101 protein-coding genes (1 of these 101 running past the window's edge) are annotated in these 112,388 nt (G+C 67.3%); 34 read left to right on the plus strand and 67 right to left on the minus strand.

Going from position 1 to position 112,388, the window contains the following annotated elements:
- Positions 1-251: 251 nt before the first annotated feature.
- The 20 genes from AC1D2O_RS09690 to AC1D2O_RS09785 form a co-directional block, all read right to left on the minus strand.
- Complete coding sequence (locus tag AC1D2O_RS09690; protein ID WP_478156828.1) at positions 252-524, minus strand: STAS domain-containing protein; 273 nt, start codon at positions 522-524, stop codon at positions 252-254.
- A 7-nt stretch (positions 525-531) separates the two neighbouring features.
- Positions 532-1,188 carry an MlaC/ttg2D family ABC transporter substrate-binding protein gene (locus AC1D2O_RS09695; RefSeq protein ID WP_478156829.1) on the minus strand — a complete coding sequence of 219 codons (657 nt, stop codon included), beginning with the start codon at positions 1,186-1,188 and terminating at the stop codon, positions 532-534.
- A gap of 132 nt (positions 1,189-1,320) precedes the next feature.
- On the minus strand, positions 1,321-2,067 hold the full coding sequence (locus AC1D2O_RS09700) for an MlaA family lipoprotein (RefSeq protein WP_478093864.1): 747 nt from the start codon (positions 2,065-2,067) through the stop codon (positions 1,321-1,323).
- The gene (gene mlaD / locus AC1D2O_RS09705; RefSeq protein WP_478156831.1) at positions 2,064-2,552 is read right to left on the minus strand and encodes an outer membrane lipid asymmetry maintenance protein MlaD; all 489 of its coding nucleotides are present in this window, start codon (positions 2,550-2,552) and stop codon (positions 2,064-2,066) included. Before mlaD ends, AC1D2O_RS09700 begins: the two co-directional genes overlap by 4 nt.
- A 27-nt stretch (positions 2,553-2,579) precedes the next feature.
- Positions 2,580-3,362 (minus strand): lipid asymmetry maintenance ABC transporter permease subunit MlaE, encoded by a 783-nt coding sequence (mlaE, locus tag AC1D2O_RS09710; RefSeq protein WP_478093861.1) that lies wholly within the window; start codon positions 3,360-3,362, stop codon positions 2,580-2,582.
- Entirely contained in the window at positions 3,359-4,183 is an 825-nt protein-coding gene (locus tag AC1D2O_RS09715) for an ABC transporter ATP-binding protein (RefSeq protein WP_478093860.1), read from the minus strand. The genes mlaE and AC1D2O_RS09715 overlap by 4 nt, the downstream gene beginning before the upstream one ends.
- Positions 4,184-4,576: 393 nt before the next feature.
- Complete coding sequence (locus AC1D2O_RS09720; RefSeq protein WP_478156833.1) at positions 4,577-6,055, minus strand: glutamate synthase subunit beta; 1,479 nt, start codon at positions 6,053-6,055, stop codon at positions 4,577-4,579.
- 30 nt (positions 6,056-6,085) lie between these two features.
- Complete coding sequence (locus AC1D2O_RS09725) at positions 6,086-10,828, minus strand: glutamate synthase-related protein (RefSeq protein ID WP_478156835.1); 4,743 nt, start codon at positions 10,826-10,828, stop codon at positions 6,086-6,088.
- 182 nt (positions 10,829-11,010) lie between these two features.
- Positions 11,011-11,706, minus strand: coding sequence for a transposase (locus tag AC1D2O_RS09730; RefSeq protein ID WP_478089201.1), 696 nt, complete (start codon positions 11,704-11,706; stop codon positions 11,011-11,013).
- Between the two features lie 27 nt (positions 11,707-11,733).
- Positions 11,734-12,594 (minus strand): class I SAM-dependent methyltransferase, encoded by an 861-nt coding sequence (locus AC1D2O_RS09735; protein ID WP_478089202.1) that lies wholly within the window; start codon positions 12,592-12,594, stop codon positions 11,734-11,736.
- 58 nt (positions 12,595-12,652) lie between these two features.
- On the minus strand, positions 12,653-13,225 hold the full coding sequence (locus AC1D2O_RS09740; protein ID WP_478089203.1) for a DUF1415 domain-containing protein: 573 nt from the start codon (positions 13,223-13,225) through the stop codon (positions 12,653-12,655).
- Positions 13,222-14,469 (minus strand): MFS transporter, encoded by a 1,248-nt coding sequence (locus tag AC1D2O_RS09745; protein ID WP_478156837.1) that lies wholly within the window; start codon positions 14,467-14,469, stop codon positions 13,222-13,224. The genes AC1D2O_RS09740 and AC1D2O_RS09745 overlap by 4 nt, the downstream gene beginning before the upstream one ends.
- Positions 14,470-14,480: 11 nt before the next feature.
- Positions 14,481-15,611 carry a deoxyguanosinetriphosphate triphosphohydrolase gene (locus AC1D2O_RS09750; protein WP_478089205.1) on the minus strand — a complete coding sequence of 377 codons (1,131 nt, stop codon included), beginning with the start codon at positions 15,609-15,611 and terminating at the stop codon, positions 14,481-14,483.
- Position 15,612: 1 nt separating this feature from the next.
- Positions 15,613-16,722, minus strand: coding sequence for a 3-dehydroquinate synthase (aroB, locus tag AC1D2O_RS09755; protein WP_478089206.1), 1,110 nt, complete (start codon positions 16,720-16,722; stop codon positions 15,613-15,615).
- A gap of 36 nt (positions 16,723-16,758) precedes the next feature.
- Entirely contained in the window at positions 16,759-17,304 is a 546-nt protein-coding gene (locus tag AC1D2O_RS09760; RefSeq protein WP_478089207.1) for a shikimate kinase, read from the minus strand.
- A 23-nt stretch (positions 17,305-17,327) separates the two neighbouring features.
- A complete protein-coding gene (locus AC1D2O_RS09765) occupies positions 17,328-19,451 on the minus strand; it encodes a type IV pilus secretin PilQ (RefSeq protein WP_478156839.1) in 2,124 nt (707 codons plus the stop codon).
- Entirely contained in the window at positions 19,448-19,987 is a 540-nt protein-coding gene (locus AC1D2O_RS09770) for a pilus assembly protein PilP (RefSeq protein ID WP_478089209.1), read from the minus strand. Before AC1D2O_RS09770 ends, AC1D2O_RS09765 begins: the two co-directional genes overlap by 4 nt.
- Positions 19,984-20,652 carry a type IV pilus inner membrane component PilO gene (locus AC1D2O_RS09775; protein WP_478089210.1) on the minus strand — a complete coding sequence of 223 codons (669 nt, stop codon included), beginning with the start codon at positions 20,650-20,652 and terminating at the stop codon, positions 19,984-19,986. Before AC1D2O_RS09775 ends, AC1D2O_RS09770 begins: the two co-directional genes overlap by 4 nt.
- A gap of 6 nt (positions 20,653-20,658) precedes the next feature.
- Positions 20,659-21,270: a PilN domain-containing protein gene (locus AC1D2O_RS09780; protein WP_478089211.1), complete on the minus strand. Its 612-nt coding sequence runs from the start codon at positions 21,268-21,270 to the stop codon at positions 20,659-20,661.
- Positions 21,267-22,346, minus strand: a complete 1,080-nt coding sequence (locus AC1D2O_RS09785) for a pilus assembly protein PilM (protein WP_442284757.1) — start codon at positions 22,344-22,346, stop codon at positions 21,267-21,269. Before AC1D2O_RS09785 ends, AC1D2O_RS09780 begins: the two co-directional genes overlap by 4 nt.
- Positions 22,347-22,587: 241 nt before the next feature.
- Between AC1D2O_RS09785 and AC1D2O_RS09790 the strand changes: the two genes are divergently transcribed.
- Positions 22,588-24,990, plus strand: coding sequence for a penicillin-binding protein 1A (locus AC1D2O_RS09790; RefSeq protein ID WP_478089212.1), 2,403 nt, complete (start codon positions 22,588-22,590; stop codon positions 24,988-24,990).
- Positions 24,991-25,212: 222 nt separating this feature from the next.
- Here AC1D2O_RS09790 and cyaY read toward each other — a convergent pair whose 3' ends face one another.
- Positions 25,213-25,545: an iron donor protein CyaY gene (cyaY, locus tag AC1D2O_RS09795; RefSeq protein WP_478089213.1), complete on the minus strand. Its 333-nt coding sequence runs from the start codon at positions 25,543-25,545 to the stop codon at positions 25,213-25,215.
- A gap of 12 nt (positions 25,546-25,557) precedes the next feature.
- Between cyaY and lptM the strand changes: the two genes are divergently transcribed.
- Together lptM and lysA are read left to right on the plus strand one after the other, a co-directional pair.
- Complete coding sequence (gene lptM / locus AC1D2O_RS09800; protein WP_478156841.1) at positions 25,558-25,794, plus strand: LPS translocon maturation chaperone LptM; 237 nt, start codon at positions 25,558-25,560, stop codon at positions 25,792-25,794.
- Positions 25,791-27,074, plus strand: a complete 1,284-nt coding sequence (lysA, locus tag AC1D2O_RS09805; RefSeq protein ID WP_478156843.1) for a diaminopimelate decarboxylase — start codon at positions 25,791-25,793, stop codon at positions 27,072-27,074. Before lptM ends, lysA begins: the two co-directional genes overlap by 4 nt.
- Before the next feature lie 18 nt (positions 27,075-27,092).
- Here the strand turns inward: lysA and AC1D2O_RS09810 are convergent, their stop codons facing one another.
- From AC1D2O_RS09810 to AC1D2O_RS09830, 5 genes are all read right to left on the minus strand, one after another.
- Positions 27,093-27,740 carry a protein-methionine-sulfoxide reductase heme-binding subunit MsrQ gene (locus tag AC1D2O_RS09810; RefSeq protein WP_478156845.1) on the minus strand — a complete coding sequence of 216 codons (648 nt, stop codon included), beginning with the start codon at positions 27,738-27,740 and terminating at the stop codon, positions 27,093-27,095.
- Between the two features lie 69 nt (positions 27,741-27,809).
- Complete coding sequence (gene msrP, locus AC1D2O_RS09815; RefSeq protein WP_478156847.1) at positions 27,810-28,808, minus strand: protein-methionine-sulfoxide reductase catalytic subunit MsrP; 999 nt, start codon at positions 28,806-28,808, stop codon at positions 27,810-27,812.
- Positions 28,809-28,923: 115 nt separating this feature from the next.
- Positions 28,924-30,240, minus strand: a complete 1,317-nt coding sequence (gene ccsB / locus AC1D2O_RS09820; protein ID WP_478088304.1) for a c-type cytochrome biogenesis protein CcsB — start codon at positions 30,238-30,240, stop codon at positions 28,924-28,926.
- A complete protein-coding gene (locus AC1D2O_RS09825; protein WP_478088306.1) occupies positions 30,237-32,378 on the minus strand; it encodes a cytochrome c biogenesis protein ResB in 2,142 nt (713 codons plus the stop codon). Before AC1D2O_RS09825 ends, ccsB begins: the two co-directional genes overlap by 4 nt.
- A gap of 103 nt (positions 32,379-32,481) precedes the next feature.
- The gene (locus tag AC1D2O_RS09830; protein WP_478088308.1) at positions 32,482-33,156 is read right to left on the minus strand and encodes a c-type cytochrome; all 675 of its coding nucleotides are present in this window, start codon (positions 33,154-33,156) and stop codon (positions 32,482-32,484) included.
- A 70-nt stretch (positions 33,157-33,226) separates the two neighbouring features.
- Between AC1D2O_RS09830 and yihA the strand changes: the two genes are divergently transcribed.
- Both yihA and AC1D2O_RS09840 read left to right on the plus strand, forming a co-directional pair.
- A complete protein-coding gene (gene yihA / locus AC1D2O_RS09835) occupies positions 33,227-33,970 on the plus strand; it encodes a ribosome biogenesis GTP-binding protein YihA/YsxC (protein ID WP_478088310.1) in 744 nt (247 codons plus the stop codon).
- 50 nt (positions 33,971-34,020) lie between these two features.
- On the plus strand, positions 34,021-34,935 hold the full coding sequence (locus AC1D2O_RS09840; protein ID WP_478088312.1) for an alpha/beta fold hydrolase: 915 nt from the start codon (positions 34,021-34,023) through the stop codon (positions 34,933-34,935).
- A 129-nt stretch (positions 34,936-35,064) separates the two neighbouring features.
- Here AC1D2O_RS09840 and AC1D2O_RS09845 read toward each other — a convergent pair whose 3' ends face one another.
- Positions 35,065-35,949: a lysophospholipid acyltransferase family protein gene (locus AC1D2O_RS09845; RefSeq protein ID WP_478088314.1), complete on the minus strand. Its 885-nt coding sequence runs from the start codon at positions 35,947-35,949 to the stop codon at positions 35,065-35,067.
- Positions 35,946-36,824: a lysophospholipid acyltransferase family protein gene (locus AC1D2O_RS09850; protein WP_478088316.1), complete on the minus strand. Its 879-nt coding sequence runs from the start codon at positions 36,822-36,824 to the stop codon at positions 35,946-35,948. The genes AC1D2O_RS09845 and AC1D2O_RS09850 overlap by 4 nt, the downstream gene beginning before the upstream one ends.
- 181 nt (positions 36,825-37,005) lie before the next feature.
- Here AC1D2O_RS09850 and metK point away from each other — a divergent pair, with 181 nt between their 5' ends.
- A complete protein-coding gene (metK, locus tag AC1D2O_RS09855) occupies positions 37,006-38,187 on the plus strand; it encodes a methionine adenosyltransferase (RefSeq protein WP_478088318.1) in 1,182 nt (393 codons plus the stop codon).
- 11 nt (positions 38,188-38,198) lie between these two features.
- On the opposite strand, the gene AC1D2O_RS09860 is transcribed toward metK, so the two are convergent.
- Both AC1D2O_RS09860 and AC1D2O_RS09865 read right to left on the minus strand, forming a co-directional pair.
- On the minus strand, positions 38,199-38,828 hold the full coding sequence (locus AC1D2O_RS09860) for a phosphoribosyltransferase (protein ID WP_478156849.1): 630 nt from the start codon (positions 38,826-38,828) through the stop codon (positions 38,199-38,201).
- Between the two features lie 23 nt (positions 38,829-38,851).
- Positions 38,852-40,972, minus strand: coding sequence for a TonB-dependent receptor domain-containing protein (locus AC1D2O_RS09865; RefSeq protein WP_478088322.1), 2,121 nt, complete (start codon positions 40,970-40,972; stop codon positions 38,852-38,854).
- Between the two features lie 210 nt (positions 40,973-41,182).
- Here AC1D2O_RS09865 and AC1D2O_RS09870 point away from each other — a divergent pair, with 210 nt between their 5' ends.
- Genes AC1D2O_RS09870 through pgm form a run of 3 tightly spaced genes read left to right on the plus strand, consistent with a single transcriptional unit; the run spans position 41,183 to position 45,150 of the window.
- Positions 41,183-42,751, plus strand: coding sequence for a phospholipase D family protein (locus tag AC1D2O_RS09870; protein WP_478088324.1), 1,569 nt, complete (start codon positions 41,183-41,185; stop codon positions 42,749-42,751).
- Positions 42,752-42,760: 9 nt separating this feature from the next.
- The gene (locus AC1D2O_RS09875; protein ID WP_478088325.1) at positions 42,761-43,456 is read left to right on the plus strand and encodes an HAD family hydrolase; all 696 of its coding nucleotides are present in this window, start codon (positions 42,761-42,763) and stop codon (positions 43,454-43,456) included.
- Positions 43,457-43,476: 20 nt separating this feature from the next.
- Complete coding sequence (pgm, locus tag AC1D2O_RS09880; protein ID WP_478088326.1) at positions 43,477-45,150, plus strand: phosphoglucomutase (alpha-D-glucose-1,6-bisphosphate-dependent); 1,674 nt, start codon at positions 43,477-43,479, stop codon at positions 45,148-45,150.
- Here pgm and AC1D2O_RS09885 read toward each other — a convergent pair.
- The 10 genes from AC1D2O_RS09885 to AC1D2O_RS09930 form a co-directional block, all read right to left on the minus strand.
- Positions 45,147-46,487, minus strand: coding sequence for a DUF5666 domain-containing protein (locus AC1D2O_RS09885; protein ID WP_478088328.1), 1,341 nt, complete (start codon positions 46,485-46,487; stop codon positions 45,147-45,149). The genes pgm and AC1D2O_RS09885 overlap by 4 nt on opposite strands.
- Positions 46,484-47,305, minus strand: coding sequence for a DUF6502 family protein (locus AC1D2O_RS09890; RefSeq protein WP_478156851.1), 822 nt, complete (start codon positions 47,303-47,305; stop codon positions 46,484-46,486). The genes AC1D2O_RS09885 and AC1D2O_RS09890 overlap by 4 nt, the downstream gene beginning before the upstream one ends.
- Before the next feature lie 118 nt (positions 47,306-47,423).
- Complete coding sequence (locus tag AC1D2O_RS09895; protein ID WP_478088332.1) at positions 47,424-47,708, minus strand: hypothetical protein; 285 nt, start codon at positions 47,706-47,708, stop codon at positions 47,424-47,426.
- A gap of 98 nt (positions 47,709-47,806) precedes the next feature.
- On the minus strand, positions 47,807-51,010 hold the full coding sequence (locus tag AC1D2O_RS09900) for a pilus assembly protein (RefSeq protein ID WP_478156853.1): 3,204 nt from the start codon (positions 51,008-51,010) through the stop codon (positions 47,807-47,809).
- A gap of 40 nt (positions 51,011-51,050) precedes the next feature.
- Positions 51,051-51,503: a hypothetical protein gene (locus tag AC1D2O_RS09905; RefSeq protein ID WP_477650772.1), complete on the minus strand. Its 453-nt coding sequence runs from the start codon at positions 51,501-51,503 to the stop codon at positions 51,051-51,053.
- 59 nt (positions 51,504-51,562) lie between these two features.
- Positions 51,563-52,705, minus strand: a complete 1,143-nt coding sequence (locus AC1D2O_RS09910) for a PilW family protein (protein WP_478156855.1) — start codon at positions 52,703-52,705, stop codon at positions 51,563-51,565.
- A gap of 17 nt (positions 52,706-52,722) precedes the next feature.
- Entirely contained in the window at positions 52,723-53,331 is a 609-nt protein-coding gene (gene pilV, locus AC1D2O_RS09915; RefSeq protein ID WP_477650731.1) for a type IV pilus modification protein PilV, read from the minus strand.
- The gene (locus AC1D2O_RS09920) at positions 53,331-53,834 is read right to left on the minus strand and encodes a GspH/FimT family pseudopilin (protein WP_477650730.1); all 504 of its coding nucleotides are present in this window, start codon (positions 53,832-53,834) and stop codon (positions 53,331-53,333) included. The genes pilV and AC1D2O_RS09920 overlap by 1 nt, the downstream gene beginning before the upstream one ends.
- Positions 53,835-53,838: 4 nt before the next feature.
- Complete coding sequence (locus tag AC1D2O_RS09925) at positions 53,839-54,312, minus strand: type IV pilin protein (protein WP_478156858.1); 474 nt, start codon at positions 54,310-54,312, stop codon at positions 53,839-53,841.
- Positions 54,313-54,588: 276 nt separating this feature from the next.
- Positions 54,589-55,119 (minus strand): Rieske (2Fe-2S) protein, encoded by a 531-nt coding sequence (locus AC1D2O_RS09930; protein WP_478087965.1) that lies wholly within the window; start codon positions 55,117-55,119, stop codon positions 54,589-54,591.
- 189 nt (positions 55,120-55,308) lie between these two features.
- Between AC1D2O_RS09930 and AC1D2O_RS09935 the strand changes: the two genes are divergently transcribed.
- The gene (locus AC1D2O_RS09935; protein ID WP_478156860.1) at positions 55,309-55,599 is read left to right on the plus strand and encodes a co-chaperone GroES; all 291 of its coding nucleotides are present in this window, start codon (positions 55,309-55,311) and stop codon (positions 55,597-55,599) included.
- Positions 55,600-55,645: 46 nt separating this feature from the next.
- Positions 55,646-57,295: a chaperonin GroEL gene (gene groL / locus AC1D2O_RS09940; RefSeq protein WP_478156862.1), complete on the plus strand. Its 1,650-nt coding sequence runs from the start codon at positions 55,646-55,648 to the stop codon at positions 57,293-57,295.
- 63 nt (positions 57,296-57,358) lie between these two features.
- Here groL and AC1D2O_RS09945 read toward each other — a convergent pair whose 3' ends face one another.
- Together AC1D2O_RS09945 and AC1D2O_RS09950 are read right to left on the minus strand one after the other, a co-directional pair.
- Positions 57,359-58,825, minus strand: a complete 1,467-nt coding sequence (locus AC1D2O_RS09945) for a sensor histidine kinase (protein ID WP_478087970.1) — start codon at positions 58,823-58,825, stop codon at positions 57,359-57,361.
- Positions 58,822-59,538, minus strand: a complete 717-nt coding sequence (locus tag AC1D2O_RS09950; RefSeq protein WP_478156864.1) for a response regulator transcription factor — start codon at positions 59,536-59,538, stop codon at positions 58,822-58,824. Before AC1D2O_RS09950 ends, AC1D2O_RS09945 begins: the two co-directional genes overlap by 4 nt.
- Positions 59,539-59,636: 98 nt before the next feature.
- On the opposite strand from AC1D2O_RS09950, the gene AC1D2O_RS09955 reads away from it, so the two are divergent.
- From AC1D2O_RS09955 to msrA, 4 genes are all read left to right on the plus strand, one after another.
- Positions 59,637-60,263 carry a cytochrome b/b6 domain-containing protein gene (locus AC1D2O_RS09955; RefSeq protein WP_478087974.1) on the plus strand — a complete coding sequence of 209 codons (627 nt, stop codon included), beginning with the start codon at positions 59,637-59,639 and terminating at the stop codon, positions 60,261-60,263.
- Positions 60,260-61,060 carry a molybdopterin-binding protein gene (locus AC1D2O_RS09960; RefSeq protein ID WP_478087976.1) on the plus strand — a complete coding sequence of 267 codons (801 nt, stop codon included), beginning with the start codon at positions 60,260-60,262 and terminating at the stop codon, positions 61,058-61,060. The genes AC1D2O_RS09955 and AC1D2O_RS09960 overlap by 4 nt, the downstream gene beginning before the upstream one ends.
- An 89-nt stretch (positions 61,061-61,149) precedes the next feature.
- Positions 61,150-61,401 (plus strand): pentapeptide MXKDX repeat protein, encoded by a 252-nt coding sequence (locus AC1D2O_RS09965; protein WP_478087978.1) that lies wholly within the window; start codon positions 61,150-61,152, stop codon positions 61,399-61,401.
- 117 nt (positions 61,402-61,518) lie between these two features.
- Positions 61,519-62,274 (plus strand): peptide-methionine (S)-S-oxide reductase MsrA, encoded by a 756-nt coding sequence (gene msrA / locus AC1D2O_RS09970; RefSeq protein ID WP_478087980.1) that lies wholly within the window; start codon positions 61,519-61,521, stop codon positions 62,272-62,274.
- A gap of 4 nt (positions 62,275-62,278) precedes the next feature.
- Here msrA and AC1D2O_RS09975 read toward each other — a convergent pair whose 3' ends face one another.
- The 3 genes from AC1D2O_RS09975 to tal all read right to left on the minus strand — a co-directional run bounded on the left by AC1D2O_RS09975 (position 62,279) and on the right by tal (position 65,210).
- Positions 62,279-62,629 (minus strand): DUF805 domain-containing protein, encoded by a 351-nt coding sequence (locus AC1D2O_RS09975; RefSeq protein WP_478087982.1) that lies wholly within the window; start codon positions 62,627-62,629, stop codon positions 62,279-62,281.
- 77 nt (positions 62,630-62,706) lie between these two features.
- Positions 62,707-64,263, minus strand: coding sequence for a glucose-6-phosphate isomerase (pgi, locus tag AC1D2O_RS09980; protein WP_478156866.1), 1,557 nt, complete (start codon positions 64,261-64,263; stop codon positions 62,707-62,709).
- Complete coding sequence (gene tal, locus AC1D2O_RS09985; RefSeq protein ID WP_478156868.1) at positions 64,263-65,210, minus strand: transaldolase; 948 nt, start codon at positions 65,208-65,210, stop codon at positions 64,263-64,265. The genes pgi and tal overlap by 1 nt, the downstream gene beginning before the upstream one ends.
- A 112-nt stretch (positions 65,211-65,322) precedes the next feature.
- On the opposite strand from tal, the gene AC1D2O_RS09990 reads away from it, so the two are divergent.
- A complete protein-coding gene (locus AC1D2O_RS09990) occupies positions 65,323-65,991 on the plus strand; it encodes a lipocalin family protein (RefSeq protein ID WP_478087987.1) in 669 nt (222 codons plus the stop codon).
- Here AC1D2O_RS09990 and AC1D2O_RS09995 read toward each other — a convergent pair.
- From AC1D2O_RS09995 to AC1D2O_RS10010, 4 genes are read right to left on the minus strand one after another with little or no spacing between them, the layout of a single operon-like run.
- Complete coding sequence (locus AC1D2O_RS09995) at positions 65,937-66,599, minus strand: HAD family hydrolase (protein WP_478156870.1); 663 nt, start codon at positions 66,597-66,599, stop codon at positions 65,937-65,939. The two genes, AC1D2O_RS09990 and AC1D2O_RS09995, sit on opposite strands and share 55 nt — an antisense overlap.
- Entirely contained in the window at positions 66,596-67,642 is a 1,047-nt protein-coding gene (locus AC1D2O_RS10000; RefSeq protein ID WP_478087991.1) for an ABC transporter ATP-binding protein, read from the minus strand. The genes AC1D2O_RS09995 and AC1D2O_RS10000 overlap by 4 nt, the downstream gene beginning before the upstream one ends.
- Before the next feature lie 14 nt (positions 67,643-67,656).
- Complete coding sequence (locus AC1D2O_RS10005) at positions 67,657-69,867, minus strand: ABC transporter permease (protein WP_478156872.1); 2,211 nt, start codon at positions 69,865-69,867, stop codon at positions 67,657-67,659.
- Between the two features lie 4 nt (positions 69,868-69,871).
- Entirely contained in the window at positions 69,872-70,891 is a 1,020-nt protein-coding gene (locus AC1D2O_RS10010; RefSeq protein WP_478087995.1) for an ABC transporter substrate-binding protein, read from the minus strand.
- Between the two features lie 137 nt (positions 70,892-71,028).
- On the opposite strand from AC1D2O_RS10010, the gene zwf reads away from it, so the two are divergent.
- Entirely contained in the window at positions 71,029-72,498 is a 1,470-nt protein-coding gene (gene zwf / locus AC1D2O_RS10015) for a glucose-6-phosphate dehydrogenase (protein ID WP_478087997.1), read from the plus strand.
- 123 nt (positions 72,499-72,621) lie between these two features.
- Here the strand turns inward: zwf and AC1D2O_RS10020 are convergent, their stop codons facing one another.
- The 7 genes from AC1D2O_RS10020 to AC1D2O_RS10050 form a co-directional block, all read right to left on the minus strand.
- Entirely contained in the window at positions 72,622-73,614 is a 993-nt protein-coding gene (locus tag AC1D2O_RS10020) for an ABC transporter ATP-binding protein (RefSeq protein WP_478156874.1), read from the minus strand.
- Between the two features lie 114 nt (positions 73,615-73,728).
- Positions 73,729-74,721: an ABC transporter ATP-binding protein gene (locus AC1D2O_RS10025; RefSeq protein ID WP_478088000.1), complete on the minus strand. Its 993-nt coding sequence runs from the start codon at positions 74,719-74,721 to the stop codon at positions 73,729-73,731.
- A gap of 16 nt (positions 74,722-74,737) precedes the next feature.
- Positions 74,738-75,649: an ABC transporter permease gene (locus AC1D2O_RS10030; protein WP_478156876.1), complete on the minus strand. Its 912-nt coding sequence runs from the start codon at positions 75,647-75,649 to the stop codon at positions 74,738-74,740.
- A gap of 158 nt (positions 75,650-75,807) precedes the next feature.
- Positions 75,808-77,391 carry an ABC transporter substrate-binding protein gene (locus tag AC1D2O_RS10035; protein WP_478090551.1) on the minus strand — a complete coding sequence of 528 codons (1,584 nt, stop codon included), beginning with the start codon at positions 77,389-77,391 and terminating at the stop codon, positions 75,808-75,810.
- Between the two features lie 27 nt (positions 77,392-77,418).
- Complete coding sequence (locus AC1D2O_RS10040; protein WP_478090550.1) at positions 77,419-78,675, minus strand: M20 aminoacylase family protein; 1,257 nt, start codon at positions 78,673-78,675, stop codon at positions 77,419-77,421.
- Positions 78,676-78,694: 19 nt separating this feature from the next.
- Positions 78,695-79,675, minus strand: coding sequence for an ABC transporter permease (locus AC1D2O_RS10045; protein ID WP_478090549.1), 981 nt, complete (start codon positions 79,673-79,675; stop codon positions 78,695-78,697).
- A 162-nt stretch (positions 79,676-79,837) separates the two neighbouring features.
- Positions 79,838-81,157, minus strand: a complete 1,320-nt coding sequence (locus AC1D2O_RS10050) for a porin (protein ID WP_478090548.1) — start codon at positions 81,155-81,157, stop codon at positions 79,838-79,840.
- A gap of 281 nt (positions 81,158-81,438) precedes the next feature.
- Between AC1D2O_RS10050 and coq7 the strand changes: the two genes are divergently transcribed.
- Positions 81,439-82,068 (plus strand): 2-polyprenyl-3-methyl-6-methoxy-1,4-benzoquinone monooxygenase, encoded by a 630-nt coding sequence (gene coq7, locus AC1D2O_RS10055; RefSeq protein WP_478090547.1) that lies wholly within the window; start codon positions 81,439-81,441, stop codon positions 82,066-82,068.
- A 125-nt stretch (positions 82,069-82,193) separates the two neighbouring features.
- Here the strand turns inward: coq7 and AC1D2O_RS10060 are convergent, their stop codons facing one another.
- Positions 82,194-82,646 carry an OsmC family protein gene (locus tag AC1D2O_RS10060; protein ID WP_478090546.1) on the minus strand — a complete coding sequence of 151 codons (453 nt, stop codon included), beginning with the start codon at positions 82,644-82,646 and terminating at the stop codon, positions 82,194-82,196.
- Positions 82,647-82,898: 252 nt separating this feature from the next.
- Here AC1D2O_RS10060 and ilvA point away from each other — a divergent pair, with 252 nt between their 5' ends.
- Positions 82,899-84,458: a threonine ammonia-lyase, biosynthetic gene (gene ilvA, locus AC1D2O_RS10065; RefSeq protein ID WP_478090545.1), complete on the plus strand. Its 1,560-nt coding sequence runs from the start codon at positions 82,899-82,901 to the stop codon at positions 84,456-84,458.
- A 13-nt stretch (positions 84,459-84,471) separates the two neighbouring features.
- Here the strand turns inward: ilvA and AC1D2O_RS10070 are convergent, their stop codons facing one another.
- Positions 84,472-85,077: a type II secretion system protein N gene (locus AC1D2O_RS10070; protein ID WP_478156878.1), complete on the minus strand. Its 606-nt coding sequence runs from the start codon at positions 85,075-85,077 to the stop codon at positions 84,472-84,474.
- 64 nt (positions 85,078-85,141) lie between these two features.
- On the opposite strand from AC1D2O_RS10070, the gene gspG reads away from it, so the two are divergent.
- From gspG to gspE, 10 genes are all read left to right on the plus strand, one after another.
- Positions 85,142-85,582 (plus strand): type II secretion system major pseudopilin GspG, encoded by a 441-nt coding sequence (gene gspG / locus AC1D2O_RS10075; protein WP_478090543.1) that lies wholly within the window; start codon positions 85,142-85,144, stop codon positions 85,580-85,582.
- A complete protein-coding gene (locus tag AC1D2O_RS10080) occupies positions 85,557-86,060 on the plus strand; it encodes a prepilin-type N-terminal cleavage/methylation domain-containing protein (protein WP_478156880.1) in 504 nt (167 codons plus the stop codon). Before gspG ends, AC1D2O_RS10080 begins: the two co-directional genes overlap by 26 nt.
- Positions 86,057-86,416, plus strand: coding sequence for a type II secretion system minor pseudopilin GspI (gene gspI, locus AC1D2O_RS10085; protein ID WP_478089977.1), 360 nt, complete (start codon positions 86,057-86,059; stop codon positions 86,414-86,416). The genes AC1D2O_RS10080 and gspI overlap by 4 nt, the downstream gene beginning before the upstream one ends.
- Positions 86,416-87,060 carry a PulJ/GspJ family protein gene (locus AC1D2O_RS10090; RefSeq protein WP_478156882.1) on the plus strand — a complete coding sequence of 215 codons (645 nt, stop codon included), beginning with the start codon at positions 86,416-86,418 and terminating at the stop codon, positions 87,058-87,060. Before gspI ends, AC1D2O_RS10090 begins: the two co-directional genes overlap by 1 nt.
- Positions 87,057-88,139, plus strand: a complete 1,083-nt coding sequence (gspK, locus tag AC1D2O_RS10095) for a type II secretion system minor pseudopilin GspK (RefSeq protein ID WP_478156884.1) — start codon at positions 87,057-87,059, stop codon at positions 88,137-88,139. The genes AC1D2O_RS10090 and gspK overlap by 4 nt, the downstream gene beginning before the upstream one ends.
- 141 nt (positions 88,140-88,280) lie before the next feature.
- Positions 88,281-89,483 (plus strand): type II secretion system protein GspL, encoded by a 1,203-nt coding sequence (gene gspL, locus AC1D2O_RS10100; RefSeq protein ID WP_478089974.1) that lies wholly within the window; start codon positions 88,281-88,283, stop codon positions 89,481-89,483.
- Entirely contained in the window at positions 89,480-90,031 is a 552-nt protein-coding gene (gene gspM / locus AC1D2O_RS10105) for a type II secretion system protein GspM (protein WP_478089973.1), read from the plus strand. Before gspL ends, gspM begins: the two co-directional genes overlap by 4 nt.
- 10 nt (positions 90,032-90,041) lie before the next feature.
- Complete coding sequence (gene gspN / locus AC1D2O_RS10110; RefSeq protein ID WP_478089972.1) at positions 90,042-90,836, plus strand: type II secretion system protein N; 795 nt, start codon at positions 90,042-90,044, stop codon at positions 90,834-90,836.
- A gap of 2 nt (positions 90,837-90,838) precedes the next feature.
- The gene (gspD, locus tag AC1D2O_RS10115; protein ID WP_478089971.1) at positions 90,839-93,121 is read left to right on the plus strand and encodes a type II secretion system secretin GspD; all 2,283 of its coding nucleotides are present in this window, start codon (positions 90,839-90,841) and stop codon (positions 93,119-93,121) included.
- Positions 93,122-93,134: 13 nt separating this feature from the next.
- Entirely contained in the window at positions 93,135-94,550 is a 1,416-nt protein-coding gene (gene gspE, locus AC1D2O_RS10120; protein ID WP_478089970.1) for a type II secretion system ATPase GspE, read from the plus strand.
- A 21-nt stretch (positions 94,551-94,571) separates the two neighbouring features.
- Here the strand turns inward: gspE and AC1D2O_RS10125 are convergent, their stop codons facing one another.
- The 5 genes from AC1D2O_RS10125 to AC1D2O_RS10145 are packed head-to-tail and all read right to left on the minus strand — an operon-like array spanning position 94,572 to position 101,410.
- The gene (locus AC1D2O_RS10125) at positions 94,572-95,159 is read right to left on the minus strand and encodes a glycerol-3-phosphate responsive antiterminator (RefSeq protein ID WP_478089969.1); all 588 of its coding nucleotides are present in this window, start codon (positions 95,157-95,159) and stop codon (positions 94,572-94,574) included.
- Between the two features lie 10 nt (positions 95,160-95,169).
- Complete coding sequence (locus tag AC1D2O_RS10130; RefSeq protein WP_478089968.1) at positions 95,170-96,720, minus strand: FAD-binding oxidoreductase; 1,551 nt, start codon at positions 96,718-96,720, stop codon at positions 95,170-95,172.
- Positions 96,721-98,397 carry a glycerol-3-phosphate dehydrogenase/oxidase gene (locus AC1D2O_RS10135; RefSeq protein ID WP_478089967.1) on the minus strand — a complete coding sequence of 559 codons (1,677 nt, stop codon included), beginning with the start codon at positions 98,395-98,397 and terminating at the stop codon, positions 96,721-96,723. It lies immediately after the preceding gene.
- Positions 98,394-99,938 (minus strand): FGGY family carbohydrate kinase, encoded by a 1,545-nt coding sequence (locus AC1D2O_RS10140; protein WP_478156886.1) that lies wholly within the window; start codon positions 99,936-99,938, stop codon positions 98,394-98,396. The genes AC1D2O_RS10135 and AC1D2O_RS10140 overlap by 4 nt, the downstream gene beginning before the upstream one ends.
- Positions 99,938-101,410, minus strand: a complete 1,473-nt coding sequence (locus AC1D2O_RS10145) for an MFS transporter (RefSeq protein WP_478156888.1) — start codon at positions 101,408-101,410, stop codon at positions 99,938-99,940. Before AC1D2O_RS10145 ends, AC1D2O_RS10140 begins: the two co-directional genes overlap by 1 nt.
- Before the next feature lie 280 nt (positions 101,411-101,690).
- Here AC1D2O_RS10145 and gspF point away from each other — a divergent pair, with 280 nt between their 5' ends.
- The 4 genes from gspF to AC1D2O_RS10165 all read left to right on the plus strand — a co-directional run bounded on the left by gspF (position 101,691) and on the right by AC1D2O_RS10165 (position 106,498).
- Positions 101,691-102,923: a type II secretion system inner membrane protein GspF gene (gspF, locus tag AC1D2O_RS10150; protein ID WP_478093404.1), complete on the plus strand. Its 1,233-nt coding sequence runs from the start codon at positions 101,691-101,693 to the stop codon at positions 102,921-102,923.
- A 3-nt stretch (positions 102,924-102,926) separates the two neighbouring features.
- Entirely contained in the window at positions 102,927-103,826 is a 900-nt protein-coding gene (locus tag AC1D2O_RS10155; protein WP_478156890.1) for a 5'-nucleotidase, read from the plus strand.
- 231 nt (positions 103,827-104,057) lie between these two features.
- Positions 104,058-104,288, plus strand: a complete 231-nt coding sequence (locus AC1D2O_RS10160) for a hypothetical protein (RefSeq protein WP_478085691.1) — start codon at positions 104,058-104,060, stop codon at positions 104,286-104,288.
- 23 nt (positions 104,289-104,311) lie between these two features.
- Positions 104,312-106,498, plus strand: coding sequence for a phosphocholine-specific phospholipase C (locus AC1D2O_RS10165; RefSeq protein WP_478085692.1), 2,187 nt, complete (start codon positions 104,312-104,314; stop codon positions 106,496-106,498).
- A 62-nt stretch (positions 106,499-106,560) separates the two neighbouring features.
- Here AC1D2O_RS10165 and AC1D2O_RS10170 read toward each other — a convergent pair whose 3' ends face one another.
- From AC1D2O_RS10170 to AC1D2O_RS10180, 3 genes are read right to left on the minus strand one after another with little or no spacing between them, the layout of a single operon-like run.
- Complete coding sequence (locus AC1D2O_RS10170; protein ID WP_478085694.1) at positions 106,561-108,228, minus strand: putative 2-aminoethylphosphonate ABC transporter permease subunit; 1,668 nt, start codon at positions 108,226-108,228, stop codon at positions 106,561-106,563.
- A complete protein-coding gene (locus tag AC1D2O_RS10175) occupies positions 108,225-109,292 on the minus strand; it encodes an ABC transporter ATP-binding protein (protein ID WP_478085695.1) in 1,068 nt (355 codons plus the stop codon). Before AC1D2O_RS10175 ends, AC1D2O_RS10170 begins: the two co-directional genes overlap by 4 nt.
- Before the next feature lie 10 nt (positions 109,293-109,302).
- Entirely contained in the window at positions 109,303-110,340 is a 1,038-nt protein-coding gene (locus AC1D2O_RS10180) for a putative 2-aminoethylphosphonate ABC transporter substrate-binding protein (protein WP_478085697.1), read from the minus strand.
- A 242-nt stretch (positions 110,341-110,582) separates the two neighbouring features.
- On the opposite strand from AC1D2O_RS10180, the gene AC1D2O_RS10185 reads away from it, so the two are divergent.
- On the plus strand, positions 110,583-112,349 hold the full coding sequence (locus AC1D2O_RS10185) for an ABC transporter ATP-binding protein/permease (protein WP_478085698.1): 1,767 nt from the start codon (positions 110,583-110,585) through the stop codon (positions 112,347-112,349).
- On the opposite strand, the gene queC is transcribed toward AC1D2O_RS10185, so the two are convergent.
- On the minus strand, positions 112,328-112,388 hold the end of the coding sequence (gene queC, locus AC1D2O_RS10190; RefSeq protein WP_478085699.1) for a 7-cyano-7-deazaguanine synthase QueC. The gene runs 641 nt beyond the window's last position; only the last 61 of its 702 coding nucleotides appear in the window; its start codon lies beyond the right edge, outside the window — the gene reads right to left on this strand; the stop codon is at positions 112,328-112,330. The genes AC1D2O_RS10185 and queC overlap by 22 nt on opposite strands.

Consider the following 112,388-nt stretch of genomic DNA (forward strand, 5'->3'; position numbering starts at 1 on the left):
ACTTCGTGTAGCCGCCCACCCCCTACCGGGGGCGCAGTCAGCGGCCCGGCGAAGCCGGTTCCGCGACTGCCCACCAACGGGCCTGGCTGCGCCGGCCGAAAAAGAGGAGCAGCGCCGGTTTTCACGGCCGGCGCAGCCAGGCCCGTTCGTGAAACACCGCGGAACCGGCTTCGCCGGGCCGCTGGTGTTGCCCCCGGTAGGGGGTGGGCGCCCGGACACGAAGTGCCGGGCAACCTGGGGGCGAGCAAGAACTACGGTGCGGCGGGCAAAAGGCCTGCGATTCCGTACAGGGCGGCCAATTCGCGCAGGCGCGTCGGCAGGCCTTTCACCGCGAAGCCGCGGCCGAGTGCGCTCGACTCGCGCCGACACTCGAGCAGCACCGCGAGCGCCGAGGAATCGAAGTGGACCAGCGCACTGGCGTCGACCACCGTGGCCGTGTCCGTCTGCCCGGCCAGCCCCTGCTGGAGCATGTAGGCGCAGGCAGGCGCTTCGTCGTGCGTCAACTTGGGCGGCAGCACCAGCATGGCGGACTCAGCCCTTGCCGTTGCTCTTGTTGCGCGCCGCCAGGGCGGCGATCAGCCCGTCGATGCCCTTGCTGTTGATCTGCTGCGCAAACTGGGTGCGGTAGGTATCCACCAGCCACACGCCCAGCACGTTGATGTTGTAGATCTTCCAGCCGCCGGCTTCGCCCGGCGTCTTCTCGAGCCGGTAGTCGAGCTGCACCGGGTCGCCGCCACCGCCCTTGACTTCGGTGCGCACCAGCACCTCCTTGTCATCGGGCGAGCCGCGGAAAGGACGCACGCTCACGGTCTGGTCGCTGACCTGGTCGAGGGCACCCGCGTAGGTGCGCACCAAGAGCGTCTTGAACTCCTCTTCGAGCCGCTTCTGCTGCTCCGGCGTGGCCTGGCGCCAGGCCGGGCCGACGGCGGAAGACGTCATGCGCAGGAAGTTCACGTTCGGCATGATCTTGGTGTCGACCAGCACCATGATCTTGCCGATGTCGCCGGCCTTGATCGACTTGTCGGCCTTGATGGTCTCGAGCACATCCGAGGACAGACGCTTCACCAGCGCATCGGGCGCCTCGTCGGCAGCCTGGGCCGGCCGCACGAATCCGACGCCGGCCCCCACCAGCAGCAGGCCGGCCAGCGCAAGGCGTCCCAGGGTACGGCGTTGAAGAATCTGGTTCATCGAATCAATCCCTTGTCATCAAATATCGAGCAGACGCTCTGAGGGTTTGGAGCCCTGTCCGGCCGACAGGGTTCAACGACGGGCGTCCGGCGCTGCAACTGAATGCAATCGGCGGCCGCCCGCGCGCCGGCCCTAGTTGCCGTCGTCGGGCAAGTCGCCGTCGTGGACTTCGTTGTGGCGGCGCTGCAGGAAGGCGTCACGCGTGAAGGTGTACTTGTCGAGCGCGGCATCGTCGAGCAACTGGCCCACCCGCAGCAGGCTGGCACGGATGTCGGTGTAGCGGAGAGCGTACATTGAATTGCGCACCGAGATATCCGCCACGTGGTTCACCGGATCGCCCTGGATGTCCACCGGCAGCGCGACGGTGTCGCGCAGCGTCGAGGGCCCAAGCAGCGGCAGCACCAGGTACGGCCCCGCTGGTACTCCCCAGCGGCCCAGCGTCTGGCCGAAATCCTCGCTGCGGCGATCGATCCCGAGTTCGGTGGCGACATCGAGAATCCCGCCGAGGCCGAAGACGCTGTTGACGTTCACGCGCATGAAGGTCTGCGCACTGTCCTGGAGCTTGAGCTGCGCCACGCTGTTGGCGAAGCTCCAGACGTCCGAGAGATTGCCGAAGAAATTGCTGACGCCCGTGCGCACCGGCGACGGCAGGACCGCCTGATAGGCCATTGCGACCGGTTTCAGCACGGCATCGTCGACGGCGGTGTTGAAGCGGTAGACCTGCCGGTTGAGCGGCTCCAAGGGGTCCGCCGGGTTGGCGCCGGGGCCCGTGGCGCAGCCGGTGGCGAGGACGAGGAAGCCGGCGGCCAATGCGGCGCGCGCACCGATGGCGAGACGGCCGCGCACGGGCCGGCCGGCGGATGGAAATCGTGGTTTCATTTCTTGTTGGCGTTGCCGGGGGGCGTGCTCCCCTCCGCCGCTTTGCTGTACAGGAACTGGCTGATCAGGTTTTCAAGCACGACGGCGGATTGCGTGTCGGTCACGACGTCGCCAGCCTGCAGGTTCTTTTCGTCGGCGCCAGCTTCGATCCCGATGAACTGCTCGCCGAGCAGGCCGCTGGTCAGGATCTTGAACGAGCTGTCCTTGGGGAAACTGTAGCGATTTTGAAGCGCCAGCGTCACCGCGGCCTGGAAATTCTTGTCGTCAAACGTGATGGATTCGACACGCCCGACCACCACGCCGGCGCTCTTGACCGCCGTCTGGGGCTTGAGGCCGCCGATGTTGTCGAAGCGCGCGGTCACGGCGTAGGTCTTGTTGAAGTTCAGGCCCAGCAGATTGGCCGACTGAAGCGCCAGGAACAGCAGCGCCGCGCCGCCGATCAGCACGAACAGGCCGACCCAGATGTCATTGTTGGAACGTTGCATGTGTTGCACTCTCTCGAAACGTGTTTGCTAGATGCTGAACATCATGGCGGTCAGCATGAAGTCGAGCCCGAGCACGCTGAGCGAGGCGACCACGACCGTCCGCGTGGTGGCGCGCGACACGCCCTCGGGCGTCGGCTGCGACTGGTAGCCCTGCAGCAGCGCGATGAAGGTCACGGCAAAACCGAAGACGATGCTCTTGACGACGCCGTTGCCGACGTCGCGCCAGACATCGACACCGCCCTGCATCTGGCCCCAGAAGGCGCCCGGATCGACGCCCAGCATCAGCACGCCGACCACGTAGCCGCCGATCACGCCGACCGCGCTGAACACCGCCGCCAGCAGGGGCATGGTGATCACGCCGGCCCAGAAGCGCGGCGCCAGGATGCGCTGCACCGGGTCGACCGCCATCATCTCCATGGCGCTCAATTGCTCGCCGGCCTTCATGAGGCCGATCTCGGCCGTGAGCGAGGTGCCCGCGCGACCCGCGAACAGCAGCGCCGCGACCACCGGGCCGAGTTCGCGCACCAGGCCCAGCGCCACCAGCAGGCCCAATGCTTCGGACGAGCCGTAGCGCTGCAGCGTGTAGTAGCCCTGCAGCCCCAGCACGAAGCCCACGAACAGGCCCGAGACCGCAATGATCGCGAGCGAGTAATTGCCCAGGAAGTGGATCTGGTCGCGCACCAGTCCGAAGCGCTGCAGGCTTCGAGCCCCCTGGAAGGCCAGTCGCACGAACAGGCGTGCGCCGAGCCCGAAGTCGGCCAGCTTGCTGCGCACGGCAAAGCCGACATCCGATGGCTTGTACCAGCTCATTCGCGCCCCCCCTGCGCATTGCCGAAGTCATCCTCGACGCCGACCGCGGGATAGTGGAAATGCACCGGCCCCTCGGGCAGCGCATTGACGAACTGATGGACCAGCGGTTCGGTGCTGACGCGCACCTCTTGCGGCGTCCCCTGGGCGGCGATGCCGCCGTTGGCCAGGATGATCACGTGGTCGGCGATGCGGAAGGTCTCTTCGAGGTCATGCGACACGACCACGCTGGTCAGGCCCAGCGTGTCGTTCAACTGCCGGATCAGCCGCGCCGCGGTGCCGAGCGAGATCGGATCCAGGCCGGCGAAGGGTTCGTCGTACATCACGAGGTCGGGGTCGAGCGCGATCGCCCGCGCCAGCGCCACGCGCCGGGCCATGCCGCCTGAGACCTCGCTGGGCATCAGCTCGCGGGCGCCGCGCAGGCCGACCGCGTCGAGCTTCATGAGCACGATGTCGCGCACCAGCCCCTCGGGCAGGCGCGTGTGCTCGCGCAGCGGGAAAGCGACGTTGTCGAACACGCTCATGTCGGTGAACAGCGCGCCGAACTGGAACAGCATGCCCATGCGGCGCCGGGCCGCATAGAGCGCAGCGGACCCCATCTTGCCGACATCGTCGCCATTGACCCGCACTTCGCCACGGCGCGCCCGCACCTGCCCGCCGATCAGGCGCAGCACGGTAGTCTTGCCGCCGCCCGAGGCACCCATCAGCGCCGTCACCTTGCCGCGGGGCACGGAGAACGAGACGCCGTCGAGGATCGTGCGATCGCCGTAGCCGAAAGCGACGTCGCGAAACTCAACGAGGGAAGTGGGAGGTGATGGGTCCATAGCAATGAAAAAGCCGGGGCGCCCATGAGGACATCCCGGCTCGCGGTAACGGCTGATGATAAGGGAAAGCACGGAGGCGGCCCGCAGCCCCTTCGGGGGGCAGCAACCCCCACCATTGGGAAGAGTGGAGGCTCAGGCCGGCGCTTCGCGCAGACGGGCGGCCTGCGACTTCCCCCTCGGGGGGCAGCGACCCACCCGCAGTGGGGGAGCGTGGGGGCCATCCAGGCCGGCGCCGGGCCGCCCCAAGGCGGCCTGCAGCCCTCTCGGGGGGCAGCGACCCACACGCAGTGGGGGAGCGTGGGGGCTCAGGCCGGCGCCGGGCCGCCCCAAGGCGGCCTGCGGCCCCCTCGGGGGGCAGCGACCCACACGCAGTGGGGGAGCGTGGGGGCCATTTCAGCGCGGCAGGTCGCTGAAACCCATCAGGAATTCGTCGACCGAGCGCGCCGCCTGGCGCCCCTCGCGGATCGCCCAGACCACCAGCGACTGGCCGCGGCGGATGTCGCCGGCGGCGAACACCTTCGGCACATTGGTCGCGTAGCCGCCGATGAAGTCGATGCTGGCCCTGGCATTGCCGCGGGCGTCCATCTCGACGCCGAAGGCATCCAGCACGTTGGCCACCGGGCTCACGAAGCCCATCGCCAGCAGCACCAGGTCGGCCTTGAGCACCTGCTCGCTGCCGGGCACTTCGACCATCTTGCCGTCCTTCCATTCGACGCGCACGGTCTTGAGTCCCGTGACCTTGCCCTTCTCGCCGATGAATTCCTTGGTGGAGATGGCGAACTCGCGCTCGCAGCCCTCCTCGTGGCTGGAGCTGGTGCGCAGCTTGTAGGGCCAGTAGGGCCAGGTCATCGGTCGGTTCTCTTCCTCCGGCGGCTGCGGCATCAGTTCGAACTGGGTCACGCTGGCGGCGCCGTGGCGGTTGCTGGTGCCGACGCAATCGGAGCCGGTGTCTCCGCCGCCGATCACGATCACGTGCTTGCCGTCGGCCCGCAGCTGGCCCTTGACCTTGTCGCCGGCGTTGATCTTGTTCTGCTGCGGCAGGAATTCCATCGCGAAGTGGATGCCGTCGAGATCGCGGCCGGGCACCGGCAGGTCGCGCGACTGCTCGGCGCCGCCGGTCAGCAGCACCGCATCGAACTCGCGGTCGAGCTGTTCGGGCGTGACGGTTTCCTTGGCCCAGTTGGTGACCTTGGAGCCCTTGCCCAGCGGATCCTTGGCGGCGCCGACCATCACGCCGGTGCGGAAGCTCACGCCTTCGGCCTTCATCTGCTCGACGCGGCGGTCGATGTGCACCTTCTCCATCTTGAAGTCGGGGATGCCGTAGCGCAGCAGGCCGCCGATGCGGTCGTTCTTCTCGAACAGCGTGACGTCGTGGCCGACGCGCGCGAGTTGCTGCGCCGCCGCCATGCCGGCCGGGCCGGAGCCAACCACCGCGACCTTCTTGCCGGTCTTGTGCTTGGCCGGCCGGGCCGCGACCCAGCCTTCGTCCCAGGCGCGGTCGATGATCGCGTGCTCGATCGACTTGATGCCGACGGGATCGTCGTTCACGTTGAGCACGCAGGCGGCCTCGCAGGGCGCCGGACAGATGCGGCCGGTGAACTCCGGGAAGTTGTTGGTCGAGTCGAGCACCACGAAGGCGCTCTGCCAGTCGCTGCGATAGACCAGGTCGTTGAAGTCCGGAATGATGTTGTTGACCGGGCAGCCGCTGTTGCAGAACGGCGTGCCGCAGTCCATGCAGCGCGCGCCCTGCACCTTGGCTTGCGCCTCGTCGAGTCCGACGATGAATTCCTTGTGATGCTTGACCCGTTCCTGGACGGGCTTGTAGCCCTCCTCGATACGCTCATGCTCCATGAAGCCGGTGATTTTTCCCATCGTGCTTTCCTCTTTGTTCGTTATCGCTCGTCAGACCGCCGCCACCGACTTCGCGGCCGCGTGCGGTTCCATGCCCGCATGCGCGTTGTTGCCGCTGCTGGTGAGCTCGACCTCGCGGTCGTGGATCTCGGCCAGCGCGCGCTTGTATTCGTTCGGGAAGACCTTGATGAACTTGGTCCGCGAGACCGCCCAGCTGTCGAGCAGTTCGCGCGCGCGCTTGCTGCCGGTCCAGCGGTGATGGTCCTCGAGCAGCTTGCGCAGCTGCGCCTCGTCGGTCTCGCCGTCGTGCCAGACCTTGCGATGCACGCTGGCGGTCTGCTYGGCCGAGGTCAGCACCTTCTCGAGCGAGACCATCGTGAGGTTGCAGCGCGAGGCGAACTGGCCGTCCTCGTCATAGACGAAGGCCACGCCGCCGCTCATGCCGGCGGCGAAGTTGCGCCCGGTCTTGCCGAGCACCGCGACCGTGCCGCCGGTCATGTACTCGCAGCCATGGTCGCCGGTGCCTTCGACCACCGCGGTGGCGCCCGACAGCCGCACCGCGAAGCGCTCGCCGGCCACGCCGCAGAGGTAGGCCTCGCCGGTGGTCGCGCCATACAGCGCGGTGTTGCCGACGATGGTGTTGCGCACCGCCTCGCCGCGGAAGTCGAGGCTGGGACGCACCACCACGCGGCCGCCCGAGAGCCCCTTGCCGGTGTAGTCGTTGGCATCGCCGATCAGGTAGAGCGTGATGCCGCGCGCCAGGAAGGCGCCAAAGGACTGGCCGCCCGTGCCTTCGAGCTGGATGCGGATCGAGTCGTCGGGCAGGCCCTGCGGGTGCACCTTGGTGAGCGCGCCCGACAGCATGGCGCCGACCGAACGATTGACGTTGCGCGCGATCTCGATGAACTGCACCTTCTCGCCCTTCTCGATCGCCGGGCGCGACTTCTCGATCAGCTTCACGTCCAGGCTCTTCTCGAGCCCGTGGTCCTGGCTGTCGACATGGAAGCGCGGCACGTCGGCCGGCACGTTCGGCTGCGCGAACAGGCGGCCGAAGTCGAGCCCGCGGGCCTTCCAGTGCTCGATGCCCTGCTTGGTGTCGAGCAGGTCGGCACGGCCGATCAGGTCGTCGAACTTGCGCACGCCGAGCTGGGCCATGATCTGGCGCACTTCCTCGGCGACGAAGAAGAAGTAGTTGACCACGTGCTCGGGCTTGCCCGAGAACTTGCGGCGCAGCACCGGGTCCTGCGTGGCCACGCCCACCGGGCAGGTGTTCAGGTGGCACTTGCGCATCATGATGCAGCCTTCGACCACCAGCGGCGCGGTCGCGAAACCGAATTCGTCGGCACCCAGCAAGGCGCCGATGGCGACGTCGCGGCCGGTCTTCATCTGGCCGTCGGCCTGCACGCGGATGCGCCCGCGCAGGCGGTTCAGCACCAGGGTCTGCTGGGTCTCGGCCAGGCCGATTTCCCACGGGCTGCCGGCGTGCTTGATCGACGACCAGGGCGAAGCGCCGGTGCCGCCGTCATGGCCCGCGATCACCACGTGGTCGCTCTTGCACTTGGCAACGCCGGCGGCGATGGTCCCGACACCGACTTCGCTCACGAGCTTGACGCTGACGCTGGCGTGCGGCGCGACGTTCTTCAGGTCGTGGATCAGCTGCGCCAGGTCCTCGATCGAATAGATGTCGTGGTGCGGCGGCGGCGAGATCAGGCCCACGCCCGGCACCGAGTAGCGCATCTGGCCGATGTACTTCGTGACCTTGCCGCCGGGCAGCTGGCCGCCCTCGCCAGGCTTGGCGCCCTGCGCCATCTTGATCTGCACCTGGTCGGCCGAGGACAGGTACTCGGCCGTGACGCCGAAGCGCCCCGATGCCACCTGCTTGATCTTCGAGCGCAGCGAGTCGCCGGCCTCGAGCGGCAGGTCGACCTCGACATTGGCCTCGCCGATCACGCTCTTGAGCGTGTCGCCCATCTTGATCGGGATGCCCTTGAGCTCGTTGCGGTAGCGCGCCGGGTCTTCCCCGCCCTCGCCGGTGTTGCTCTTGCCGCCGATGCGGTTCATCGCCACGGCCAGGGTCGCGTGGGCCTCGGTGCTGATCGAGCCGAGCGACATCGCGCCGGTGGCGAAGCGCTTGACGATCTCGGTCGCGGGCTCGACCTCGTCGACCGAAATGGCCTTCGCCGGATCGATCCTGAACTCGAACAGGCCGCGCAGCGTGAGATGGCGGCGGTTCTGGTCGTTGACGATCTGCGCGTATTCCTTGTAGGTGTTGAAGTTGTTGGCGCGCGTGCTGTGCTGCAGCTTGGCGATCGCGTCGGGCGTCCACATGTGCTCTTCGCCGCGGGTGCGCCAGGCGTACTCGCCGCCGGCGTCGAGCATGTGGGCGAGCACCGGGTCGTCGCTGAAGGCGGCCTTGTGCATGCGAATCGCTTCCTGCGCGATCTCGAACACGCCGATGCCCTCGACCCGGCTGGCGGTGCCGGTGAAGTACTTGCCGATCGTCTCGCTGTTGAGACCGATGGCCTCGAACAGCTGGGCGCCGCAATAGCTCATGTAGGTGCTGACACCCATCTTCGACATGATCTTCGACAGACCCTTGCCGACCGCCTTGACGTAGTTGTAGATCGCCTTGTCGGCGCTCAGGTCGCCGGACAGGTCTTCATGCATCGCGGCCAGCGTTTCCATCGCCAGGTAGGGATGCACGGCTTCGGCGCCGTAGCCCGCGAGCACGCCGAAGTGATGCACTTCGCGCGCCGAACCGGTCTCGACCACCAGGCCGGCCGTGGTGCGCAGGCCTTCGCGCACCAGGTACTGGTGGATCGCCGACAGCGCCAGCAGGGCGGGGATCGCGACTTGCGTCGGGCCGACGTTGCGGTCGCTCACGATCAGGATGTTGTGGCCGCCCTTGATCGCGTCCACGGCTTCGGCGCACAGCGAGGCCAGCTTGGCCTCGACGCCCTCGTCGCCCCAGCCCAGCGGGTAGGTGATGTCGAGCGTGTAGCTCTTGAACTTGCCCTGCGTGTAGGTGCCGATGTCGCGCAGCTTCGCCATGTCGGCGAAGTCGAGGATCGGCTGGCTCACCTCGAGCCGCATCGGCGGGTTGACCTGGTTGATGTCCAGCAGGTTCGGCTTCGGGCCGATGAAGGACACCAGCGACATCACGATCGCCTCGCGGATCGGGTCGATCGGCGGGTTCGTCACCTGCGCGAACAGCTGCTTGAAATAGTTGTAGAGCGGCTTGTTCTTGTTCGAGAGCACGGCCAGCGGGCTGTCGTTGCCCATCGAGCCGATGCCTTCCTCGCCGGCCGCGGCCATCGGGCTCATCAGGAACTTGATGTCTTCCTGGGTGTAGCCGAAAGCCTGCTGACGATCGAGCAGGCTGACCGGGCTGACCGGTGCATGCACCGTCTCGGCCTCGACGCTGTCGAGCTTGATGCGCAGGTTCTCGATCCACTGCTTGTAGGGCTTGCTGTTGGCCAGCGTCGACTTGACTTCCTCGTCGTCGATCATGCGGCCCTGCTCGAGGTCGATCAGGAACATCTTGCCGGGCTGCAGGCGCCATTTGCGCACGATCTTCTGCTCGGGCACCGGCAGCACGCCGGATTCCGAACCCATGATCACCAGGTCGTCGTCGGTGACGCAGTAGCGCGACGGACGCAGGCCGTTGCGGTCGAGCGTGGCGCCGATCTGGCGGCCGTCGGTGAAGACGATCGAGGCCGGGCCGTCCCAGGGCTCGAGCATCGCGGCGTGGTATTCATAGAACGCGCGGCGGCGCGGATCCATCGTGGCGTGCTGCTCCCAGGGCTCGGGAATCATCATCATCACGGCCTGGCTGATCGGGTAGCCGGCCATCGTCAGCAGCTCGAGGCAGTTGTCGAAGGTGGCGGTGTCGGACTGGCCCGGGAAGCTGATCGGATAGAGCTTTTGCAGGTCGGCACCCAGCACCGGCGACGACATCACGCCCTCGCGCGCCTTCATCCAGTTGTAGTTGCCCTTGACCGTGTTGATCTCGCCGTTGTGGGCGACATAGCGGTACGGGTGGGCCAGCGGCCATTCGGGGAAGGTGTTGGTCGAGAAGCGCTGGTGCACCAGGCCCAGCGCCGAGACGCAGCGCTTGTCCTGCAGGTCGAGGTAGTAGGTGCCGACCTGGTCGGCCAGCAGCAGGCCCTTGTAGACCACCGTGCGGCTGGACATGCTCGGAACGTAGTATTCCTTGCTGTGCTTGAGCTTCAGGCGCTGGATGTTGGCGCTGGCGGTCTTGCGGATCACGTAGAGCTTGCGTTCCAGCGCGTCCTGCACGATCACGTCGTTGCCGCGGCCGATGAACACCTGGCGCAGCAGCGGCTCCTTGGCGCGCACGTTGGGCGACATCGGCATCTCGCGGTTGACCGGCACGTCGCGCCAGCCCAGCAGCACCTGGCCCTCGACCTTGATGGCGCGCTCCATCTCCTGCTCGCAGGCTTCGCGCGAGGCATGCTCCTTCGGCAGGAAGATCATGCCGACGCCGTATTCGCCGGGCGGCGGCAGGATCACGCCCTGCTTGGCCATCTCCTCGCGGTACAGCAGGTCGGGCAGCTGGATCAGGATGCCGGCGCCGTCGCCCATCAGCTTGTCAGCGCCCACTGCGCCGCGGTGGTCCAGGTTCTCGAGGATCTTGAGGCCCTGCAGCACGATGGCGTGGCTTTTCTCGCCCTTGATGTGGGCCACGAAGCCGACGCCGCAGGCGTCATGCTCGTCAGCGGCGGAATAAAGACCGTGTTCTTGGAGATGCTGGATCTCGGCAGCCGTCGTCATGGGCGTGCTCCTTCAGTTTTCGCAGGGAAGAGGAGCATATTGCGTTGCACAAATAATGCCAAATCATTTAATTGGGGTCAGATTCCAATTAGATTCCGACAAAAATCATTGGTCAAAAATTAGGGACACATCAAAAACAATAGCGCACCCGCGAGTCCCTGCGGGCAACTTCTCTGTGTCGATTAACGCGGATGAGGCAGCGGCGGCCGCCCGGCACGCGCTTTCAGCGCGCGGCGCCCTGTGGTTTTTTGTAACGAATCGACAAAGTCGCGATCGCCGACGGCCCAGCCATGCAGGGTCGCCTCGGTCAGCAGCGCCTGAGCGGCGGCCGGAATGCCTGCACGCACCATTTCGGCATAGGCGGCCTCGCGCGCGAATGGGGTGTTGCCGAGCGCCCAGTAGAGCGCGTGCGGCGTGAGCAGCTTGTCGTGCACGAGTCCCGCGTAGTGCGCGTGGCTCGACCACGGGTAGTCGCGCGCCTCGGCCGCCAGGCCGGCGCGCACCGGGTTCAGGTCGATGTAGGCCATGCAGGCCAGCAAATAGCGGTCGGTCTGGATCAGCGTCGACTTGTAGCGCCCTTCCCACAAGGTGCCGCTGCGCCCGTGCCGGTCATTGAAGTAGCGCACATAGCGCCGACCCACCGCCTGCATCCACTGCGGCAGGCCGTCGGCGGTCGAGGGCGTGGCCAGCAGATGGAAGTGGTTGTCCATCAAGACGTAGGCGTGAAGCGCAATGCCGAAGCGAGCCGCGTTCTCTCCCAGGAGCCCCAGGAACATCTCGCGGTCGGCGCGGTCGAGAAACACGGCCTGGCGGTTGTTTCCGCGCTGAATCACGTGGTGCGGCTGGCCGGCCAGCGTGAGACGGGGCAATCGAGCCATGACGGAGGTGGCGCAGGGGTGCGCGGCTCAGGAGAGCCGGAAGCGGGTCTCCAGCAGCGTCGCGAGCCCGAACTGCTCGAGCAGTTCGCGCAGCCTCTCGGCCGCGCTGGCTTTGCGTTGGCCGGTGTGGCGCGCGATGATCAGCTCGTTCTTCATGCTGTGCTCCCAGCCCACGAGTTCCGTCACCGTGACCTGATAGCCGTTCGCTTCCAGATACAGGCAGCGCAGCACATTGGTGAGCTGGCTGCCGATCTCGCGCGTGTGCAACGGGTGGCGCCACAGCTCCGCCAGCGGCGTGCGCGAGAGGGCCAGCGCCTTGGTCTGGCGCAGGCAGGCGGCGATCTCGGCCTGGCAGCAAGGCACCAGCACCATGAAGCGCGCCTGCTTCGCCAGCCCGAAAGCGATGGCGTCGTCGGTGGCGGTGTCGCAGGCATGGAGCGCGGTCACGACGTCGATCCGCGGCGGCAGCTCGGCCGCGCTGGCGGATTCGGCCACCGTGAGATTGAGGAAGGCCATGCGATCGAAGCCCAGCCGCTGGGCCAGCGTGCGCGACTTCTCGACCAGCTCGGCCCGGGTCTCGATGCCGTAGACATGGCCCGCGCCGCGCTGCTTGAAGAACAGGTCGTAGATGATGAAGCCCAGGTACGACTTGCCGGCGCCGTGGTCGGCCAGCGAGGCCTGGGCGCCGTCGTCCGGCAGCTCGCGCAACAGCTTCTCGATGAACTGGAACAGGTGGTAGACCTGCTTGAGCTTGCGGCGCGAATCCTGGTTGAGCCGGCCTTCGCGCGTGAGGATATGGAGTTCCTTGAGCAGCTCGACCGACTGGCCCGGCCGCAGTTCGCCGAGGACCTCCGCTTCGGCTTTCGAAGCCTTCGCAGCCTTGCTCATGCAACCTCCGTGCTGCGCACTGCGGTGCGAGCTTGCTCGGAGCGGTCCGGCGCGGCGCTCATCGCTCGCTCCCCGGCCCGACGTCCAGCGCCGCCCATCCGGCCGCACCCAGCGCTTCGAGCGTCTCGATGTTGCGCCCGAAGATCGCCTCGGCGTCCGGAAAGGCGTCGACCGCCCGGCTGACACTGTCCTCGCGCAGCAGGTGCAGCGTGGGATAGGGGGCCCGGTTGGTGGCGTTCGTGATGTCGTCGACCTCGGTGCCGCCGAACTGGAAGCGCGGGTGGAAGCTGGCCAGTTGCAGAAGCCCGTCGAAGCCCGCGCGCGCCAGGCGGCGCTCGGCACGCGCCGTGAAATCGTTGAAGTCCAGGAAGTCGGCCAAGGTGTTCGGTGCCATCAGAAGTGTGGTGTCGCGCTCGGAGGGCGCCAAGGCCGCAAGCGCTTCGGCCTCGCGGATCATTGCCTCGATCAGGCCGGACTCATCATCCTGCAAAAAGGCCGCGTAGTGGACCTGGCCGCGCGTGTGCACGGCTTTGGCGAAGGGACAAAGATTGAGTCCGATCACCGCGCGTTCGAGCCAGCGCCGGGTGTCGGCCTCGGCCTGCGCGGCGGAAACCGTTGCAGGGTCCGTCATGCGGCGCCCCTCTTGGGTACGGACGGCGAAAGCCGGGCCGCGAGGACCATGCCCGCGAGCGAACACGCCAGGGTCACGATCCAGGTCCATTGCCAGCCGCCCACGCGGTGCGCGAGCCAGGCCACCACCGGCGGCGCCACGAACTGGCCGAACGAGGAGGCCTGCTGCATCAGGCCCACGGTGGTCGACACCGTGGAAGCGCCGGGCGCGCACCGCACGCTGAGCATGAACAGGGTCGCCGGCACGACGCCGCCGCCGAGGGAGAACATGCAGATCGCCAGATAGCGCAGTGCCGGCGGCAGGCTCCAGGCCGTCTCCGGAGCGCTGATCCCGGCGAAAGCCGCGACGCTGCCGAGCCCCATCACGACAAATCCCCAGCGCAACAGCCGGACCGGCGCCATGCCGCGCTGCAGCAGCTGGCCGCCCGCCACGTTGCCGACGATGTTCGCGCCTGCGGCCAGCGCAGTGAGCGCCGCATTCCAGCCAGCCGGCACCCCTGCACTGGCATAGATGGCAGGCAGGAAGCCGATCACGGCCATCCATTGCGAGGAATAGACCGCGAATGCCAGCGCGAGCGTCCAGGGCCCGCTCGCGCCCAGGGTGTCGCGCAGTCGCACCGACCACCCCTCGGCCGAACCGCCCGACGCGCCCCGACGGGTGCGGTCCGGCGGCACCGCCAGCGCCACCCCCACCGCCGCGGCGGCGGAGATCGCCGCCAATGCCCACCACCAGCCCGGCCAGCCGGCACCGGCGATCGACGCCGGGCCCAGCAGCAAGGCCAGGGCGACGCCGAACGGCATGTAGGCGCCCCACAGGCCGATCGCGCTCTTGTCCGCGCCGGCAGGGGCCACCGCGCGGATCAGCCCGGGTCCCGGCATCACGGCCAGCAGGAAGCCGACGCCCTCGAGCGCGCGCAGGGCGAGCAGCCAGCCGACCGCAAGGACCGGGTCATCGATCCAGACCCCTACCCCGCCTCCCAGCGCACTCGTGAGGCTGACCAGCATCAGTCCGGCCAGCATGCTGCGCCGCAGGCCGATGGTGTCGGCTGCCAGCCCGACCAGCAGGCCGAGCGTCATGCCCGCCAGCTGCACCAGCGACAGCAGGAACCCCGCCTGCACCAGGCCAATGCCCAGCGTGGCTTGCAGGGCCGGCACCGCCGGCGGCAGCTTGCCGATGTGCAGTGCGGCGGCGACGCCGCCCGCGACGACCGCGAGCGCCGCGGCGGGGATCCGGGGCCGATGCATCGACGGTCCGCTCATTCGACCCACCGCCGCCCCGTGAGGCGCTCGTATTCCCGGATCGCGAACCGGTCGGTCATGCCGGCGATGTAGTCCGCGACGCCTCGCTGGCGGTCGGCACGCTGGGCGAAGGCCTCGGGCATTTGGGCGGCGTCGTCGAGGTAGGCGTCGAACAGCGCACGCACGACGGCCTGGGCCTGGTCCGCTGTCTGCATCACTCGGGGGTGGCGATAAAGATTGCGAAACAGGAAGCGCTTGAGATCCGAGGACTCCACGCGCATGCGGGCGCTGAAAAGCACCAGCGGCGCGCTTCGGCGCACCGCGTCCGCATCCGCCGGCGCGGTCGATTCGAGCGCACTGCGGGTGGCGTCGATGACGTCGTAGACCTGCGCGCTGAGCATCCGGCGAATGGTTTCGTACAGCACCCGTCGCCCCTGCAGGCCGGGATGCTCGGCCAAGGCCTCGCGCCGATGCCGATCGAACAGGTCGACCTCGCCGAGATGATCGATACCGATCAGCCCCGACCGGACGCCGTCGTCGATGTCGTGCGCGTTGTAGGCGATCTCGTCCGCCAGGTTGCACAGCTGCGCCTCGAGCCCGGGCTGGGTGCGGTCGCAGAAGCGCCGCCCCACCCCGCCCGGCTCCTCGGCCTCGATGCGTTCGGCGTTGGCGCGCGAGCAGTGCTTGAGAATGCCCTCGCGGGTTTCGAAACTCAGGTTGAGGCCGTCGTACTGCGGGTAGCGATGCTCGAGTTCGTCGACCACGCGCAGGCTCTGCAGGTTGTGCTCGAAGCCGCCGTGGCCCTGCATGCAGGCATCGAGCGCGTCCTGGCCCGCATGGCCGAAAGGGGTGTGGCCCAGGTCGTGGGCCAGCGCGATCGCCTCGACCAGGTCCTCGTTGAGCCGGAGCGCCCGCGCGATCGAACGGCCCAATTGGGCGACCTCGAGCGAATGCGTGAGCCGGGTCCGAAACAGGTCACCTTCGTGGTTCAGGAAGACCTGGGTCTTGTAGACCAGGCGCCGGAAGGCGGTCGAATGAACGATCCGGTCGCGGTCGCGCTGGAAGGCGTCGCGCGTCGGCGCCGGCACCTCGGGATGGCGCCGGCCGCGCGAGCGCGCGGGGTCGCAGGCATAGGGCGCGAGGCTCATGTCAGGCCACGCAACAATGCGCCAGGACTTCGCGCACCATCGCATCGGGCGCGCTGCGCACCACCGCCGAGCCCGGTTTGTCGATGACCACGAAACGGATCTCGCCGGCTTCCGATTTCTTGTCGACGCGCATCAGCTCAAGGTAGCGCTCGGCCCCGAGCGCCGGCGCGGTGACCGGAAGGCCGGCGCGACGAACCAGTGTCGTCAGCCGCGCGACGAAGGCGGCGTCGATGCCGCCGAGCCGCTGCGACAGATGCGCCGCCATGACCATGCCGCAGCCGACCGCCTCGCCGTGCAGCCACTCGCCATAGCCGAGCCCCGACTCGATCGCGTGGCCGAAGGTGTGGCCGAAATTGAGGATCGCGCGCAGGCCGGCTTCACGCTCGTCCTGGCCCACGACCTCGGCCTTGATCTCGCAGCTGCGCTTGACCGCGTGCGCCAGCGCGGTGGGCTCGCGGGCGATCAGTGCATCGATGTGGTCCTCGATCCAGGCCAGGAAGTCCATGTCGTAGATCGGGCCGTACTTGATGACCTCGGCCAGCCCGGCGCTGAGTTCGCGCGGCGGCAGCGTGGCCAGCGTCGCCAGGTCGCACAGCACCAGTTGGGGCTGGTAGAAGGCGCCGATCATGTTCTTGCCCAGGGGATGATTGATTGCGGTCTTGCCGCCAACCGACGAATCGACCTGCGCCAGCAGCGTCGTCGGCACCTGCACGAAAGGCACGCCACGCATGTAGCTGGCGGCGGCGAAACCGGTCATGTCGCCCACCACGCCACCGCCGAGCGCGAACAGCACCGTCTTGCGGTCGCTGCCTCGGGCCAGCAGCGCATCGAAGATCAGGTTCAGGGTCTGCCAGTCCTTGTGGGCCTCGCCGTCGGGCAGTTCGAGCACGTGCACTTCGCGGTAGCGGCCAGCCAGCGCCTTTTGCAGGGCTGCCGCATAGAGTGGCGCCACGGTGGTGTTGGTGACGATCAGGGCGCTGGCAGCCGCCGGCACGGCCGCGAAACTGCGTGCATCGCCGAGCAGCTCGCTGCCGATCAGGATCTGGTAGCTGCGCTCGCCGAGCTGGATCTCGACATGTTGAGGGGGGACGGGCAGAACGGGCAATGGCATGCCCCCGAGTTTAGGTGCACGCCGACTGGCCCCGGGTCAGTCGACCGGATGTCCCTTGGCGTCGGGCACCACGACCCCGGCGAGCTCGAGCTGCATCACGATGATGTTGACCAGCATCGCGATCGACGGCCGGCCGGTCTCGACGATCTCGTGGGCCGTCTCACGGTAGAGCGGATCGCGCGCCTCATGGAGCTCGCGCAAGCGGCCCAGCGGGTCGGCCACCTGCAGCAGTGGCCGCTTGACGTCGTGGCGCAGCCGCCGGAACACATCCTCGGGCGTCGAGCGCAGGTAGAGCACATGGAAGTTGGCGCGCAGGGTTTGCCGATTGGCCTCCCGCAACACGCAGCCGCCGCCGGTGGCCACCACGCCGTGGGGCGCCGCCGCCAGTTCGGCGATGACCGACTGCTCGAGATCCCGGAAACTGGCCTCCCCCTCGCGTTCGAAGTAGTCGCGGATCGAACAGCCGAGCCGATCCTCGATCACATGATCGCTGTCGATGAAGGGAAGCTGCAGGCGCTGCGCCAGACGCCGGCCAATCGCGGATTTTCCGGCGCCGGGCAAGCCGACGAGTGCGACCGCCATGCGAAGCTACGAACGCTGCGCGTTCAACGCGCAGCGTTGCGGTCGGTGATCATTTTCGGGGTGATGAAGACGAGCATTTCAGTTTTGTTGGCAGTGCGAGTGCGCGTCCGGAACAGTGCCCCGAGATAAGGCACTTCACCGAGCACCGGGATGCGCGACTCGTCATTGGATTCAGTGAGTTCGAAGATACCACCAATGACGACCGTCCCGCCGTTCTCGACCAGCACCTCGGTTTGCACGTGCTTGGTGTCGATCGCGAAGCCGGCCGTGGTCGGCCGTCCCACCGTGTCCTTGTTGACGTCGAGCGTCAGGATGATGTTGCCCTCGGGCGTGATCTGCGGGGTCACCTCGAGCTTCAGGTTGGCCTTGCGGAACGCGATCGAGGTGGCGCCGCTGGAGGTCGCGACCTGGTAGGGCAACTCCGTGCCCTGCTCGATCAAGGCCTTGGTCTGGTCGGCCGTCACGACGCGCGGGCTCGACACCACCTTGCCCTTGCCGTCGGCTTCGAGGGCGGAAATCTCGAGGTTCAGGATGCGGGACAAGCTGGAATTGAACAGCGAAATCGCGAACGTGCCCGGCGCGCTGCCGTTGCCCGTGACACCGGTCGATGGCAGATTGACGAAGTTGCTGCCGGTCGGGGTCGAGATGATGTTCGCCGCCGTGTTCGCAGTTCCGGGAACGAAAACCGTCGGCCCGATCGCATTGTTGTTGTTCAACACGCCGCCGCCCAGCCTCACGCCCAGCGACTTGCCGAACGTATCTGCCGCTTCGACGATGCGCGCCTCGATCAGGACCTGGCGCACCGGGATGTCCAGCTTCTGGATCAGCTCGGCCACCTGCACCAGGCGAGACGGGATGTCCGACACGAACAACTGGTTGGTACGCGCTTCCGCGATCACGCTGCCGCGCGGGCTCAGGATCCGGGTCGCCGTGCCGGCGCCGCCACCACCGCCGCCGCCGGCGGAGGCGCCGGTGCCGGTCAGGCCTGCGGCGATCTGCAGTGCCTTCGTGTAGTTGAGCTGGAAGGACTGGGTACGCAGCGGCTCCAGGTTCTGGATCGCGGCCTGGGCCTCGAACTCCATCTTTTCCTTGGCGTTGATCTCGTCCTTGGGCGCGATCCACAGCACGCTGCCGTTCTTGCGCATGCCGAGGTTCTTGGCCTGCAGGATGATGTCCAGCGCCTGGTCCCAGGGCACATCCTTCAAGCGCAGCGTCAGCGAACCGGTGACCGAGTCGGAAGTCACGATGTTGAAGTTCGTGAAGTCGGCGATCACCTGCAGCAGCGAGCGCACCTCGATGTTCTGGAAGTTCAGCGACAGCTTCTCGCCGTTGTAGCCCACGCCCTGCGTCAGCTTGGTCGGATCGATCTTGCGCGGCCGCACTTCGACCACGAACTGGTTCTCGCTCTGGTAGGCGCTGTGCTCCCACTCACCGCGGGGCTCGATCACCATCCGGACGCGGTCACCGACCTGCTGGGTGGTCACGAGTTGCACGGGCGTGCCGAAATCGGACACGTCGAGGCGGCGGCGCAGGCCTTCGGGCAAGGTCGACTTGGTGAATTCCACCACCAGGTTCTTGCCTTGCTGGCGGATGTCGACACCCACCTGGTTGTTGGCCAGGTCGACGATCACGCGGCCGGTGTTGTCGCTGCCGAGGCGGAAATCGACATCGCGCAGCGGCAGCATGTCGCGGTTGCGGTTCTCGGCGAAGGCCGATTGGGCCGAGGCCACCAGCGCCGCGCCGGCCACCGGCTCCAGCGAGACCAGCAGCGACTTGCCCTGGATCTCGGTTTTGTAGGCAGTCGCCTGCTTGAGGTTCAACACCAGGCGGGTGCGTTCGCCGGCCTGGACCACGTTGACCGAGCGCAGGTTGCCCTGGTTGATCTCGATCGCGTTGCGTCCGATGGAATTGGTGACACCCGGGAAATCGAGTGCGACGCGGGCCGGCGACTGGATCGCGAAGCCGGTCGGCGCCGCGGCGAGTGGCTGGGTGAAATCGACCCGGATCACCTCTGCGCCGGACTGCATCGAGCTCGTGACGGATTCGATCGCATTCTGGGCATGCACGACGGCCGCCGCGCCGAACGCCACGAGCGCCGCGCCGGCGACGCGCAGCCACTGCGCCAGCATTGATTTTTGTAGTTTCATTTCGACCTCTCTTGCAACTGCAGCGTCGCCACGCGTTCGATCCATTCACCGGCGGCGTCCTGCACGATTTCACGCAAGCCGAGTTCGGTTTCGCTGATACGGGTGATGAGCCCGTAGTTGAGTCCCAGATAGTTGCCGACCCGCACCTGGTAGAGCAGCTTGTCGACGCTGATGAGCGCCACGGGCTGGCCGTTGCGGCTCAGGCTTCCGACCATCGCCATCGAATCGAGCGGGAAGGCCTCGAGCGCTTCCTTGCGCCGCGCCAGTTCGGGGGCAATCAGGCCCGAGCTGCTGGGCTGGGCCGAATCGCGCCGCAGCGCCTGCGTCAGCTTCTGCATGTTGAAGGGGTCGAAGGCGGCGCTCTCGCTGTAGGCCTGCGGCGTGAACTTCTTCGGTTCCGTGATCGGGGGCACGCTGGGCTTCACCTGCGCGCGCTGTTCGGCCATCCAACGCTGGAGGTCTTCCTGTTCCGAACCGATGCAGCCGGTCAGGCCCACCGCTGCGGCCGCAAGCACCAGTAAGCTGAGCGCCCTCATTTCTTCTTCGCCCCCGCGGCCGCGGCGCGCTGCATGTTCTGCTCTTCCTCGTCCAGATAGCGATAGGTCCGCGCCGTGGCATCCATGACCAGCACCCCGTCCTTCTGCGGCGCCACCGAGAGATTGTTCAAGGTCACGATCCGCGACAGATTCGCGATGTCGGCGGCGAAGGCGCCCATGTCGTGGTAGCGGCCCGTCACGCGCACCGCGATCGGAAGCTCCGCGTAGTAGTCCTTGACCAAGACCTGACCCGGTCGGAACAGCTCGAACTGCAGGCTGCGGCCGAGCCCGGCCTGGTTGATGTCGGACAGCAGCGCATCCATTTCGGCCTTGCTCGGCAGCTGCTTCTCGAGCACCGTGACGAACTGCTGGACCTGTTCGCGCTGCTTCTTCAGCAGATCGAGATTGGCGGCCTGCGCCACCTTCTTCTGGTAGTCCGCCCTGAGCGTCACTTCCTTGGCGCGCTCGGCATCGAGTTCGTCGTTCGAATTGGTGAGCCAGACGAACCACAGCGCAACAAGAACCGCGGCGGCGACCGCAACGCACAAGGCGTAGCGTGGCACCGGCGGCCAGACCGAAGGGTCGTTGGGGTTCAGTCCCTGGAACTGCTGGCCGAAGCGCCGCAGGCTCAGCGCCAGGTCGAAGGAGGAGCGTTTCTTTGCCATGAGCGCTTACCCCTTCGCCTTGACTTGTGCCGGCACGGCGCCGGGTTTCTGGGCGTCGGTCGGCCGCTTGAGACCAATGCGCATCTTGAAGTTGGCGACCCGCCGCTGGTCGCGTGGCGTCAGGTTCACGGTCGCCGAGGTGATCTCGATCAGCTCCGGCTTGACCAGCCAGGGACTGCTGTTGCCCAGGTTGCGCAGCAGCTCGGAGACTCGCTCGTTCGACTGCGCCATGCCTTGCAGCGTGACCGTCTGGTTCTCCTGCTTCATGCTCGTGATGTAGACGCCGTCAGGCAACTGCCGCACCAGTTCGTTGAGCAGGTGCACCGGCAGGTTGCGATCGCCCTGCAGATCCTCGACCGCCTGCTGGCGCGCACGCAGGGCCGCGATTTCAGCCTGCAGGGTGGAGATCTCCTTGATCTCGATCTCGAGCTTGGCGATCTCGGTCTTGAGCATCGTGTTCTTCGCCTGCTGACCCGAAATCTGGGCTTCGAACCACAGAAACGCGGCGCCGGCGATGACGCAGCCCAGCACCGCGGAAAGGCCCAGCGTGACGTAGAAGGTCTCACGCCGACGCTTGCGGGCCGCTTCCCGGTGCGGGAGCAGATTGATCAGGATCACTGCAAGAACCTCCGCATGGCCAGTCCGCAAGAGGTGAGGTAGGACGGCGCTTCGCGCCGCACCTTCTTCTCCCGGATGCCGCTGCCGATCTCCATGCCATCGAACGGATTCACCAGTGAACAGGCGAACGAAGTCTGGCGCGTCACGGCGCTGGTGAGGCCGGGAAGCGCCGCCGAGCCGCCCGCCAGCAGCACGTAGTCGACACGGTTGTGCGGCGTGCTGGTGAAGAAGAACTGCAGCGCCCTGGCGATTTCCTGCGCGATGCTGGCGACGAAGGGCTTGAGCACGCCCGCGCCGTAATCGTCGGGAAGTTCCCCGCTGCGCTTCTTGACCTCGGCCTCTTCGACCGAAAAGCCATACTGCCGAACGATCAGCTGGGTCAGCTGCGCCCCGCCGAAGGCCTGGTCGCGGTCGTAGAGCACTTCCTGGTTGCGCAGCACCTGCATGCTGGTGGTGAACGCACCGACCTCGAACAGGGCAACGACCGCATCCTGGCCCTGGCCGGGAAGCAGCTCGATCAGGCGCGAAGTGGCGAGCCGCGAGGCATAGGACTCGACGTCCAGGATCACGGCCTTGAGGCCCGAGGCTTCGGCCAGGCCCTGGCGGTCCTGCACCTTCTCCTTGCGTGAGGCAGCGATCAGCACCTCGACGTCGCCGGCCGAGCTGGCGCTCTGTCCGATGACGCAAAAGTCGAGACTGACTTCGTCCAGCGAGAACGGAATGTATTGATTGGCTTCGGACTCGACCTGGATCTCGAGCTCCTGCTCGCTCATGCCGCCGGGCAGCACGATCTTCTTGGTGATCACGGCCGACGGCGGCAGGGCCAGGGCGACGTTCTTGGTGCGCGTGCCGCTCTTGCGGACCACGCGCCGCACGGCCTCCGCCACCTCGTCGAACTTCTCGACATTGCCGTCGGTGATCCAGCCGCGCTCGAGGGGCTCGATGGCGCAGCGCTCGAGCACGAGCTTGCCGCTCGCGTCACGGCCCAGCTCGACCAGCTTCACGCTGGACGAACTGACGTCCAACCCGAGCAGGGGCGCGGGCTGGCGGCGAAACAACGATCCGAGAGCAGTCAAGTTCGATCCCATCCGTTTGTAACGATTGGAAATATTTGCGTGTGGTTGCATGCTAGCAGCAAGGTGCGAGCCCAACCAAGCGCCGAATCTCCAGGGCGTGAGCAATCGTTGTCAAAAGTCGACGTCACTGTTCTGAACTGCAACTTACGTCACAAATAGGAGTACTTGGGTCCTAACTGCTACCGACGCTCCGTCCTGAAGCGGGGCGTTTTTATAATGCGCGCAGACTCTGACAGCCTCAATGCCCGAAACCTCTCGACCCAAAGGGCCTGCCAAGGCTCACGCTCCCAAACGCCCGGCCTGGCTGACATGGTTGCTCCGGTTCATCTTGTGGAGCCTCGGGATCGTCGCGGCCGGTGGGCTCGCCCTGCTCTGCGTGATCGCCGTGGCACTCGCGGTCGCCTACCCGAACCTGCCGGACATTTCCGAGCTCGCGGACTATCGGCCCAAGCTGCCGCTGCGGGTGTTTTCGGCCGAAGGGATCCTGATCGGCGAGTTCGGCGAGGAGCGTCGCAACCTGACGCCCATCGCGACCATTCCGAAGGTGGTGAAGGATGCCGTGCTGGCGGCCGAGGATGCCCGCTTCTACGACCATGGCGGCGTCGACTACAAGGGCATGCTGCGCGCGGGCATCGCGAACATGAACCGCGCCAAGAGCCAGGGTGCCTCGACCATCACGATGCAGGTGGCGCGCAACGTCTACCTGAGCTCGGAAAAGACGCTGACCCGCAAGATCTATGAAGTGCTCCTGACCTTCAAGCTGGAGCACCTGCTGACGAAGGACCAGATCTTCGAGATCTACCTGAACCAGATCTACCTGGGCAACCGGGCCTACGGATTCGCGGCGGCCTCCGAGGCCTACTTCGGCAAGCCCCTGCAGGACATCACGATCGCCCAGGCGGCGATGCTGGCCGGCCTGCCGAAGGCGCCGGGCGCCAACAACCCGGTCAACAATCCGGCCCGCGCGCGCGGGCGCCAGCAGTACGTGATCGACCGCATGCAGGAGGCCGGCTTCATCACCGCCGAGCAGGCCGCCGAAGCCCGCAAGGAAGAACTGCAGCTGCGCGACGCCGCCGATCCGACGCGCCTGCACGCCGAATACGTGGCCGAAACCGTGCGCCAGCTGATGTACGCGCAGTATGGCGACAGCACCTACACGCGCGGCCTCAAGGTCTACACCACGCTGGTCGCGGCCGACCAGGCGGCGGCCTACCGGGCGCTGCGCAAAGGCATCATGGACTACGAGCGCCGCCAGATCTACCGCGGCCCCGAGAAGTTCGTCGACCTGCCGGCCTCCCCCAAGGAGCTGGACGAGGCGGTCGACGACGCGCTGGGCGAGCATCCCGACAACGGCGACGTGATGTCGGCGGTGGTGCTGAAGGCCGGTCCCAAGGAGATCGAGGCGGTGCGCGGCAACGGCGACAGCGTGATGATCACCGGCGAAGGCCTGAAGCCGGCGCAGTCCGGCCTCTCGGACAAGGCGCCGCCGAACATCAGGATCCGCCGCGGCGCGGTGATCCGGGTCGTCAAGACGCCCAAGGGGGCCTGGGAAATCACCCAGCTGCCCGAAGTGGAAGGCGCCTTCGTCGCGATGGACCCGCGCGACGGCGCGATCAAGGCCATGGTCGGCGGCTTCGATTTCGACAAGAACAAGTTCAACCACGTCACGCAGGCCTGGCGCCAGCCGGGCTCGAGCTTCAAGCCCTTCATCTATTCGGCCGCGCTCGAGAAGGGCTTCACGCCCAGCACCGTGATCAACGATGGGCCGCTTTTCTTCGACGCCGGCACCACCGGCGGCCAGCCCTGGGAGCCGAAGAACTACGACGGCAATTTCGAAGGGCCGATGCCGATGCGCCGCGCGCTGATGAAGTCCAAGAACATGGTGTCGATCCGCATCCTGCAATCGATCGGCACGCGCTACGCACAGGACTGGGTCACCAACTTCGGCTTCGAGCGCGAAAAACACCCGGCCTACCTGCCGATGGCGCTGGGCGCCGGCTCGGTCACGCCGATGCAGATGGCGACCGCGTATTCGGTGTTCGCCAACGGCGGCTACCGCGTCAATCCGTACCTCGTGACGCGGGTGACCGACCACAAGGACAAGGTGCTGGTCGACAAGCAGCCGCCCCTGCTCAACGAGACCTTGCGCGCGGTGCCGCAGCGCAATGCCTTCCTGATGGCCAGCCTGCTGCAATCGGTGGCCAGCGGCGGCACCGCGGCCAAGGCGCAAGCCACGCTCAAGCGCACCGACATCTACGGCAAGACCGGCACCACCAACGATTCGCTCGACGCCTGGTTCGCGGGCTTCCAGCCGACCATGGCGGCGGTGGCCTGGATGGGCTACGACACGCCGCGCAAGCTCGGCGACCGCGAGACCGGCGGCGGCCTGAGCCTGCCGATCTGGATCAACTTCATGGAGACCGCGATCAAGGGCGTTCCGGTGGCCGAAGTGCCTGCGCCTTCGGGCGTGGTGAATGTCGGCGGCGAGTGGTACTACGACGACTATGCGCCGGGACGCGGCGTCGCGGCCCTGGGCGTGGACGGCGGGCCGACGCAGCCGGCGGAGGCCATTGCGGCGCCACCGATCAGCGCGCCGGCGCCGGTCGAGGAACGCAGTCGGATCCTGGACCTCTTCAGGAACTAGGCTCGCCCCCAGGTCGCCCGCACTGCGTGTCGGGCTCCCACCCCCTGCCGGGGGCAACACCAGCGGCCCGGCAAAGCCGGTTCCGCGGTGGCACTGTTGCTCGCCCCCAGGTTGGGCTCACTGCGTGTAGCCCGCCCACCCCCTGCCGGGGGCAACACCGGCGGCCCGGCAAAGCCGGTTCCGCGGTGTTTCACCAACAGGCCGGGCTACGCCGGCCGGGGCTTAAGCTGGCGGGAATTCGAGCGGCTGGCCGGCCTGCCGCGTGGCTTCGCGCGACAGGTTGCCGAAGAATTCCTCGCCGGTCTTGGTGTCGACCCAGGACTGGCCGTCGTGCCGGTAGTGGTAGCCGCCGGAGCGGGCCGCGAGCCATATTTCCTGCAGCGGCTTTTGCAGGTTGATGATCAACTGGCTTTCGTTGCGGAACGTGATGGTGATCATCCCCCCGACGCGCTGGTTGTCGATATCGGCGTCGGTCGCGTCGTTGATGCGGTCGCAGCCGCGCTCGATCGCTGCCAGCGCAGCTTCTGCGCGGTCCATGTACTCGGGGTCGGTCATTACAATTTCGCCATGTTGAATGTTCGCCAAATTCTAGTGAGCGCCGTTGGCCTCGCGCTCGTTGGGGTCGGCCTGACGGCCTGCGGTCAAAAGGGCGGGCTGTATCTGCCCACCGATCCGGTCGCCAAGGACCGCGCCACGCTGCCCGGCTTGCTGCTGCCCACCCCGCCCGCCTCCGCGGCCACCGACTCCCCCGCCGTCCCGCCGCCAGCGGCAGCCAGCAGCGCGCCCGCCGGAGGCACGAAGTGAACCACACGGTCGCAAGGCTTCCCGGCCACCCCCACATCGCGCACAAGGACGGCGTGCTGCAGATCGAGGGCCAGCCGCTGTCCGAACTCGCGCAGGCCTACGGCACCCCCCTCTTCGTCTACTCGAAGCAATGGATGCTGGACGCGCTGGCCGCCTACCAGCGCGGTTTCGAGGGCCGCGACGCCCTGGTCTGCTATGCCATCAAGGCCAATTCCTCGCTCGGCGTGCTGCGCGTCTTCGCCGAGGCCGGCTGCGGCTTCGACATCGTCTCGGGCGGCGAACTGGCGCGCGTGCTCGCGGCCGGCGCCGATCCGGCCAAGGTGATCTTCTCGGGCGTGGGCAAGACCCGCGCCGAGATGCGCCAGGCGCTGGCGGCCGGCATCGGCTGCTTCAACGTCGAGAGCGAAGCCGAGCTCGACGTGCTCAACGCCGTCGCGCTCGAGGAAGGCCGCCGCGCGGCGGTCAGCATCCGCATCAATCCCAACGTCGACCCGAAGACGCATCCGTACATCTCGACCGGCCTCAAGGGCAACAAGTTCGGCGTGGCGCACGACCGCGCGGTCGCGATCTACCGGCACGCGGCTTCCTTGCAGGGCCTGCAGGTGGTCGGCATCGACTGCCACATCGGCTCCCAGATCACCGATGCCTCGCCCTACCTCGAGGCACTCGAGCGCGTGCTCGACCTGGTCGAGGCGATCGAGGCGGCCGGCATCCCGCTGCACCACCTCGACTTCGGCGGCGGCCTGGGCATCGACTACAACGGCGATACCCCGCCGGCCGCCGATGCGCTCTGGCAGCAACTGCTCGCGCGCCTCGATGCGCGCGGCTTCGGTCGGCGCCGGCTGATCGTCGAGCCGGGACGCTCGCTGGTCGGCAACGCGGGTGTCTGCGTGACCGAGGTGCTCTACCTCAAGCCCGGCGAGGAAAAGAACTTCTGCATCGTCGATGCGGCCATGAACGACCTGCCGCGGCCGGCCATGTACCAGGCCTTCCACCAGATCGTTCCGCTGGCCGAGCGCCAGGCCGAGGCCACCACCTACGACGTGGTCGGCCCGGTCTGCGAAAGCGGCGACTGGATCGGCCGCGATCGCGTGCTTCAAGTGGCACCCGGCGATCGGCTCGCCGTGCTCTCCGCGGGCGCCTACTGCATGGCGATGGCGAGCAACTACAACACCCGCGGACGAGCCGCGGAAGTGCTGGTCAGCGGCACCCAGGCGACGCTGATCCGCCGCCGCGAGACGATCGAGGACCAACTGCGCAGCGAGCAACCGGGCGCCTGAGCGGCAGGCGCCGCCGGATCACTTGCTGAGCTGGGTGCGCGCCGAAGCCATCGGCCGCGCCTGCTTATTCCTGTTGCGCGCGAAGTTCCATGCGCGCCAGCCGAGCAGCAGCCCGACGATCGCGGCATACACGAACACTTCGGCGAAGTTGTTCTTGCCCGCACGCATCCAGAAGAAGTGCAGCAGGCCCAGGCCGGCGATCCCATAGACCAGCTTGTGCAGCGCCTGCCAGCGCTTCGCGCCCAGCGCCTTGATGGCGCGGTTGAACGACGTGGCGGCCAGCGGCGTGAGCAGCACGAAAGCCGAGAAACCGACCAGGATGAACGGCCGCTTGGCGATGTCCTTGGCGATGTCGGCGAACTCGAAGCCCATGTCGAACCAGGCGTAGCTCAGCAGGTGCACCACCACATAGAAATAGGCGAACAGCCCCAGCATGCGGCGAAAGCGCGCCAGCGCATTGACCTTGCCGATGACCCGCAGCGGTGTGACCGCCAGCACGATGCAGATGAAGCGCAAGGTCCAGTCGCCGGCCGAGCGGATCAGGTACTCGGCCGGATTGGCGCCGAGCCCATCGGTGAGCGCGCCGTAGAACAGCCAGGCGAAGGGCAGCAGGCACAGCACGAACACCAGCGGCTTGGCGCCCGGGTGCATCAGCAGCTTGTTCATGGGTGTTTCTGATCGGTTGAGGACAGAGCAACAACTGCTGCGCAGTTTCTTGGTCTGTCCCGCAAGGTCTCAATAATTCTTCTTGAGGTCCATGCCGGCGTACAGCTGGCCGACCTGCGCCTCGTAGCCGTTGAACATCTGGGTCTTGCTGCGCTTGGCGAACAGCCCGCTGCCGTCGCCGATGCGGCGCTCGGTCGCCTGGCTCCAGCGCGGATGGTCGACGTTCGGGTTGACGTTGGAATAGAAGCCGTACTCCTGCGCCGCCGCCTTGTTCCAGGCGGTGCCGGGCTCCTTCTCGACGAAGCGGATCTTGACGATCGACTTGGCGCTCTTGAAGCCGTACTTCCAGGGCACGACGATGCGCACCGGCGCGCCGTTCTGGTTCGGCAGGACCTCGCCGTACATGCCGAAGGTCAGGAGCGTGAGCGGGTGCATCGCCTCATCCATGCGCAGTCCTTCCGCATACGGCCAGTCGAGCACGCGCGAGCCGACGAAGGGCATCGTCTTGGGGTCCGCCAGCGTCAGGAACTCGACGTACCTGGCATTGCCCTGCGGCTCGACCTTCCTGATGAGTTCGGACAGCGAATAGCCGACCCAGGGGATCACCATCGACCAGCCTTCGACGCAGCGCAGGCGGTAGATGCGCTCTTCCTGGGCGCTGAGCTTGATCAGGTCCTCGATGCCGTACTTGCCGGGCTTCTTGACCAGGCCCTCGACCTCGACCGTCCAGGGCCGGGTCTTGAGGCTGCCGGCGTTCTTCACCGGGTCGCCCTTGTCGGTGCCGAACTCGTAGAAGTTGTTGTAGCTGGTGGCGTCCTTGTAGTCGGTCAGCTTTTCCATGGTCTGGGCCCCGGGCACCGCCGATTTCGCGCCCGGCAAGGCGGCCAGCTTGCCCGGAGCCGTCGCCTGCGCCAGGGCGTCGCGCGCGGCCCAGGAGGCCATGGCGGCACCGGCGGCGCCGCCGGCCAGCCAGCGCAGCATGTCGCGCCGGCCTTCGTAGGCGGCGCGGGGGGTGATCTCGCTCGAACGCGGGTGGATGAAGCCGTCGTCGCGGGAGTGAATCAACATGATGGAGTGCCTTTCGCCTGAAACGTGTGTCAGGGTGAGTTCGTTGCCGCCGCCGATCCGGTTACGCGCCCAGGGCGCCCGCGGATCATTTCACGAGCGAAAGACCGGCGTGCGCCTACAGGGTGCCGTAGCTGTGCAGCCCGCTCAGGAACATGTTGACGCCCAGGAACGCGAAGGTGGTCACGGCCAGTCCGGCCAACGCCCACCAGGCCGCCACGGTGCCGCGCAGGCCCTTCACCAGCCGCATGTGCAGCCAGGCCGCATAATTGAGCCAGACGATCAGGGCCCAGGTTTCCTTCGGGTCCCAGCTCCAGTAGCCGCCCCAGGCATCGGCCGCCCAGAGCGCGCCCAACACGGTCGCGATGGTGAAGAAGGCGAAGCCGACCGTGATCGACTTGTACATCACGTCGTCCAGCACCTCGTTGGCGGGCAGCCGCGCCGCGATGCGCTTGCGGCCCATCAGGATGCCCGCCGCGATCAGCGCCGAGATCGCGGCGTAGCCGACCCAGTAGCTGCCGCCGGCCTCCTGCACCCGCTGGCGGAAGGCCACCGGCACGAAGCACAGGGCCACGCCCAGCAGCCAGATCGGCGTCAGCTTGTACCAGCGGGTCTCGTCGGCCTGCTCCTTGATCAGGTAGGCGAAAGCGACCATGGCCGCCAGCGAGAAGGTGCCGTAGCCGATGAAGTTGGCCGGCACGTGCAGCTTCATCCACCAGCTCTGGAGCGCCGGCACCAGCGGCTGGATCTCGTGGGCGTCACGCACCAGCGTGTACCAGAGCAGGAAGCCCACCGCGGCACTGACCACCAGCATCACGAAGGCGCCCAGCGCGCGCGTGCGATAGCGCCATTCGAAATACAGGTAGAAGGCGGCCGTGAGCCAGCAGAAGAGGACGAACACCTCGTACAGGTTGCTGACGGGGATGTGGCCGATGTCCGGGCCGAGCTGGTGGCTCTCGTACCAGCGCACCATGGTGCCGATCAGCGCCATCGTGACCGCGGCCCAGGCCAGGCGCGAGCCGATCAGATCCATGGCATCGCCCTGCTTGCCGCCGAAGAAGCCGATCCAGTAGAACAGCGTGCTCATGAAGAACAGCACGCTCATCCAGAGGATGGCCGACTGGCTCGACAGGAAGTACTTGAGCCAGAAGACGCTGTCGGCGCGTGCCAGGTCGCCCTGGTAGGAGACGATGGCCAGCAGCGCGGCCGCGGCGACCACGATCGCGAGCACCCGCAGCGGCCGCCAGAACCAGCCGAGCCAGATCGCGGCCGGCACGGTCGCCACCAGGATCGTCTTCTCGTAGTAGTCCATCGCACCGTGGTAGCGCGAGAACGCGAACATGGCGCCGGCCACCGTCAGCAGCGCGAACAACCAGTCGAAAGGATTGCGGCGCGAGAGCCAGCTGTCGTTGAGCGTGAGCGTGGTGGTGGTCATGACGCGGTGTCTTTCCTGATGGCGAGCAGCTTGTGCTTCAAGTGCTCGAATTCGCGATCGCTGTCGATGGTCTTGCGGTTGACCGAGAAGGCCAGGGTCGCCGCCGTGCCGCGGGGGTCGTCGCCGTCTTTCGCGAGCCACACCCACAGCCTGCGCTCGCGCACGTACAGCATCGCAAAAATGCCCACGATCAGCAACAGGCAGCCCAGATAGACGATGTTCTTGCCGGGCGCACGGGCGACCTGGAACACGCTGGCCTGCACCTGCTTGAAGTCGCTCATCATCATCGCGACCGGGGCCGGATAGAAATGCGCATCGCTGATCGCCAGCACCGCCTGCGTGAGATAGAGCTGCGATTTCTCGTCCGGCGGCATCGCGGCCAGGCCGGCCTTCTCGCGGCTCACGTTGAGCACCTCGAACAGCACGTCGTTGAGGATCCGCACCAGCACCGCGGCGGCGCGCTCGCGCTCGGCCTCGGGCACGTTGGCCTCCATGAACTCGGCCACCGCCTGCCAGCCGCCGGCGCTCACCGCATCGGCCTTGGCCCGCTCGGTGCCCGCGAACAGGGCCAGGGCACGCGCGGCGGACCCGCGCAGCTGGGCCGCGAGCTCGGGCCGCTTCGGATCGGCGGCGCGCGCGATGTAGCGGTCGAGGGCGCGGGCGCGCACGTCGGCGTCGGCCAGGGCGGCGCGCATGCGCACGAAACCGTCCATCGAGCCCTGCTCGTCGGCCGGCACGCGCAGGTAGCGGAACGGATCCTCGGGCCGCTCGCGCACGCCAAGCAGGAACACCGGCTGGCCGTCGCCGGTGTCGACCGGCACCATGTAGTTCTGGAACTCGCGCGCCTGCCCCGAGGCATCGCGCAGCTTGTAGCCGATGCTGGGCCCGATGTTGCGCAGCACCTTGGGCTTGTTGGTCTTGTTGGCGGCGCCCAGGCGCGACTCGAGGTCGTGCCGCAGGTCGACCTTGCGGACATCGGCCCCGCTGGTCATGGCGCCGCCGTTGCCGTCGGCGAAGTTCTCGACATTGATGACCCGCAGCGCCACCAGCTCCAGGGTGAGCCGGTCGCTGCCGTTGGTGATCTCGCTGCTGCCGCCGATGGTGCCGTCGATCTCGAAGGGCTTGGCCGCCGCGGCCATCGGCACCGCCTTCAGCTTCACGCTGGAGCCGCCGTCGTCGAAGCTCGACTGGTAGATCTCGACGCCCTTGTAGCTGGCGGGGTGATTGACCTCGATGCGCTTGGGGAACTGCTCGCCGGTCGCGCGGTCGTGCAGCACGACCTCGCTCGCGAACAGCTTGGGCATGCCGGTCGAGTAATACTCGACGATGAACTTCTTGAGTTCGATCGAGAAGGGCAGGTCCTGCAGCAGCACGCCGTCGGACTGGTTCAGGATGGCGACGCTCGACTGCGCGCCCTCGGGCACCAGGATGTTGCCGCGGAAGGTCGGGTTGCGCGGCGACAGGCGATGCTCGGGCGCCACATCGGCGATCAGGCCGCCGCCGGTGTAGACGCTCTTGCCGTTGAACCAGGTCTGAGCCCGCACCACCAGGTCGCCGTCGAGCAGCCCGCCGATGCACACCAGCACGATCGCGCTGTGGGCCGCGATGTAGCCGAGCTTGTGGGCACCACCCGCACGGGCGGCAACCATCCAGCCATCGCCCTCGCGGTGCTGCAGCTTGACCTTCCAGCCGCCGCTCGCGAGCAGCTGGCCGATGCGGTTGGCCGCCGTGTCGGGCGTTTCGGCGAGCACGGCCTGGGCCCGCTGGCCGAAGGCTTTCAGGCTCTGCGCCCGGATGTTCTCCTTGTAGGTCTTCAGGTCCCTGAAGATATGCGGCGTGTTGCGCGCGATGCACAGCGAGGTGCTGATCACCAGGAACAGGAGGATCAGCAGGAACCACCAGGCGCTGTAGATCGCGTCGAGCTTCGCGGCGTGGAACACCTCGGCCCAGAAGGGTCCGAACTGGTTGACGTAGTTGCCGAAGGGTTCGTGCTGCTTGAGCACGGTGCCGATGATCGATGCGATGCAGATGATGGTCAGCAGCGCGATCGCGAAGCGCATCGACGAGAACAGCTCCACGGCCGCGCGGACCACTTGGGGTCCGCGACGGACTCGAAGGCCGTGGGTGGAGACAGACATGGAGGCGAGCGTGAAAAGCAAAAAAGGCGGGCCGTCCTGCTGGATCGGCCCGCCTTGTTAGGAGTTTGTTGTCGGCGGTTGGTTCAGAAGTCGGAAGCGGGGTTCAACGCAGGCCGGCGATGTAGTCTGCCACCGCTGCGATTTCCTTGTTGCTGAGCTTGGCGGCAACCCCAGTCATCACGGGCGAATTCAGGCGACCGCCTTCGCGGAACATGTTGAGCTGCTGCACCGTGTAGTCGGCGTGCTGGCCGCCCAGGCGCGGGTACTGCGCGGGGATGCCGGCGCCGTTCGGGCTGTGGCAGCCGGCGCAGGCGGGAATCTGGCGGTCGGCGGCGCCGCCACGGAAGATGCGCTCACCCAGGGCCACCGTGTCCTTGTCCTTGGCGAAGCCGGGCTTGATCTTCTTCGAGCCCACGAACCAGGCGATGTTGCGCATGTCCTCGTCCGAAAGCGCTGCCGCCATCGGCTTCATGATCGCGCTCTTGCGCTTGCCGGACTTGAAGTCCTGCAGCTGCTTGAGGATGTACTCGGGGTGCTGCTGCGCCAGCTTGGGGTTCGCCGCGATCGCCGAGTTGCCGTCCGCGTTGTGGCACGAGGCGCAGCTCTGGCTGTTGGCCGGCGTGGCATTGAAGACCGTGTCGCCCTTGGCGGGGTCGGGCTTCGGAGCCTTCGCAGGCGCCTCGGCAGCCGGCTTTGAGGCGTGCTCGTCAGCGGCGAAGCTGGCACTGGCGGCGATGCCCAACAGGGCTGCAAGCAGAAAATGGGCAAACAACTTCATATCGGGGGCTTGGATTTATGGCGCAAAACCCGGCGATTCTACAATGGCGCCCCGTTACGAAAGCTTATCGATGACCACCCCGCCGCGGAAGCCCGCCGTCAGCTACTCCCGCACGGCGACCGCCGCCGACCCCGAAGCCGCCGAACGCGCCCGCGTGGCGCGCGGCTGGCTGCACACCGCCCACTTCCTCACGAGTGCGCCGCAACTCGAACATCTGCCGCCCTTCGAGCTGCCGGAAATCGCCTTCGTCGGCCGGTCGAATGCCGGCAAGTCGACGGCCATCAACACGCTCACGCAGCAGCATCGGCTGGCCTTCGCGTCGAAGACGCCCGGCCGCACGCAGCACATCAACCTGTTCGGCGTCGGCAAGCAGAAGGTCGACGACGCGGTGCTGGCCGACCTCCCGGGCTATGGCTACGCGGCCGTGCCGAAAGAAGCCAAGCTGCGCTGGCAGCGGGTGATGGGCAACTACCTGATGACGCGCGAGAACCTGCGCGGCGTGGTGTTGATGTGCGACCCGCGCCACGGCCTCACCGAGCTCGACGACATCCTGCTCGAAGTGATTCGGCCGAGGGTCGAGGAAGGGCTCAAGTTCCTGGTGCTCCTGACCAAGTCGGACAAGCTCACGCGTTCGGACGGCGCCCGCGCACTGTCGATTGCGCGACTGCAGGCTGGCGGCGGCGAGGTCAAACTGTTCTCGGCGCTGAAGCAGCAAGGCGTGGACGAGGCGGCCGAGCTGCTGTGGCGCTGGGCGCATCCCGAGGGCGGGCAGCCCGCACCCCCCGAGCAAACACCCATCGACGAGCAGCCCTGAGCACTGCGCAGGCGCCTCCTCGCCGCCTGGAGACACGAAGGAGACCGCCTGTGATCGAGACTTTCGCCCGTACGCTGCCGAACGGCACCACCCTGAGCTGCCGCGCGGCCGGCGCCGCCGGGCGCCCGTTGATGGTGTTCCTGCACGGCTTTCCCGAAGCCGCATTCATCTGGGACGAATTGCTCGAACACTTCGCCGCGCCCGAACACGGCGGCTTCCGCTGTGTGGCGCCGAACCTGCGCGGCTTCGAGAAATCCAGCGCGCCCGCCGAGGTCTCGGCCTACCGCGCCCACCTGCTGGTGCAGGACGTCGCCGAACTGGCGGCCAGCGAGAACCCGGCCGGGCGCATCGAGACGCTGGTGGCGCACGACTGGGGCGGCGCCTTCGGCTGGAGCTTCGGCAACCGGCACGGCGACAGGCTGGGCCGGCTGGTGATCATCAATTCGCCGCACCCGGGGACCTTCGCGCGCGAACTGCAGCACAGCCCTGCGCAGCAGGCGGCCAGCGCCTACATGAACTTTCTCGCCCGGCCGGATGCCGAGGCGTTGCTGGCGGCCGACGACTACCGCCGCATGTGGCCCTTCTTCCTGGGGATGCAGGCCGGGCCCGACGGCTTCGGCTGGCTCACCGACAAGGTCAAGGACCAGTACCGCGAGGTCTGGAACGCCGGCCTCACGGGTGCCTGCAATCTCTATCGCGTCACGCCGCTGAAGCCGGCCATGCCGGGGCAGCCGGCGCCCGCGATGCCGGAACTGCCCCGCGACAAGCTGACCGTCGCGGCGCCCACGCTGGTGCTGTGGGCGCTCGACGACAAGGCGCTGCTGCCCGGGCTGCTGGAAGGCCTGGAGGACTATGTGCCGAAGCTCGACATCACCCGGGTGCCGGGCGCCACGCACTGGGTGGTGCATGAGCAGCCGGCGTTCGTCGCATCGGAAATCGAATCGTTCCTCCATCGCACCCGCTGACTCTGCACGGCCGGCGCAGCCAGGCCCGTTGGTGAAACACCGCGGATCTGGCTTTGCCAGGCCGCTGGTGTTGCCCCCGGCAGGGGGTGGGCGCCCGGACACGAAGTGCCGGGCAACCTGGGGGCGAGCCTAGTACACCGGTTCTTCGCCCTCGGGGCGGGTCTTGAACCGGCGATGCACCCAGTAGTACTGCGACGGCATGGTGTCGATGTAGCCCTGCAGGCGCTGGTTCATCAGGGCGGTGTCGGCCACCGCGTCGTCGCTCGGAAAATCCTTCCAGGCCGGCAGCACCTCGATCTCGTAGCCGTCGCGGGTGAGCTTCGAGATCACGGGCACCACCTTGGCCCGGCCCAGCCGCGCGAAGCGCGAAAGCGAGGGCACGGTGGCCGCCTGCACACCGTAGAAGGGCACGAACACGGTCTGGTCGCGACCGAAATCCATGTCGGGCAGCAGGTACAGCAGGCCGCCCTTGCGCAGTCCCGCGACGATCGGCTTGATGCCGTCGACCCGGTTCAGCGTGATCACGTTGCCGAAGCGCTTGCGGCCCTCGCTGATCCACTCATCCACCATCGGATCGCGCTGGGTGGTGTAGATGGTGGTCGAGGGGCGGTCCGTGTGCATGGTCAGCGCCGTGGCCGCCGCATCCAGGCCGTAGAAATGCGGCGCGAACAGGATCATCGGCTCGTGGCCATGGGCGATCTCCTCGACCATTTCGGCCGCGCCGTGCACCTTGAGCCGCCGGGTCACCACCGCTTCCGGTGCGTGCCACAGCCAGCTGCGGTCGAGCCAGGACTGCGCCACGTAGACGAAGGTCTCGCGCGCCATGCGGTGCCGCTCGGCCGGCGATTTGTCGGGGAAGCACAGCGCGAGGTTGGTGTCGACCACGCGCCGCCGCGGCACCGCGAGCACGTGCAGCACGCGCCCGAGGACGGCGCCGAAGCCGCGCACCAGCGGGAACGGCACATGCGCCAAAGCGCGCATGAAGCGGATGCCGAGCCGGGATGTCAGGCTCATGGCGCCGCCTCCGCCGCGGCCTCGGCGCGCGGCTGCTTGTAGCGGGCGTAATCCCAGACGTACTGGCCGGGCAGGCTGCGGATCAGCTTCTCGATGCCCTCGTTCATCGCGGTGGCGGCGGCCTCGGGCGTGGCCTTGGGGTCGCTCATCGCGGTGCCGTCGAAAGGCACGAAGCGGATCGCGTAGCCGGCGCCGCGGGGCAGGCGCTCGCAGACGCCGAGAAAGACGCGGGCCCCGGTCTGCTGCGCGAGGCGCGGCAACAGGGTCATCGTGTAGGCCGGCCGGCCGAGGAAGGGCGCCCAGACGCCCTGCCCCAGCGGCGGCACCTGGTCCGGCAGCAGTCCGGTATAGCCGCCGCTGCGCAGCGTGCGGATCAGGCCGCGCACACCGGCCACCGTGGTCGGCAGCGTCCGCAGGCCGGGGCGGTCCCGCGAACCGGCGATCAGGTCGGCCATGAACTTCTTGCGCGCCGGCCGGAACAGCGCCGTGATCGGGCCGTAGGCCTCGAAGAAGCGCTCGCCCACCGCCTGGCCGAAGGTTTCCCAGCTGCCGAGGTGCGGCGAGACCAGGATCACGCCCTTGCGCTCGGCCAGCGCGGCCTCGAAGGCCTCGATGCCGTCCCAGCGCACGAGACGCGGCAGCAGGCTTTCACCGCGCGGGCGGGCCCAGACCCACGGCAGCTCGCCGACCATCGCGCCGGCAGCGGCGATCGCCGGGCGGTACTGCGCCGGCGTGAAGCCCGCCGCCTCGGCGTTTTCCTTGAAGCGGCGGCGGTAATCCGGCGCGAACCACCAGACCAGCCAGCCCAGCCAGCCACCGATCGCATGCATGACGGGCAGCGGAACACGGGCGAGCAAACGGAACAAGGCAATCATCGAAACATGGGGATGGAAAGGACGCGCGCGCAGGCTACAGCGCGGCTCGAATAGAATGCGAATTGTCGCTGAGTTATGGAACTACTTGCAGAGCGACGTTAAACAACACTGCTAAAGCGTTCGCCAAGGCTCCCAAACGGGTTGGCAACGCGCCAATTGACCTGCTACGGAGCTTCACGACATGGCGAACGATTTTCTTTTCACTTCCGAATCCGTTTCCGAAGGCCATCCCGACAAGGTGGCCGACCAGATCTCGGACGCAATCCTCGACGCGATCTTCGAGCAGGACCCGCGCTCCCGCGTGGCCGCCGAGACCCTGACCAATACCGGCCTGGTGGTGCTGGCGGGCGAAATCACGACCAACGCGCACGTCGACTACATCCAGGTGGCGCGCGACACCATCAAGCGCATCGGGTACGACAACACCGACTACGGCATCGACTACAAGGGCTGCGCCGTGATGGTCTGCTACGACAAGCAGTCCAACGACATCGCGCAGGGCGTCGACCACGCCAGCGACGACCACCTGAACACCGGCGCCGGCGACCAGGGCCTGATGTTCGGCTACGCCTGCGACGAGACGCCCGAGCTGATGCCGGCGCCGATCTACTACGCGCACCGGCTGGTCGAGCGCCAGGCGCAACTGCGCAAGGACGGCCGCCTGCCCTTCCTGCGCCCGGACGCCAAGAGCCAGGTCACGATGCGCTACGTGGACGGCAAGCCGCACAGCATCGACACCGTGGTGCTCTCGACCCAGCACCATCCCGACCAGAGCGAGACGCCGACCAAGATGAAGGCCTCGTTCAACGAAGCCATCATCGAGGAGATCATCAAGCCGGTGCTGCCCAAGGAGTGGCTCAAGGACACCCGCTACCTGATCAACCCGACCGGCCGCTTCGTCATCGGCGGCCCGCAGGGCGACTGCGGGCTCACCGGCCGCAAGATCATCGTCGACACCTACGGCGGCGCCTGCCCGCACGGCGGCGGCGCCTTCTCGGGCAAGGACCCGAGCAAGGTCGACCGCTCGGCCGCCTATGCCGCGCGCTACGTGGCCAAGAACATCGTCGCCGCGGGCCTCGCGCGCCAATGCCAGATCCAGGTGGCCTATGCGATCGGCGTCGCCAAGCCGATGAACGTCACGGTCTACACCGAAGGCACGGGCGTGATCCCCGACGCGCAGATCGCCGCCCTGATCCAGGAGCATTTCGACCTGCGTCCGAAGGGCATCATCCAGATGCTCGACCTGCTGCGCCCGATCTACGCCAAGACGGCAGCCTATGGCCACTTCGGCCGCGAGGAGCCCGAGTTCACGTGGGAGAGCACGGCCAACGCCTCGAAGCTGCGCGCAGCCGCGGGGTTGTAGGCCGTAGGCTTTCAGCTTCCGGCCAGCAGCCGGCAGACCTCCTCGTCGGAGGTCTGGCCGAAGTCCTGGTACCAGAGCCCGACCGCACGGAAGTGCTCGGGCGTGAAAGCGCTCACCACCTCGTCGGCCACGCTGGCGACACTCTGGACCGCCTCGCGCGACGCCACAGGCACCGCGACCACGATGCGCTGCGGCCGGCCCGCGCGCGCCGCCATCACGGCGGCGCGCATCGTGGCGCCGGTCGCCAGGCCATCGTCGACCAGCAGCAGCACCCGCCCGCCCAGCGCGAGCGGCGGGCGCTCGCCCCGATAGAGCCGCTCGCGGCGCACCAGCTCGGCCTGCTCGCGCGCGACCACGGCCTCGACCTCCGCCTCGGATACCGGCCAGGCAAGCGGCGAATCGTCCATGAAGCGCACGCCGCCGGAAGCGATCGCGCCCATGGCGTACTCCTCCTGGCCCGGGTAGCCGAGCTTGCGCACGACCAGCACGTCCAACGGTGCGCCCAGGGCGTGCGCGATCTCCCACGCCACCGGCACGCCGCCGCGCGGCAGCCCCAGCACCAGCAGGCCTGGCTGGCCGCGCCAGCCGGCCAGCGCTGCGGCGAGCTTGCGCCCCGCATCGCGTCGATCCTTGAATTCCATTTGCCACTCCTGCGGCCCGGGAATCAGAAACGATACGCCGCACTCATGCCGATCGTCCAGTTGCGCCCCGGTGCCGGTTCGAAGTAACGGGCATTGCCTTCGTTGACGATCACCGAGCCGATGTATTGCCGGTCGAACAGGTTGTCGATGCGCGCGAAGGCATTCAGGTCCCAGCGCTGCCACTGCATGAGATAGCCGGCGAACAGGGCGACCACCGCGTAGCCCGGCACGCTCACCGTGTTGCGGTCGTTGGCCTCGATGCTGGCGAGCGCGCGCAATTCGGTGCCGGCACGCCAGCCCTGGGGCGGCACCCAGCCGAAGGAGGCGAACAGCGTTTGCGGGGCGATGCCGGGGATCCGGTTGCCTCCCGGGACGATGCCGGCCGCCGTGCAGGGCACGGTCGCGCAGAAGGTGTCGCTGTAGCGCGCGTCGAGCCAGGTGTAGGCCAGCTGCGTGCGCCAGTTGTTCTCGCTCTCGTGCTGCCAGGCGAGCTCGAAGCCGTCGCGCGTGGTCCGGCCGGCGTTCCGGAAGGTGGCCCTGCCGCCGACGTTGGTGGCAGTCACGATCTCGTCGCTCGTGCGGGTCTTGAACAGCGCTGCCGTCAGCAGGCCGCCTGCCAGCCGCGCCTTGGCGCCGACCTCGACACTGTCGTTGACGGCCGGCTGCAGCGCGAAGTTGAGCCCGCCCAACCCGTCGGGACGGTACGAAAGCTCGTTCAGGGTCGGCGTCTCGAAGCCGCGGCCCACCGAGGTATAGAGCGCGAGGTCGCGTGTCGCCTGGTAGCGCAGCGACGCCACCGGCAGCGTCTCGGCGTAGCGCGCGCTGCCGCTGTCGTCGCGGTTCGCGCCCACGATGTAGTGGTCCTGCGAATCGAAATCGACCGTGCTGCGGCGCACGCCGGCCTCGAGCGTCCATTGGTCCGCGAAGCGCCAGGTGCCCTGCACATAGGGGTCGAGGTTGTAGACCTCGTTGGTCTCGTTGCGCCGCAGCCGCCCCTGCACGCCCAGCAGCAGAGGCTTCGCGGCCGGACCCAGGAAGTTCTCGTAGCCCGTGCGGTGCTCGCGCAGCTTGTTGTACTCCAGCCCGGCCACCAGTTCGAAGGGCCGGTCGGCCAGTTGCATCTGCGAGATCCAGCGCAGGTCGGCGCCGCCGAAATCCCGCGCCAGTCCGATCACGCCGCCGGCGCTGGTCGGGCTCAGCTGCGCCGAAGGCGGGATGGCCTGGTACTGCGAGGTCTTTCGCTCGCCGCCGTAGACCAGCATGCGCAGCGCGTTGTCGGGATCGAGGCGGCGTTCGTACAGCAGCCCGGCCTGCGTCTGGTCGACGCTCTTGCGGGTGTCGAACTGCGTCGCGATCGCTGCGCTGCGCCGGTTCAGCGCGTACTGATCGGCCGTGAGCCCGAGCGGGTCCTGCGCATTCAGGTGCACGCTGTTGGCGATCAGCGTCAGCCGGCTGCCATCGTCGAGCGTGAAGCCCATCTTGCCGTTGACGATGCCGCGCTCGGCCGCGCTGTGGTCGCGATACCCGTCGGTTTCGAAATGGCCGGCGCTCAGCAGATAGTCGACCGCACCGGAAGACCCGCTGGCCTTGAGACCGGTGCGCGTGGTGCCGAAGCTGGCCGCGGCCATCGCGAAGCCCAGCTTCGGCGGCCCCTCGCCAGTCTCGGTGAAGGATTGCACCACGCCCCCCGAAGAGTTCCCGTAGAGCGCCGAGAAGGGCCCTCGCAGCACCTCGACGTGGTCGACCGAGCCGATGTCGATGTTGGAAGTCTGGCCCTGGCCGTCCGGCAGGGTGGCCGGGATGCCGTCGACATACAGGCGCACCCCGCGCACCCCGAAGGTGGAGCGGGCGCCGAAGCCGCGAATCGAGATCTGCAGGTCCTGCGCGTAGTTCTGCCGGTTCTGGATCTGCAGTCCGGGCACGCCGCTCAGGCTCTCCGACAGGTTCACGCCGAGCCGGCTGTCGCGAATGTCCGCGCCTTCCACCCGGTCGACCGAACCGGCGACGTCGAAGAGCGGCGTCGGACCGGCCGGCGTGGACACCGTGATCTCCCCCAGCGTCGGTGTGCTCCCGGTGTCCTGGGCCCGGACCGCAGACGAAGTGGCGAGCAACAGGCAGGCGGAAGCAACGGCGGAGAATTTCATCGCCGCGATTCTGCAGCGTCATCGCGGCGGCGCCGTTGGCGAAGGGCAACACCCTATGGCGCGCCGATGCGCAGCGGGCCCCGGAGCGTCGAAACGCACCGGCAGGCGCGCACGGGAAGCCACCTTGTCTCGGCAGACCCGGCTACGATCCGCTGGCCGTTCATCCGGGCGGCGCCCTTTTCTTCCGGTCGCTCCGCGCGCTCCCGTCCCATGCTCCGTTGCCTGGCTCTCGTCCTCGCCTGCCTGCTCTCGGCCTGCGCCGGACTGCCGCCCGTTCCGGCGACGCCGTACGTCCCGGCCCTCCCGGCCTCGCCCGCCACCGAACTGGGCCGGCTCGCCGCCCCCTTCAGCGCCCGGCCCGACGGCCTGTCGGGTGCGCGTGTGCTGGCGCAGGGCGCGTTCGCGCTGGACGCGCGGCTCGAACTCATGCGGCGCGCGCAGTCCTCGCTCGACCTGCAGTACTACCTGCTGGGCAACGACAAGACCGGCAAGCTGATCCTGCGCGAATTGCGCGACGCCGCCCGGCGCGGCGTGCGCGTGCGCCTCCTGCTGGACGACTTCTACACGACCAAGCTGGACCCGCTGCTGCTCGGCCTGGCCGCCACCCCGAACGTGGAGATCCGGCTGTTCAACCCCTTCGTGGCCGGCCGCGACCATTCGGCCACCCGCTGGATGAGCTTCGCGGCCGACTTCCGCCGGCTCAACCACCGGATGCACAACAAGCTCTTCGTCGCCGACGGCGCCTTCGCGATCGCCGGCGGGCGCAACCTGGCGGACGAGTACTTCCTGCGCAGCGACGGCCCCAACTTCATCGACCTCGACATGCTGATGGCCGGCCCGGTCGTGACCGAACTCGAGACCATCTTCGACAACTACTGGAACAGCGAGGTGGTCTGGCCGCTGGAGGCCATCGTGCCGCCCCTCGAATCGCCCGCGGCACTGCAGGCGAACTTCGAGCGGCTGACCTCGCGCAAAGTCGCGCCGCTGCCCCCGGCTCCGCCTGCGACCGACATGTTCGGCGATCCGCGGCTCGGCATCCTGATCGACCGGGGCCGGCTCGAGCTGATCCCGGCGCGCGCCAACGCGGTGGCGGACTCGCCGAACAAGGCGCTGCGCCCGGAGGACGACGCCGCCGCCAGGGAACGCCGGCCGCCCACCGTCGCCGAGCGCATGCGCGTACAGCTCGACCAGGCCCGCTCCGACGTCGACATCGTGTCGCCCTACTTCCTGCCCGGCGAAGCGGGCATGGCGCAGATCGCCCGGCTGCGCGCCCGCGACGTCCGCATGAGCGTCGCCACCAATTCGCTGGCCGACACCGACGAACCGCTGGTCAACATCAACTACAACGACTACCGGGTCGAGATGCTCCGGCTGGGCGTGCGGCTCTACGAAGTCAGCTCGGAGCAGATCAAGCGCAGCCTGAACCTGCGCAAGGTGTTCCGCCAGTCGCGCGGGCGGCTGCACGCCAAGCTGGCGCTGATCGACCGCGAATGGTCCCTGATCGGCTCGCTGAATTTCGACCCCCGCTCGGCCCACATCAACACCGAGCTGGGCGTGCGTTTCGAGAGCTTCGAAGTGGCGCACCGCCTGCTCGATGCCTTCCAGGTCGACAATGTCGAAAGCGCCTACGAGCTGCGGCTGAAGCCCGGCAGCGACCAGATCCAGTGGGTGAGCACCGATGGCGAGAACGTGGTGTACGACGAGGAGCCTGACGCCAACGTGCTGGTGCGGCTCAAGCTGCTGCTTTTTTCGTGGTTCGTTCCGAGCGACTTGCTCTAGGAGGCCCCGATGCAGGACATCGTTTTCTTGCTCGACGTCGACAACACGCTGTTCGACAACGATGGCCTGGTCGACGACCTGCGACGCCGACTGGCCGACAACTTCGGCACCGCCAGGGCCGAGCGCTACTGGACCTTCTTCGAGGCGCTGTTCAGCGAGCTGGGCTACGCCGACTATCTGGGCGCGCTGCAGCGCTTTCGCCTGCGAGAACTCGGCGACGACGACATGAGCGACCCGCGGCTGCTGCAGATGTCGGCCTTCCTGATCGACTACCCGTTCGCCGAGCGCCTCTTTGCGGGTGCGCTGGGCGTCGTCGAGCACCTGCAGCGCTTCGGCGTCCCGGTGATCCTCTCGGACGGGGACGCGGTGTTCCAGCCACGCAAGGTGCAGCGCTCGGGGCTCTGGCAGGCCGTCGACGGCCGGGTGCTGATCTACATCCACAAGGAGCTGATGCTCGACGCGGTGCAGCAGCGCTACCCGGCACGCCACTACGTCATGGTGGACGACAAGCTACGCATCCTCTCGGCCATGAAGGCCGCGCTGGGCGAGCGCCTCACCACCGTCTTTCCACGCCAGGGCCACTACGCGCTCGATCCGCGGGTCGTCGGCGCCTACCCCCCGCCGGACATCACGCTGGCGCGCATCGCCGACCTGCGCGACCTGCCCCCGGCCACCTGGCAGGGCGCGACCCGGTCCAGCCCTTGAATCGCCACACAGGAGCCTCCATGGCCTCACGCATCAGCCCCCTCGCCGGCCAGCCGGCGCCCCCCGACGCCCTCATCGACATCGACGCGCTGCTCGCGGCCTATCGCGCCGAGCGACCCGACCCCACCGTGGCGGCCGAGCGCGTGGCCTTCGGCACCTCGGGCCATCGCGGCTGCGCCTTCGACCGCTCCTTCAACGAGTGGCACGTGCTCGCCATCACCCAGGCGATCTGCGACCATCGCCGGGCGCAGGGCATCGACGGCCCGCTCTACCTCGGCATCGACACGCACGCGCTGTCCGCGCCCGCGGCCGCCAGCGCGCTCGAAGTGCTGGCCGCGAACGGCGTCGAGGTGATGCTGGCCAGCGGCGACGAATACACGCCGACCCCGGCCCTGTCGCACGCGATCCTCACGTACAACCGCGGGCGCACGCGCGGGCTGGCCGACGGCATCGTCGTCACGCCTTCGCACAACCCGCCGCGCGATGGCGGCTTCAAGTACAACCCTCCCAACGGCGGGCCGGCCGGCACGGACATCACGGGCCCGGTACAGGACGCGGCCAATCGCTTCATCGAGAAAGGACTCGAGGGCGTCCGGCGGATGCCGCACGAGAAGGCCTTGCAGGCCGCGACCACCCACCGCCACGACTTCCTGGCCGCCTATGTGGGCGACCTGGGCAGCGTGATCGACATGGATTCGATTCGGGCGTCGGGCGTGCGCATGGGTGTCGACCCGCTCGGCGGCGCCGGCGTCCACTACTGGGGCGCGATCGCCGAACGCTACCGGATCGACCTCGCCGTGGTCAGCGACGCCGTCGATCCTCGGTTCAGCTTCATGACCCTCGACTGGGACGGCCAGATCCGCATGGACCCGTCGTCGACCTACGCGATGCAGCGCCTGCTCGACATCAGGGACCGCTACGACGTCGGCTTCGCCTGCGACACCGACCACGACCGCCACGGCATCGTCACCCGCAGCGCCGGCCTGCTGCAGCCCAACCACTACCTGTCGGTCGCGATCGACTACCTGTTCCAGCACCGTCCTCAATGGGGCGCCGGGGCGGCCGTGGGCAAGACGGTGGTGTCCACGCGGCTCATCGACGCGCTTGCGCAAAGGCTCGGCCGCCGGCTCTTCGAAGTGCCGGTCGGCTTCAAGTGGTTCGCCGACGGCCTGCTGGACGCCTCGCTCGGCTTCGTCGGGGAAGAAAGCGCGGGCGCTACCTTCCTGCGCCGCGACGGCACGGTCTGGACCACCGACAAGGACGGCATCACCGCAGCATTGCTCTCGGCCGAGATCACCGCCCGCACCGGCCGCGACCCCGGTGCGCTCTATGTCGAGCTGGCGAACGAATTCGGCCATCCGGTCGCCAGCCGGATCGACGCGCCCGCCAGCCTGCAGCAGAAGAAACAGCTGGCGGCGCTCGCGCCGCAGCAGCTGCGCGCCAGCGAACTGGCCGGCGAGCCGATCGACACCGTCCTGAGCCACGCGCCCGGCAACGGCGGCGCGATCGGCGGCATCAAGGTGATCGCGAAGAATGGCTGGTTCGCGGCCCGCCCCTCAGGCACCGAGGAGATTTACAAGATCTACGGCGAGAGCTTCCGCGGTGCCGAGCACCTGGAGCGGATCCTGGCCGAGGCGCAGACCATCGTCGACGCGGCGATCTCCCCTGCGGGCCAGGGCCTGAACAGGCCCTAGTCGAAACTGACCTGGCTGGCGATCAGCGCGCCATTCACCACCTGAGCGCCCAGCACGGTGACCTTTGCGCCATTAGTCAGGCCGGCCTGCGCGCCGTTGACGAACACGACGCCGGGGCTGCTGGCGTCCACCAGTTGCCCGCGCACGCGGAAGCTCGCCGGAGAAGCAAAGTTGCCCACCGTGCCGATGAGCGTGTAGGACGGCAGTGCGCCGCCGCCAGGGATGTGCACGATCTTGAGCTTCGCTGCGACCAGCACGCCGTTGACCAGGGTCCCTCCGACCACCACCTTGACTCCGTTGGCGATCTTGGCAGCGGCGCCGCCGGTGATCTGGGCTGCCGAGGCATCGATGGTCGTCCCCAAGAGCTGGAACGAACCCAGCCCCGTGTAGTTTCCGATCACGCCTTCAAGCTGGATCGGCGTGCCGCCCACCTTGGGGATCACGTACCAGCTCTCCACCCCCGTGGCGTCGAGCACGCCGGCTGCGGGCTGGGTGTTGGCCCGGACCCGCACGAAGGCGCCGTTTGCCAGCGTACCGGCATCGATGCCGGCGGCAAAACCTGCCGAACCGTACGCGATGCTCAGGCTGCCCAATGCGAAGGTGCCTCTGGCCGTGTCCAGCTGCGCCACGGTGCCCGTGACGACGGGGGCGGCATTCACGGCGGCCTGCTCCACGCGTGTCGCGCGCAGCACGCCAGGGCTCGTCGGCAGGCCCCAGACCTGTACCGTCGTGCCGGCGGCCAGGCCGGCCAGTCCTGGCACATCGGCCCAGACGGTGGTCTCGTCGACGCTCACCGTCGTGCCCATGACCACGAAGCTGCCGCCGACCGGATCGATGACGGAGACCGCTCCGCGCAGTTCCACCGCGGAGATCACCTGCCTGGCAACGCCATTCGCAAAGGCGGCGTCGACCGGACCCGTGACCTTGGCGGTCATCCCGATCTGCAGCGTCGCGGCATCCGACAGGCTCACCACGGCCTGGTCGATGTCATAGCGCAGGCCATTGACGATGATGCTGCCCATGCCATCGACTGCGCCGACGCTGGTGGCGGCATCCGCGGTGCCGATGCCGGTGCCGCCCGACCCGACGCCGGAGTTGTCCCCACCCGAGGCCGTGCTCGTCGATCCCCCGGTGGACGCTGATCCCCCTGTGGCGCCGGTGCTGTCGCCCCCCGCATCGCCGCTCGATGGCACGGCGGCGGACGCGCCGGCCGCTCCCTGGGCCGAGGAGGCTCCGCCCACCGGACTGCCGCCGCCGCCGCCGCCGCCGCCACCGCACGAAAGAAGCAGCGCCAGCAACAGCGGCGTCAGGCTGGCGAGCCAGGGTCTGGTCTTCATGATTTGCTCTCGGTCGCGCCCGGTGGGTCCGTGGCGTCTTCGTAATAGGTGTAGATGCCGACGCGGATCCGGCCCGAGGCGGCCGGGCCCGCCGCCTCGACAGCGCGCGTCATCTGCGCGGTCAGCTCATGATGCAGCCCGCTCCAGCGCTGCCGGACGATCTCGTGAATGGCTTCGCAATCCTGCATTGTCACGCCGCCTGCATACACCGCACGCTCGAGCAGCGGCGGCCGATTCCCCTGGATGTTGGAGACCGCCGCGAGCAGGTGATCTCGGGAGTTGTCGCCGAGGAATGCGAGCATCGACTGCAGGTCCGCCGAAGGCACGAAGCCCTCGGCCTTGAGTTCGACGTATCCGTCGTGCTCGGTCACCATGTTGAGCCGAACCAGCTCGTCCAGGATCGCTCGATGGTGCACGTTGCCACGGCTGCCCTGCCAGGCCAGTTTTTCAAACGACTGGATGTCGCCGTTGCCGACGATCGGCAGCCGCCGGTCTTCGGGCCTGTCGGAAACAAGCTGCAGCCACGTCGTGAATGTCTTGGCGGCCGCCGACACGTCGGTGCTCGCGAGATGGTCGCTTGGCTCCCGGACCTTGGCCGTGACCGCCTTGCGGTTCAGGCCCGTCGCCACCGAAAGCTGGCTGATGTTGGGCTCTTTCACGCCCTCGGCGCGCCACAGGCGGCGCGCCTCGTCCAGCAGGAGGTCGCGCAGCAGTTCTTCGAGGTGAGGGTGCTTGAGCCCCATGGCCAGCGCGAGCCTGACCACCGGACGCAGGATGCGTGCGCAGGCGGCTTGGACCCAGGCGAGTTGGTTTTCCATGAAGGTGAATGGGGACGTGTCTGTTTCGCGACCCTGGCCGCGCACGGCGAATCTAACAGGGTCGCCATGCAACCCTGCAAAGAGCGATGCGCGTTGCGACTCAGCGATCGCTCTCGCTTTACCAGTAGGTTCTCTGCCTTCTCATCTTGAGCGGAATTTCCGGCTTTTGCGCGCCGAGGCCGGACTTGCCGTCCGCGCCGCTGCCGCCGCCGATCAGGAACGGCAGTTGACGATAGCGGAAGCTCACCGAATGGTCGATCCAGACCCGGCCGTTCCTCAGGCTCTTGCGCAGCGACATCATGGTGCAAGCGGCGAAGGCATGCAGGCCGAAGCGCGGGTCGACGTCATGCACCAGGTCGTGCCAGGCGGTGCCGACATCGGGCAGTGCAAAGTGGCGCCGCACGACGCCTTCAAGCCCTCCGCGTTGCTCGGCTGCTCGCGCTCGTACCCAAGCGCGAAACCTTTGACGCTGACCATGCTCAACCCATAGCCCAGAGGCCGTCAGTTCGAATCGAGCATTCGCTGCCAGAAGGTCCGATAGCGACGACCCAAGGCCGGCCCCGGGGCCGGGATGACGTGCGGGCCGGTGATGGCGCCCTGGTAGGTTTTACCGTCGATCACCACCGAGAAGGGCGTGGGCGTTGGCGGCAGACCGCCACCGTTACGAATCTCGAAGAGATCGGCGGTGTTCAACATCCCGTCGCGATTGCGGTCAATGGTTGCTGAGCCGTCGATGAAGCTCGTGCCGTACAGGCGGGCCATGCCGAGACTTCCGCACATGTTGGTCGACGGCGGTGTGGGTGAATTGGTTCCGAAGAAGACAGTGCCGGCAATTGTGGTGGACCCACCCACCACTTTCTCGCCGGAAGCTTGGAGCACGGCGTACCAGCCGCTTGCCGCGTCCAAAGCAGCCTTCGCCGCGGAAACTATCGATGCGGAAGAACCGGTTTGTACCAAGTCCGCCGTTGCGTCGTACAACTGGCCGGCAACGCCCGCGTTGAGCCCCGCCTGCCCTTCAATGATCGCGCTGGCGGGCGTGTGGAGCAGATCGTGCTTGTCCTTGATCATGTAGAAGCGGTTCTTGATCGTGGTGTCGAACGGGTGTTCGCGGTCGCCGGATCCGATCAGCAGCGAGTCTGTGAGAATAGTTGGCGAGGCTGGCACGATATCGGGCGGGAAGAGAAACTTGCGCGCATTGGCGCCGGTGCCGCCCAGCGCCGCAAGCTTGCTCACAGACCAGTTGGTGGGGCTTGCATCGTTGATGTTGATGCGCCAGATATTCGCGCCAGTGTCGGCCGCGTAGACGCGGTCCGCAAAGCCATCCCGGTTGGAGTCGTAGATGGCCATCGCAGCGGGAATGTCGCGCGTCATTCCCGCAACCGTGGTGTTGTAAGTCGCGCCCGCAGGAGCCGGGCCGGCCTGCCAGATGGGGTCGCCCGTGAGCATGTCCACCACCATGACGCCACGCCCCATCGTCGCCGTGCCCTGATTGATCGGATCGGGATCTTCGGCCACCGGATCGTAGCCAAGGCCGAAGATCAGAACCAGGCTACCACTTGACGCACCGCTGGCGGAATAGCGGATCTTGGCAACGCGCGGATCCGACCAGGACTGCCCCAGTTCATTGAATCCGGTGTCCTGGTTGCTACGCTTCCACAGCACTGTCGGGCTTGCCGGATTGCTGACATCGAAGGCGTAAATGAAACGCCCGCCGCGCCGCATGGACATGAACAGGTAGGCCTTGTCGCCACGCGTGTAGTCGATCTTGCCGTCGGTCGCGGTAGTAAAGGTGTAGACCGTCGGCGAGCCGTCCATGAAGTAGGGCTTGGCGGTGGCGGTATTGGTGCTGTCGATCAGCGGCGAGTGATCGCGCATGCGCTTGAACTGGCCATAGTGTTCGGGCGCAACGAAGCTCCACAACTCGTTGCCGTCGTTTGCGGAGGTGTCCTGGCCGCCCTTGACGGCATGCAGCATGCCGTCGTTCGCCCCGTAGAACACCATGACGTCGTCGGCCGTGCGGTTGTAGTTGATGATGGCCGGGCGCGAGTGCAGCACGTCACCGTGAACGAAGCCACGAATGCTCGTGGTCGTCGTATTTGCATTCTTGTTGATTGGATCATCCAGGTTGACGTTACCGCCGCGCACCCAGTTGATGATGGCATCGTGTTCCGTCGTGCTGCTTGCCCCCAGCAGTGTGTTTGTGATCCCGGCATTGTTCGTATCGAAGGACGCCATCGCGCCGCACGCAGCTGTTCCCGTTCCCGTGCACGTATAGATCTTGCGGGTAGCCTGACTCGTGGGATAAGCCGTGCGCAGGAATTGAGCCACGCCGCCCTTCTCGACCAAGTCGCCATCAGGAGAGTCCGAACTTCCGCCGAGGCCCTGTGAATTCACGTAGTAGGCGGGATTCCAGAAGGTGGAGGACGACGTCCAGAAGCTGATTGCACCGGGATTGACGAAGCCGGTCCCGGCGTTCTCCGCGCTAGCGCCCACGCTGTCGACCAATATCACAGAGGGCGGCGTGGTGTTGTAATTGGCACCCAACTTGTACTGCTTGAGGTTGCCGACCCAATTCGGCTGCGCGTTGCCGTCGGGCCGAAACACCCCCAGATATACCTGGTTGAGGTAGCTGCCACGCACGCTGACCGACACCGGCAGCGACGCCGAGGCGAACACCGAGTTCGTGGCCAGCATCTTGTCCGTGAAGTTCTTGATTTCCAGGCTGAGCGCTGCGTAGCTACCGGCCTGGGCATACTCCCCGCCTCCTTCGGCGGCCATGTTCTTCAGGATCTGCGTGTAGCTGGCGCTTTGTTGATCCTTGTAGGCGTCGATGGTGTACGTAAAGACCGCGCCGTTGTTGGCCGCTTCGGTACCCGTGCCGAGGTCAGGGCGAAGGCGCAGGAATCGCGCCCATGCCGACTGGACATCCGGTGCGGTCGAATAGTTGTAGGTCTTCAGCGTGGCCAGCGAAGGATCCGTCGACAGCGGAAGGTCCGGATTCGCCGCCCTGCTGTTGTTGCCGATGAAAATGATGTACGTGTTGCCGCACGCACCGTTCGGGCCGACGTACTTCGAGCCAGTCGCCGATCCTTGATAGGCAAAGCCCGACGTCAGCGCCGGTGTGGACGTGGAAGTCGTCCTTGCCGACGCGTTGCCCGAATAGTCGGCAGAGCGGTCCATGCTGGCCCAACTGTTCGAACTCGTGATGTAGAGCCAAGTCTCGTAAAGAGTATTGGCAATGCCTCCCTTGCTGTTGGCGACGTTCTCTCCCAGACTGTTCCCGGTGTTCAACCCCGTGTAGATGCTCTGCGTGATGTCCTGCAGGGCGAGGTTGGCCGGCGTCGCCGTCTTGTCGGTCGCCGAAGTCGTCATGCCACGGACGCCGAAGCGCACGTATCCGCCGGTCTGGCGCGTGGTGGGGTCGGTGGTGTACATGATCAGCCCGACATTGGCAGGCTTGGTCAGCCCCGCAATGAAGTTCTTGATCGCCCTCACTTCTGCTTGGCCAGCGTACTCATCGGGCCAATGCTGAGCGTTTTCGGCCCAGTTGGCCGTGTTGTCGAGAATGAAAATGATGTTGGGCACACCCGCACTCCCGTTCTGCCTGAACAGGTCGGTGTCGTCCGCATGGGCCGGCGCCCAGGCAAATAGCCAAAGCACCATGGCAATCAGCGCCAGCAGTTTCGAATTGTTGGTGTTTTTCATGGCGGGCTTTCGTTGGTGGTCGCGCACGTTGATTCGGGCGTTAGCAAGTCGCGCCGGCAGGGAGCAGCACACGCACGCCTTGATGCATGGCCGCGGCCGCACCGGTACGCGTATCTGTGGCGGTGGCCTTGATATCCCAGTAAGTGTTCTGCGGCGCGATGCTGGCTGCGCCGCCCGGAGTGCTGGGATCGTAGGTGTCGCTGTAGCCGGTCGCCGTGACCGACTGCAGGCACACGGGCGTCTCAACCGTGGCCGTGTAGTCGGTCACACCGTCGCCATTGATGTCGACGTTCACCGTTTGCCTTGCTGGCGGTGCGGTGAAGTTGGTGACGCTGCCGAGCAGTCGCTCCACGCCCTGCTGCGCTGCCGCGATGGCCTCGTTCTGCGCTTGCACGTTGCCCACGGTGCGCAACTGGGAGTTGCTCATGCGGATCGCCGAAACCACCAACAGGATCAACACGACGAGCATGACCAGGCTGACCAGCAAAGTCATCCCGCGCTGCCTTGGCATGGTCGAGGGCCTTCGCGTGGAAGGTTGCGCTTGTTTCTTCATCATTCACGCTGCTGGCTGAGGTTGACGACGCGCACGGTAGCCACGTAGACATGGCGCTTGTAGGCGTCGCTGAAAGGACCGACCGATCCGGCCAACCCCATCGAGTAGGTCTTGGTCTTTTGCGCATCGCTGAGGCCAGCGGACGGGTTGCCGTTGCGCACCAGCAGGTTGACTTGCACCGCCATCAGGTTGGGCCAGTCAGCCAGCGCGGGCGCGGTCACCATCGGCCCGGGCGTTCCGTCCGGCGACGCGGCGGCAGCGGTGGCATCGATGCCGTAGTCGATCTGCATGTTCTGGATGCCCTCAACCAGCGGCACGACCGCAAAGCCGGGCGCGCCGCTGCAGTTCACGGGTGCAGCGGGATCATTCGTGGTGCACAGGTCCAGGCGCTTGAGTGTGGGCACGGGTTTGCCGTTGTCTGCGGTGGCCGTGCAGGTGGTTGCACCCGTCGCATAGACATTGCAGGGGCTCACGAAGTAGATGTGCTGCACGTAGCGGCGCAGTTCGGCTGGGGTGACGCCATCCTTCTTCAGGAGACTGAAGATCGCCAAGGGCGCGCCGGTCGTGGTGTCGTCGGCGGCCTTCACTTGGTTCGCCGCAATTACCAGGCCGGCTGCTTTCGCGGCGGGCGTGGCCTGCACGTAGAACTGTCCGACGACCAGCGAAGCATTGACCGCGGGCAGTGCGTCGTCCGCTTCCAGCCTCCGGATCACGAGGATGTCAGTGCCCGACACGTGATTGGCGTCAGGTAGGCAGGTCGAGAGCGGCGCAGGTACCGAGGTCGGCGCGTCATAGCCCTGGATCGGCAGGGCCATGTTCGCTTCGATCTCCTTGACGCTGGTCAGATCGCAAGGGTTCGGCAATACCGTTGGAGCCGTAAAGCCGTAGGAGTACTGGCCGTAGTAACCCGCGTGCTGAATGTCGGCCTGAAGCGCAGCAAGCGCGTAGCGGCCGTTTTCGATCTGACGGCCGGACTGGTCTTGTTCGCTGCGCGTAAGGCTCTGGTTGGCCATGAGCATGGACATGCCGGCCACCAAGAGCAATCCGATCACGGACGCCACCATGAGCTCGATCAGCGTAAGGCCGGATTGCCGGCTGCGCGCAGGCAATCGTCGAGTGAGCGAAGGGGCAAGGTGCTGCATGATGTCGTGCGTGCCTGTCAGACGAGATTGGCAATCTGCAGGGGCAGGCTGATGACGCGTCGCAACTTTTCGTTGCCGTACAGCCCTTTGCCGCAATTGAGACTGGATATGGGCGCCGTGGTAGGAGCGACCCCCTGCCACGCGATGCTGAGCATGTAGGTGTTGCTGGCCGTGTCGAAACTGATGCAGCCACGCGCGCCAACCATCGCACCCGCCTTGTTGATCGTGCCGCCGCTGTCCTTGAATGTCTCGGCGGCGCCCTGCAGCAGGTCGCTCCACGCGCTGAGGTCGTTGTTGGCCAGGTTGTCCGCGGTGATCGTGCCCAGCGCACAGCCGGAAGGCGGTGCTCCTCCCGTACCCAGGTAGGGCGTGCCGTTCGCCGTGTCCGTGGTCACCGCGTAGCACAATGCCACTCGCCTATTCACGTTGATTCGACCGGAAATGTCCTGCAGCAGCAGTAGCGCCTGCGCGCGCTGGTACGCCTCGACTTCCGCCCGTTGGCTGGCAATCATCAGGCCGGCCAGACCGAGCAGTCCGAGCATCAGAATGACCATGGTCACCAGCACCTCGATCATGCTGAAGCCGTCCTGGCGACGCATTGACGGATGGGCATGAAGTGCTTGCATCAGCAACTCCCCGAAGTAATGGTCCTGCTGACAGGCAGCCCGCTGAGGTCGAGCCGAACGCATCGTTCGGCAAGGTTCGAATACGTGCTGCTGCTCAACGTGAACGGGTTGACCGTTGTCGTGAGGCGCCCGGTGCTGTTAAAGGTCAGACCGGTCGCCGGACCCGTGATCGTCAGCCCCGAAAAGGATTCGTGCTGGAACAGGGTTGTCGTCCCCGAGGTAACGCTCCAGCCGTTCTGCCAACCTCCGTCGGCCGGTGTGACAGTCACGCTGGAGTTGCGCTTGAGCGCCTCGCTGCGCGCCAGCGTGAGCATCGACCACACGTCATAGGACGCTGTCTTGACGCGCTGGCCGGCAATGAAACTGCCGAACGAGGGGCCCGCGAGCGCGGCAAAGATCGCGACAATCGTGACCACGACCAGCAGCTCGATCAGCGTAAAGCCCTTTCCTGAGTGGCTACGCGTACCGAATGAAATGACCGTGCGCCGCATCGCGGTTGGCATCCGATTACCAGCAAGTGGCGACATCGGCGGTACCCGTGATCGTCTTGTTGCCGGTCTGGTTGACCGTCAGCGTGCCGCACGGTGTGTCTGCCGTCTGACTGTCTTTCGGCGTGGCGGTAATCGTATAAGTCGGCGGTGCCGCCGCGTTGTCGGGGGTCGTTACCACGGTGTAGTACGGAAGCACTTCGGCCGGCAGCGTCGTCGTGCCCAGATCAGCGTCATTGCCGTAGCGCCGAGCATCCAGATTGAACTGCACTTGTTTGCTGGCCACACCCATGACATAGCTGACCGCAGACGCGCGATGCGCACGAAGCATGTAACGCGTGTACGACGGATAGGCCAACGCCGCCAGGATCGCGACAATCGCCACCGTGATCATCAACTCGATCAGCGTGAAGCCGCGCGCCCGCCCGCCCCAAGGGACATTCGAGCTTGCCGTCGTCGACGCCATCGGCATCTGTTCCAGAGACTGAGCCATCGGGCTGCATCCTTCATCGCGCGGCCTCGACCCTTGAATCGGATCAGAGGCACATCGCAGCAAATAATTTCAAAATGTCACAAAGTACAAGTGGATGTGAAATTATCACATTTGACGGATATCGGGCTTTACCTACGCGGCCGTTTCGTGGGAAAAGTGACGAAAGGCTAATTTCGACCGACAGGCGGTTCGCCTTCATCCACATCGGCGGCGGTAGACGTACCGGGCGGAGCCCGGCGCCTTCGCAGGAAGCCTCGACCGGCGCACCAGCCGGACTCAGCGGTGGATTCGCAAGGTGTCCGGCGTCCTGAGTTCGAACGCCGGCGCGTCGAGATCGGCCACGCGCATCGACTCGCCCTGATCCGGGTACTGCCGGATCGCGCGCCCCGCATAGTCCCATTCGGCGAAGTGGCAGGGGTCGTAGAAGCCCCCTTGCCACAGGCGCTCGGGCGCGAAGCGGAAGGCGCCCTTGGGGGCATGCCGGGCCACGCACCCCAGGACCGGACTCACCAGGGAGTAGACAAAGAACGCGGGGCGATCCGCCGGGATCGGGCGCTGGCTCCAGGTGTTCGGGGTCTGCGCCTGGAGATCGTCGAGCATCTCGCCGGTCGTGCGCACGAGGGCGAAGGGCGCGTCGTTCCACATGAAGAACTTCGGGGCACCGGCAGGGATGCCGCCCACCGGAATGTCCAGGTAGGGCGCGGCCTTGCTCCCCCCCGGCATGGGAAGATCCGTCACCAGGAAGAGCACGCCAACACCGACCCCCACCCCGACCAGGGCGGCGAGAAAGGCCCGGCGTCTGTCCATCGGAGCAATCTAGCACCGCACCGCTTTCACGGCAGGCGAAAAGGTCAGCCCGCCTTGAAATGCCCCAAAACACCCTTATCATTAGCACTCGTTGGAGTTGAGTGCTAACAGTCCCCCGCTTCACAACGAATGTGGCGCCGGCACCACGCCGTAGCCCAAGCCAAACCCCCGTTCCTATCAGGAGATGCAATGAAACTTCGTCCTTTGCACGATCGCGTGATCGTCAAGCGCATTGAAAGCGAAACCAAGACCGCCTCGGGCATCGTGATCCCCGACAACGTCGCCGAGAAGCCTGATCAAGGCGAAGTTCTGGCCGTCGGTCCTGGCAAGAAGAACGACAAGGGCGAACTCGGCGCAATGAGCGTCAAGGTCGGCGATCGCGTCCTGTTCGGCAAGTACAGCGGCCAGACCGTCAAGGTCGACGGCGACGAACTGCTGGTCATGAAGGAAGACGACCTCTTTGCCGTCGTCGAGAAGTAATTTCTCAAGCCCTCATCCCCCAAACAACTGAATTCGGAGAAATCTCATGGCAGCAAAAGACGTAGTCTTCGGCGGTGAAGCCCGCGCGCGCATGGTCGAAGGTGTCAACATCCTCGCCAACGCAGTCAAAGTGACCCTGGGCCCCAAGGGCCGCAACGTGGTTCTGGAGCGCTCGTTCGGCGCCCCGACCGTGACCAAGGACGGCGTGTCGGTCGCCAAGGAAATCGAACTCAAGGACAAGCTCCAGAACATGGGCGCCCAGCTCGTGAAGGAAGTGGCTTCCAAGACTTCGGACAACGCCGGCGACGGCACCACCACCGCGACCGTGCTGGCCCAGGCCATCGTTCGCGAAGGTTTCAAGCTGGTGGCTGCCGGCATGAACCCGATGGACCTGAAGCGCGGCATCGACAAGGCGGTCACCGCCCTGGTCGCCGAGCTGAAGAAGGCTTCCAAGCCCACGACCACCTCGAAGGAAATCGCGCAAGTCGGCTCGATCTCGGCCAACAGCGACGAAACCATCGGCAAGCTCATCGCTGACGCGATGGACAAGGTCGGCAAGGAAGGCGTGATCACCGTCGAAGACGGCAAGTCGCTGGACAGCGAACTCGACGTCGTCGAAGGCATGCAGTTCGACCGCGGCTACCTGTCGCCCTACTTCATCAACAACCCCGAGAAGCAATCGGCGTTGCTGGACAACCCCTTCGTGCTGCTGTTCGACAAGAAGATCAGCAACATCCGCGACCTGCTGCCCACGCTGGAGCAAGTCGCCAAGGCCGGCCGTCCGCTGCTGATCATTGCCGAAGAAGTCGAAGGCGAAGCCCTGGCGACCCTGGTCGTGAACACGATCCGCGGCATCCTGAAGGTCGTGGCCGTCAAGGCGCCTGGCTTCGGCGACCGCCGCAAGGCCATGCTCGAAGACATCGCCATCCTGACGGGCGGCAAGGTCATCGCTGAAGAAGTGGGCCTGACCCTCGAGAAGGTGACGCTGGCCGACCTCGGCCAAGCCAAGCGCATCGAAGTGGGCAAGGAAAACACCATCATCATCGACGGCGCCGGCGCCGCTGGCGACATCGAAGCCCGCGTCAAGCAAGTGCGCGTGCAGATCGAAGAAGCGACCAGCGACTACGACCGCGAAAAGCTGCAAGAGCGCGTGGCCAAGCTGGCCGGCGGCGTTGCAGTGATCAAGGTCGGCGCTGCCACCGAAGTCGAAATGAAGGAAAAGAAGGCCCGCGTCGAAGACGCCCTGCACGCCACTCGCGCTGCAGTGGAAGAAGGCGTGGTTGCCGGTGGTGGCGTGGCCCTGCTGCGCGCCAAGCAAGCCGTGGGCGACAAGCTCAAGGGCGACAACGCTGACCAGGACGCCGGCATCAAGCTGGTGCTCAAGGCCATCGAAGCGCCGCTGCGCGAGATCGTCAACAACGCCGGCGGCGAAGCCTCGGTGGTCGTGAACGAAGTGTTGGCCGGCAAGGGCAACTACGGCTTCAACGCCGCCAACGACACCTACGGCGACATGCTCGAGCTGGGCATCCTGGACCCGACCAAGGTGACCCGCACCGCACTGCAGAACGCAGCCTCGGTCTCCTCGCTGCTGCTGACGACCGAAGCCATGGTCGCTGACGCACCGAAGGAAGAAGGCGGCGCCGGCGGCATGCCCGACATGGGCGGCATGGGTGGCATGGGCGGCATGGGGATGTAATCCCCCGGCCCCGGCTGCCACAGCCAAGCCAAGAAGCCCCGCAGTGAAAGCTGCGGGGCTTTTTTACGTCAGCAGGAACGAGAACACGGCCCCCTTCTCGGGCCGTGGCAAGAGCCGGATGTCGCTGCCATGCAGCTGCAGGATGCGCTGCACGATGACCAGCCCGAGCCCGCCGCTGCGGCCACCGGCCGACGAAAACACCGGTCGCGTGAACAGTGCCGTGCGCAGCTCGTTCGGGATGCCGGGGCCGGTGTCGCTGATCTCGACCCGCACGCCCTCCTTGTCCTGCCGCAGCTGCACCGCGATCTCGCCGCCCGCGGGCGTATGGCGGATCGCGTTGTCGAGCAGGTTGGCGAGCACGCGCTCGATCATGCCGAGGTCGGCGGTCACGCCCGGCAGGTCCGGCGCGATGTCGGCCACCAGCCGCTGCTGGCGCGCCTCGGCCGCCAGCTCGAACTTCTGGAACACGTCCTGCACCAGGTCGGCCAGGGCGAAGGTCTCCTTCTCGGGCTTGACGACGCCATACTCCAGCCGCGCCAGCTCGAACAGCTCCTGCGACAGCCGCGAGACCTTGCGGCTTTGCGCCAGCGCGATCTCGAGGTAGCGGCGGCGCTCGGCGACGTCGAGCGTATCGGCCTTGACCCACAGCGTCTCGAGATAGCCATGCAATGAAGTGAGCGGCGTGCGCAGGTCGTGCGAGATGTTGGCGAACAGTTCGCGCCGCTGCTGGTCCTGCTGCGTGAGCTCGCGCCATTGCTCGGCGATGCGCTGCGTCATCTGGACGAACGCCTGCGAGAGCGCGGCGATCTCGTCGCCGCCGCGGCGGGTCCGCTCGAACGTCGGCCCGGCGTCCTGCAGCGCCGCCACGCCATCGGCCTCGAACCTGCGGACCGCCCCGGTCAATTCGCGCAGCGGGCGCGTGATCAGATGGAATGCCGCCAACCCGGCGAGCAGGCCCAGCAGCGCGACCAATGCCACCGACCACAACGTCGTTCGCAGGACGTTGCTCGCCGCAGCGTCGGCCAGCAGCGCGTCGCGCTCCTCGCCCGACAGCACCACATAGACATAGCCGACCTCGCGACCGTCGATGCGCAGCGGCGCGGCACTGAACACCTTGCGGGTGCCTTCGGCGCGCGGATCGTCGCCGACGATCGGCAAGGGGGCGCCGTCGAGCAACCGGCGAATCGGCGCCACGTCGACCCTGTCCCGCTTCAGGTGCCCGGGCGGCGCGGCCTGGGCCTGGATCCGGCCGTCGAGCCCGAGCAGGTAGACCTCGACGCTCGGATTGACGGCCATCAGCTTGTCGAACAGATCGCGCACGGCCGCCTGGTTGAGCCCGTCGCGCTCCATCAGGGTCGAGTTCTGCGCGATGTGCGCCGCCAGCCCGCCGGAAAGACGCTGCATCACCTCCTGCTCGTAGCGCCCGCTGGCCTGCATCTGCAGCCAGACCGAGGCGCCGCAGCAGGCGAGCAGCAGCACGGCGAACACCGCCGAGAGGCGGCGCGACAGGCTGCTGCGAAAGAGGCTCATGCCCCGCCCTCCGGTCCGGCCAGCTTGTAGCCGCGCCCCCAGACCGTGAGGATGCGGCTGGGCTGGGCGGGGTCGGCCTCGATCTTCATGCGCAGCCGGTTGATGTGGGTGTTGACCGTGTGCTCGTAGCCGTCGTGCTGGTAGCCCCAGACCTGGTTCAGCAGGTCGAGGCGCGAGAACACACGGCCCGGATGGCGGGCGAAGAAATGCAGGAGGTCGAATTCGCGCGGCGTGAGTTCGACCGGCTTGCCGTCGACCTGCACCTCGCGCGCGACCGGATCGATGCAGAGACTGCCGATGTCCAGGCGCCCCGCCTCCATCCGCGCATTGCGTGCCAGCGCGTCGCTGCGGCGCAGCAGGGCCCGGACCCGCGCCACCAGTTCCAGCACCGAGAACGGCTTGGCCAGGTAGTCGTCGGCGCCGAGTTCGAGGCCCAGGATGCGGTGCACCTCGCTGGAGCGGGCGCTGGTGATGATGATCGGCGTGTAGCGCGTCATGGCCCGGGCCCGGCGGCAGATTTCGAGCCCGTCGATGCCCGGCAGCATCAGGTCGAGGATCAATGCGTCCCAACTGCCGCGCTCGAGTTCGCGCATGCCGGCGTCGCCGTCGGCCGCATGCGTGATGGCGTAGCCCTCGTCCTGCAGGTGCATGCGCATCAGCTCGGCGATGTGGGCATCGTCCTCGACGATCAAGACGCGTTTGGCGGGGTCCATGGAACCGGATTGTGCGGCGATATCGACGGCGCATTTGTCACGATTAATTGAACTCTTCGTGATGAATCGGCCACCGGGTACGGCCAACAATCCGCCCCATGCAACGCGAACTCCCGCCCGCCGGCCACGCACCGATCCATCCGCTGTGGATGCGCATCACGCATTGGCTCAACGCCCTTGCGGTGCTGGTGCTGGTCACCAGCGGCTGGCGCATCTACGACGCCTCGCCGCTGTTCGACTTCGAGATACCGGCCTCGATCACGCTGGGCGGCTGGCTCGGCGGCGCGCTGCAATGGCACTTCGCCGCGATGTGGCTGCTGGCGATCAACGGGCTGGTCTATCTCGCGCTCAACGTGGCGAGCGGGCGGCTGCGCGCCAAGTTCTTCCCGCTGTCGCCGGCCGGCCTCTGGCAGGACCTGCTCGCCGCCCTGCGCGGCCGTCTCTCGCATGCCGACCCGCGCCGCTACAACCACGTGCAGCGCCTGGCCTACCTGTTCGTGATGCTCGACATCACGGTGCTCGTCCTCTCGGGCCTGGTGCTCTGGAAATCGGTCCAGTTTCCGGGCCTGCGGGAGCTGCTGGGCGGCTACGAGACGGCCCGCCGCATTCACTTCTTCGCGATGGCCGCGCTCGTGGCGTTCGTCGCCGTGCACCTCGTGATGGTGGCGCTGGTGCCGCGCACGCTGCTCACGATGCTGAGCGGCCACGGCAAGGAGACAGCATGAAGATCTTCAAGCGCCCCGCCCTCGCCACCCTGCTCGAGGTGGACGGCGACGCCGTGCTGGCCGAGGCACGCAAGCGGATCGGACGCCGCATCGAGCAACCCGCGCGGCGAGCCTTCCTGCAGCGCTCGCTGACGCTGGGCGGCCTGTCGCTGCTGAGCGGCTGCAGCATCAGCGACAACGCCGCGGTCGAGGCGGCGCTGGCCCGGATCTCGCGCTTCAACGATGCGGCGCAAGCCTGGCTGTTCGATCCGAACCGGCTGGCGCCGACCTATCCGGAGTCGATGATCACACGGCCGTTTCCGTTCAACGCCTACTACGGCGAGGACGAGGTCCGCGAAGTCGACGAAGCCGGCTACCGGCTCGAAGTCACCGGCCTGGTCGCCGACAAGCGCCGCTGGACCCTGGACGATCTGCGCGCGATGCCGCAGCAGGACCAGGTCACGCGCCACATCTGCGTCGAGGGCTGGAGTGCGATCGGCAAATGGGGCGGCGTGCCCTTCGCCGATTTCCTGCGCAAGGTCGGCGCCGACACGAGCGCGAAGTACGTCGGATTCAAGTGCGCTGACGACTACTACACCAGCATCGACATGCCCACGGCGCTGCACCCGCAGACCCTGCTCACGCTGACCTACGACGGCCAGCCGCTGCCGCCGAAGTACGGCTTCCCGATGAAGCTGCGCATGCCCACCAAGCTGGGCTACAAGAACCCGAAGCACATCCAGGCGATCTTCGTCACCAACACCTACCCCGGCGGCTACTGGGAAGACCAGGGCTACAACTGGTTCGGCGGCAGTTGAGTCGATCCCGACTCGGCGCTGTTGAAAGCACGCGGCCGTGTTCTCCTGAACCGTGCCCATTCGAAACTTCAACTCACCAGGACACTGAAATGAACAAGCTCACCGCAACGCTCCTCGCTGCTTTCATGGCCGTCGGCTCCGCCTCGGCATTCGCCGCCGATGACATGAGCAAGGACGCGATGTCGAAGGATGCCATGGGCAAGGACGGCATGAAGAAGGACTCGATGGCGAAGGACGGCATGGCCAAGGACAGCATGAAGAAGGACGGCATGAAGAAGGATTCGATGGCCAAGGACAGCATGTCCAAGGATGGGATGGCCAAGGACGAAATGAAGAAGTAGCCGCGCGTTCCAACCCACGCCCGCTCGGACCCACAGGATTTCGCGGGCGAGTACGATCGATCGGCCCCAAGCGGCTGCGGCCGCCGCAGCAGGCCTCATGCAAGGAGCAACACCGGTATGACCCCACTCTCATCGACACCCGCGAACCCACGCGGCACGCCGTTCGCAAGGCTGTCCCGACGCCCCGTGCTGGCCGTGCTGGCACTCGCCGCAGGTGCGGCGCTCTGGCGCGTCGCGCCCTCGTTCGCGGCCGAGGCGGCCATGGTGATCCCCCCACCGGCCGAAGACCCGCCCGCCGCGCCGGGCGCCAGTGTGGAGTCCGCGGTGATCGCGGGCGGCTGCTTCTGGGGCGTTCAAGGCGTCTTCCAGCACGTCAAGGGCGTCACCGGCGCGGTATCGGGTTATGCCGGCGGCCAGGCCTCGACGGCCAGGTACGACGAGGTCGGATCGGGCCGCACCGGCCATGCCGAGGCGGTCCGCATCAGCTACGACCCGAAGCAGATCAGCTACGCGCAACTGCTGCAGATCTACTTCTCGGTGGCCCACGATCCGACGCAGCTGAATCGCCAGGGCCCCGATACCGGCACCCAATACCGCTCGACGATCTTCACGGCCAACCCCGAGCAGGCGCGCATCGCCAAAAGCTACATCGCGCAGCTCGACCGCGCCAAGGTGTTCGGCAAGCCGATCGCGACCACCCTCGAGCCGCTCAAGGCCTTCTACCCGGCGGAGGCATACCACCAGGATTTCATGACCCGCCACCCCGACCACCCCTACATCGCGATCAACGATCTGCCGAAGGTCGACAACCTGAAGAAGGTGTTTCCGGCCAGCTACCGCCCGAAGGCGGTGCTGGTGGGCGCCGGCGGCTGACGGCTCAGACGCTGGCCGGCACGGGCGCGACGGGCGGCCCGTAGGCGTTCGATTCGGGCTGGCCCGGTTGAACCATGAAATAGAGCAGCACCAGGGTGCCGATCACCGGGATCAGCCCGAGCAACAGGAACCAGGCGCTTCTGCCGACGTCATGCAGGCGGCGCGCGCCGGCCGCGAGCAGCGGCAGCAGGAAGACCAGCACCACCAGGTAGTAGACGACCTCGTGGATGAAGCCGCCGACGAAGGCCACGACCACATAGGCCAGGATGAACCACCAGTACTCGGGCCGGCTCGCCCGGCCGGAAAAGTCGGTGTACTTGCGAAAGCAGGTCTGAACGGCCTGTTGAAAGTTCATGAACAACTCCTCTTGATGAGCCCCACGGGGAAATCCCGTGGTCATCATAGCCAGAGGCTACCGATCCTCGATGACGCTTATGCGCGCTGGCGCAGGCGCGCCAGCAGGCCGGCCGTGGAGGCATCCAGGCCCGCGGCATCGCCCGAGGCCAGGCGCGGCTCGATGTCCTTGGCCAGCACCTTGCCGAGCTCGACGCCCCACTGGTCGAAGCTGTTGATGCCCCACAGGGCGCCGCTGCTGAACACGCGATGCTCGTAGAGCGCGAGGAAGGCGCCCAGCGACTCCGGCGTCAGTTGCTCGAAGACGAAGAAGGTGCTGGGCCGGTTGCCCGGAAAATCCTTGTGGCCGCCGGCGTCGGACTGGCCGACCATCAGTGCCTGCGCCTGCGCCAGCGCATTGGCCAGCAGCTTGGCATGGTGGCCCGGCAGGTCGTGCGCGGCGTCGCGCACCGCAATGAACTCCAGCGGCGTCACGTCGGTGCCCTGGTGCAGCATCTGGAAGTAGGCGTGCTGGCCATTGGTGCCCGGTTCGCCCCAGAGCACCGGGGAAGTGCCGAAGGCCAGCGGCCGACCGTCCATGTCGACCCGCTTGCCGTTGCTTTCCATCTCGAGTTGCTGCAGGTAGGCCGGCAGGCGCTTGAGCGCGCTGTGGTACGGCGCGATGCTGCGGCTCGTGAACCGGTGGAAGTTGCGATACCAGGCGTCGAGCAAGCCCAGGCGCACGGGCAGGTTCTGCGCCAGCGGCGCGGTGCGGAAATGCTCGTCCATCGCGTGGGCGCCAGCCAGCAGGCCGCGAAAGCCCTCGGCCCCGATCGCCAGCGCGATCGGCAGCCCGATCGCCGACCACAGCGAATAGCGCCCACCGACCCAGTCCCAGAAGCCGAAGGTGGTCTCGATGCCGAAGGCCCGCGCCGCTTCGACGTTGGTCGTGAGCGCGGCGAAGTGACGCGCCACGTCGACGCCGCCCGACTGCTCGAACCAGCGCCGGGCCGACTGCGCATTGGTCATCGTCTCCGCGGTCGTGAAGGTCTTCGAGGCGATCAGGAACAGCGTGTGCTCGGGCGCCAATCCGCGCAGGATGCCGGCCAGCTCATGGCCGTCGACATTCGAGACGAAATGGAAGCGCTTGCCCGGCGCCGCGAACTGCGCGAGCGCCAGCACCGCCATCTGCGGCCCGAGGTCGGAGCCGCCGATGCCGATGTTGACCACGTCGGTGATCGTGTGGTCGGCGCGAACCTCCTCGGCATAGGCGAGCATCGCGGCCAGCGTGGACTGCACCTCGCCGAAGGGGCCCGCCAGCGCCCCGGTCGCCGGTTCGGAAGGCGGCCGCCTGAGCAGGGTGTGGAGCACCGCACGGTCTTCGGTGACGTTGATGTGCCGGCCCGCGAACATCGCGTCCCGGTGCGCCTCGAGCCCGCACTCGCGCGCCAGCGCCAGCAGCAGTTCCTCGGTCCGGGCATCGACCAGGTTCTTCGACAGGTCGGCGAAAACGAAGGGCGCGGACTGGCTCAGCGTCTCGAAGCGCTTCGGGTCGGCGGCGAAAGCCTCGCGCAGCGTGAAGCGCCGGCCCGCTTCGTCGTAGTGTGCCTGCAGCGCACCCCAGGCCTTCGTCTGGTCGCAGCGAACGCGTGTCATCACGCCTCCATCAGTTTTTCGAGCTTCACGGCGTCGGCGGCGAAGGCGCGGATGCCTTCGGCCAGCTTCTCGGTGGCCATCGCGTCCTCGTTCAACGCGTAGCGGAAGGCGGCCTCGTCGAGCACGACCTTCGGAATCTCGAGGCGTTTCGCCGCTTCGGCGTCGAGCGCGTGCGCGAGCGGCGCCTCGCCGGCGGCCAACTCGGCCAGCAACTCAGGGCTGATGGTCAGCAGGTCGCAGCCGGCCAGTGCGGCGATCTGGCCGACGTTGCGGAAGCTGGCCCCCATCACCTCGGTCGCGATGCCGTTCTTCTTGTAGTAGTCGAAGATCTGGCGCACCGATTTCACGCCCGGATCGTTGGCTCCGGCGTTGGCGGCCTCGTCCCATTGGCCGCCCTGCGACTTCTTGTGCCAGTCGTAGATCCGGCCGACGAAAGGCGAGATCAGTTGCACCCCGGCCGCGCCGCAGGCCACGGCCTGGGCGAACGAGAACAGCAGCGTCAGGTTGCAATGGATGCCCTTCTGCTCGAGCTGGCGAGCCGCCTCGATGCCTTCCCAGGTGGAGGCGATCTTGATCAGCACGCGCTGGCCGACATCGATGTCCTGCTCCCGATAGAGCGCCACGATGCGCTCGGCGCGGGCGATGGTGGCCTGCGTGTCGAAGCTCAGCCGCGCATCCACCTCGGTCGACACCCGGCCCGGGATGATCGACAGGATCTCGGTGCCGAAGCGCACCAGCAGGCGGTCGATCACCTCGTCGATCGGCGCGCCCTTGTGCTTCTTCACCACCTCGTCCAGCAAGGGACGGTAGTCGGCCTTCTGGACCGCCTTCAGGATCAGCGACGGATTGGTGGTCGCGTCCCGTGGCTTGAACTGGGCGAGCTGGCGGAAATCACCGGTGTCTGCAACCACGGTGGTCCATTGGCGGAGGGCGTCGAGTTGGTTCATGCGGCCATTATCCCGCCGCAGCACTACGTGGCGTGTGGTCCCTGGCTGACGCGACGCCGGCGCGCAGGCGTCTAGTCTCGTGTTTCGATTGGTCGCCTCCCGGAGGAATCCCATGTCATTTCGCGCCCACCCTGCACCACCGCCGGCCGCTTTCGACGGTCGCGCCCACAACGCCTCGATCGGCACCCTGGCGGCCGCCTTCTGCGTCGGCGGCGTCGTGACGCTGCTGGCACTCTCCAGCACCCGTACGGCGCGCGTCGAGGCGATCGCCGGCCCGGCGGACGGCGCGCCGCTGATGCGCGCACCGCTCCAGGTGGTGGCCCCGGTCGACCTCAAGCGCTATGCCGGCCTGTGGCACGAGCAGGCACGCCTGCCCAACCGATTCGAGGCATGGTGCACCGGCCCCGTGACGGCCGAATACACCCCGCTGGCCGACGGCACCGTGGAGGTGCGCAACCGCTGCATCCTGGCGAACGGCCGTGTCGATGAAACCGTGGGGTTTGCGCGCGTGGTGCCGGTCGCCGGCCAGCCCGGCGCCGGCCGGTTCGAGGTGCGCTTCGCGCCCGAGTGGCTCGGCTGGCTGCCGCTGGTGTGGGGCGACTACTGGATCCTGAAGCTCGATCGCGACTACCAGGTGGCGCTGATCGGCACGCCGAACCGCCAGTCCCTGTGGGTGCTCTCGCGCGAGCCTCGGCTCGACGGCGCCGCGCTCCAGGCCGAACTCGACTACGCCCGCACGCTGGGCTTCGACGTCGACAGGGTCGAACTGAGCGGCAGGTAGGCGGCGAGCTGCGCCGGCAAGGCGCTCGGCCGCTCGCAATGGATGGCCGTCCAGCCGAGCTCTCGCGCCGCCAGCACGTTGGCCGGCGAGTCGTCGATGAAGACGGTCTGCGGGGCCGCCAGCCGGTACCGCGTCGCCAACAGCTCGTAGATTTCACGCTGCGGCTTGATCATGCGCACATCACCCGAGAAGATGCCGCCGTCGAACCACTGGAAGAACGGATGGCGGTACTCCAGCACCCGCGCATAGGGCGAGGGCATGTTCGACAGGTAGTACAGCCGCAGGTCCTCGCCCGCGTCCCGGCGCCCCCGCAGCCCCGCCAGCAGTTCCACCGTGACCGCGATCGGTTCGAGCCGCTCGCCCATCGGCGCCAGCACCTCGCTGAGCCGGTCGGCCGGCAGCGCGAGGCGCAGCGCCATGCGGCCGATGGCGTCATCGAGGCTGTGGGTGCCGCGATCGAAGCCCAGCCAGTCCTCGTGATGGAACATCTGCCGCGCCAGCGCGTGCGCGGCGTCCGCCGTCGGGGCGTGGGGCGCCAGTTGGGTTTGAACCAGGGCCACGGGCTCCCAGCTCAGGAGCACGGCTCCAAGATCGAAAACGACATTCATGCGGTCACGGGTACGACGGAAACGCCATGGCTGGCGAGGGACAGGGTGGTCTGCGCGCCGGCGGCCAGGGGTCGCGCGAGGTCGCTCGACACCACGAACACCGGGCCCAGCGCGGTGTCGAAAGCATATTCGTAAAAGCTGCCGAGGTAGGCCGACTTGCGCAGGGTCGCGGGCAGGCCGATGGCGGCGCCGATCACCCAGGCCTCGGGCCGCACCGCGACCTTGACGAAGCCCGGCGGCAGGTCGTGGCGCGGCGTCAGGGTCAAGGGGCCCAGCTCGACCCGGCCGTCGGGCTGCGCGAGCGCCGGGAACACCATCGCCTCGCCCATGAAACCGGCCACGAATTCGCTCGACGGATGGCCGTAGAGCTGCTCGGGCGTGCCCTGCTGCGCAATCACGCCGTGGTCCATCACGATGATCTGGTCGCTGACCGCGAGCGCCTCGCTCTGGTCGTGCGTGACGTAGGCGACGGTCAACCGCAGGCGCTGCTGCAGGCTGCGGATCTCCTCGCGCATCTCGCGGCGCAGGCGGGCGTCGAGGTTGGAGAGCGGCTCGTCGAACAGCAGCACGGCCGGCTCGAGCACCAGCGCGCGCGCCAGCGCCACGCGCTGCTGCTGGCCGCCCGACAGCTCGCTCGGCAGGCGTTCGTCGAAGTCGACCAGCCCGACGCCCCGGAGCGCCTCGCGGGCGCGCGCCGCGGCCTCGGCCTTGCGCACCCCGCTCATCTTCAGGCCATAGCCCACGTTCTCGATCACGTTCATGTGCGGGAACAGGGCATAGCTCTGGAACATCATGCTGACGTTGCGTTCGGCCGGCCCCAGCGTGGTGACGTCGCGGCCGCCCATCAGGATCGCGCCCGAGGTCGGCGACTCGAGCCCGGCGATCATGCGCAGCGTGGTCGTCTTGCCGCAGCCCGAGGGCCCGAGGATGGTGGTCAGCGTGCCCTCGGGCACCTCGAAGCTGATGCCTTTGACGGCCAGCGGTGCGCGCGCGTCGCTGCCGTAGCGCTTGGTGACGTTGCGCAGTTCGATGCCTTGGCTCATAGGTGTTCCCGTGTTCAGTGTGCGGCGACCACGATGCTGGGTGCACCCTGCTTGCGTCGCCCCAGCTTGCGCTCGCCCACCAGCATCTGCACCGCCGCGATCGCGATCGACATCAGGATCATCAGCACGGTGCAGTAGGCCAGCGCGACACCGTAGTCGCCGTTGCCGACGCGGCCGATGATGTAGGTGGTGGCGAGTTCGTTCTCGGCCGTGACCAGGAAGATCACCGCGCTCACCGTGGTCATCGCGCGCACGAAACTGTAGACCAGCGCGGCCACCAGCGCCGGCTTCAGGAGCGGCAGCACCACCTGGAACAGCGTCTGCGAGGTCGAGGCGCGCAGCATCAGCGAGGCCTCGTCGAGCGAACGGTCGAGCTGCTTGAAGGCCGCCGTGCCGGCGCGCACGCCGACCGGCAGGTTCCGGAACATGAAGCACAGCACGATGATGAGACCGGTGCCGGTGAGCTCCAGCGGCGGCACGTTGAAGGCGAGGATGTAGCTCACGCCCAGCACGGTGCCGGGAATGGCGAAGGCCAGCAGCGCCGCGAATTCGAAGGCGCCCTGCCCCTTGAACTCGTTGCGCGCCAGCAGCCAGGCGATCAGCAGGCCGAGCCCCGCGGTCAGCGGCGCCGAGATGCCGGCCAGCTTGACCGTGGTGATCAGCGAGTTCCAGGCGGTACCGGCCCACACCAGACCGAACTGTCCCCATTCGAGTGCGAACGCGGTCTTGAAGTGGTTGAGCGTGAAGCTGTAGTCGCGGCCCCAGGTCTGGACGAAGCCGCCCGCGAAGGCGAACAGGTAGACCACCACGGTGAAGGCGATCCACGGCAGCGCGACGCAGTAGATGGTGCGGCGCACGCCGTCGGGCAACGCCATCGCGATGCCGGCGTCGCCCTTGCCGCTGACCGTCGTGTAGTTCTGCCTGCCGAGCACCGCGCGCTGGAGCGCGAAGACACCGAGCGCGAAGATCGTCAGCACCCAGGCCAGCGAGGCAGCGCGGCCCTGGTCGTACTGCGCGCCGACGATGGCGAAGAAGATGTCGGTCGACAGCACCGAGAACTGGCCGCCCACCACCACCGGGTTGCCGAAGTCCGCGATGCTCTCGATGAAGCCGACCAGGAAGGCGTTCGCGAGCCCCGGCTTGACCAGCGGCAGCGTGACCGTGAAAAAAGCGCGGCGCCGGTCGGCGCGCAGCATCTGCGCGGCTTCCTCGAGGCTCGGCGAGACGCCCTGCACCACGCCGCGCATGATCATGAAGGCGATCGGCGTGAAGGCGAAGAGCTGCGCCACCAGCACACCCGGCATGCCGTAGAACCAGCGCGTCGGCTCGATGCCGAAGGCGCTCTCGAGCAGCTGGTTGACGACGCCGGCGCGCCCGAACAGCAGGATCAGGCCGAGCCCGACCACGAACGGCGGCGTGATGATCGGCAGCAGCGCCAGCACCCGCAGCGGTCCCTGCCAGCGGCGGCTGCCGCGCTCGGCCATCAGCGCCATCAGGGTGCCGAGGAAGGTGGTGCCGGTGGCCGTGAGCAGGGCCAGCACCAGCGTGTTCCAGGCCACGCCGCAGCGCACGCCGCCCGCCAGGCAGCCCAGGCCCCAGACGCGCTCGGTGCCGATGCGCGCCAGGAAGGCCGCCATCGACGCGCGGCCATCCTCGTCGAGGAAGGCCCCGCCCAGCGCCTTGCTCACGGGGTAGGCAATGAACAGCGCCATCAGCACGCCGCAGCCGATCACCGCGCCGGACACGAACAGGTCGCCCTTGAAGAATCCCAGCCGCGCCAGCCCGAAGGCGGCCAGCAGGATCAGCGCCGAGAGCGCGATGAAGCCGCCCGCGCCGATGCCGAACTGGTTGACCGGCAGTTCGCCGAGTTGCGCGTTGAGGAAGGGAAAGCTCCAGCCGCGGGCGCCGATCAGGAAGCCGCTGAGCGACAGTCCGACGGCCCCCACGGCGCCGCCCACGAGCAGCACCCGGCCCTGAGTGCGTCCGGCCTGCAACAGGCCGCCGAGGCCACAGATGCCGAGGCCGATGAGGCCGATCCAGAGCCAGCCGCGGCCCTGCAGCAGCGCCTGCATCAGGCCATTGGCGCCTTCGCCGGAGCCGAAGACCTGCGGGATCGCCTCCCACCAGCCGGTGTCCTGGATCGCATACCAGGGCAGCACAAGGTAGCCCAGCAGCCCCGCCGCGATGCAGGCCCAGACCGGGGCATTGGGGCGCCGTGACCGCATGCTGTCAGCGCGGCAGCGAGTTGACGTCCTTCTCCCAGCGCGCGATCAGCCGCTTGCGTTCGGTGCTGGCGCCGTACTTGGCGTAGTCGTAGTCGATCATCTTGATCTTCTTGAAGTCCGGCACGTTGGCATCGACCGGCGTCGCCTTGTTGGACGGCAGCTGGAACTGCTTGGCCGCGGCGCCGAAAGTCTGGGCCTGCGGCGTCAGCGCCCACTCATAGAACTTCTTGGCCTCGGCCAGGTTGCGCGCGCCCTTCACGATGCTCATCGAGCCGATCTCGGCCCCGGTGCCTTCGGACGGCGTCACGGTCTCGACCGGAAAGCCCTGCATCTTCTCCTGTGGCGCGTCGTGGACGAAGCTGATCGACACCGCGGTCTCGCCGCGCGCCACCGCCTTGATCGGGCCGGTGCCCGAGCGCGTGTACTGGCCGACATTGCGGTGCAGCCCCTTGAGGTAGTCGAAGGCCTTGTCTTCGCCCATCAATTGCACCAGCGTCGCGATCATGGTGTAGGCGGTACCGCTGGAGGCCGGGTTGGCCACCTGGATGTCGCCCTTGTACTCGGGCTTCAACAGGTCGGCCCAGCTGCGCGGCACAGCCAGCTTCTTTTTCTTCAGCAGCTCGGTGTTGTAGCCGAAGCCCAGCGGGCCGGAGTAGATGCCGACCGTCTTGTAGCCCGACTGCTGGGCCTGCTGCTGGGCCCACGGGTAGAGCTGCGGCAGGCTGGGCGACTTGTACTCGAGCGTCAGGCCCGATTCGGCGGCCTGCAGGTGCGGGTCGCCGGTGCCGCCGAACCAGACGTCGGTCTTGGGGTTGTCCCGCTCGGCGATCAGTTGCGCCAGCGCCTCGCCCGAGCCCTTGAGCGCCATGTTGAGCTTGACGCCGGTGGTGCGCGCATACACCGTGGCGATCATGTTGCACCACTCGGCCTGCACCGAGCAGATCACGTTGACGGTCTGGGCCGACGCGGCGCCCGAAGCGCCCAGCAGCGCAGCCGCCGCGGACATCACGAAAATTCTCTTCATCAGGACCCTGCTCAAGCGTAATAAGGTCCTCCCTGTTTCATATGAGCTTAGCCTGGAGCGAGGATGGCAACGATCGGTACAAGTACCATTCGCTGGCAAGCTTCATGCTCGACTCCCTCAACAACACGGATGTATCCATGAGTTTCGACCTCGTCCTCTTTGGCGGCACTGGCGACCTCGCGTGGCGCAAGCTGATGCCGGCCCTGTTCCAGGCCTTCCGCCACGGCAGCCTGCCCGAGGGCGGACGCATCATCGGGGTGGCGCGCGACGAGCTGACCGACGACGCCTACCGCGAGCTGATCCGGTCACGCTTCGCCGCGGTCGAGGGCGCCAAGCGGCCGACGCCCGAGGAGTTCAAGAAGTTCGCCTCGATGCTGTACTTCCTGCGCATGGACCTGTCGAAGCCCGAGGACTACGCCCGGCTCGCCGAGCTGCTCAAGACGCGCAACGCAGGCACGGTCGTGATGTACCTGGCCACCGCGCCGGGGCTCTTCACGCAGGTGGTCGAGCAGATCGCCGCCGCCGGGCTCAACGGCCCGCAGACGCGGCTGGTGCTCGAGAAGCCGCTGGGCCACGACCTGGCGTCGAACCGCGCGATCAACAAGGCGGTGCGCGAGGTGCTGTCCGAGCAGCAGGTGTTCCGCATCGACCACTACCTCGGCAAGCCCTCGGTGCAGAACCTGTTCGCGATGCGTTTCGGCAATGCGCTGTTCGAGCCGATCTGGCGCCGCGAGTACATCGCCAACGTCCAGATCACGATCGCCGAAGACCTCGGGGTCGAAAAGCGCGGTGCCTTCTACGACCAGACCGGTGCCCTGCGCGACATGGTGCAGAACCATGCGCTGCAGCTGGTCTGCGCGATCGGCATGGAGCCGCCGATCAACGCCCACGCCGATGCGATCCGCGACGAGAAGCTCAAGGTGCTGCGGGCGCTGAAACCGTGGACCGCCGAATCCATCGGCCTGCACGCGATCCGCGGCCAGTACGTCGCCGGCACGGCCTACGGTGAGCGGGTGCCCGGCTACCGCGACGAGCCCGGCGTCGACCCCGAGAGCCGCACCGAGACCTTCGTCGCGCTGCGCACCGAGATCGCCAACTGGCGCTGGGCCGGCGTGCCGCTCTACATCCGCACCGGCAAGCGGCTGGCCTCGCGCGATGCGCGCATCGAGGTCAACTTCCGCGAGACCCCGCACGCGATCTACCGCGCCCCCACGAACGCGGTCAACAAGCTGGTGATCAACCTGCAGCCCAAGGACGGGCTCGAACTCCATATGCTGGCCCAGGCCCAGGACAACCGCCAGCGCAACGGCAACCGGCAGGCCGGCCCGCAACTCGCGCCGGTGCAGCTCGACCTCGACTTCGACAAGCGCTTCGGCACCGAGCGCGTGGGCGCCTACGAACGGCTGCTGCTCGACGTCATCGACGGCCGGCTGAACCTGTTCGTGCGCAGCGACGAGCAGGAAGAGGCCTGGCGCTGGGTCGAGCCGCTGATCGACAGCTGGGCTTCGGATGGCGCGCCACGACCCTACGCCGCCGGCACCTGGGGCCCCAGCGCATCGAGCGCGATGATCGCAAGAGACGGCTACGCCTGGGGCGAAGAGCAATAGCTGTGGCCGGCGCAGCCAGGCCCGTTGGTGAAACACCGCGGAACCGGCTTTGCCGGGCCGCTGGTGTTGCCCCCGGTAGGGGGTGGGCGGGCTACACGCAGTGAGCCCAACCTGGGGGCGAGCCTAATCTCTGTTTTCTTCCACGGCGTGGCAGGCTACTTGGACGCCGCGCAGCATCTGCAGCGGCGGCCGCTCCACCTTGCAGCGCTCGTTGGCCAGCGGACAGCGCGGATGGAAGGTACAGCCGGTGGGCGGGTTCAACGGGTTCGGCACCTCGCCCTGCACCGGCGTGCGCCGGCGGCCTGTGTGCTTCATCTGCGGGATCGCATCGAGCAGCATGCGGGTGTAGGGGTGCTGCGGCGACGCGAAGAGCTGCGGCTTGTCCGCCACCTCGACCAGCCGCCCCAGGTACATCACGCCGACCTGGTCGGCCACATGCCGCACCACGGCGAGGTTGTGCGAGATGAAGAGGTAGGTCAGCCCCTGCTCGCGCTGCAGGTCCTTCATGATGTTGAGCACCTGCGCCTGCACGCTGACGTCGAGCGCCGAGGTCGGCTCGTCGCAGACCAGGAACTCGGGCTGGGTGGCGAGCGCTCGCGCGATCGAGATCCGCTGCCGCTGGCCGCCCGAGAACTGGTGCGGGTACTTCACCATGTCGAGCGGGCTCAGGCCGACCGACTGCAGCAGTTCGCCCACGCGCGCCTTGAGTGCCGGCCCCTCCTTCAGGAGACCATGCTCGAGCAGCGGCTCGCCGACGATCGCCTCGACGATCCAGCGCGGGTTGAGGCTCGCATAGGGATCCTGGAAGATCATCTGGATGCGCCGGCGCAGCACGCGCCCTGCGGCGGTCTTGAACGCGGCGTGCGCATCCTGGCCATCGAAGCGCATGCCGCCTCGCGTCGGCTCGTACAGGCCGACCAGCAGCCGCGCCACCGTGCTCTTGCCGCAGCCGGACTCGCCGACCAGCGCCAGCGTCTTGCCGCGCTCGATCGAGAAGCTCACGCCGTCGACCGCCTTCAGCAGCACCCGGGGCTTGCGCTCGAGCACCCGGTTGAGCCAGGGCGGCGAGACGTCGAAGTTCTTGGCCAGATCGTGGGCCTGCACCAATGCTGTCATTCGATCACCTCCGCGCTGCACGCTACGGTATTCGCCTTGGGAGCGGCCCGGCGGCTCATTCGATCACCTCCGCGCTGCGCGCTGCGGTATTCGCCTTGGGAGCGGCCCGGCGGCTCATGCTGCACCTCCGTAAGCCGGCGAGGCGCTGTGCACCTCGTGCAGCCAGCAGGCCGCGCGGGTCGCGCCGGCGTCGAACAGGTCGGGCCGCTCCACCAGGCAATGGTCGAACACGCGCGGGCAGCGCGGGTTGTAGGCGCAGCCGCGCGGAATCGCATTGAGGCGCGGCATCGCGCCGTCGATCTGGTTCAGCCGTTCGCGGTCCATCGACATGTCGGGAATGGCGGCCATCAGGCCCGAGGTATAGGGATGGGCGGGCTGATGGATCACTTCGTGTACCGGCCCGATCTCGGCCACCCGGCCCGCATACATCACGGCCACGCGGTCGCAGGTTTCGGCGATCACGCCCATGTCGTGCGTGATCAGCATCACAGCGGCGCCGCGCTCCTTGCAGATGCCCTTGAGCAGTTGAATGATCTGGGCCTGGATCGAGACATCGAGCGCCGTGGTCGGCTCGTCGGCGACGATCAGCTTCGGCTCGGCCGCCAGCGCCAGGGCGATCACCACGCGCTGGCGCATGCCGCCCGAGAACTGGTGCGGGTAGTGGTCGATGCGCTGGGCCGCCGCCGGAATGCCGGTGTCCTGCAAGAGGCCGATGGCGCGCCGGCGCGCCTCGTCCTCGCTCACCGGCAGGTGCGTGCGGATGGTTTCGATCAGTTGCCGGCCGATCGTGTACAGCGGGTTCAGGGAAGTCAGCGGGTCCTGGAAGATCGCGCCGATCTTGCGTCCGCGGATGTGGCGCATCGCCTCGTGGCCGAGGTTGTCGATGCGCTGGCCTTCGAGCAGGATCTCGCCCGCCGCCACGCGGCCCGGCGGTTCGAGCAGGCCGATGATGGCCGCGCCGGTCAGCGACTTTCCCGCGCCCGACTCGCCCACCACGCCGAGGATCTCGCCCGGGGCGATCTCGAAGGAGATGTCGTCGAGCGCACGCAGGGTGCCGCGGCGGTGCGGGAATTCGACGACCAGGTTCTTGACTTGCAAGAGACTCATGTGCGGTGCTCCACCTTCAGCGCAAACGCGGGTTCAAAGCATCGCGCAGCCAGTCGCCGAGCAGGTTCACGCTGAGCGCGATCAGCACCAGCATCGCGCCCGGGAACACCGTGATCCACCATTCACCCGAGAACAGGTAGTCGTTGCCGACGCGGATGAGCGTGCCCAGCGACGGCGAGGTCGGCGGCACGCCGACGCCCAGAAAGGACAGAGTGGCTTCGGTGATGATCGCGGTCGCGACCTGGATCGTCGCCAGCACCATCACCGGACCCATCACGTTCGGCAGCACATGGCGCACCATGATGCGCCAGGGCGAGACACCGGTCACGCGCGCCGCCTGCACGTATTCCTTGCTGCGCTCGACCAGCGTCGAGCCGCGCACGGTGCGCGCGTACTGCACCCAGCCGGTCATCGAGATCGCGACGATCAGCACGCCGAAGGCCACCGAGGTCGGCGCATCGGGAAACAGCGCCCGACCGACGCCGGCCATCAGCAAGGCGATGAGGATCGGCGGGAACGACAGCATGACATCGCAGACGCGCATCAGGAAGGCATCGAGCCAGCCGCCCCAGAAGCCGGCGAGCAGTCCGAGCAGCACGCCGACCACGACCGAGAGCACCACCGACACCAGGCCGACGATGAGCGAGATGCGTGCGCCGTAGATCACGGCCGAAAGAATGTCGCGGCCCTGGTCGTCGGTGCCCAGCAGGTATTTGGAAGAGCCCTCCGCGCTCCAGGCCGGCGGCAGGCGCGCATCGCCGAGCTCGAGCAGTGCGAGGTCGAAGGGATTGTGCGGCGTCACCCAACCGGCGAACACCGCAGCGAACAGACAGGCGAAAGCGATCGCAGCGGCCAACATCGCGACCGGCGAACTGCGGAAGCTGTGTCCGACATCGCTGTCGAGCCAGCGGGCTAGAGTTTTTTTCATCGAGGAGCGGAAAGAAGGCGCCTATTGGCCAGAGGAGATCAGGCCGGCGCCGGGCCGCCAGCGCGGCGAAGTCCGCGCTTCGCTCTGGCGGGCGGCCTGCGACTGCCCCCTCGGGGGGCAGCGAGTACACGCAGTGACGGAGCGTGGGGGCTCATGTACTAAGGCTTGATGCTCATCCACTTGAAGTACATGAAGTTGTCGGCCAACTGCGTCAGCTCGACCTTCTTGCTCACGCCCCAGGCCAGCGACTGCTGGTGCAGCGGCAGATGACCGACGTCGTCCGCATGGATCGCGAACGCTTCCTTGATCAGCTCGTTGCGCTTGCCCTTGTCGCTCTCGGACTGGATCTTCTTGGTCAGCTCGTCGAGCTTGGGATTGCAGTAGGCGCCCAGATTGAACTGCCCGGTGCCCTTGTCGTCCGGGCACGCGGTCAACGACGACAGCGCGTTGTGTGCGTCGTAGGTGGTCGGGGTCCAGCCGAGCATGTAGAAGCTGGTGTCGCGGCGCAGGATCTTCGGGAAGTAGGTGCCCTTGGTCTCGGTTGCGAGATTGATCTTGACGCCGATCTTCGCCAGGTTCGACGCGATGCTCTGGCAGATCTGGCCGTCGTTCACGTAGCGGTCGTTCGGACAGTTCATCGTGACCTCGAAGCCGTTCGGGTAGCCGGCTTCGGTCAGCAGCTTCTTGGCGGCGTCGACATCGTAGGACGGGCGCTTGTCCTGCTCGGCGGTCCAGCCGTTGACGCCGGGGCCCACCAGCAGGGCCGTCGGGCGCGAGGCGCCGCGCATCACGGTCTTCTGGATGCCGACGATATCGATCGCCTGGTAGAAGGCCTGGCGCACGCGCTTGTCCTTGAACGGGTTCTTGCCCTTGACGCTGGAGTACTGCAGTTCGTCGCGCTTCTGGTCCATGCCCAGGAAGATCGTGCGCAGCTCGGGGCCGGCGATCACGCGCGCGTTCGGGCTCGCCGTGATGCGCGCGATGTCCTGCACCGGCACCGGTTCCATCACGTCGACCTGGCCGGACACCAGGGCGGCGACGCGGGTCGCGGGATTGGCGATCGGCGTGAAGATGACTTCCTGCGCGTTGCCCTCGATCTTGCCCCAGTAGGTGGCGTTGCGGGTGAACACGGTGCGAACGTCGGGCTGGCGCTCGCGCACGCGGAAGGGCCCGGTGCCGTTGGCCTTGAACGAGGCCGTGTTCTCGATGCCCTTGCGCTTGTCGACCGGCTTGGCGGCGCCGTTCTCCTCGCACCACTTCTTGCTCATGATCATGGTCAGCGAGATCACGTCGGGCAGGATCGGGAACGCGCCGGCGGTCTCGATCTCGACCGCATGGCTGTCGACCTTGCGCACTTCCTTGATGTCGCTCAGCGTGGCCTTCATGTCGGAGCCGTCGCCCTTGGCGCGTGCGAAGCTGAAGACCACGTCGTCCGCCGTGAACGGCGTGCCGTCGTGGAATTGAACCCCCTTGCGCAGTTCGAAGCGCCACACGTTCGGCGAGGTCTGCTTCCAGCTCGTCGCCAGCAGCGGCGCCAGGCTCAGGTCCTTGTTGCGCCCGGTCAGCGTCTCGTAGACGTTGGCGGCCACGCTGAGCTGCAGCGATTCGTTGAGCGAGTGCGGATCGAGCGACAGTGCATCGCCCTGGTTCGCGATCCGAATGGTTTGCGCGCCAGCCATCAGGCTCGCGGTCGCCAGCACGGACAGGATCGCGGCCGCGACCACACTTTTCTTCAGACTCATGAGAAGCACTCCTCGGGTTGAAATGACTCAGGATGCCGTCGACGAGACGGTCCTGGTTCCTGTTTTGCCGGCCTTGGCGGCCAGCGGCATGCCCTGCTCGACCAGGCCCGCGTGCAAGGCGGCGCCCAACGGCAGGATCTCGTCGTTGAAATCGTATTTGCTGTTGTGCAGGAAGGCGCCGCCCCGGGCGTCCTGGCCGATGCGCAGGTAGGCACCGGACTTCTTCTGCAACATGAAGGAGAAGTCCTCGGCGCCCATGCTCGGCTCCATGTTGCGCTCGACGTTGTGCGCACCCACCAGGGACTGCGCGACGTCGCCCGCGAACACGGCCTCGGGCGCGGAGTTGATGGTGGCCGGATAGATGCGCTCGAACCTCACCTGGGCGGTGGCGCCGAAGCCCGCGGCCACCGCGCTGCACAGTTCCGACAGCCGCCGCTCGACCTGCTCCTGCACACGGGAGCTGAAGGTGCGCACCGTGCCGACCAGCGTCGCCTTGCCCGGCACCACGCTCATCGCCCCGAGGTCGCCCGCCTGCACGGCGCAGATGCTGACGACCGCAGCGTCGATCGGCCGCACGTTGCGCGACACGATGCTCTGCACCGCCGTGATGATGTGCGCCGAGACCACCACCGGGTCGACCGTCAGGTAGGCATGCGCGCCGTGGCCGCCCTTGCCCTCGACGTCGATCGTGATGCGGTCGGCGGCCGCCATCATCGCGCCGCGATTGATGCCGACCGTGCCGGCCGGCATGCCGGGCCAATTGTGCATCGCGTAGACCGAGTCGACCGGGAAGCGGTCGAACAGGCCGTCCTCGATCATCACGCGGGCGCCGGCGAAGCCCTCCTCGCCGGGCTGGAAGATGAGCACCGCGGTGCCGTCGAAGTTGCGGGTCTCGGCCAGGTAGCGCGCGGCGCCGACCAGCATCGCGGTGTGGCCGTCATGCCCGCAGCCGTGCATCAGGCCGTGCTTTGCCGAGCGCCATTCGAAGTCGTTGTCCTCGCACATCGGCAGGGCGTCCATGTCGGCCCGCAGGCCGATCATGCGGCCGCTGGCCGTCGAGCGGCCACGGATCACGCCGACCAGGCCGGTCTTGCCGATGCCCGTGTGAATCTCGTCCACGCCGCACGCCTTCAGGGCCTCCCGGACACGGCCCGCGGTATAGATCTCCTCGAATCCGAGTTCGGGATGCGCATGCAGATCGCGCCGGAAAGCGGTCAGCTCCGGATAGAAACGGGCGATGTGCGCGAAGGGCCTGCCGGCCGCCTGGAGTCGGGATTCAGTCATTTCGATTTTCTTCGCACATCTAGTGACCTCCGGCGTTGCCGATCCGCAACCGCGGGTCGACCACGAAATAGAGCAGGTCGACCACGAGATTGATCGTCACGAAGATCAATGCGATCAGGCACAGGTAGGCCGCCATCACCGGGATGTCGGCGAAGGTCACGGCCTGGATGAACAAGAGCCCCATGCCGGGCCATTGGAAGACCGACTCGGTGATGATCGAGAAGGCGATCAACCCGCCCAATTGCAGTCCGGTAATGGTCATCACCGGCACCAGCGTGTTCTTGAGCGCGTGGCCGAAGTGAATCGCGCGGTCCGACAGGCCCCGCGCGCGCGCGAACTTGATGTAGTCGGCACGCAGCACCTCGAGCATTTCGGCGCGCACCAGCCGCATGATCAGTGTGAGCTGGAAGATCGCCAGCGTGATCGCCGGCAGCACGATGTGCATCCAGCCATCGGACGTCAGCAGGCCGCTGCTCCACCAGCCCAGTTGCACCGTCTCGCCGCGGCCGAAGCTCGGAAACCAGGCCAGGTGCACCGCGAACACCAGGATCAGCAGGATGCCGATCAGGAAGGTCGGCAGAGAGACGCCGAGCAATGACAGCGTCATGAACACCTGGCTCATGAAGCTGCCGCGCTTGAGCGCGGTGTAGACACCCATCGGAATGCCGATCGCGAGAGCGAGGACGGCCGCGACCAACGACAGCTCCAGCGTGGCCGGGAAGCGCTCGCCGATCAAGCGCGAGACCTTGGCGCCCTGACGCAGGCTGAGGCCGAACTCGCCTTGCGCGGCGTTGACGAGGAAGTGCCAGAACTGCACGAAGAAGGGCTTGTCGAGCCCCAGGGCGGAGCGAAGCTCGCGAACCTGCTCGGGCTTGGCATCCTGGCCCAGCAGGAAGACGACCGGATCACCCACGTACTGGAAGAGCAGGAAGGCGAAGAAGGCAACCGCGACCATGACGATCACGGCCTGGATCAGGCGGCGCAGTACGAAAGCAATCATTCAGCAAACGAAGTGTTCAACGATGCTAGCAGAGCAATCTGCGTGCCCATGCGGGGGTTCCCCGGGGGTGCGCAGCGCACTGCTGGAATGAAAAAAGCCACTCGACTTTCGTCGAGTGGCTTCTCAGACTTTCGATCGATGCTGGCTTACGCCAGCCTCAGATCAGAAAGCGTGACGGATACCGAAGTCGTAGCCCGTCGAGCTCTTCGGGATTCCGGTAACGATGGTGCTGCTCGACGAGAAGAAAGCCGGGCCGCCCAGCGTCAGGTCAGCACCGTCCTTGTTGCTGATGTACGCCACCGTTGCGTACAGGGCCGTACGCTTCGAGAGGTTGTGCACATAGCCCAGGGCCCACTTGTCCGACTTGGCATCGTTATTGAAACCGAGGAACGGATTGGCCGGGTTGATCAGGGTGCCGGTGTTCTGGTAGTTGACAGCCGAGTACGACATGCGGATCAGGCCAGGACCGACAGGAACGGTCGCGCCGAGCAGCCAGCCGTCAGCGCCAGGGTTACGCCAGCCGAACGGGTTGGTCACACCAGCGATGAAGCCCGTCGCGCTCTCTTGCTTGAGTTCGGCATTCGAGTATTCACCGAACACCTTGACCACGCCGAAGTCGTACGAAGCACCGAGGTTCCAGGTGTTCAGGTTGTTCGTGGTGCCTGCGTAGTAGTTCGACGCGATGGTGCTTTGGCCGTAGGCGATAGCAACGTCCAGGGGACCGTTGGCGTAGCCGACGCGACCACCACCGTAGCGGCCAGCACGCTCATTGCCAGGAACGAGCAGCAGCGCGGGGTTGTTCACGACCGCCAGCGAGCCGGGAGGGGTCAGGCCGGCCGGATCGTAGCTGGTCTTCTCGTTGAACGAGTACATCACCTGGCCATAGAAACCACCCAGGTTCGGCGGCAGGAAGTAGCCGACGGAGTTGCTGGCGCGAACGTAGTTTTGGTTCGCGGTGAAGCCACCCGTGCGGGCGCCGTTGCTGCTGAAACCGTTGGCGGTCGAGATCAGGTTGGTGCCCACGCCGTTGGTGCCGAACGGATCGAACACGGTGTCGTTCCAGAACGTCGGGGTGTAGTCACGACCGAGGCGGACTTCACCGAAGGCGCCGGACAGGCTGACGGTCGAACGACGGTTGAAGTTCAGGCCGCCACCGGTTGCAGCACCGGTGCCGTCATCGTTGTTCATGCCGGCTTCGAGCCAGAAGCTGGCAGCCAGGCCACCACCGAGGTCTTCCGTACCACGGAAGCCCAGACGGCTGGAGTTGTAGCCCGAGTTGGTCAGCTGCGTCTTGCTGGTCGTGACGCTCTGGGTGCCGAAGATGGGCACGCCATTGACGTTGCCCAGGAACACCGGCTGGTCCGTCTTGTTCGAGATGCCGTTGATCGTGGCGTCGACCACACCGAACAGGGTGACGGACGACTGAGCCGAGGCAATACCGGCAACAGCCAGAGCAGCCAGGGCAACTAGAGATTTTTTCATTGCAAGTTTCTCCAAGGTTAAACATAGGGCTCCGGTGCGAAGGGCTCACTGTGACTGGCACTTAGTGCTCCCACCGGACCCCGGGCCAACCTCCTTTTGGGAAGTTGTCGCTATTGCACCAGAGCCGCTTCATCAGGGCAAAACAATTCGCCCGAAAACGCGGCCGGGCGCAGCGTTTCGTTGCAGCGGTGCAACAAAGCTCTCGCACCCCTCCTCGTCTCACGATGCAAAAATTTCGACCGGAAACATGTGACACTTCGTACATCGGTTCCAATCGCGTCATGAACCGATCGCTTGACTCCGTCCTGGCAGTGGCAGACGCGGCGCTGCGCACCATGTTCGCCAAGCCGCATCCCACGCGGACGGCACCCCCTCCCGCCACGCCACCGGGCTCGCTGAGCGAGGCCGAGCGGCACGAAGCCGGCGCCCTGATGCGGGTCAACCATGTGGGGGAGGTTTGCGCGCAGGCCTTGTATACCGCGCAGGCAGCGGTCACACGGGATCCCGCCCTGCGGCGGCATTTCAACGAGGCCGCCCGCGAAGAAACCGACCACCTGGCCTGGACCCAGCAGCGGCTCGACGACCTGGGCAGCCATGCGTCGGTACTGAATCCGGTCTGGTACCTGGGCGCCTTCGGGCTGGGCCTGCTGGCGGGCCGGCTCGGCGACGCGACCAGCCTCGGCTTCGTCGCGGAGACCGAACGCCAGGTCGAGGCCCATCTGGATGGTCACCTCGACCGCCTGCCGGCCGGCGACACCGCCTCCCGGGCGGTGATCCAGCAGATGAAGCTCGACGAAGCCCGCCATGCCGCACAAGCCTGGAGCGCCGGTGCCAGAGAGCTCCCGGCACCCGCCAAGGCCCTCATGCGGATGGCGTCCCGCGTCATGACCACCGTGGCCCATAGGGTCTAGCTCGCCCCCAGGTTGGCTCACTTCGTGTAGCCGCCCACCCCCTGCCGGGGGCAACACCAGCGGCCCGGCGAAGCCGGTTCCGCGGTGTCTCCCCAACAGGCCTGGCTGCGCCGGCCGCGTGTGCCTCAGCCCAGTTCCACGAGGTCGAAGCTGGTGGTGATCTGGGCCGTCTTGCCCAACATGATGGTGGCCGAGCAATAGGTGTCGTGGCTCAGCGCGATCGCGCGCTCCACCGCGGCGGCCGGGATGCCTTTGCCGGCCACGGTGAAGTGCATGTGGATCTTGGTGAATACTTTCGGATCCTTTTCGGCCCGCTCACTGGTCAGCTTGACGCTGCAGCGCTCGACCTGGTGCCGCCCGCGCTTCAGGATCAGCACCACGTCGTAGGCGGTGCAGCCACCGGTGCCGGCCAGCACGGTCTCCATCGGCCGGGCCGCCAGGTTCTGGCCGCCGTTCTCGGGCTTGGCGGCATCCTGCGCGCCGTCCATCATCAGGACATGGCCGCTTCCGGTCTCGGCAACGAAGCCCATCGCCGACCGCGTGCCGGCATTGCCGGTCCAACTCACTGTGCATTCCATGATTCCAGGCCTCCAGAAGCCGCGGCAGAGGTCAAAACCCCTCCGCAGCGTGATTTAGTGTTCGAAAAGCGCAACTCGCGTGTTGCATTGCAGCAATCAACCGATATACTTTATTTCATCGCACATCGACACATGTGCACCGGTTGTCTCCTCCACCCTCCCAATTGGTGGATTTAGCCCCGAGCCGCAAGGCCCGGGGCTTTTTTCTTGGGCCCCGTGCGGCACGTGGCCGAGGCCTATGATCGCGGCCCTATGTCCACGCCTTCATCTTCCGCGCCCCTCACCCCCGCCGACTACCTCAAGAAGATCCTGACCGCGCGCGTCTACGACGTGGCCGTGGAATCGGCCCTCGAACCCGCTCGCGCCCTGAGCGCCAGGCTGGGCAACACGGTGCTGCTCAAGCGCGAAGACCAGCAGCCGGTCTTCAGCTTCAAGCTGCGCGGCGCCTACAACAAGATGGCGCACCTGAGCGCCGAGCAGCTCGCGAGCGGCGTGATCTGCGCGTCGGCGGGCAACCATGCACAGGGCGTCGCCCTGGGCGCCCACAAGCTCGGGGCGCGGGCCGTGGTGGTGATGCCGGTGACCACGCCGCAGCTCAAGATCGACGCCGTGCGGGCGCTCGGCGGCGAGGTGCACCTGCACGGCGACAGCTATTCGGACGCCTACGGCTATGCGCTCGAACAGCAGAAGCTGCATGGGTTCACCTTCGTCCACCCGTTCGACGACCCGGACGTGATCGCCGGCCAGGGCACGATCGCGATGGAGATGCTGCGCCAGCACCAAGGCCGGCTTGACGCGGTGTTCGTCGCCATCGGCGGCGGCGGCCTGATCTCGGGCGTGGCCAACTACATCAAGGCGGTGCGACCCGAGATCAAGGTGATCGGCGTGCAGATGAACGACTCGGACGCGATGATTCAATCGGTCGCCGCCCACCAGCGCGTGACGCTGCCCGATGTCGGCCTGTTCTCCGACGGCACCGCGGTCAAGCTGGTCGGCGAGGAGACCTTCCGCATCTCGAGCGAACTGGTGGACGAATTCATCACGGTCGACACCGACGCGGTCTGCGCAGGCATCAAGGACGTCTTCATCGACACGCGCAGCATCGTCGAGCCGGCCGGTGCGCTCGCGGTGGCGGCGATCAAGCAGTATGTCGAAGCCCGCGGCACCCGCGGCGAGACCTATGCCGCGATCCTCTGCGGTGCCAACATGAATTTCGACCGGCTGCGCTTCGTGGCCGAACGGGCCGAGGTCGGCGAGGAGCGCGAGGCGCTGTTCGCCGTGACCATTCCCGAGGAGCGCGGCAGCTTCCGCCGCTTCTGCGAGCTGATCGGACAGCTGCCGGGCGCCTCGCGCAACGTGACCGAGTTCAACTACCGCATCAGCGATTCGAAGGAGGCCCACGTGTTCGTCGGCCTGACCACGACCACGCGCGGCGAATCGAAGACCATCGCCGACACTTTCGAGGCGCACGGCTTCGGCGCCATCGACCTCACGCACGACGAACTCGCGAAGGAGCACATCCGCCACATGGTCGGCGGCCGCTCCGGGCTCGCGCACGAAGAGCGGCTGCTGCGCTTTGTCTTCCCCGAGCGGCCCGGGGCGCTGTTGAAGTTCCTGAGCCTGCTGCGGCCGAACTGGAACATCAGCCTGTTCCACTACCGCAACCAGGGCGCCGACTACGGGCGCATCCTGGTCGGGCTGCAGGTGCCTGCGGCCGAGCATCAGGCCTTCGACGATTTTCTGCTCACCCTCGGATATCCCTTCGTCGAGGAGACCGGCAACCCGGTTTACAAACTGTTTCTGCAGGCCTGAGGCCGGCGGCGTCTCAGCTCGGCGGCGCGGCGGGTGCGGTCACGGGCGGCGTGGGCGGCGTGGGCGGCGCATTCACGGGCGGCGGGGGCGGCGTGAGCGGCGCCACGACCGGCGCCATCATCGGCGGGAGGCCGGTCGGGGGCAGTGGCGCCGGCGGGGTCATCACGGCCAGGGGCTTGGTGGGCAGTTGCAGGGTGAACGCAGGCGCCGAGTCCCGGCTGGCGCCCAGCGTGACCGCGCGGCGGTCCAGGGACTGCAGCACGTAGCCTTCGGCGACCGGATAGCCGACCCGGAACGGCCGGGCCGGCTTGCCGTCGACAGCGATCAATGCGGCACCCTTCTGGTCGGCATCGGCCACCACGCCGAGCAGCACGAAGCGGCTCGCGGCATCGGGCTGTACGGCGGCTGCGGCGCGGGTCGGCACGGCGCCCAGCACCTGCGCCACCGCAGCGGGATCGACCTCGGCCGGCGCGGTGCTCGCCACGGCCGGCGGCGCCACGGCACCTGAGGGCGCTGCGAGCCTCAGGCCCCAGAACACGACGCTCGCCGCCGCCAGCGCCCACAGAGCGGTCGTGGCACCGGCCACAGGCCAACGGCTGGTTACAAAGGGAACTGACATCACCCCGGATTATCATTCAGTGAATACGGCCAGTTCCGTACCCCCGCTCCCCTTACACGCCTTCATGCCCAATTTCCACCGTTCTTCCGTCCGCGTCGTGCAGCGCGGCTTCACCCTGATCGAACTGATGGTCGTGCTGGTCATCATCGGCGTGCTCGCAGCGCTGATCGTGCCGAACGTCATCGAGCGGGCCGACGATGCCCGCGTGACCGCCGCCAAGACCGACGTCAACAACCTGATGCAGGCGCTCAAGCTGTACCGGCTCGACAACCAGCGCTATCCGACCTCCGAGCAGGGCCTGCAGTCCCTGCTGACCCGCCCGACCAGCGGCCCGGCGGCGCCCAACTGGAAGCCCTATGTCGAGAAACTGCCGAACGACCCCTGGGGCCGGCCCTACCAATACCTGAATCCGGGCGTCAAGGGCGAGATCGACGTGTTTTCGCTCGGCGCCGACGGCGAGCCCGGTGGCGAAGGCAAGAATGCCGACATCGGCAGCTGGCAGTAAGGTCCGCTGCCGCCCACCCGCCCCCGCCCGTACCAAGACCGGCGGCTTCACGCTGCTCGAGCTGCTGGTGGTGATCGCGATCATCGCGCTGGCCACGGCCGGCGTCGGGCTTTCGCTGCGGGATTCGGGCCAGGCCAGCCTGGACCGGGAAGCCGAACGGCTCGCGGCCTTGCTCGAATCTGCCCGCGCACAGTCGCGCGCCAGCGGCATGGCGGTGCGCTGGCGGCTCACGCCCGAGGGGCCGGGCAACTTCAGCTTCGATGGCCTGCCGCCGGGCTCGCTGCCGACCGGCTGGCTGGCCGAGGGCATCACGGCCCAGGCGGTCGGCGCCAACGGCAGGGCCGCGGGCGCCCTGCAGCTGGGGCCCGATCCGATCATCGCGGCGCAGCAGGTCGTGCTCAGCACCGAGGGACCGCCGAGCCGCAGCCTGCGCATCGGCACCGATGGATTGCGACCGTTCGCGGTCGTTTCGCCGTGAAGCGGCAGCGCGGCTTCACCCTGATCGAGGTGCTGGTGGCGCTCGGCATCGTCGCGATCGCGTTGATGGCCGGCACCCAGGCCACCATGGCGCTGACGCGCAACGCGCAGCGCCAGTCGGATGCGATGCTGGCGCAGATCTGCGCCGAGAACGAATTGATCAAGGCACGGCTGGCGCGCCAGTTGCCGGCGGTGGGCGATGCCAGCCTGATCTGCGCCCAGGCCAACCAGAGCTTCGGCGTGACGGTCTCGACGACGCCGACGCTGAACCCGAATTTCCGCCGCGTCGACGTCCAGGTGCGCGATGCCGACGAGGCGCCGGTGCTGCGGCTGTCGACCGTGGTGGGGCGTTACTGATGCGCCGGACCCGCGGCTTCACGCTGATTGAACTGCTGGTCGCGATCGCGGCCATGGCGCTGTTGGCGCTGATGAGCTGGCGCGGACTCGACGCCATGGGGCGCGCGCAGTCGCAGAACCGCGAGCGGGGCGATGCGGTGCTGACGCTGCAGACCACGTTGGCCCAGTGGGGCGCCGACCTCGACGCGATGGTGGCGCTTTCGCAGACCTCGCCGATCGACTGGGATGGCCGCGTGCTGCGCCTGACCCGGCGCAGCACCGACAGCGCGACGCCGGTGGTCTACGTGGTCGCCTGGACCCTGCGCCCCGACGCCGCCGGCGGCAGCCACTGGCGGCGCTGGCAGTCACCGGGCTTCACGACGCGCGCGGAGTGGCAGCAGGCCTGGGCCGGTGCCGGTAGCTGGGCTTCTGATGGCAGCTCTGCCATCGGCGCCGACGTCGACCTGATTCCGCTCGACAGCTGGCAACTCTCGTACTTCCGCAACAACGCCTGGGGCCCGGCCGTGGGCGCCGCCGCGCTCGGCGCCAGCACGCCGCTGCCCGACGGCGTGCGCCTGGTCCTGAGTCTGCCGCCCGGACCGGCGCTGACCGGCCTGGTCACGCGCGATTGGATGAGGCCGTCAGTGACGGTGTCCAAGTCATGACCCGCCATCGCTTCGCCCGCCAGGCCGGTGCCGCGCTGCTGACCGCCATGCTGACCGTGACCCTGGTCGCGACCTTCGCCGCGGCGGCGCTCTGGCAGCAATGGCGCTCGGCCGAGATCGAGGCCGCCGAGCGGGCGCGGGCACAGGCTGGCCTGGTGCTGATCGGCGCCCTCGACTGGTCGCGGCTGATCCTGCGCGAGGATGCCCGCGCCGCCGGCGCCAGCGGCGGTGCCGACCATCTCGCCGAGCCCTGGGCCGTGCCGCTCGAGGAGGCAAAGCTGACCACCTTCCTGACGGCCGAGAAGAACATCGCCAGCGATGCGCTCGAGGGCTTGCCCGAGGCTTTTCTCTCGGGCCGCATCACCGATGCCCAATCCAAGCTCAACGTGCTGAACCTGGTGAACGGCGGCAAGCCGGTCGCCGCCTCGGTGGCGAGCTTCACCAAGCTGTTCCAACTGCTGAATCTGCCGGCGGGGGAAGTCGCGCAACTGACCCAGAACCTGCAGCAGGCCCTGCCCGCGAACGCCAGCGTGCCGGACCCGGCCAACACGCCGGCAGCCGGGTTACCCCCCAGCACGACCGGCAACACCAACGCAAACACAGGCAGCGGAGCGCCCCCCGATTCGGGCGCCGCACCCGCCGACGCGCCGCTGGTTCCGCAGCGCACCGCGCAACTGGTGTGGCTCGGGCTCTCGCCTGCCACCGTGGCGGCACTGGAGCCCTATGTCACGGTGCTGCCGGTGCGCACGCCGCTCAATCTCAACACCGCCAGCGCCGAAGCCATCTTCGCGAGCCTGCCCTCGCTCGACCTGGCGGGCGCCAAGCGACTGGTCGAATCCCGCACACGAAGCTATTTCAAGACCGTGGCTGACGCCAATTTGCTGATCCCGCAAAGCTCGGACAAGTTCGCGTCAGAGCAGTACAGCGTGTCGACCCGATTCTTCGAAGTGCAAGCGCGGCTGCGCATCGACAAGACCTGGGTCGAAGAACAAACCCTGCTGCAGCGCGACAACCTCGACGTTCGGATGGTGTGGCGCGAGCGTGGCGCCGGCGCGACGCCCTCGGGGGCCAAACCGTGACGCCGCGGGCTTCGTCGCGGCGATCAGGTAAAGATAAGCGGAGCGCCCGTTCTACCTGAGCGAGGTGCTATTAAATTTGTAGCAGACACTGCAACCTTCTCCCTACAATAGCAATCCTTCTCTTTTCTCCATGGCCTGGCCTTGCTGCTTGTAACTATTCCTCTCGCCTCCGGTTCGGCCACAGCCGAATACGGCTGGGCGGTCTGGTCCAGCGACGGCCGCAAGCTGCGTTCCCAGGGCAGCGCGCCGCCGTCGCTGTTGCCCAGCAGCGATGAAGTCATCCTCGGCGTGCCGGCCGCGGCGCTGTCGTGGCACCAGGTCACGCTGCCGCAGGGCAGCATGAGCGGCGCGGCGCGCCTGCGCTCGGTGCTCGGCGGCCTGCTCGAGGACCGCTTGCTCGACGAGCCCGAATCGCTGCACTTCGCGCTCGAACCCGATGCCCGCGTCGCCGTGCCGGTCTGGGTCGCAGTCTGCAACCGCGTCTGGCTGCGCAGCGCGGTGCAGGCGCTGGAATCGGCCGGTCGCAGGGTCACGCGGATCATTCCCGAATTCACGCCCCAAGCCGCCGGCGAGCCCTCGATACTGTTCGCCATCGGCGAGCCGGACGCCGCCCAGTGCGTCGTCTGCGGCGTCGACGGCGTCGCCATACTGTCGCTCGACAGCGCCGGCGTCGCGCTCGCCGGCACGCTGCCTGCCGCCAGCACCGTGCTGACCGAGCCCGCCGTGGCGGAACTGGCCGAAAGCGTGTTCGGACAACAGGTACCGATCGTCATGCCGGCCGAGCGCTGGTTGCAGGCCAGCGCCTCGGCCTGGGACCTGGCCCAGTTCGACCTGGCCTCGACCGGCCGGGCCCGCGCGAGCAAGAAGCTCGCCGCCGTGTCGCGCGCGCTGTGGTACGGACGCCAGTGGCGCGCCGCGCGCGTCGGCGCGCTGGTGCTGGTGCTGGCCCAGCTGGTCGGGCTCAATGCCTGGGCCTGGAAGGAGCGCAATGCCCTGGACGCCAAGCACGCGGCCGTGCGCAGCCTGCTGACACAGACCTTCCCCTCGGTGAAGCTGGTGATCGACGCGCCGTTGCAGATGGCGCGCGAAGTGGCGGCCCTGCAGCAGGCCACTGGCGGCGTCGTCACGGCAGACTTCGAACCGATGCTCGGCGCCCTGGCAGCGAGCCTCCCGCCGGGCAGGGTTCCGACCGCCATCGACTTCAGTGCCGGCCAGCTGCGGCTGCGCGGACTCGGTCTGCCGGCGGCCGAATTCGCCAGCCTGAAGACCGCCCTCTCGTCACGCGGCTACAGCGCGCGCAGCGAGGGCGATCTGCTGCTGGTACAGGCGGAGGCGGCGCGATGAAATGGGCCGAAGCGCTCAAGGCACGCTGGCAGGCCTGGTGGCCCGAGCTCGGATCGCGCGAGCAGCGGCTGGTCCTGATCGGCATCGCGCTGGTGGCGCTCGCCGTCCTCTGGTGGGTGGCGCTGGCGCCCGCGCTGCGCGTGCTGTCTGCCGCGCCGGCCGAGCATGCGCAGCTCGATGCGCAACTGCAACAGATGCGCCAGCTCCAGGCCCAGGCCAAGGCCCTGCAGGCGCAGCCACGCACCAGCCGGGAAGACGCGTTGCGCGGACTCGAGACCTCGGTCGGGCAGACTCTCGGGCCGAACGCCCAGTTGCAGGCGGCGGGTGCCGGCGAGGGCGTGACGGTTGCGCTGCGCGCCGTGCCCGCCGATGCCCTGGCCCAGTGGTTCGCCCAGGCACGCAGCAATGCCCGCGCCGTGCCGCGCGAGGCGCATCTGACGCGCAGCGGTCCGAACACCGCTGCGACACCCGCAGCGTCCGCGGCAAAGGCCGAAGCCCCCCGCGCGCGCTGGGACGGCACCCTCGTCATGGGCCTGCCGGCCCGCTGAACGCCGCCCGATGGTCACGACGCCACCCGATTCCGCCCTCAGTTCCGGCTGGCGTTGGGCCGCCGTCGGGACGCTGATCGGCGTTGCCTTCGCGCTCTCGGCGTTCGCGCCGGCGCGCTGGCTGGCCGCCGGCCTGGCGCAGTGGAGCAACGGCCACCTGCAGCTCGTCAATGCGCGCGGCACGGTCTGGAACGGCACCGCCGGCGTGGTGTTCTCGAGCGGCGCGAGCGGTGCCGAAGCGATCTCGCTGCCTGGCATGCTGGCCTGGACGCTGCGGCCGCGCTGGGACGGCATCGCCGCCGCGCTCGACCTGCCCTGCTGCGCGGCGAAGCCGCTCGAACTGCGCGGCCGCCCGCGGCCCGATGGCCTCGAGCTCGACTGGAGCAACGGTCAGTCGCGTTGGCCCGCCGCGCTGCTGACCGGCTTCGGCGCACCCTGGAACACGCTCAAGCTCGACGGCGTGCTCGACCTGTCGATGCAAGATTTCGTGCTGCGCTGGAGCGGTCCGAAGCTGATGCTGGCCGGCCGCGCGACCCTCGACGCCACCGACCTCTCCTCCAGCCTGTCGACCCTGAAGCCGATGGGCAGCTACCGACTGGCCCTCGAAGGGGGGCCAGCGCCGACCCTGCTGCTGACCACCCGCGAAGGCAGCCTGCAACTCAGCGGCAGCGGCCGCTGGAGCGGCACCTCACTGCGTTTCGACGGCGAGGCCAGCGCCGCGCCGGGACGGGAAGACGTGCTTTCGAACTTGTTGAACATCATCGGGCGGCGCGACGGCGCACGCTCGCTCATCACATTGGGTTGACCATGAAGCCAACGTCTTCGTACGGCCTCCGCATCGGAACCATTGCGCTCGCAGCGCAGTTGCTGATCGCGGCCTGCATTCCTTCCGCCTTCGCACAGGACGCCTCGGCGCCCGTGCGCGGCGAACCGATCACCCTGAACTTCAGCAATGCCGAGATCGAATCGGTGGCGCGCACGATGGCAGTGGTCACCGGTCGCGACGTGGTGGTCGACCCCCGCGTCAAGGGCACGATCACGCTGCAGACCGACCGCGCGATCTCGCCGGCCGCGGCCTTCAACCAGTTCGCCTCGGCGCTGCGGCTGCAGGGCTTCGCGATCGTGCAATCCGAAGGGCTCTACAAGGTGGTGCCCGAAGCCGATGCCAAGCTGCAGAGCAACACGGTGACCACCTCGACGCCGACCACCTCCAGCGTCACAGGCAACCAGATCATCACCCAGGTCTTCAAGCTCAACTACGAGTCGGCCAACAACCTGCTGCCGGTGCTGCGCCCGCTGATCGCGCCGAACAACACGATCAACGTGAACCCAGGCAACAACTCGCTGGTGATCACCGACTACGCCGAGAACATGCGCCGGCTGGCGCGCATCGTGGCGGCGCTCGACGTGCCGAATGCCTCCGACATCGAGGTGATCCAGCTCAAGTACTCGATCGCCAGCGACATGGCGCCATTGGTGACGCGGCTGCTCGAAGGCGGCGGCAGTGCGACGACCACCGGCGCCGGGGTGCCGGGCCAGGCCGATGCGTCCTTTCGCACCACGCTGCTCGCCGAGCCACGCGGCAACGCGATCATCCTGCGGGCCGCCAATCCGGCGCGTGCCCAGCTGGCGCGCACGCTGATCGACAAGCTCGACCGCCCTCCCATCGACACCGGCAACGGCGCGGCCGGCAACGTGTATGTGGTCTACCTCAAAAACGCCGATGCGGTGAGGCTGGCGACGACACTTCGTGCGGCGATATCGGCCGACGCGCGCGGCGGCGCCGGCTCCGGCGCAGCAGGCACCCCGGGCCAGGGCCCTGCACAGGCAGCGGCGCAGCTCGGGACCCAGCAGAACGCCGGGGCGAGCGCCGCAGCGACCACGCCCGTCAACAACGCGAACCAGCCATCGACCGGCGGCCAGATCCAGGCTGACCCGTCGACCAACTCGCTGATCATCACGGCCTCGGAGCCGCAGTACCGCCAGATTCGCGCCGTGATCGACAAACTCGACGGTCGACGCGCGCAGGTCATGATCGAGGCGCTGATCGTCGAAGCCACCGCCACGAAGGCTGCGGAATTCGGTGTTCAATGGCAGTCGGCGATCGGAAACAATGGCGTCATCGGCACCAACTCCAGCCTGGGCGGGGTCGGCACGAATATCCTGGCACTCACCGCCGCCCTGGCGGCAAAAAATCCGGCGGCGCTGGTCGGGCTGGGAAGCGGCCTCAACATCGGCGTCGGAAAAAAATACGGCAGCGGCTACGTGTTGAATGCGATCGCCAACTTCTTCAGCAGCGACGCCGATGCCAATCTGCTCTCGACGCCCAACCTTCTGACCCTGGACAACGAGGAAGCCAAGATCGTCATCGGCCAGAACGTCCCGTTCATCACCGGCTCGTTCTCCAACCCCGGGGCCGCCGGCGGGCAGAACCCGTTCACGACCATCGAACGCAAGGACGTGGGTCTGACGCTTCGCGTGCGCCCGCAGATCAATGAAAACGGCACCATCAAGATGACGGTGTTCCAGGAAACCTCCACGGTCCAGGCGGGGACCGAAAACAACGCCAACGGCCCGACCACCAACAAGCGAGCGATCGAATCCAGCGTGCTGGTCGAGGACGGCGGCCTGGTCATGCTGGGCGGCCTGCTGTCGGACAACTACAGCAACAACATCGAGAAGATTCCGCTGGCCGGCGACATCCCGGTGCTGGGCAATCTCTTCAAGAACGAAACCCGAAAACGGGAAAAAGTGAACTTGATGATGTTCCTGCGGCCGGTCGTGATGCGCGACGCGGCCACGACCGCCCAAGTCACCAACGAACGCTATGACAACATGCGGTCCCTGCAGCAGCAGCTGCAGCCCGACGACAACATAATGCTGAACAACGTGAACTCAGCGCCGATCATCCCGGAGCTGCCGCCCCCGGCGCCGCCCCTGGGCCAGAGCAGGAGCGACGGGCGCCCGCCGCTGCAGGGCACCTCGCTGATTCCGCCGCCCGCGCTGCCGGTTCAGCGGCTTGCGCCGTCGGCGCTCAAGGGCGCATTGCCGCCGACGGCGGATCCGTCGACCTGGCGCGAACTGCCGTAGCGACTGCATGCCGATGCGCTATCCCCTGCCCTATGCCTTCGCCCGCGGCCAGCAACTGCTGCTGGAAGAAGCCGACGACGGCGCCCTGACGCTCTGGATGCCCAGGGTGCCGCCGCGCAGCGCGCTCGGCGAGGTGCTGCGCAAGTACCAGGTCAAGGCCTTCGAACCGCTGCCGCCCGAGCAGCTCGCGCAGCGCATCAGCGCGGCCTATGCCAAGGGCGAATCGAATGCCGCCGCCGTGGTCAGCGAGGTGCAGGGCGATGCCGACCTCTCGCGCATGATGCAGGAGCTGCCGGCGGTCGAGGACTTGCTCGAATCGGCCGGCGACGCGCCGATCATCCGGATGCTGAATGCCTTGCTGACGCAGGCCGCACGCGACGGCGCCAGCGACATCCACATCGAGCCCTACGAACGGACCTCGTCCGTGCGCTTTCGCATCGACGGCACGCTGCGCGAGGTGGTGCAGCCGAACCGCGCACTTCACGCCGCGCTGATCTCGCGGCTGAAGATCATGGCCGACCTCGACATCGCCGAGAAGCGGCTGCCGCAGGACGGCCGCATCAGCCTGCGGATCGGTACCCGCGCGGTCGACGTGCGGGTCTCGACCCTGCCCTCGGCACACGGCGAACGCGCCGTGCTGCGGCTCCTGGACAAATCGGAAAGCAAGCTCACGCTCGAATCGGTGGGCATGCAGGGCGACACCCTGGCGCGCTTCGAGCACCTGATCGGCCAGCCGCACGGAATCATCCTGGTGACCGGCCCGACCGGCTCGGGCAAGACCACCACGCTGTATGCCGCGCTGAGCCGGCTCGATGCCAGCAGCAGCAACATCATGACGGTCGAGGACCCGATCGAGTACGAGTTGCACGGCGTCGGCCAGACCCAGGTCAATGCCAAGATCGACCTGACCTTCGCCAAGGCGCTGCGCGCGATCCTGCGGCAGGACCCGGACGTGATCATGATCGGCGAGATCCGCGACTTCGAGACCGCGCAGATCGCGATCCAGGCCTCGCTCACCGGTCACCTGGTGCTGGCCACGCTGCACACCAACGACTCCGTCAGCGCCGTGACGCGACTGACCGACATGGGGGTCGAGCCCTTCCTGCTGAGCTCGTCGCTGCTGGGCGTGCTGGCCCAGCGGCTGGTGCGCAAACTGTGCCCGGTGTGTTCGCCGGCCGCCGGCCACGAGGCCCAGCCGGTCGGCTGCGATGCCTGCGGCCAGACCGGCTACCAGGGCCGCACCGGCATCTTCGAACTGCTGGTGGCCGACGAGACGGTGCAGTCGCTGATCCACAACCGCGCGCCCGAGAGCCAGCTTTTCGTCGCTGCCGAACGCGGCGGCCTGCGCTCGATGCGCGAGGACGGCGAGCGCCTGGTCCAGGCCGGCATCAGCTCGCGCGCCGAGTTGCTTCGCGTGACGAGGGATTAGCGCCCGCAGGCACAAACGGAGTCAACCGGCGATGACGGCCTTGGTGTCGAGGTTCCATATCGCGGCGTCGCTCGTCGAAACAGCCACTGCCCCGGCTGCCAGCGCGCTGCGAACATCATTCAGGCTGCCGACGAAACCCGATGCCACGATGGGCGGCAGCGCATTGCGCTCCTTGGCGGAAATGTGCGACAGCATCGGTGCCGGCATGAGCTGAACGAGATTCGGATCGCTCTGCGCGAGCGCCTTGACGCTTCGTGGCCAAGTCGATCGGTCAGTGACAAATACCTTTTGCATCGTGAGAAGACCCGCCCGGTTGGCCCGCTGTATGGTCGCGATGCGGGTGGAAACCAGGCTGGTCGCGCCAATATCGGCCAAGTACTCGACGCCGCCCTTGTCCTGCGAAATGCCATCGCAACTGTCGATGTTCACGATACAGATTTTGTCGGCACGAGTGATAGCCGCCACCACGCCGTGCAGCTTGCGCAGTTCCACGTTCGCAACGATGGCGATCTCGGTGGCACTGTCGATGAAGGCGTCGATCTGCTCCGCCCCATAGAGCGTCGCGATGATCGGATGCCGCGCAAGGCGCGCGCCAAGGGAGCGGTCCATTCGATGAAACTCAGTCTTCGGTATCGGGCAGCTTGTCGCTCAGACCGAGCTTGCCGGGGTTCAGGATGTTCTTCGGATCGAGTGTGCGTTTGAGGGCCTGGAGAACAGGGAATGCGCTGCCCAGCGATTCAGCCATATATGGCGCCCGCAGCAAACCGATGCCATGGTGATGGCTCAATGCGGCATTGTGGCGCACCAGCACCGCATTCGCGGCGTCCCAAGCCTGACGATACCAGCGCGCGCGGTTCTCGACTTCCACCTCGCCGCGTAGCGAGAAGTAGAGGCAGGCGCCGTCCACGTAAGCGTGCGACTGGTGCGCGGAGCCCGCCAGCGTGCCGGGCACCGCGTTGATCGCCGCAACGACCTCGTCATAGATGGCAGGCAGGTCGCTCCAGCGGCCACTCATCTCCAGCGTGTCGGCCACGAAGCCGGGGCTGCGCTTGAAGCCCTCGGCGCTCTTGCCTGTGAGGTAGCGCGTGTCGAGCCAGCGCTCGAAGATAGCCGGGCCGTCGAGCGTGCGGCCCAACTCCTTGCAGACGCGTTCGCTGATGGCCATGACCGCATCCACCATCTCGGGTGCGCCCTCGTCGGCAATCAGCAGCACATGCGTGTCGTCGAGATTGAACTGCACTCGGCTTTCGAGTGCGTCATAGAGCCGCAGCGCTGCCGGGTTGGCCCCGCGCTGCATGATCTCCCGACAGGCTTCGAGGCCAATGGCGAAGCTGTCGAAGCCGTAGGCGATGGCTCGGCCGAAATCCGGCAGGCGATGCAGCTTCAGCCGCACGCGGACGATCACGCCGAGGGTGCCTTCTGATCCGATGAAGAGCTGCTGCAGGTCAGAGCCCACAGCCGCTCGCGAGTAGCCACCCACCGTGACGAGGCTGCCGTCGGCGAGCACCACGTCCATGCCAAACACCATGTCCTCTATCTTTCCGTAACGGGTGGACAACTGACCCGCGCCACGGCAGGCGACCCAGCCACCGACGGTGCTGATGCCGAAGGATGAGGGCCAGTGGCCCATCGTCATGCCATGCTCGCGTTGGATGAGTTCCTCGAAGACATCGCCGAACATGCCGGCCTCCACCTCCACGATCTGACTCCCGGCGTCGAAGCCGATGAACCTGTTCAGCTCGCACACGTCCAGCACGATGCCGCCGCGTACCGGCAGCGCCGCGCCTGTCACGTTGCTGCGACCGGCCGAGACGGTGACGGGAATCGAGGCTGCATTGGCAATGCGCATGACCGCCTGGATCTGGTCGACCGTTGAGACTCGCACGATCACGGCCTGCGGCGTCGCGGGCTTGCCTCCGGTTTCCGAGACCATCGAGCCGGCCCACCAGTCCCGCGTCCACACCACCACACTGCCAGTGTCGGTAAGCACTTCGTCGGCGACGTTGCAGAGCGCATCGATGTACGTCGAGGCCACTGCGACGGGCGCCCGTTGCAAGCCGGGCGGGCCGTCCGTGTCCGTGATCGTCTTGGCATAGGCCGGCGGCGTGTGGGCGCCGACAACGTAGTTGCGGCGGTTGTAGCCGCGTTGAATTGCGTCTTTGCTGATCATCTACTTCTCTCCCATAAGAATGGATTTTTCGTGCTCGATCGCGGCGCGGTAACTCGCTACTTGTTGCGCCGCGTCCGCGGGGGACAAGCCGAGTTCGGCCTGAATGATTTCGCCGACCCGCTCCGCTGCGCGGCCCGAGGCGTCGCGCGCCATCAGCCGCCCACGGATGCGCCGCGACAACACGTCATCGACGGTGCAAGCGAGTTCGTGCCGCACCGCATAAACGACTTCCGCCTCGCAATACGGCAGGCCTTCGACAATGGGGCGGAGCAGGCTCGTGTCCTCATGAAGAAGGTCAGTGACGAAGCGTGCTTCGGTGCCGTAGCGCTCACCCAGGTGCGCCGAGAGGCCACCCGAAGCCATGATCGCCTGGGCGTCGTAGCCGGCCGCCCCGAGAAGGTAGGCCGACTTGGTCGTGCAGGCGTTGCGCTTGCCGATCACTTTCTGGGCTGCATCAATGGTCTGCTCGGCCATGTGCCGCGAAGTGGTGAGCTTGCCACCGACGATGGTCACGAGGCCGTCAGCCGCCACGCGAATCTCGTGGTTACGCTTTATCTCCAGCGTCTTCCCGCCCGGCGGCGCGACCAACGGCCTGCACCCGGCGATGCTGCCGACCACATCTTCCGCTCGAAGGTCGGTCTTCAGTGCGGACCGGGCACCGTCAAGCAGGAAGTCGAGTTCCTCGCGCGTGCAGTGCACGTCGTCGAGATTGCCCTGATAGTCTTCGTCGGTCGTGCCGAGGTAGGAGACGTTGCCCCAGCGCGTGATGGTTGCGCGCCGGTTGCGGCCTGGTACCGGTATGGTCACGGTGCAGTCATTCCGGATCTTCAACCAGGGAATGGCCACGTGCACGCCCTTCGCGGGTCGGATGTTCATCGTTGGCGCGTCGTTCTTCTTGCGGCCGTCCCAATCGCGCAGCCAGACCCCGGTGGCCATGATGACGACGCCTGCGCGTGCGCGGATCTCGCGGCGATCAGCTTGGACGATCACGCCGTCGACCTTGCCTTGGGCATCACGGCTGATGTCAACGGCTTTCGAATGATTGAGGACAACGGCGCCATGGAAAGCGGCCGTTCGCGCGATGTTCAATGTCAGCCGCGCGTCGTCCACCCGTGCGTCGAAGTACATGAAGCCGCCCGTCAGGTGCTCTTCCTTGAAGGTGGGGCAATGAGACAGGACCTCTGCCTTGGTCAGCTTCTGGTGAAGGATGCCTTCGCGCCAGCCGCCCGCGATGTCGTAGGTCCACAGCAAGCTCTCGAATGCCTTGGCCAGGCGCTTGTCGAAGACGCCTTCGCGCTCCATGACAGGAAAGAGAAACGGCAGGCGCTGCACCAGGTGCCTGGCGTTGCGGCGCAGGCGCTGGCGCTCCAGCAACGAGTGGCGCACCAGGCCCAGATTGCCCTGTTCGATGTAGCGCAGGCCTCCGTGGACCATCTTCGAGGACTTCGACGAGGTGCCGAAGGCGAAGTCATCCTTCTCGACCATTGCCACGCGATAGCCCCGCAAGCTGGCATCCAGTGCCGCATAGGCGCCGGTCACGCCGCCGCCGATGATCACGATGTCGAAGTGCTCGTCAGCGAGCCGTGTGAGCTGATCCTGCCGATTCAGCCGCAGTGGTTCGGTGGTTGTCATCGCGGCCCGGTCCTTGCCGGACCACAGGGATGGCAGAACCATCATCTTGGTAACTCTCCAGCTGTAGCGTTCTTGAAATTTCGGACGTGCGCGAGTTCCGAGGCCACTCGGGCGTGCCACAGGCTGCGCCGAGCGCTGCGTTCTTCAGGCTCGATCGCGGGCTCGAACACGGCCTCGGTGGTCAGCGTGGCGCGGGCCTCCTGCAGCGAATCCCACAGGAGACCGGACGAACCGGCAAGAAATGCAATGCCGCGCAGGCTGGCCCGCTCGGTTTCCTTGATGCGCCGCACCGGCATGCCGGTCAGGTCGGCCTGTATCTGCAGCAGGGCGGAACTGCCCGCGAGGCCGCCGCCCACGACCAACTCGGACACCTTGACCCCGGAAACTGCCTGGTTCGATTGGATGCACGACGCCACCGAATGCGCGATGCCTTCGAGGATGGCCCGGGCGACTTCGGCACGTGTGGTCGCCATCGAGATGCCAGTCAGCGACGCACGCGCGCCGGGCTCCATGGCAGGGACGCGCAGGCCGGTCAGCGTTGGAACAAAGGTGACATCGCGAGATGAACTGACGGTCGCGGCCATGGCGCTGATCTGCTCGGCGTTGTCGAACCATTGCAGTTTCTCGCAGACCCAGTTCAACGCGGAGCCGGTCGTTGCCACATAGGTCTCCACCGCGAAATGCGAAACGCCGTGCGCACGCCGCGCTGTCATGGTGAGGGTGCCGTCATGCTGGCCTGCATGGACAGGCAGCACGGGTCCGGTGATCACGTCGACGAAGCTGCCTGTGCCGTGGACGCACATGGCCTGCTCGCGGTCGAGGCAGCCCAGGCCGATGGCGCCCGCATGCTGATCGCCGGCACAAGCGAGGATGGGCACGTCGATGCCGAGCAGCTCGGTGCGAGTGCGGCCGAAGTCATCCGCGTCTTCACGCAGTTCGGGAAGCAGCTCTCGAGGAAAGCCGAGCGCATCGATCCAGTCCGACTGGTAGCGGTGTTCGGCCATGACGTAGGCGTTGCCGGAGGTCACGTTGGTCGGCGTCGTCACACAGGCGCGCTGCGTCGAGAGGTGCCACAGCAACCAGCTGTCGACGGTTCCGAAGGCGAGGCGGCGCTCCTTGAGGGCGCGGGCAACCGGCTCGGTCTCGCGCATGTGGTGTGTGGCCCAGAGGTAGGGCGAACGCACCCCGACCGGCCGGCCGATCTGCTCCTTCAGGAGCTTGTCCCAGGCGGGTGCAAGCTGATCCAGTTCACTGACGTAGCGGGTGTCCTGCCACACCATGACCGGCACCAGTGCGCGGCCGGTGCCGGTGTCCCAGAGCACGGCCGAACAACGCTGCGTCGCAATGGCCAGCGCGACAATGCGTTGCCGTTCCGATCGGGCACGCGCGATAGTGGCGCGGCAGACCTCGATGGTCTTGTCGAGGATCGCGTTGGCGTCCTGCTCAACCACGCCGGAGCGCGGCGTGTCGACCCGCAGCGGCGCGTACTCGAGGCATGAGACGTGACCGTCGCGTCCGACGATGGCCGCTCGCGTCCCCGAGGTGCCCTCGTCGATGCAGAGGATCACATCCTGAATGGTCGTCATCAGTTCACTCTCCCCGCGGCCAGTTGCGGCGATTCGGCATTCGATTGCTTGTCCTCGTCGAACTGAGGTGCATCGGGTTCGTTGTCCGGGTTGATGGTGGTGCGCGTCGGGTCCCAGCGGATCGCAAAGCAGATGACGCTTGCGACCAGCGGCACGACCGCGAGAATGAGGAAGGTATGTTCGAGGCCGTACTTCTCCCGGAACAGCGGAAAGACCAGCAAGCCGAGCGCCGCGCCGATCGAGCCCAGCGCGCCGATGATGCCGTTGGCTCCCGCACGCAATTCGCTGCGGAACGAGAGTGACGACAGGCTCTTGCCGTTCGCGCCGGGACCGCCCGAATGAAAGAGGATGAAGAGCGAAGGAACGATCACGGCCAGCCACAGCGGCATGCGACCGTGGAACAGGCCGAGCGTCAGCAGCATAAGGAACACCATGGCGAATCCAAAGGCCGAAGCGCGGCGCAAGCCCAGTTTGCGGCCGATCCATGGCGACAGGAAGCCGCCGAAGATGCCGAAGACATTGAAGGCGAGCGCGCCGATGGTGGCTTGAGCGAAGTCCTTGCCGAACAGCGTTGCGCTGATCAACGGCAGGTACCAGCCCACTGCGAAATACTGGATCGACTGACCGATCTGCACCGTCGCCGCGAGGATCGTGCGAGGCAGGTAGGCGCCGCGAAAGATCAGCAGGACGTTGGCTGCACCGCGACGGGCCTGGTTGATGACCGGAATGCGCTCGTGCTTCGGCGCGGCTACGAAAAGCTCGCCGTAGATGCGGCTCATGGCGCGCGCGGCTTCGTCGAGTCGCTCCTTTCGCGCGAGCCAGATGGGGCTCTCGACCAGCAGCGCGAGTTGCAGCGCGAGGATCGTGACGCCAAAAACTGCAGTGGCAGCCACGGAATAGCGCCAGATCGAATCGCCTACATCYCAGGAGTAGAACAGCAGCGCCAGAAGGAGATTGGTGCAGACCGCCGCGTACCACATGCCCTGCCAGGTGTTGAGCCGGCTCTTCAGCTTTGCGGGTGTGAATTCCGCTAGCACGGCCATGGCAATCGCGAAGTCGATGCCGTAGGCGGCGCCGACGAAGAAGCGGCCGACCAGGATCATCTCGAAGCTGGGAGCGAACACCACCAGCACGGCGCCAACCACAGCAAGGAACTTGGCGAGCACGAGCGGGCGGATGCGCCCCCAGCGGTCCGCCATCCAGCCGCCAACCGGGTTGAAGACGATGGCCACCCAGGAGGCGAACGAAGTCATCAACGCCACCTGACCGGCGGTGAGATGAAGGTCGCGCGTCATAGGCCCGAGGCCAGCGCTCAGCGCGGAATTGGAAAAGGCGTCGAGGAACAATCCGCCCAGCGCCAACCACCAGATGGTGGAAGCTCGGCCTACGATGCCCTGGCGTGAGTCCAGGTAGGCGATGACATCGTCGATGCCACGGATCTTGATCGCGTTGGGTTGCACAGTTGTCTCCATTGGAATAATCCGCAAGAGAACGATGCAAACCTTACAGGCGCGACAAAGCCATCTCACAGATGGTCTTGAAATCTGAACCTGTGCGCAAATTCTAAGTGCGACCTTTTCTGCCGGTCAATGAGATCGCGTCCAGTGTTAACCACTAGTACATAGACGCGCGCCACGGGCAGCGCCTCGCGGCCGAACGAACAGGGCGCGATCGTGGGGAAGCAGCCCGACGAAAAAGGCTCGCCAAGCGTCGACAATGCGGGTTCGCATATTCATTCTGCTGACGGTCCTCATGCCTGCCTACTCCTTCGAAGCCATCGATTCCCAAGGCCAGGCCCGCAAGGGCGTGGTCGAGGCCGACACCGCGCGCGCCGCACGCGGCATGCTGCGCGCCCAGGCGCTGATTCCGCTGGCCCTGACGACCGTCGGCAGCGTCGAGAGCGGCGTGCCCGCGGTCGGCGGCTGGCGCCGGCTGTACGGCGGCGGACGGGTCTTCAACTCGACCACGCTGGCGGTCTGGACGCGGCAGATCGCGGGGCTGGTGTCCTCGGGCCTGTCGCTGGAACGCGCCTTGACCGCTCTGACCGACGAGGCCGAGACCGAAGAACAGCGCAATCTGGTCGCCTCGCTGCGTGCCGAGGTCAATGCCGGCTCTCCGTTCGGCCGTGCACTCAGCCAGCACCCGCGCGAGTTCTCGCCGATCTACACCGCCGTGATCGGCGCCGGCGAGCAGAGCGGCAACCTGGGCCTGGTGCTCGAGCGCCTTGCCGACGACCTCGAACAGCGCCAGGCGCTGCAGCAGAAGCTGGTCGGCGCGGCAGTCTATCCGGCGATCGTGACGCTGGTCGCGATCGTGATCGTGATCTTCCTCGTGAGCTACGTGGTGCCGCAGGTGGCCAACGTGTTTGCCGGCACCAAGCGCGCACTGCCGATCCTCACGGTCGGCATGCTCGGCCTCAGCGCGCTGGTGCGCAACTACGGCTGGCTGGCATTGATCGTGATCGTGCTGGGCGTGATCGCGGCCCGCATGGCGCTGGCGCGCGCCGCGATCCGCGAGCGCTTCGACGCCGCCTGGCTCAACCTGCCGCTGGTCGGCAAGCTGGCCCGCGGCTACAACGCGGCGCGCTTCGCCAGCACGCTGGCGATGCTGGCGACCGCAGGCGTGCCGATCCTGCGCGCACTGCAGGCCGCCTCCGAGACGCTCAGCAACAGCGCGATGCGTGCCGATGCGCTCGACGCCCTGGTGCTGGTGCGCGAAGGCGCGCCGCTGGCCTCCGCGCTGGCGCAGAAGAAGCGCTTTCCCGGCATCGTCTCGATGTTCGCGCGCCTCGGCGAGCAGACCGGCACCCTGCCGCTGATGCTGCAGCGCGCGGCCAACCAGCTGGGCGCCGAAGTGCAGCGCCGGGCGATGCACCTGGCGACCATCCTCGAGCCRCTGCTGATCGTCGCGATGGGTGGCGTCGTGATGCTGATCGTGCTGGCGGTGCTGATGCCGATCATCCAATTGAACCAATTCGTGAAGTAGCCCATGGCGGTCTCCCTGGACGACAAGCTGGTGGTCGCAATCTCCTCGCGGGCCCTCTTCAATCTTGAGGAAGAAAACCGCATCTTCGAATCCGGTGACGACGCCGGCTACATGAAGCTGCAGCTCGAACGGCTCGACGTACCGGCCCGGCCCGGCATCGCCTACTCGCTGGTGCGCAAGCTGCTGCGCTTCAATGACGACGGCCAGCAGCGGGTCGAGGTGGTGATCCTGTCGCGCAACGACCCGGTGTCGGGCATGCGCGTGTTCCGCTCGGGCGTGGCCAACGGCATCTCGCTGCAGCGCGGCGTGTTCACGCAGGGCCGGCCGCCTTTCGGCTACCTGCGGCCGCTGCGCGCCCACCTCTTCCTGTCGGTCAACGCCGATGACGTGCGCGAGGCGCTGGTCGCCGGCTTTCCTGCGGCGCGCGTGTTGGTCGAGTCGGTGCACGCGAGCGACGCCTATCCGAACGAAGTCCGCATCGCCTTCGACGGCGATGCCGTGCTGTTCAGCGACGAGGCCGAGCGCGTCTTCCAGGCCGAGGGGCTCGATGCCTTCCAGCTGCACGAGTCCTCCAAGGCCGGAATGCCGCTGCCCGAAGGGCCGTTCAAGCCGCTGCTGGCGGCGCTGCATCGGTTGCAGCAGGCCAGCAGCCCCGTCATGCGCATCCGCACCGCGCTGGTCACCGCGCGCAGCGCGCCGGCGCACGAGCGCGCGATCCGAACGCTGATGAACTGGAATATCAAGGTCGACGAGGCGATGTTTCTCGGCGGCCTTCCCAAGGGCGAGTTCCTGCGCGAGTTCGAGCCCGACTTCTTCTTCGACGACCAGACCGGCCACGTCGATGCGGCCGCGCGCCATGTGCCCTCGGGGCACGTCGCCAGCGGCATCAGCAATCCGCGCTGAGCGCCCCTCGGCCTGAGCCGCGCGCGCCGAGCGCGCGTCACGCTTTCGCCATGCCGGCGTCATCGCCGGTTCACTCGGGTGTAACGCCCTCTTCCTAAAGTTGCCCGGCCGACGCGCGCCCTGTCTTCACGGCGCGCCTTGGGTCGGCCACGCCGTCCTGCGCGTTCGTCCGACCCGGCGCCATTCCGCTCGACCCCGAGCTTTTCGCAACCCGAGCCACAAGGACTTTTCATGCCCTCTTTTCCCCTTCCGCGACAGCGTGCGCGCCGCCCGCGCATGGCCCTCGCGGCCGCCTTGATCGTCGCCTGCAGCCTCGCCGCCTGCGGCGGCGGCAGCAGCGGCGGCGGAATCTCCACCGGCCTCCCGAGCGGCGGCACTACGCCCGCCACGGGCAGCGGCGAGACGCCCGTCGCCACCACGCCCGACACCGCAACCAAGCCCGAGCTGCGCTGCGCGCCCTGAACTCTCCCAGCACGACATCAACCATGACCTCACGCCGCAAGTTCCTCACCCACACCGCCACCACCGGCGCCGCCGCCGCCGCGCTCTCGGCCTTTCCGCCCAGCATCCGGCGCGCGCTGGCGATCCCCGCCAACAACAAGACCGGCACCCTGAAGGACGTCGAGCACGTGGTGATCCTGATGCAGGAGAACCGCTCCTTCGACCACTACTTCGGCACGCTCGCCGGCATCCGCGGCTTCGGCGACCGCTTCCCGATCCCGCTGCCGAAGGGGCTGAACGTCTGGCAGCAGAGCGACGCCAACGGCAAGCCGATCCTTCCCTACCACCTCGACGGCAGCAAGGGCAACGCGCAGCGCGTGAGCGGCACGCCGCACTCCTGGAACGACGGCCAGAATGCCTGGGACGGCGGCCGCATGGACCAGTGGCCGCGCTACAAGAACACCGCGTCGATGGGCTACTTCAAGGAGGCCGAGCTGCCCTTCCAGTTCGCGCTGGCCAATGCCTTCACGCTGTGCGACGCCTACCACTGCGCGATGCACACCGGCACCAATTCCAACCGACTGTTCCACTGGACCGGCACCAACGGACCGACCGGCGCCAACGTGGCCTCGGTGGTGAACGAGTTGGACGACATCGGTCCGTCGACCACGGGCTTCGAGTGGAAGACCTATCCCGAGCGCCTGCAGGAGGCCAAGGTGAGCTGGATGGTCTACCAGTTCATGCCGGACAACTACACCGACAACCCGCTCGCCGGCTTCAAGCAGTACCGCAAGGCGAACGAGGATTCGGGCAAGCCGGTCAGCAACTCCGCCGCCTCGCCGGCCTACGATCCGGCCAGCGACGACACCGGCAATCCGCTCTACAAGGGCATTGCCAACACGATGCCGGACGGTGGCTTCCTCGAGCAGTTCCGCCTCGATGTGGTGAACGGCAAGCTGCCGCAGGTCTCGTGGATCATCGCGCCGGCCACCTACTCCGAGCACCCCGGACCCTCGAGCCCGGTGCAGGGAGCCTGGTACATCCAGCAGACGCTCGACGCGCTGACCGCGGTGCCCGACGTCTGGAGCAAGACCGTGCTGCTGATCAACTTCGACGAGAACGACGGCTACTTCGACCACGTGCCCTCGCCGTCGGCGCCCTCGCTCAACCCCGATGGCAGCGCGGCCGGCAAGACCACGCTGCCCGACGCGGACATCGCCATCGAACGCTTCACGCACCCGAGCCCGCCCGGCACCACCTCGCAGCCGGCTCCGGACGGCCGCGTCTACGGTCCGGGCGTGCGCGTGCCGATGTACGTGGTGTCGCCCTGGAGCCGCGGCGGCTGGGTCAACTCGCAGGTCTTCGACCACACCTCGGTGCTGCGCTTCCTGGAGCAGCGCTTCGGCGTGAAGGAGCCCAACATCGGCGCCTTCCGGCGCGCGGTCTGCGGCGACCTGACGAGCGCCTTCAATTTCGCCAACCCCAACAACGAGGCCTTGCCGGTGCTCGCGGGCCGCAAGAGCAAGACCGATGCGGATGCGCTGCGGGCCCAGCAACAGGCACTGGCCCAGATCGTGCCGCCGGTCAATGCGCAGCTGCCGCGCCAGGCCAGCGGTACCCGACCCTCGCGCGCCCTGCCCTACGAGTTGCACACGAGCGCGCGCAGCGACGCGGTCAACGGCACGGTGCAACTGCTGTTCTCCAACACCGGCAAGGCCGCCGCCGTGTTCCATGTCTACGACAAGCTCAACCTCGACCGCCTGCCGCGCCGCTACATGGTGGAGGCCGGCAAGACGCTCGACGACAGCTGGAACGCGACCACCGACAACGCCGGCCTCTATGACCTGTGGGTGCTCGGCCCCAATGGCTTCCACCGCGAGTTCAAGGGTGACCTGAACCGGCTGCGCGCCGGCGACGCGGCCATCCCCGAGGTGCGCGTGTGCTACGACATCGCCAACGGCAATGTCTACCTGAGCATGGCGAACAGCGGCAAGCGCAGCGCGAAGTTCACGATCCGCGCCAAGGCCTACCGCGACGACGGTCCGTGGAATGCGGCCGTCGCCGGCGGCGCCACGGTCGAGCAGCACTGGGACCTGGCGGCCAGCGGCCAGTGGTACGACTTCGCCGTGACCTGGGACGCCGATGCCAGCTACTACCGCCGCTTCGCCGGTCGGGTAGAGACCGGCAAGCACGGCGTGAGCGACCCGGCGATGGGGCTCAGCGACGTGTGATCCCATGAAAAACGCCCCGTGGACCTGCAACGGTCCACGGGGCGCGGGGCGCGGCCGAGGCCCTAGCGGCTGCGCCAGCCCTGGGTCCGCGCCAAGGCGGCCCGCCCGGCCAGCGCGAACAGGCCGCGGCCGAGCGCGGCCGTGAGCATGATCAGGGAAGCCATCGCCGCTGCCGGCGCGACGTCGCCGGCATCGTCCATGTTGAGCACCGCGACCGCAGCCAGCGTGGTCTGCGGCGAGTACAGGAACACCACCGCCGAGACGGTCGTCAACGCGTTGACGAAGAAGTAGCCGCCGACCTGCAGCACCGTGGGCAGCGCCACCGGCAGGTGCACCCGCCACAGCGTGCGCCAGAAAGGCACTCCCATCGATTCGGCCACCAGTTCGTATTCGCGATCGAGCTGGCGCAGCGCGGTGAGCGACGTCAGGTGGGCGACCGAGAAGAAATGCGCGACCGTGCAGACGATCAGGATCGCCATGCCGCCATAGAGCCCGCGCAGCGGATTCGAAGGCGAATTGAAGAAGAAGATGTAGCCCACGCCCAGCACCAGGCCCGGCACCGCGAGCGGCAGGTTCGCCAACAGGTTCAGCGCCTCGCGCAGCAGGCCGAAGCGGCGCGGCTTCTCGACCAGGTAGGCCGAGAGGAAGGTCGCGACGGCGCCGGCCGCCGCGGCGCCCAGCCCGAGCTGCAGCGAGTTGAAGTAGCTGGCCCAGCCGCCGCCGTCCATGTTGCCGAAGTCGTAGTTCCTGAAAGACGGCGCGAGCTGGTAGGGCCAGTAGGTGGCGAGCGAGGCGAACACCGCCATGCCGATCATCCCGAGGATGGCCGCGGCAATCAGCAGGCAGGCGGCGAACAGCGCGCGGTCGCGCACCGGCACCGGCTCGGGGCGGTGCGGCGTGGCGCGCGCCGACAGCACCGCCGCCTGCCGCCGGCGCACGCGCCGCTCCACCAGGAAGGACAGCAGCGCCGGGATCAGCAGCACGAAGCCCACCACCGCGCCCATCTGGAAGTTCTGCTGGCCGACCACCTGCTTGTAGATGTCGGTGGCCAGCACGCCGGTCTGGCCGCCCACCACCTTGGGCACGCCGAAGTCGGTGATGACCAGCACGAAGACCACCATGCCGGCCACGATCAGCCCGTAGCGCGAGGCCGGCAGCGTCACCGTGCGGAAGATGCGCCAGCGCGAGGCGCCCAGCGTCTGCGCGGCCTCGTAGAGCCGGCCGTCGGAGGTCGCCATCGCGGTGGTGAGGATCAGCAGCGCATGCGGCAGGGTCCAGAAGACCGAACCCAGCACGATGCCCAGCGGGCCGTAGATCGAGACCCCGCCGAGCCAGTCCTTGAACACGCCCTGGTTGCCGAACAGGTAGATCAGGCTGATCGCCGGCAGCAGCGAAGGCGCCAAGAGCGGCAGCAGCGCGATCGCGCGCAGCAGGCCCTTGCCGCGCATGCACGCGAGCGTGAGCCCGTAGGCGTAGACATAGGCGATGGCGGTGCACAGCACGGCGCTGAGCGCCGCCAGCCAGACGCTGTTGAAGGCCGACTGGACCAGCGCGGGGTTGTCGAGGTAACGGGCGAAGTTCGCCAGGCCGACGAAGGCGCCGGCGCGGTCGAAGAAGCTCTGCCCCACCAGTGCGGCCACCGGCAGCGCGACGATCACGACCAGGATCGTGAGCGCGAGCAGCAGCCCGGCGCCGGTCAGCCAGCGCTCGCGGTCGAAAGCGGCGCTCAATGCGCCAGCACCGACAGCGCGTGCTGCGGCAGCTCGATGTGCACCATGCTGCTGGGCACCAGGGGCTCGCCCGTCCGGTGATCGGGTGGCAGCTCGGCCTCGATCTCGATGCCGAGCGGTTCGCAGGCCAGCCGCACCGCAGTGCGGTTGCCGAGGAACTCGGTATCGAGCAGGCGGGCGGCGAAGCTGTTGGCGCCCAGGCCGTCGCCGAAGCGCCGGACCACCACGTGCTCGGGCCGAATGCCGACGGTGGCCTGCGCACCCACCTGCAGTGCGCCGGGCGCGCAGTGCAGCTCGCTGTCGCGCACCCGCACGCGGTCGCCCGCCAGCACGGTGGCGGGCAGCATGTTCATGCGGCCGACGAAGCTGGCGACGAAGCGGGTGCGCGGCCGGTGGTAGAGCTCGCCGGGCGACCCGGCCTGCTCGATGCGGCCGTCGTGCATCAGCACCACGCGATCGGCCATCGACAACGCTTCCTCCTGGTCGTGCGTGACCATGATGGTGACGATGCCGAGGCGCTTCTGCAGCGCGCGGATCTCGCCGCGCAGGCTGGCGCGCACCTGCGCATCGAGCGCGGACAGGGGCTCGTCGAGCAGCAGCAGCCGCGGATTGGGCGCCAGCGCGCGGGCCAGCGCCACGCGCTGCTGCTGGCCGCCCGACAGCTGCACCGGGTACTTGTCGGCATGGGCCGCCAGGCCGACGAGATCGAGCATTTCGCGCGAGCGCCTGGCCATCTCGCGCGCCAGGGCGCCGGTCGGATGCAGGCCGTAGGCGATGTTCTGCGCCGCCGTGAGGTTGGGAAACAGCGCATAGGACTGGAACACCACGCCGAAGCCGCGCGCCGCCGGCGGCAGGCCGGCGATGTCCTGGCCATTGAGCAACAATTGGCCGCGGTCGGCGCGCTCGATGCCGCAGACGATGCGCAGCAGCGTGGTCTTGCCGCAGCCCGAGGGCCCGAGCAGGCAGACGAATTCGCCGGGCTCGACGTCCAGGTCGATGCCGTCGAGCACGCGGCTGGCGCCGAAGGACTTGCCGATGCCGCGCAGGGAAAGATAAGACGTCATGCGGGAGGGCTTACTGCGGCGGTGCCTTCTTTTCCGACTTCGATTCGTAGCGCTTCGACCATTCGGTCAGGATGCGGTCGCGGTTGGCGGCGGCCCAGTCGAAGTCGTTCTTGGCCAGCAGCTTCTCGACGTCGCCCGGCACGAATTCCAGCTTCTCCTGGATGCCCGGCAGCGCCAGCACCGCGAAGTTCTTGGCATAGAGCTCGTTGGCCTGCCTGGTCACGGCCCAGTCGGCCAGGGCCTTGGCGGCCTCCGGCTTCTTGGTCGTCTTCATAACGCCGGTGGCCTCCATGTCCCAGCCCAGGCCTTCCTTGGGCAGCACGATGTCGATCGGCGCGCCGTCGCGCTTGGTCTTGTTGGCGCGGTATTCGAAGGACATGCCGAGCGCGAACTCGCCGGCGCCGGCCTGGCGGCAGGGCTTGCTGCCGGACTGGCTGTAGATGCCGATGTTCTGGTGCAGCGCGTCCATGAACTGCCACGCCTTGGGCTCGCCCATCATCTGGATCCAGCCCGACACCATGAGGTAGCCGGTGCCCGAGGCGGCCGGGTTCGGCATCGTGATCTGGCCCTTGTAGACCGGGTTCGTCAGGTCGGCCCAGCTCGTCGGCTTGGGCAGGTTCTTCTTCTGCGCCTCGGCGGTGTTGAAGCAGATCGCCGACGACCAGACATCCATGCCGACCCACTTGGGCGGATTGGCGCTGTCGCGCATGGTCGGCTTGATGGCTTCCAGGCCCTTGGGCGCGTAGGGCTGCAGCATGCCCTCCTTGTCGAGCAGCATCAGCGAGGTGGCGGCCAGGCCCCAGACCACGTCGGCCTGCGGATTGGCCTTCTCGGCCAGCAGCTTGGCGGTGACGATGCCGGTCGAATCGCGCACGAACTTCAACTCGATCGAAGGGTTGTCCTTCTCGAAGGCCGCCTTGTAGGCCTGGACCTGGTCGGCCTCGAGCGCGGTGTAGACCAGCAGCTCGGTGCGGCCCTGCGCGGCGGCGCCGACGCCGAGGGTCAGCAGGACGGCGGGCAGGAGGCTCTGGAAGGTGCGACGCAACATGGATGGATTCCTCAGGGGGATACGGAAAGACGCAAAAAGAGAAAGGCGCGCGCCGGTGCGCGGCAGCCCTGGATCATCGGCAGCGGATATGACAGGCATTTGTCAACGCGGTGGCGCGTCGATGACAAATTGGTGCGTTGTCATGCAAATGACGCCGTTCAGCGCCGCTTAAGAATCCGGCGCCTGCCGGAGATACGATGAACGCAACGCGCCGCACCCAGGCGCGAACCTACTCCCACGCCATGACCACTTCCACCGGCTCGCCCCACATGCTCTCCACCCTGCGCCGTATCGGCGCGCTGGCCTCGCCCTACTTCAGGTCCGAGGAGAAATGGATGGCGCGCGGGCTGCTGGCCGCCATCGTGGCGCTCAACCTCGGCGCGGTCTACATGCTGGTGCTCAACAACCAGTGGTATGCGCGCTTCTACGACGCGCTGCAGAACAAGGACCAGGCGATCTTCTGGAAGGAGATCGTCTTCTTCTGCTGGATCGCGGCCGGCTTCATCGCGATCGCGATCCTGAGGTTCTACCTGACCCAGCTGCTGCAATTGCGCTGGCGCGCCTGGATGACCCGCAGCTACCTGCAACGCTGGATGGCCGACCGCACCTTCTACCGCCTCGAACTGGCGCGCTACGGCCAGCAGGACGGCCAGACGCCGGACAACCCCGACCAGCGCATCCAGGAAGACATGCAGATCTTCACCGACTACACGATGACCCTGTCGATGGGCCTGCTCAATGCAGTGGTCACGCTGGTGAGCTTCATCGGCATCCTCTGGGGCCTGAGCGGCGTGGCGGACTTCACGCTGTTCGGCCACGCCTTCTCGGTGCCCGGATCGATGGTCTGGATCGCGCTGGCCTACTGCGCGGCCGGCACCGTCATCACGCACTACATAGGCCGGCCGCTGATCGGGCTGAACTTCCAGCAGCAGCGCTACGAGGCCGACTTCCGGCATCACCTGGTGCGCGTGCGCGAATACAGCGAGGCGATCGCGCTGGACCGCGGCGAGAAGGTGGAGCACGTCCAGCTCCAGCTGCGCTTCGGCGCGGTGCTGAAGAACTACCTGCAGCTGATCAGGAAGCAGAAGAACCTGGTCGCCTTCACCGCGTCGTTCGGCCAGGCCTCGGTGATCTTCGCCTTCATCGTGCAGGCGCCGCGCTTCTTCAGCGGCGCGATCCAGCTCGGCCAGCTGATGCAGGTCAACTCGGCCTTCGGCCGGGTGCAGGACTCGCTGAGCTGGTTCGTCGACAACTACGACCGGGTGGCCGTCTGGCGCGCCACGGCCGACCGGCTGAGCTCATTCGAGGCCGCGATGCGGGCCAATGCGGGCGCGACCAGCGCGCTCGAGCGCGCGCCCGCGGACAACGCCGAGGGCCTGCGTGCAGATGGCTTCGGCGTCACGCTGCCCGACGGCGCGCGCCTGATCGACGGCGCCGCGCTGGCGGTTCGTCCGGGCGACACCGTGATGCTGCAGGGCCCCTCGGGCAGCGGCAAGTCGACGCTGTTCCGGGCCTTCGCCGGCATCTGGCCCTTCGCCAAGGGCCGGGTCTCGATGCCCGACAACACCATGTTCATTCCGCAGCGGCCCTACGTGCCGGACGGCCGGCTGCGCGACGCGCTGGCCTATCCGCAGCCGGCGAGCGAGTTCAGCGATGCGCAGCTGGTGCAAGCGCTCAACGATGCGCTGCTGCCCGATCTCGCGGGCCGGCTGGACGACCGCGATGCCTGGAGCCAGAAGCTCTCGGGCGGCGAGCAGCAACGCCTGGCGATCGCGCGCGTGCTGCTGCGCAAGCCCGCCTGGCTGTTCGCGGACGAGGCCACCAGCGCGCTCGACGCCGACAGCGAGGCCACGCTCTACAAGCGATTGGCGGCCATGGTGCAGGCCGCCGGCGGCGCGATGGTGTCGATCGCGCACCGGGCCTCGGTCGGCGACCACCACCAGCGCCGCTGGACGCTGGTGCCGCAGCCCGAGGGCAGCGGCGTGCGCTACAAGGTCGAAGCCACGTAGCGCTCCCAGCCCCGCGCGCGCAGCTCGCAGGCCGGGCAG

The sequence above is a fragment of the Variovorax sp. P1_G12 genome (assembly GCF_056405555.1).

What these genes read in the sequence shown, in the direction of transcription:
- AC1D2O_RS10020 (WP_478156874.1), bottom strand. Translation starts at nt 73,614, where the DNA reads ATGACAGCATTGGTGCAGGCCCACGATCTGGCCAAGAACTTCGACGTC.
- AC1D2O_RS10125 (WP_478089969.1), bottom strand. Translation starts at nt 95,159, where the DNA reads ATGGACCGCTCCCTTGGCGCGCGCCTTGCGCGGCATCCGATCATCGCG.
- tal (WP_478156868.1), bottom strand. Translation starts at nt 65,210, where the DNA reads ATGAACCAACTCGACGCCCTCCGCCAATGGACCACCGTGGTTGCAGAC.
- AC1D2O_RS09965 (WP_478087978.1), top strand. Translation starts at nt 61,150, where the DNA reads ATGAACAAGCTCACCGCAACGCTCCTCGCTGCTTTCATGGCCGTCGGC.
- msrP (WP_478156847.1), bottom strand. Translation starts at nt 28,808, where the DNA reads ATGTTGATTCACTCCCGCGACGACGGCTTCATCCACCCGCGTTCGAGC.
- ccsB (WP_478088304.1), bottom strand. Translation starts at nt 30,240, where the DNA reads ATGACCACCACCACGCTCACGCTCAACGACAGCTGGCTCTCGCGCCGC.
- AC1D2O_RS09850 (WP_478088316.1), bottom strand. Translation starts at nt 36,824, where the DNA reads ATGATTGCCTTGTTCCGTTTGCTCGCCCGTGTTCCGCTGCCCGTCATG.
- yihA (WP_478088310.1), top strand. Translation starts at nt 33,227, where the DNA reads ATGACCACCCCGCCGCGGAAGCCCGCCGTCAGCTACTCCCGCACGGCG.
- mlaD (WP_478156831.1), bottom strand. Translation starts at nt 2,552, where the DNA reads ATGCAACGTTCCAACAATGACATCTGGGTCGGCCTGTTCGTGCTGATC.
- AC1D2O_RS09750 (WP_478089205.1), bottom strand. Translation starts at nt 15,611, where the DNA reads ATGAGCCTCGCGCCCTATGCCTGCGACCCCGCGCGCTCGCGCGGCCGG.
- AC1D2O_RS10070 (WP_478156878.1), bottom strand. Translation starts at nt 85,077, where the DNA reads ATGTCAGTTCCCTTTGTAACCAGCCGTTGGCCTGTGGCCGGTGCCACG.
- lptM (WP_478156841.1), top strand. Translation starts at nt 25,558, where the DNA reads ATGTTGAATGTTCGCCAAATTCTAGTGAGCGCCGTTGGCCTCGCGCTC.
- gspG (WP_478090543.1), top strand. Translation starts at nt 85,142, where the DNA reads ATGCCCAATTTCCACCGTTCTTCCGTCCGCGTCGTGCAGCGCGGCTTC.
- AC1D2O_RS10045 (WP_478090549.1), bottom strand. Translation starts at nt 79,675, where the DNA reads ATGATTGCTTTCGTACTGCGCCGCCTGATCCAGGCCGTGATCGTCATG.
- gspK (WP_478156884.1), top strand. Translation starts at nt 87,057, where the DNA reads ATGACCCGCCATCGCTTCGCCCGCCAGGCCGGTGCCGCGCTGCTGACC.
- mlaE (WP_478093861.1), bottom strand. Translation starts at nt 3,362, where the DNA reads ATGAGCTGGTACAAGCCATCGGATGTCGGCTTTGCCGTGCGCAGCAAG.
- AC1D2O_RS10175 (WP_478085695.1), bottom strand. Translation starts at nt 109,292, where the DNA reads ATGACGTCTTATCTTTCCCTGCGCGGCATCGGCAAGTCCTTCGGCGCC.
- AC1D2O_RS09885 (WP_478088328.1), bottom strand. Translation starts at nt 46,487, where the DNA reads ATGAAGACCAGACCCTGGCTCGCCAGCCTGACGCCGCTGTTGCTGGCG.
- AC1D2O_RS10090 (WP_478156882.1), top strand. Translation starts at nt 86,416, where the DNA reads ATGCGCCGGACCCGCGGCTTCACGCTGATTGAACTGCTGGTCGCGATC.
- AC1D2O_RS09735 (WP_478089202.1), bottom strand. Translation starts at nt 12,594, where the DNA reads ATGAGCAAGGCTGCGAAGGCTTCGAAAGCCGAAGCGGAGGTCCTCGGC.
- AC1D2O_RS10025 (WP_478088000.1), bottom strand. Translation starts at nt 74,721, where the DNA reads ATGAGTCTCTTGCAAGTCAAGAACCTGGTCGTCGAATTCCCGCACCGC.
- AC1D2O_RS09900 (WP_478156853.1), bottom strand. Translation starts at nt 51,010, where the DNA reads ATGAAAAACACCAACAATTCGAAACTGCTGGCGCTGATTGCCATGGTG.
- metK (WP_478088318.1), top strand. Translation starts at nt 37,006, where the DNA reads ATGGCGAACGATTTTCTTTTCACTTCCGAATCCGTTTCCGAAGGCCAT.
- AC1D2O_RS10155 (WP_478156890.1), top strand. Translation starts at nt 102,927, where the DNA reads ATGGCGGTCTCCCTGGACGACAAGCTGGTGGTCGCAATCTCCTCGCGG.
- AC1D2O_RS09825 (WP_478088306.1), bottom strand. Translation starts at nt 32,378, where the DNA reads ATGTCTGTCTCCACCCACGGCCTTCGAGTCCGTCGCGGACCCCAAGTG.
- AC1D2O_RS09765 (WP_478156839.1), bottom strand. Translation starts at nt 19,451, where the DNA reads ATGAAACTACAAAAATCAATGCTGGCGCAGTGGCTGCGCGTCGCCGGC.
- AC1D2O_RS10060 (WP_478090546.1), bottom strand. Translation starts at nt 82,646, where the DNA reads ATGGAATGCACAGTGAGTTGGACCGGCAATGCCGGCACGCGGTCGGCG.
- AC1D2O_RS09870 (WP_478088324.1), top strand. Translation starts at nt 41,183, where the DNA reads ATGCTCCGTTGCCTGGCTCTCGTCCTCGCCTGCCTGCTCTCGGCCTGC.
- AC1D2O_RS09770 (WP_478089209.1), bottom strand. Translation starts at nt 19,987, where the DNA reads ATGAGGGCGCTCAGCTTACTGGTGCTTGCGGCCGCAGCGGTGGGCCTG.
- AC1D2O_RS09955 (WP_478087974.1), top strand. Translation starts at nt 59,637, where the DNA reads ATGCAACGCGAACTCCCGCCCGCCGGCCACGCACCGATCCATCCGCTG.
- AC1D2O_RS10000 (WP_478087991.1), bottom strand. Translation starts at nt 67,642, where the DNA reads ATGAGCCAAGGCATCGAACTGCGCAACGTCACCAAGCGCTACGGCAGC.
- AC1D2O_RS10040 (WP_478090550.1), bottom strand. Translation starts at nt 78,675, where the DNA reads ATGACTGAATCCCGACTCCAGGCGGCCGGCAGGCCCTTCGCGCACATC.
- AC1D2O_RS09720 (WP_478156833.1), bottom strand. Translation starts at nt 6,055, where the DNA reads ATGGGAAAAATCACCGGCTTCATGGAGCATGAGCGTATCGAGGAGGGC.
- pgm (WP_478088326.1), top strand. Translation starts at nt 43,477, where the DNA reads ATGGCCTCACGCATCAGCCCCCTCGCCGGCCAGCCGGCGCCCCCCGAC.
- AC1D2O_RS09950 (WP_478156864.1), bottom strand. Translation starts at nt 59,538, where the DNA reads ATGGACCCCGCCAAACGCGTCTTGATCGTCGAGGACGATGCCCACATC.
- ilvA (WP_478090545.1), top strand. Translation starts at nt 82,899, where the DNA reads ATGTCCACGCCTTCATCTTCCGCGCCCCTCACCCCCGCCGACTACCTC.
- msrA (WP_478087980.1), top strand. Translation starts at nt 61,519, where the DNA reads ATGACCCCACTCTCATCGACACCCGCGAACCCACGCGGCACGCCGTTC.
- gspD (WP_478089971.1), top strand. Translation starts at nt 90,839, where the DNA reads ATGAAGCCAACGTCTTCGTACGGCCTCCGCATCGGAACCATTGCGCTC.
- AC1D2O_RS09845 (WP_478088314.1), bottom strand. Translation starts at nt 35,949, where the DNA reads ATGAGCCTGACATCCCGGCTCGGCATCCGCTTCATGCGCGCTTTGGCG.
- AC1D2O_RS09695 (WP_478156829.1), bottom strand. Translation starts at nt 1,188, where the DNA reads ATGAACCAGATTCTTCAACGCCGTACCCTGGGACGCCTTGCGCTGGCC.
- AC1D2O_RS09865 (WP_478088322.1), bottom strand. Translation starts at nt 40,972, where the DNA reads ATGAAATTCTCCGCCGTTGCTTCCGCCTGCCTGTTGCTCGCCACTTCG.
- pgi (WP_478156866.1), bottom strand. Translation starts at nt 64,263, where the DNA reads ATGACACGCGTTCGCTGCGACCAGACGAAGGCCTGGGGTGCGCTGCAG.
- AC1D2O_RS09905 (WP_477650772.1), bottom strand. Translation starts at nt 51,503, where the DNA reads ATGACTTTGCTGGTCAGCCTGGTCATGCTCGTCGTGTTGATCCTGTTG.
- AC1D2O_RS09910 (WP_478156855.1), bottom strand. Translation starts at nt 52,705, where the DNA reads ATGCAGCACCTTGCCCCTTCGCTCACTCGACGATTGCCTGCGCGCAGC.
- AC1D2O_RS09745 (WP_478156837.1), bottom strand. Translation starts at nt 14,469, where the DNA reads ATGCATCGGCCCCGGATCCCCGCCGCGGCGCTCGCGGTCGTCGCGGGC.
- AC1D2O_RS09740 (WP_478089203.1), bottom strand. Translation starts at nt 13,225, where the DNA reads ATGACGGACCCTGCAACGGTTTCCGCCGCGCAGGCCGAGGCCGACACC.
- gspN (WP_478089972.1), top strand. Translation starts at nt 90,042, where the DNA reads ATGGTCACGACGCCACCCGATTCCGCCCTCAGTTCCGGCTGGCGTTGG.
- AC1D2O_RS09890 (WP_478156851.1), bottom strand. Translation starts at nt 47,305, where the DNA reads ATGGAAAACCAACTCGCCTGGGTCCAAGCCGCCTGCGCACGCATCCTG.
- aroB (WP_478089206.1), bottom strand. Translation starts at nt 16,722, where the DNA reads ATGCCATTGCCCGTTCTGCCCGTCCCCCCTCAACATGTCGAGATCCAG.
- AC1D2O_RS10080 (WP_478156880.1), top strand. Translation starts at nt 85,557, where the DNA reads ATGCCGACATCGGCAGCTGGCAGTAAGGTCCGCTGCCGCCCACCCGCC.
- AC1D2O_RS10005 (WP_478156872.1), bottom strand. Translation starts at nt 69,867, where the DNA reads ATGCGGTCACGGCGCCCCAATGCCCCGGTCTGGGCCTGCATCGCGGCG.
- AC1D2O_RS09690 (WP_478156828.1), bottom strand. Translation starts at nt 524, where the DNA reads ATGCTGGTGCTGCCGCCCAAGTTGACGCACGACGAAGCGCCTGCCTGC.
- AC1D2O_RS09975 (WP_478087982.1), bottom strand. Translation starts at nt 62,629, where the DNA reads ATGAACTTTCAACAGGCCGTTCAGACCTGCTTTCGCAAGTACACCGAC.
- AC1D2O_RS09925 (WP_478156858.1), bottom strand. Translation starts at nt 54,312, where the DNA reads ATGGCTCAGTCTCTGGAACAGATGCCGATGGCGTCGACGACGGCAAGC.
- AC1D2O_RS09760 (WP_478089207.1), bottom strand. Translation starts at nt 17,304, where the DNA reads ATGGCGGTCGCACTCGTCGGCTTGCCCGGCGCCGGAAAATCCGCGATT.
- AC1D2O_RS09990 (WP_478087987.1), top strand. Translation starts at nt 65,323, where the DNA reads ATGTCATTTCGCGCCCACCCTGCACCACCGCCGGCCGCTTTCGACGGT.
- AC1D2O_RS10180 (WP_478085697.1), bottom strand. Translation starts at nt 110,340, where the DNA reads ATGTTGCGTCGCACCTTCCAGAGCCTCCTGCCCGCCGTCCTGCTGACC.
- zwf (WP_478087997.1), top strand. Translation starts at nt 71,029, where the DNA reads ATGAGTTTCGACCTCGTCCTCTTTGGCGGCACTGGCGACCTCGCGTGG.
- AC1D2O_RS09960 (WP_478087976.1), top strand. Translation starts at nt 60,260, where the DNA reads ATGAAGATCTTCAAGCGCCCCGCCCTCGCCACCCTGCTCGAGGTGGAC.
- pilV (WP_477650731.1), bottom strand. Translation starts at nt 53,331, where the DNA reads ATGCAAGCACTTCATGCCCATCCGTCAATGCGTCGCCAGGACGGCTTC.
- AC1D2O_RS10035 (WP_478090551.1), bottom strand. Translation starts at nt 77,391, where the DNA reads ATGAGTCTGAAGAAAAGTGTGGTCGCGGCCGCGATCCTGTCCGTGCTG.
- AC1D2O_RS10140 (WP_478156886.1), bottom strand. Translation starts at nt 99,938, where the DNA reads ATGACGACCATTCAGGATGTGATCCTCTGCATCGACGAGGGCACCTCG.
- AC1D2O_RS09715 (WP_478093860.1), bottom strand. Translation starts at nt 4,183, where the DNA reads ATGGACCCATCACCTCCCACTTCCCTCGTTGAGTTTCGCGACGTCGCT.
- AC1D2O_RS09830 (WP_478088308.1), bottom strand. Translation starts at nt 33,156, where the DNA reads ATGAAGTTGTTTGCCCATTTTCTGCTTGCAGCCCTGTTGGGCATCGCC.
- gspM (WP_478089973.1), top strand. Translation starts at nt 89,480, where the DNA reads ATGAAATGGGCCGAAGCGCTCAAGGCACGCTGGCAGGCCTGGTGGCCC.
- AC1D2O_RS09920 (WP_477650730.1), bottom strand. Translation starts at nt 53,834, where the DNA reads ATGCCAACCGCGATGCGGCGCACGGTCATTTCATTCGGTACGCGTAGC.
- gspE (WP_478089970.1), top strand. Translation starts at nt 93,135, where the DNA reads ATGCGCTATCCCCTGCCCTATGCCTTCGCCCGCGGCCAGCAACTGCTG.
- AC1D2O_RS09775 (WP_478089210.1), bottom strand. Translation starts at nt 20,652, where the DNA reads ATGGCAAAGAAACGCTCCTCCTTCGACCTGGCGCTGAGCCTGCGGCGC.
- cyaY (WP_478089213.1), bottom strand. Translation starts at nt 25,545, where the DNA reads ATGACCGACCCCGAGTACATGGACCGCGCAGAAGCTGCGCTGGCAGCG.
- AC1D2O_RS09995 (WP_478156870.1), bottom strand. Translation starts at nt 66,599, where the DNA reads ATGAATGTCGTTTTCGATCTTGGAGCCGTGCTCCTGAGCTGGGAGCCC.
- AC1D2O_RS10135 (WP_478089967.1), bottom strand. Translation starts at nt 98,397, where the DNA reads ATGATGGTTCTGCCATCCCTGTGGTCCGGCAAGGACCGGGCCGCGATG.
- AC1D2O_RS10130 (WP_478089968.1), bottom strand. Translation starts at nt 96,720, where the DNA reads ATGATCAGCAAAGACGCAATTCAACGCGGCTACAACCGCCGCAACTAC.
- AC1D2O_RS09930 (WP_478087965.1), bottom strand. Translation starts at nt 55,119, where the DNA reads ATGGACAGACGCCGGGCCTTTCTCGCCGCCCTGGTCGGGGTGGGGGTC.
- AC1D2O_RS10165 (WP_478085692.1), top strand. Translation starts at nt 104,312, where the DNA reads ATGACCTCACGCCGCAAGTTCCTCACCCACACCGCCACCACCGGCGCC.
- AC1D2O_RS09790 (WP_478089212.1), top strand. Translation starts at nt 22,588, where the DNA reads ATGCCCGAAACCTCTCGACCCAAAGGGCCTGCCAAGGCTCACGCTCCC.
- AC1D2O_RS09700 (WP_478093864.1), bottom strand. Translation starts at nt 2,067, where the DNA reads ATGAAACCACGATTTCCATCCGCCGGCCGGCCCGTGCGCGGCCGTCTC.
- AC1D2O_RS09945 (WP_478087970.1), bottom strand. Translation starts at nt 58,825, where the DNA reads ATGAGCCTCTTTCGCAGCAGCCTGTCGCGCCGCCTCTCGGCGGTGTTC.
- AC1D2O_RS10185 (WP_478085698.1), top strand. Translation starts at nt 110,583, where the DNA reads ATGACCACTTCCACCGGCTCGCCCCACATGCTCTCCACCCTGCGCCGT.
- AC1D2O_RS09860 (WP_478156849.1), bottom strand. Translation starts at nt 38,828, where the DNA reads ATGGAATTCAAGGATCGACGCGATGCGGGGCGCAAGCTCGCCGCAGCG.
- AC1D2O_RS10160 (WP_478085691.1), top strand. Translation starts at nt 104,058, where the DNA reads ATGCCCTCTTTTCCCCTTCCGCGACAGCGTGCGCGCCGCCCGCGCATG.
- groL (WP_478156862.1), top strand. Translation starts at nt 55,646, where the DNA reads ATGGCAGCAAAAGACGTAGTCTTCGGCGGTGAAGCCCGCGCGCGCATG.
- AC1D2O_RS10030 (WP_478156876.1), bottom strand. Translation starts at nt 75,649, where the DNA reads ATGAAAAAAACTCTAGCCCGCTGGCTCGACAGCGATGTCGGACACAGC.
- AC1D2O_RS10050 (WP_478090548.1), bottom strand. Translation starts at nt 81,157, where the DNA reads ATGAAAAAATCTCTAGTTGCCCTGGCTGCTCTGGCTGTTGCCGGTATT.
- coq7 (WP_478090547.1), top strand. Translation starts at nt 81,439, where the DNA reads ATGAACCGATCGCTTGACTCCGTCCTGGCAGTGGCAGACGCGGCGCTG.
- AC1D2O_RS10010 (WP_478087995.1), bottom strand. Translation starts at nt 70,891, where the DNA reads ATGAAGAGAATTTTCGTGATGTCCGCGGCGGCTGCGCTGCTGGGCGCT.
- AC1D2O_RS09875 (WP_478088325.1), top strand. Translation starts at nt 42,761, where the DNA reads ATGCAGGACATCGTTTTCTTGCTCGACGTCGACAACACGCTGTTCGAC.
- AC1D2O_RS09810 (WP_478156845.1), bottom strand. Translation starts at nt 27,740, where the DNA reads ATGAACAAGCTGCTGATGCACCCGGGCGCCAAGCCGCTGGTGTTCGTG.
- AC1D2O_RS09730 (WP_478089201.1), bottom strand. Translation starts at nt 11,706, where the DNA reads ATGGCTCGATTGCCCCGTCTCACGCTGGCCGGCCAGCCGCACCACGTG.
- AC1D2O_RS09935 (WP_478156860.1), top strand. Translation starts at nt 55,309, where the DNA reads ATGAAACTTCGTCCTTTGCACGATCGCGTGATCGTCAAGCGCATTGAA.